Annotated in this window: 100 protein-coding genes (2 of these 100 running past the window's edge); 64 read left to right on the forward strand and 36 right to left on the reverse strand. The window is 64.7% G+C overall.

What is annotated here, in order from left to right:
• Nucleotides 1–344, forward strand: partial view of a peroxiredoxin-like family protein gene (locus E4K64_RS04125; RefSeq protein WP_135162294.1) — the final stretch only. The gene continues 373 nt to the left of window position 1, outside the view; the window shows 344 of its 717 coding nt (coding positions 374–717); the start codon falls outside the window, past its left edge; its stop codon occupies nt 342–344.
• Nucleotides 345–539: 195 nt separating this feature from the next.
• Here E4K64_RS04125 and E4K64_RS04130 read toward each other — a convergent pair whose 3' ends face one another.
• Complete coding sequence (locus E4K64_RS04130; protein WP_167771796.1) at nt 540–1,421, reverse strand: LysR family transcriptional regulator; 882 nt, start codon at nt 1,419–1,421, stop codon at nt 540–542.
• 179 nt (nt 1,422–1,600) lie between these two features.
• On the opposite strand from E4K64_RS04130, the gene E4K64_RS04135 reads away from it, so the two are divergent.
• The 3 genes from E4K64_RS04135 to E4K64_RS04145 all read left to right on the forward strand — a co-directional run bounded on the left by E4K64_RS04135 (nt 1,601) and on the right by E4K64_RS04145 (nt 4,670).
• Nucleotides 1,601–2,425: a 3-hydroxybutyrate dehydrogenase gene (locus E4K64_RS04135; protein ID WP_135162296.1), complete on the forward strand. Its 825-nt coding sequence runs from the start codon at nt 1,601–1,603 to the stop codon at nt 2,423–2,425.
• 70 nt (nt 2,426–2,495) lie between these two features.
• Nucleotides 2,496–3,644, forward strand: a complete 1,149-nt coding sequence (locus E4K64_RS04140; RefSeq protein WP_135162297.1) for a patatin-like phospholipase family protein — start codon at nt 2,496–2,498, stop codon at nt 3,642–3,644.
• Between the two features lie 75 nt (nt 3,645–3,719).
• Nucleotides 3,720–4,670, forward strand: a complete 951-nt coding sequence (locus E4K64_RS04145) for an oxygenase MpaB family protein (protein WP_167771821.1) — start codon at nt 3,720–3,722, stop codon at nt 4,668–4,670.
• 294 nt (nt 4,671–4,964) lie between these two features.
• Here E4K64_RS04145 and glgA read toward each other — a convergent pair whose 3' ends face one another.
• A complete protein-coding gene (gene glgA / locus E4K64_RS04150; RefSeq protein ID WP_135162298.1) occupies nt 4,965–6,380 on the reverse strand; it encodes a glycogen synthase GlgA in 1,416 nt (471 codons plus the stop codon).
• 182 nt (nt 6,381–6,562) lie between these two features.
• Here glgA and E4K64_RS04155 point away from each other — a divergent pair, with 182 nt between their 5' ends.
• The 8 genes from E4K64_RS04155 (at nt 6,563) to E4K64_RS04190 (ending at nt 15,558) form a co-directional block, all read left to right on the forward strand.
• Nucleotides 6,563–7,759, forward strand: a complete 1,197-nt coding sequence (locus E4K64_RS04155; protein ID WP_135162299.1) for a CaiB/BaiF CoA transferase family protein — start codon at nt 6,563–6,565, stop codon at nt 7,757–7,759.
• Nucleotides 7,760–7,890: 131 nt separating this feature from the next.
• Nucleotides 7,891–9,435, forward strand: coding sequence for an ABC transporter substrate-binding protein (locus tag E4K64_RS04160; RefSeq protein ID WP_135162300.1), 1,545 nt, complete (start codon nt 7,891–7,893; stop codon nt 9,433–9,435).
• A 7-nt stretch (nt 9,436–9,442) separates the two neighbouring features.
• On the forward strand, nt 9,443–10,393 hold the full coding sequence (locus E4K64_RS04165; protein ID WP_135162301.1) for an ABC transporter permease: 951 nt from the start codon (nt 9,443–9,445) through the stop codon (nt 10,391–10,393).
• The gene (locus E4K64_RS04170; protein ID WP_135162302.1) at nt 10,380–11,252 is read left to right on the forward strand and encodes an ABC transporter permease; all 873 of its coding nucleotides are present in this window, start codon (nt 10,380–10,382) and stop codon (nt 11,250–11,252) included. The genes E4K64_RS04165 and E4K64_RS04170 overlap by 14 nt, the downstream gene beginning before the upstream one ends.
• Nucleotides 11,249–12,241 (forward strand): ABC transporter ATP-binding protein, encoded by a 993-nt coding sequence (locus E4K64_RS04175; RefSeq protein WP_135162303.1) that lies wholly within the window; start codon nt 11,249–11,251, stop codon nt 12,239–12,241. The genes E4K64_RS04170 and E4K64_RS04175 overlap by 4 nt, the downstream gene beginning before the upstream one ends.
• Nucleotides 12,238–13,209, forward strand: a complete 972-nt coding sequence (locus E4K64_RS04180) for an ABC transporter ATP-binding protein (protein ID WP_135162304.1) — start codon at nt 12,238–12,240, stop codon at nt 13,207–13,209. The genes E4K64_RS04175 and E4K64_RS04180 overlap by 4 nt, the downstream gene beginning before the upstream one ends.
• A gap of 75 nt (nt 13,210–13,284) precedes the next feature.
• Nucleotides 13,285–14,352 carry an alcohol dehydrogenase gene (locus E4K64_RS04185; protein WP_135162305.1) on the forward strand — a complete coding sequence of 356 codons (1,068 nt, stop codon included), beginning with the start codon at nt 13,285–13,287 and terminating at the stop codon, nt 14,350–14,352.
• 126 nt (nt 14,353–14,478) lie between these two features.
• Complete coding sequence (locus E4K64_RS04190; protein WP_135162306.1) at nt 14,479–15,558, forward strand: isocitrate/isopropylmalate dehydrogenase family protein; 1,080 nt, start codon at nt 14,479–14,481, stop codon at nt 15,556–15,558.
• A 159-nt stretch (nt 15,559–15,717) separates the two neighbouring features.
• Here the strand turns inward: E4K64_RS04190 and E4K64_RS04195 are convergent, their stop codons facing one another.
• The 3 genes from E4K64_RS04195 to E4K64_RS04205 form a co-directional block, all read right to left on the reverse strand.
• Nucleotides 15,718–16,533: an enoyl-CoA hydratase gene (locus tag E4K64_RS04195; protein WP_135162307.1), complete on the reverse strand. Its 816-nt coding sequence runs from the start codon at nt 16,531–16,533 to the stop codon at nt 15,718–15,720.
• A gap of 323 nt (nt 16,534–16,856) precedes the next feature.
• A complete protein-coding gene (locus E4K64_RS04200) occupies nt 16,857–17,228 on the reverse strand; it encodes a helix-turn-helix domain-containing protein (protein ID WP_020608151.1) in 372 nt (123 codons plus the stop codon).
• 28 nt (nt 17,229–17,256) lie between these two features.
• Complete coding sequence (locus E4K64_RS04205; RefSeq protein WP_135162308.1) at nt 17,257–18,306, reverse strand: LysR family transcriptional regulator; 1,050 nt, start codon at nt 18,304–18,306, stop codon at nt 17,257–17,259.
• Between the two features lie 483 nt (nt 18,307–18,789).
• Between E4K64_RS04205 and E4K64_RS04215 the strand changes: the two genes are divergently transcribed.
• From E4K64_RS04215 to E4K64_RS04230, 4 genes are all read left to right on the forward strand, one after another.
• Nucleotides 18,790–19,056: a hypothetical protein gene (locus E4K64_RS04215; RefSeq protein ID WP_135162310.1), complete on the forward strand. Its 267-nt coding sequence runs from the start codon at nt 18,790–18,792 to the stop codon at nt 19,054–19,056.
• A gap of 205 nt (nt 19,057–19,261) precedes the next feature.
• Nucleotides 19,262–19,993, forward strand: a complete 732-nt coding sequence (locus tag E4K64_RS04220) for a cytochrome c biogenesis CcdA family protein (protein WP_126256532.1) — start codon at nt 19,262–19,264, stop codon at nt 19,991–19,993.
• A 149-nt stretch (nt 19,994–20,142) separates the two neighbouring features.
• The gene (locus tag E4K64_RS04225) at nt 20,143–20,415 is read left to right on the forward strand and encodes a hypothetical protein (RefSeq protein ID WP_126256759.1); all 273 of its coding nucleotides are present in this window, start codon (nt 20,143–20,145) and stop codon (nt 20,413–20,415) included.
• Between the two features lie 260 nt (nt 20,416–20,675).
• Nucleotides 20,676–22,220, forward strand: coding sequence for a peroxidase family protein (locus tag E4K64_RS04230; RefSeq protein WP_135162311.1), 1,545 nt, complete (start codon nt 20,676–20,678; stop codon nt 22,218–22,220).
• Between the two features lie 117 nt (nt 22,221–22,337).
• On the opposite strand, the gene E4K64_RS04235 is transcribed toward E4K64_RS04230, so the two are convergent.
• Complete coding sequence (locus E4K64_RS04235) at nt 22,338–23,795, reverse strand: sensor histidine kinase (RefSeq protein ID WP_135162544.1); 1,458 nt, start codon at nt 23,793–23,795, stop codon at nt 22,338–22,340.
• Nucleotides 23,796–24,169: 374 nt separating this feature from the next.
• Here E4K64_RS04235 and E4K64_RS04240 point away from each other — a divergent pair, with 374 nt between their 5' ends.
• The 3 genes from E4K64_RS04240 to E4K64_RS04250 all read left to right on the forward strand — a co-directional run bounded on the left by E4K64_RS04240 (nt 24,170) and on the right by E4K64_RS04250 (nt 27,083).
• A complete protein-coding gene (locus E4K64_RS04240; RefSeq protein ID WP_135162312.1) occupies nt 24,170–25,168 on the forward strand; it encodes a TRAP transporter substrate-binding protein in 999 nt (332 codons plus the stop codon).
• Between the two features lie 83 nt (nt 25,169–25,251).
• Entirely contained in the window at nt 25,252–25,767 is a 516-nt protein-coding gene (locus tag E4K64_RS04245; RefSeq protein ID WP_135162313.1) for a TRAP transporter small permease, read from the forward strand.
• Entirely contained in the window at nt 25,764–27,083 is a 1,320-nt protein-coding gene (locus E4K64_RS04250; protein WP_135162314.1) for a TRAP transporter large permease, read from the forward strand. Before E4K64_RS04245 ends, E4K64_RS04250 begins: the two co-directional genes overlap by 4 nt.
• Nucleotides 27,084–27,149: 66 nt before the next feature.
• On the opposite strand, the gene E4K64_RS04255 is transcribed toward E4K64_RS04250, so the two are convergent.
• Complete coding sequence (locus E4K64_RS04255; protein WP_126256527.1) at nt 27,150–28,424, reverse strand: serine hydrolase domain-containing protein; 1,275 nt, start codon at nt 28,422–28,424, stop codon at nt 27,150–27,152.
• Between the two features lie 163 nt (nt 28,425–28,587).
• Here E4K64_RS04255 and E4K64_RS04260 point away from each other — a divergent pair, with 163 nt between their 5' ends.
• Nucleotides 28,588–29,505 carry an intradiol ring-cleavage dioxygenase gene (locus E4K64_RS04260; RefSeq protein ID WP_135162315.1) on the forward strand — a complete coding sequence of 306 codons (918 nt, stop codon included), beginning with the start codon at nt 28,588–28,590 and terminating at the stop codon, nt 29,503–29,505.
• A 16-nt stretch (nt 29,506–29,521) separates the two neighbouring features.
• Here E4K64_RS04260 and E4K64_RS04265 read toward each other — a convergent pair whose 3' ends face one another.
• Entirely contained in the window at nt 29,522–30,415 is an 894-nt protein-coding gene (locus tag E4K64_RS04265; RefSeq protein ID WP_135162316.1) for a LysR family transcriptional regulator, read from the reverse strand.
• Nucleotides 30,416–30,516: 101 nt separating this feature from the next.
• Here E4K64_RS04265 and E4K64_RS04270 point away from each other — a divergent pair, with 101 nt between their 5' ends.
• Complete coding sequence (locus E4K64_RS04270) at nt 30,517–31,386, forward strand: SDR family oxidoreductase (RefSeq protein WP_135162317.1); 870 nt, start codon at nt 30,517–30,519, stop codon at nt 31,384–31,386.
• A gap of 1,137 nt (nt 31,387–32,523) precedes the next feature.
• The gene (locus E4K64_RS41595; RefSeq protein ID WP_283810149.1) at nt 32,524–32,646 is read left to right on the forward strand and encodes a hypothetical protein; all 123 of its coding nucleotides are present in this window, start codon (nt 32,524–32,526) and stop codon (nt 32,644–32,646) included.
• A gap of 57 nt (nt 32,647–32,703) precedes the next feature.
• Here the strand turns inward: E4K64_RS41595 and E4K64_RS04275 are convergent, their stop codons facing one another.
• Nucleotides 32,704–34,440, reverse strand: coding sequence for a bifunctional protein-serine/threonine kinase/phosphatase (locus E4K64_RS04275; RefSeq protein WP_167771797.1), 1,737 nt, complete (start codon nt 34,438–34,440; stop codon nt 32,704–32,706).
• A 60-nt stretch (nt 34,441–34,500) separates the two neighbouring features.
• On the reverse strand, nt 34,501–35,340 hold the full coding sequence (locus tag E4K64_RS04280; RefSeq protein WP_135162319.1) for a formate/nitrite transporter family protein: 840 nt from the start codon (nt 35,338–35,340) through the stop codon (nt 34,501–34,503).
• Between the two features lie 677 nt (nt 35,341–36,017).
• Here E4K64_RS04280 and E4K64_RS04290 point away from each other — a divergent pair.
• The 11 genes from E4K64_RS04290 to E4K64_RS04340 all read left to right on the forward strand — a co-directional run bounded on the left by E4K64_RS04290 (nt 36,018) and on the right by E4K64_RS04340 (nt 49,651).
• Nucleotides 36,018–37,337 (forward strand): CmpA/NrtA family ABC transporter substrate-binding protein, encoded by a 1,320-nt coding sequence (locus E4K64_RS04290; protein WP_135162320.1) that lies wholly within the window; start codon nt 36,018–36,020, stop codon nt 37,335–37,337.
• 66 nt (nt 37,338–37,403) lie between these two features.
• On the forward strand, nt 37,404–38,300 hold the full coding sequence (ntrB, locus tag E4K64_RS04295; protein WP_135162321.1) for a nitrate ABC transporter permease: 897 nt from the start codon (nt 37,404–37,406) through the stop codon (nt 38,298–38,300).
• A gap of 14 nt (nt 38,301–38,314) precedes the next feature.
• A complete protein-coding gene (locus E4K64_RS04300; RefSeq protein ID WP_135162322.1) occupies nt 38,315–39,109 on the forward strand; it encodes an ABC transporter ATP-binding protein in 795 nt (264 codons plus the stop codon).
• A gap of 340 nt (nt 39,110–39,449) precedes the next feature.
• Entirely contained in the window at nt 39,450–40,829 is a 1,380-nt protein-coding gene (locus tag E4K64_RS04305) for an MFS transporter (RefSeq protein ID WP_135162323.1), read from the forward strand.
• 122 nt (nt 40,830–40,951) lie between these two features.
• On the forward strand, nt 40,952–41,380 hold the full coding sequence (locus tag E4K64_RS04310; protein ID WP_126256520.1) for a globin family protein: 429 nt from the start codon (nt 40,952–40,954) through the stop codon (nt 41,378–41,380).
• Nucleotides 41,381–41,390: 10 nt separating this feature from the next.
• Nucleotides 41,391–42,608: an NAD(P)/FAD-dependent oxidoreductase gene (locus E4K64_RS04315; RefSeq protein ID WP_135162324.1), complete on the forward strand. Its 1,218-nt coding sequence runs from the start codon at nt 41,391–41,393 to the stop codon at nt 42,606–42,608.
• A gap of 27 nt (nt 42,609–42,635) precedes the next feature.
• Complete coding sequence (locus E4K64_RS04320) at nt 42,636–45,338, forward strand: nitrate reductase (protein WP_135162325.1); 2,703 nt, start codon at nt 42,636–42,638, stop codon at nt 45,336–45,338.
• Between the two features lie 256 nt (nt 45,339–45,594).
• Entirely contained in the window at nt 45,595–46,497 is a 903-nt protein-coding gene (locus E4K64_RS04325; RefSeq protein ID WP_135162545.1) for an SMP-30/gluconolactonase/LRE family protein, read from the forward strand.
• A gap of 42 nt (nt 46,498–46,539) precedes the next feature.
• Complete coding sequence (locus E4K64_RS04330) at nt 46,540–47,379, forward strand: aldo/keto reductase (RefSeq protein ID WP_135162326.1); 840 nt, start codon at nt 46,540–46,542, stop codon at nt 47,377–47,379.
• A 189-nt stretch (nt 47,380–47,568) separates the two neighbouring features.
• Complete coding sequence (locus E4K64_RS04335) at nt 47,569–48,510, forward strand: DMT family transporter (protein WP_164718494.1); 942 nt, start codon at nt 47,569–47,571, stop codon at nt 48,508–48,510.
• Nucleotides 48,511–48,571: 61 nt separating this feature from the next.
• Entirely contained in the window at nt 48,572–49,651 is a 1,080-nt protein-coding gene (locus E4K64_RS04340; protein ID WP_135162327.1) for a zinc-binding dehydrogenase, read from the forward strand.
• A 120-nt stretch (nt 49,652–49,771) separates the two neighbouring features.
• Here E4K64_RS04340 and ppk2 read toward each other — a convergent pair whose 3' ends face one another.
• Together ppk2 and E4K64_RS04350 are read right to left on the reverse strand one after the other, a co-directional pair.
• Complete coding sequence (gene ppk2, locus E4K64_RS04345) at nt 49,772–50,692, reverse strand: polyphosphate kinase 2 (protein ID WP_135162328.1); 921 nt, start codon at nt 50,690–50,692, stop codon at nt 49,772–49,774.
• A gap of 92 nt (nt 50,693–50,784) precedes the next feature.
• Entirely contained in the window at nt 50,785–51,246 is a 462-nt protein-coding gene (locus tag E4K64_RS04350) for an Lrp/AsnC family transcriptional regulator (RefSeq protein WP_028177825.1), read from the reverse strand.
• A 134-nt stretch (nt 51,247–51,380) separates the two neighbouring features.
• Between E4K64_RS04350 and E4K64_RS04355 the strand changes: the two genes are divergently transcribed.
• Together E4K64_RS04355 and E4K64_RS04360 are read left to right on the forward strand one after the other, a co-directional pair.
• Nucleotides 51,381–53,744, forward strand: a complete 2,364-nt coding sequence (locus E4K64_RS04355; protein WP_135162329.1) for a transketolase — start codon at nt 51,381–51,383, stop codon at nt 53,742–53,744.
• A gap of 271 nt (nt 53,745–54,015) precedes the next feature.
• On the forward strand, nt 54,016–55,446 hold the full coding sequence (locus tag E4K64_RS04360; RefSeq protein ID WP_135162330.1) for an aldehyde dehydrogenase family protein: 1,431 nt from the start codon (nt 54,016–54,018) through the stop codon (nt 55,444–55,446).
• 313 nt (nt 55,447–55,759) lie between these two features.
• Here the strand turns inward: E4K64_RS04360 and E4K64_RS04365 are convergent, their stop codons facing one another.
• Nucleotides 55,760–56,740, reverse strand: a complete 981-nt coding sequence (locus E4K64_RS04365; protein ID WP_135162331.1) for an SMP-30/gluconolactonase/LRE family protein — start codon at nt 56,738–56,740, stop codon at nt 55,760–55,762.
• A 90-nt stretch (nt 56,741–56,830) separates the two neighbouring features.
• Here E4K64_RS04365 and E4K64_RS04370 point away from each other — a divergent pair, with 90 nt between their 5' ends.
• On the forward strand, nt 56,831–57,655 hold the full coding sequence (locus E4K64_RS04370) for an NAD-dependent epimerase/dehydratase family protein (RefSeq protein WP_126256510.1): 825 nt from the start codon (nt 56,831–56,833) through the stop codon (nt 57,653–57,655).
• Between the two features lie 69 nt (nt 57,656–57,724).
• On the opposite strand, the gene mddA is transcribed toward E4K64_RS04370, so the two are convergent.
• From mddA to E4K64_RS04390, 4 genes are all read right to left on the reverse strand, one after another.
• Nucleotides 57,725–58,498 carry a methanethiol S-methyltransferase gene (gene mddA / locus E4K64_RS04375; protein WP_135162332.1) on the reverse strand — a complete coding sequence of 258 codons (774 nt, stop codon included), beginning with the start codon at nt 58,496–58,498 and terminating at the stop codon, nt 57,725–57,727.
• Between the two features lie 68 nt (nt 58,499–58,566).
• Complete coding sequence (locus tag E4K64_RS04380; RefSeq protein ID WP_135162333.1) at nt 58,567–58,824, reverse strand: hypothetical protein; 258 nt, start codon at nt 58,822–58,824, stop codon at nt 58,567–58,569.
• A gap of 34 nt (nt 58,825–58,858) precedes the next feature.
• Entirely contained in the window at nt 58,859–59,074 is a 216-nt protein-coding gene (locus E4K64_RS04385) for a hypothetical protein (RefSeq protein WP_135162334.1), read from the reverse strand.
• Nucleotides 59,075–59,127: 53 nt separating this feature from the next.
• Complete coding sequence (locus E4K64_RS04390) at nt 59,128–59,433, reverse strand: nickel-binding protein (RefSeq protein WP_135162335.1); 306 nt, start codon at nt 59,431–59,433, stop codon at nt 59,128–59,130.
• 151 nt (nt 59,434–59,584) lie between these two features.
• Between E4K64_RS04390 and E4K64_RS04395 the strand changes: the two genes are divergently transcribed.
• Together E4K64_RS04395 and E4K64_RS04400 are read left to right on the forward strand one after the other, a co-directional pair.
• Entirely contained in the window at nt 59,585–61,378 is a 1,794-nt protein-coding gene (locus tag E4K64_RS04395; protein ID WP_135162336.1) for a winged helix-turn-helix domain-containing protein, read from the forward strand.
• A 287-nt stretch (nt 61,379–61,665) separates the two neighbouring features.
• Nucleotides 61,666–63,381, forward strand: a complete 1,716-nt coding sequence (locus E4K64_RS04400; RefSeq protein WP_167771798.1) for an IlvD/Edd family dehydratase — start codon at nt 61,666–61,668, stop codon at nt 63,379–63,381.
• Nucleotides 63,382–63,536: 155 nt separating this feature from the next.
• On the opposite strand, the gene E4K64_RS04405 is transcribed toward E4K64_RS04400, so the two are convergent.
• Together E4K64_RS04405 and E4K64_RS04410 are read right to left on the reverse strand one after the other, a co-directional pair.
• Nucleotides 63,537–64,118: a histidine phosphatase family protein gene (locus E4K64_RS04405; RefSeq protein ID WP_135162338.1), complete on the reverse strand. Its 582-nt coding sequence runs from the start codon at nt 64,116–64,118 to the stop codon at nt 63,537–63,539.
• Complete coding sequence (locus E4K64_RS04410; RefSeq protein ID WP_135162339.1) at nt 64,115–64,909, reverse strand: enoyl-CoA hydratase/isomerase family protein; 795 nt, start codon at nt 64,907–64,909, stop codon at nt 64,115–64,117. The genes E4K64_RS04405 and E4K64_RS04410 overlap by 4 nt, the downstream gene beginning before the upstream one ends.
• Before the next feature lie 227 nt (nt 64,910–65,136).
• Here E4K64_RS04410 and E4K64_RS04415 point away from each other — a divergent pair, with 227 nt between their 5' ends.
• Complete coding sequence (locus E4K64_RS04415; protein ID WP_135162340.1) at nt 65,137–66,357, forward strand: NAD(P)/FAD-dependent oxidoreductase; 1,221 nt, start codon at nt 65,137–65,139, stop codon at nt 66,355–66,357.
• A 163-nt stretch (nt 66,358–66,520) separates the two neighbouring features.
• Here the strand turns inward: E4K64_RS04415 and E4K64_RS04420 are convergent, their stop codons facing one another.
• Complete coding sequence (locus tag E4K64_RS04420; RefSeq protein WP_135162341.1) at nt 66,521–67,429, reverse strand: ribokinase; 909 nt, start codon at nt 67,427–67,429, stop codon at nt 66,521–66,523.
• Nucleotides 67,430–67,435: 6 nt separating this feature from the next.
• Nucleotides 67,436–68,329 carry a sugar kinase gene (locus E4K64_RS04425; protein ID WP_126256500.1) on the reverse strand — a complete coding sequence of 298 codons (894 nt, stop codon included), beginning with the start codon at nt 68,327–68,329 and terminating at the stop codon, nt 67,436–67,438.
• 223 nt (nt 68,330–68,552) lie between these two features.
• Here E4K64_RS04425 and E4K64_RS04430 point away from each other — a divergent pair, with 223 nt between their 5' ends.
• From E4K64_RS04430 to E4K64_RS04480, 11 genes are all read left to right on the forward strand, one after another.
• Nucleotides 68,553–69,401, forward strand: a complete 849-nt coding sequence (locus tag E4K64_RS04430) for a VOC family protein (RefSeq protein ID WP_135162342.1) — start codon at nt 68,553–68,555, stop codon at nt 69,399–69,401.
• 212 nt (nt 69,402–69,613) lie between these two features.
• Nucleotides 69,614–70,321 carry a TetR/AcrR family transcriptional regulator gene (locus E4K64_RS04435; protein WP_209311941.1) on the forward strand — a complete coding sequence of 236 codons (708 nt, stop codon included), beginning with the start codon at nt 69,614–69,616 and terminating at the stop codon, nt 70,319–70,321.
• Between the two features lie 384 nt (nt 70,322–70,705).
• Entirely contained in the window at nt 70,706–71,515 is an 810-nt protein-coding gene (locus tag E4K64_RS04440) for an ABC transporter permease (protein WP_135162343.1), read from the forward strand.
• Between the two features lie 57 nt (nt 71,516–71,572).
• Nucleotides 71,573–72,565, forward strand: coding sequence for an ABC transporter substrate-binding protein (locus E4K64_RS04445; RefSeq protein ID WP_135162344.1), 993 nt, complete (start codon nt 71,573–71,575; stop codon nt 72,563–72,565).
• 151 nt (nt 72,566–72,716) lie between these two features.
• Nucleotides 72,717–73,562, forward strand: a complete 846-nt coding sequence (locus E4K64_RS04450) for an ABC transporter ATP-binding protein (RefSeq protein WP_135162345.1) — start codon at nt 72,717–72,719, stop codon at nt 73,560–73,562.
• 202 nt (nt 73,563–73,764) lie between these two features.
• A complete protein-coding gene (locus E4K64_RS04455; protein WP_135162346.1) occupies nt 73,765–75,162 on the forward strand; it encodes an enolase-like domain-containing protein in 1,398 nt (465 codons plus the stop codon).
• Nucleotides 75,159–76,310 (forward strand): Gfo/Idh/MocA family protein, encoded by a 1,152-nt coding sequence (locus E4K64_RS04460; RefSeq protein WP_135162347.1) that lies wholly within the window; start codon nt 75,159–75,161, stop codon nt 76,308–76,310. The genes E4K64_RS04455 and E4K64_RS04460 overlap by 4 nt, the downstream gene beginning before the upstream one ends.
• 167 nt (nt 76,311–76,477) lie before the next feature.
• Nucleotides 76,478–77,668: a dihydrodipicolinate synthase family protein gene (locus E4K64_RS04465; RefSeq protein ID WP_135162348.1), complete on the forward strand. Its 1,191-nt coding sequence runs from the start codon at nt 76,478–76,480 to the stop codon at nt 77,666–77,668.
• Nucleotides 77,668–78,531 (forward strand): sugar phosphate isomerase/epimerase family protein, encoded by an 864-nt coding sequence (locus E4K64_RS04470; RefSeq protein WP_135162349.1) that lies wholly within the window; start codon nt 77,668–77,670, stop codon nt 78,529–78,531. Before E4K64_RS04465 ends, E4K64_RS04470 begins: the two co-directional genes overlap by 1 nt.
• 186 nt (nt 78,532–78,717) lie before the next feature.
• Entirely contained in the window at nt 78,718–79,116 is a 399-nt protein-coding gene (locus E4K64_RS04475; RefSeq protein WP_430642466.1) for a YybH family protein, read from the forward strand.
• 42 nt (nt 79,117–79,158) lie between these two features.
• On the forward strand, nt 79,159–82,524 hold the full coding sequence (locus E4K64_RS04480; protein WP_135162351.1) for an adenylate/guanylate cyclase domain-containing protein: 3,366 nt from the start codon (nt 79,159–79,161) through the stop codon (nt 82,522–82,524).
• Nucleotides 82,525–82,885: 361 nt separating this feature from the next.
• Here the strand turns inward: E4K64_RS04480 and E4K64_RS04485 are convergent, their stop codons facing one another.
• The 3 genes from E4K64_RS04485 to E4K64_RS04495 form a co-directional block, all read right to left on the reverse strand.
• On the reverse strand, nt 82,886–84,358 hold the full coding sequence (locus E4K64_RS04485; RefSeq protein ID WP_135162352.1) for a Spy/CpxP family protein refolding chaperone: 1,473 nt from the start codon (nt 84,356–84,358) through the stop codon (nt 82,886–82,888).
• Nucleotides 84,359–84,863: 505 nt separating this feature from the next.
• Nucleotides 84,864–86,078: an ornithine--oxo-acid transaminase gene (rocD, locus tag E4K64_RS04490; protein WP_135162353.1), complete on the reverse strand. Its 1,215-nt coding sequence runs from the start codon at nt 86,076–86,078 to the stop codon at nt 84,864–84,866.
• A 224-nt stretch (nt 86,079–86,302) separates the two neighbouring features.
• The gene (locus E4K64_RS04495) at nt 86,303–87,523 is read right to left on the reverse strand and encodes a cytochrome P450 (protein ID WP_135162354.1); all 1,221 of its coding nucleotides are present in this window, start codon (nt 87,521–87,523) and stop codon (nt 86,303–86,305) included.
• A gap of 105 nt (nt 87,524–87,628) precedes the next feature.
• Between E4K64_RS04495 and E4K64_RS04500 the strand changes: the two genes are divergently transcribed.
• The 9 genes from E4K64_RS04500 (at nt 87,629) to cnbZ (ending at nt 96,873) form a co-directional block, all read left to right on the forward strand.
• Nucleotides 87,629–88,171, forward strand: coding sequence for a phosphonopyruvate decarboxylase (locus tag E4K64_RS04500; RefSeq protein WP_167771799.1), 543 nt, complete (start codon nt 87,629–87,631; stop codon nt 88,169–88,171).
• Nucleotides 88,168–88,758, forward strand: coding sequence for a thiamine pyrophosphate-dependent enzyme (locus E4K64_RS04505; protein ID WP_135162356.1), 591 nt, complete (start codon nt 88,168–88,170; stop codon nt 88,756–88,758). The genes E4K64_RS04500 and E4K64_RS04505 overlap by 4 nt, the downstream gene beginning before the upstream one ends.
• 160 nt (nt 88,759–88,918) lie before the next feature.
• Complete coding sequence (locus E4K64_RS04510) at nt 88,919–89,605, forward strand: TetR/AcrR family transcriptional regulator (RefSeq protein WP_167771800.1); 687 nt, start codon at nt 88,919–88,921, stop codon at nt 89,603–89,605.
• A gap of 1 nt (nt 89,606) precedes the next feature.
• On the forward strand, nt 89,607–90,800 hold the full coding sequence (locus tag E4K64_RS04515; RefSeq protein ID WP_167771801.1) for an efflux RND transporter periplasmic adaptor subunit: 1,194 nt from the start codon (nt 89,607–89,609) through the stop codon (nt 90,798–90,800).
• A gap of 69 nt (nt 90,801–90,869) precedes the next feature.
• Nucleotides 90,870–93,965 (forward strand): MexW/MexI family multidrug efflux RND transporter permease subunit, encoded by a 3,096-nt coding sequence (locus E4K64_RS04520; RefSeq protein WP_135162359.1) that lies wholly within the window; start codon nt 90,870–90,872, stop codon nt 93,963–93,965.
• A 287-nt stretch (nt 93,966–94,252) separates the two neighbouring features.
• On the forward strand, nt 94,253–94,381 hold the full coding sequence (locus E4K64_RS41600) for a hypothetical protein (protein ID WP_283812309.1): 129 nt from the start codon (nt 94,253–94,255) through the stop codon (nt 94,379–94,381).
• A gap of 108 nt (nt 94,382–94,489) precedes the next feature.
• Nucleotides 94,490–94,873, forward strand: a complete 384-nt coding sequence (locus E4K64_RS04525; RefSeq protein ID WP_135162360.1) for a response regulator — start codon at nt 94,490–94,492, stop codon at nt 94,871–94,873.
• The gene (locus E4K64_RS04530) at nt 94,870–96,120 is read left to right on the forward strand and encodes an adenylate/guanylate cyclase domain-containing protein (RefSeq protein ID WP_135162361.1); all 1,251 of its coding nucleotides are present in this window, start codon (nt 94,870–94,872) and stop codon (nt 96,118–96,120) included. The genes E4K64_RS04525 and E4K64_RS04530 overlap by 4 nt, the downstream gene beginning before the upstream one ends.
• Before the next feature lie 9 nt (nt 96,121–96,129).
• The gene (gene cnbZ, locus E4K64_RS04535; RefSeq protein WP_135162362.1) at nt 96,130–96,873 is read left to right on the forward strand and encodes a 2-amino-5-chloromuconate deaminase CnbZ; all 744 of its coding nucleotides are present in this window, start codon (nt 96,130–96,132) and stop codon (nt 96,871–96,873) included.
• A 116-nt stretch (nt 96,874–96,989) separates the two neighbouring features.
• On the opposite strand, the gene E4K64_RS04540 is transcribed toward cnbZ, so the two are convergent.
• The 12 genes from E4K64_RS04540 to E4K64_RS04595 form a co-directional block, all read right to left on the reverse strand.
• Entirely contained in the window at nt 96,990–97,874 is an 885-nt protein-coding gene (locus tag E4K64_RS04540; protein WP_126256478.1) for an ABC transporter permease, read from the reverse strand.
• A 4-nt stretch (nt 97,875–97,878) separates the two neighbouring features.
• The gene (locus E4K64_RS04545; protein WP_126256477.1) at nt 97,879–98,820 is read right to left on the reverse strand and encodes an ABC transporter permease; all 942 of its coding nucleotides are present in this window, start codon (nt 98,818–98,820) and stop codon (nt 97,879–97,881) included.
• A gap of 157 nt (nt 98,821–98,977) precedes the next feature.
• A complete protein-coding gene (locus E4K64_RS04550; protein ID WP_135162363.1) occupies nt 98,978–100,486 on the reverse strand; it encodes an ABC transporter substrate-binding protein in 1,509 nt (502 codons plus the stop codon).
• 22 nt (nt 100,487–100,508) lie between these two features.
• Nucleotides 100,509–101,615, reverse strand: coding sequence for an ABC transporter ATP-binding protein (locus E4K64_RS04555; RefSeq protein ID WP_167771802.1), 1,107 nt, complete (start codon nt 101,613–101,615; stop codon nt 100,509–100,511).
• Complete coding sequence (locus E4K64_RS04560) at nt 101,615–102,604, reverse strand: ABC transporter ATP-binding protein (RefSeq protein ID WP_135162365.1); 990 nt, start codon at nt 102,602–102,604, stop codon at nt 101,615–101,617. Before E4K64_RS04560 ends, E4K64_RS04555 begins: the two co-directional genes overlap by 1 nt.
• Nucleotides 102,601–103,311 carry a DUF1028 domain-containing protein gene (locus E4K64_RS04565; RefSeq protein WP_135162366.1) on the reverse strand — a complete coding sequence of 237 codons (711 nt, stop codon included), beginning with the start codon at nt 103,309–103,311 and terminating at the stop codon, nt 102,601–102,603. Before E4K64_RS04565 ends, E4K64_RS04560 begins: the two co-directional genes overlap by 4 nt.
• A gap of 10 nt (nt 103,312–103,321) precedes the next feature.
• Nucleotides 103,322–105,127, reverse strand: coding sequence for a gamma-glutamyltransferase family protein (locus E4K64_RS04570; protein WP_135162367.1), 1,806 nt, complete (start codon nt 105,125–105,127; stop codon nt 103,322–103,324).
• 81 nt (nt 105,128–105,208) lie between these two features.
• A complete protein-coding gene (locus tag E4K64_RS04575; RefSeq protein WP_126256471.1) occupies nt 105,209–106,198 on the reverse strand; it encodes an ABC transporter ATP-binding protein in 990 nt (329 codons plus the stop codon).
• Complete coding sequence (locus E4K64_RS04580) at nt 106,195–107,181, reverse strand: ABC transporter ATP-binding protein (protein ID WP_135162368.1); 987 nt, start codon at nt 107,179–107,181, stop codon at nt 106,195–106,197. The genes E4K64_RS04575 and E4K64_RS04580 overlap by 4 nt, the downstream gene beginning before the upstream one ends.
• A 28-nt stretch (nt 107,182–107,209) precedes the next feature.
• The gene (locus E4K64_RS04585) at nt 107,210–108,181 is read right to left on the reverse strand and encodes an ABC transporter permease (protein ID WP_135162369.1); all 972 of its coding nucleotides are present in this window, start codon (nt 108,179–108,181) and stop codon (nt 107,210–107,212) included.
• 11 nt (nt 108,182–108,192) lie between these two features.
• Nucleotides 108,193–109,173, reverse strand: coding sequence for an ABC transporter permease (locus E4K64_RS04590; protein ID WP_135162370.1), 981 nt, complete (start codon nt 109,171–109,173; stop codon nt 108,193–108,195).
• A 104-nt stretch (nt 109,174–109,277) separates the two neighbouring features.
• Complete coding sequence (locus E4K64_RS04595; protein ID WP_135162371.1) at nt 109,278–110,873, reverse strand: ABC transporter substrate-binding protein; 1,596 nt, start codon at nt 110,871–110,873, stop codon at nt 109,278–109,280.
• Between the two features lie 303 nt (nt 110,874–111,176).
• Between E4K64_RS04595 and E4K64_RS04600 the strand changes: the two genes are divergently transcribed.
• From E4K64_RS04600 to E4K64_RS04620, 5 genes are all read left to right on the forward strand, one after another.
• Nucleotides 111,177–111,434: a DUF6489 family protein gene (locus tag E4K64_RS04600; RefSeq protein ID WP_028135213.1), complete on the forward strand. Its 258-nt coding sequence runs from the start codon at nt 111,177–111,179 to the stop codon at nt 111,432–111,434.
• Nucleotides 111,434–112,234: an esterase/lipase family protein gene (locus E4K64_RS04605; RefSeq protein ID WP_135162372.1), complete on the forward strand. Its 801-nt coding sequence runs from the start codon at nt 111,434–111,436 to the stop codon at nt 112,232–112,234. Before E4K64_RS04600 ends, E4K64_RS04605 begins: the two co-directional genes overlap by 1 nt.
• Nucleotides 112,235–112,281: 47 nt before the next feature.
• Nucleotides 112,282–113,829 carry a WS/DGAT/MGAT family O-acyltransferase gene (locus tag E4K64_RS04610; protein ID WP_126256465.1) on the forward strand — a complete coding sequence of 516 codons (1,548 nt, stop codon included), beginning with the start codon at nt 112,282–112,284 and terminating at the stop codon, nt 113,827–113,829.
• Nucleotides 113,830–113,839: 10 nt separating this feature from the next.
• A complete protein-coding gene (locus E4K64_RS04615) occupies nt 113,840–114,835 on the forward strand; it encodes an alpha/beta fold hydrolase (protein WP_135162373.1) in 996 nt (331 codons plus the stop codon).
• 126 nt (nt 114,836–114,961) lie between these two features.
• Nucleotides 114,962–115,343: the 5' portion of a bifunctional cytochrome P450/NADPH--P450 reductase gene (locus E4K64_RS04620; protein WP_135162374.1), read on the forward strand. It continues 2,852 nt past the right edge of the window; only the first 382 of its 3,234 coding nucleotides appear in the window; the start codon lies at nt 114,962–114,964; its stop codon lies off the right edge, out of view.

Genomic DNA, 115,343 nt, shown 5'->3' on the forward strand with positions numbered 1-115,343 from the left:
TGGAGGCACAGGTCGTCGCAATCATGCCGGAGACGCAGGAATACACTGGTCAGCTCAAGGCCGAATCCGGCGCGCCGTTTCCGATCCTGACCGATCTCGACAACGGCTATGCGCTGTCGCTTAATCTCGCGATCTGGCTCGGCGCCGAGATCCAGCACCTGTTGTCGTATCAGGACATGGCGAAATTTCACGGCAATGACGGCTGGATGCTGCCGATCCCGGCCGTGTTCGTGGTCGGCCGCGACGGGATCGTCAAAGCACGGTTCGTCGATCCCGATTTCCGCAAGCGCATGGAGATCGATGATCTGCTCGCGGCGCTGGAGAGCGCGAACCGGGAGAACTGAGCACTTCTTCCTCTCCCCTTGCGGGAGAAGGTGGCGCGGAGCGCCGGATGAGGGGTATCTAGCCCCATACAGGGATGTCCGCCGAGATATACCCCTCACCCAAGTGAGTTCGGATCTGCCAGCGTCGCTGCCCTCTCTCACAAGGAGCGAGGGCGCAGCAATTCGCATCTCGCTAGAGCGAGGGTGCTCGCCTTGCTAGCCCGCAATCTCCCGCCAGTCGGCGCCGCGCAGCATGCGCATCACGGCGTTGGCGACCGCCGTGCGCTGCCGGCCGGCCACGCCGTAAAGGCTGACGGTGCGGCGGGCGTCCAGTCCGGCGACGGTGGCGCGGGTCAGCGTTTCCGGCAAAGGCGATGTGTGCGGCACCATGGCGACGCCGATGTCGGCTTCGACCAGCTCGATCAGATCGCGCTCGCTCGAAATCTCGTGGCCATGTTCGATGCCGTGCTCGCGCAGGCTCGCGGCAATGCGGCGCGAATGCTCGCAGAAAGTCCGGCTCAGCAATTGCTCCGAGCGCAAATCGTCCAGCTCGATGCTGCTGCGGCCGGCCAGCCGATGTCCGTCGCCAACGACGAGCTCGAAACTCTCGGTGAACAGCGGCCAGGTGTCCAGCCGGTCCCAGGCCTCGTCGATCTCTGCGGCGATGCCGAGCTCGGCTTCTCCTTTCTTGAGGAAATCGGCGACCTCGCGGCTCGTTCCGCGCAGGAAGCGCAATTCGAGCCGGTTGAACTGCCGCCTGATCTCGTTGAGGTGCGGAATCAGCAATGCCAGATCGATCGAATGCGTCAGCGCGATACGCAGCGCGCCGACCTCTCCGCTCCTGAACGAGGAGGCGAGCGAGCGCGCGCCGACCGCGGCATCATAGCACTGCTTCAGCAGCGGATGCATGCGCTGGCCGAGCTCGGTCAGTTGCGCCGCCGGTCGCTCGCGGCGAAACAAGTCGCCGCCGAGTTCGGCCTCGAGCTGCTTGATCGCGCGCGTCAGCGAAGGCTGCGTGACGTTGCACTCCTCCGCCGCGCGCGTGAAATTGAGCAACTGCGCCACCGCGAGGAAATAGCGGACCTGGTGCATTTCCATGGATCGGCTCCCAGCAAGATCGGCCGGAAATCTAGCCGATCGAAGCGGGAAATGACATCCCGCCTGCGATAGCGCGGACGTATGGAGTCGGAAGCCAGCCGGTATTTCCGTTTGGGCCGGCGATCCTCCAGGGTTCTGCGAAGGCTTGAAACCCAGTCATCGCCAACGGAGACCGTGCCATGAACATACCGCTGAAGCCGCAGACATCGCAGCCTGCACGCGCGCTGGCTGGCAGGGTCGCGCTCGTCACGGGCTCGACCAGCGGCATCGGTCTCGGTATCGCACGTGCCCTGGCCGCGGCCGGCGCCGATGTCGTGCTGAACGGCCTCGGCGTCGCCAGCGAGATCGGCCGGACACGCGAGCAGATCGCCGCCGAGTTTGGCGTCAAGACGAGCTACTCGCCGGCCGACATGACCAGGCCGAGATCGATCGCCGAGATGATCGCGGCGACCATCGCCCAGTCCGGCCGGCTCGACATCCTCGTCAACAACGCCGGCATCCAGCATGTCGCGCCGCTCGAGCAATTTCCCGTCGAGAAATGGGACCAGATCCTCGCGATCAACCTGACCTCGGCCTTCCACACGACGCGGCTCGCACTGCCGGCGATGCGCCAGAACGGGTTTGGCCGGATCATCAACATCGCCTCCGCGCACGGGCTGGTCGGCTCGCCATTCAAGGCAGCCTATGTCGCCGCCAAGCACGGCATCGTCGGTCTGACGAAGGTCACGGCGCTGGAGACGGCGGAGGAGGGCATCACCTGCAACGCCGTGTGCCCGGGCTACGTCTATACGCCGCTGGTCGAAGCGCAGATCGACGGGCAGGCCAAGGCGCACGGCATCTCCCGTGACCAAGTCATCCGCGACGTGCTGCTGGCGCAGCAGCCGAACAAGCACTTCGCCACGGTCGAAGAGCTCGGCGCGCTGACGGTGTTCCTGTCGACGGACGCGGCCGCTTCGATCACCGGCATCGCGCTTCCGGTCGACGGCGGCTGGACCGCGCATTGAGATGGGCCGGCGCAACAAGCCGCAGCGACGTGTGAATATTCGATCGGTGCAAGCTCACCAGGAGCGAGACATGAACGGTATGCAGGACAACACGCAGAGCAAGGGCGCGGATCTGCCCGGGCAGGTCGTGCTCGTGCTCCAGGGCGGCGGCGCGCTCGGGTCCTACCAGGCTGGCGTATATCAGGCGCTGCATGAAGCCGGGATCGAGCCGGACTGGATCATCGGCACCTCGATCGGCGCCATCAATGCCAGCCTGATCGCGGGCAACGCGCCCGGCCAGCGGCTGGCGCATTTGAAGGAGTTCTGGAAGCGGATGGAGCAGATTCCGGTTTGGAATCTGCGCACCGCGTTTCCCGGCTTCAACGAGAAGCTCACCTATTGGTCGACCGTCACCAACGGCATTCCCGGCTTCTTTCGCCCCAATCCGCTGGCGCATGCCGGTGATTCCTATCCGCTGGGAGCGGATCACGCCGGCTTCTATTCGACCGCGCCGCTGGAGAGGACGCTGCTCGAGCTGGTCGACTTCGGCCTGGTCAACCGCTGCTCGCCGCGGCTGACGGTCGGCGCGGCCCATGTCCGCAGCAGCCAGATGCGCTATTTCGACAGCCGCGACGGCAAGCTGACCGTGAAGCATGTGATGGCCTCGGGCGCGCTGCCGCCGGCGTTTCCGGCAGTGCGCATCGACGGCGAGCTCTATTGGGACGGCGGCATCCTCTCCAACACGCCGACCGAAGCCGTGTTCGACGACAATCCGCGCAGGAATTCGCTGATCTTCGCCGTGCATCTATGGAATCCGATAGGCGCGGAACCGACGACGATGGCGGAAGTGCTGAACCGGCACAAGGACGTACAATATTCGAGTCGTATCGCGAGTCAGATCGCCCGCCAGCAGCAGGCCCACCGCCTGCGGCACGTCATCAACCAACTCGCCGCGCGCCTCTCCGAGAGCGAGCGCCGCGACCCCGCAGTGCGGGAATTGATCAGCTACGGCTGTCCGACCCGGATGCATGTCGTGCGGCTGCTGGCGCCGCAGCTCGATCGTGAGACCCATACCAAGGACATCGACTTCAGCCCGTCCGGCATCATGCGGCGTTGGGACGCGGGCTATGCGCATACGCGGTCTGTGCTCGAACGAAAGCCGTGGCTCGGCGAATTCGATCCGCTCGCCGGTGTGGTGCTGCACGAGCATATGGATGTGCTGCCGATGGCGGCGGAATAGGACGGCTCTTTCTTCATCGAATTGCCACAGGCCTTGCGGATCGTCGGTCATTCCTCGCAGCCGAAGGCCGCGCAGATGGTGTCCGCGAACGATCTCGAGGCAACGCTCGATCAGGTCCGCGCCAACGCAGCGGGAGCGGTGGCCGGCGTGTTCGGTCCCGACACGCTGACCTGGCGGATCGACCGCGAGGCCGTCATCTTTCTCGGCGCCGGACGCGCGCTGTTGTTGCAGCTGGCCCATCCCTGGGTCGCCGCCGCCATCGCCGAGCACTCGAAGACTCTTGCCGATCCGATCGGGCGCTTTCATCGCACCTTCGACATCATGTTTGCCATGGTGTTCGGCTCGCTCGACCGGGCGCTGCTGTCGTCGCGCCAGCTGCACCGGCGTCACAGCATGATCATCGGAGAGATGCCCGAGACGGTCGGCCCGTTTGCGGCAGGTTCGCGCTACCACGCCAACGACATCGCATCGCTGCGCTGGGTTCATGCGACGCTGGTGGAGTCCGCGCTGATGGCGCACGACCTGGTGCTGCCAGCTCTCTCGGCGGAAGAGCGCGAGCGTTACTGGAGCGAGAGCCGGCTGTTCGGTGCCTTGTTCGGGTTGACGGCAGACGATCTGCCGGCCGACTGGTCCGGCTTTACCGCCTACACCGCGGCGATGGCGCAATCGGAGACGCTGACCGTGAGCCCGGCGGCACGCGAGATCGCGACGCAGATTTTCGCCGGCGCACGCCCGTGGCTGCGGCCGCCGCGCTGGTACCGCGCGCTGACGGCGCGGATGTTGCCGGAAAGGCTGCGCGCCGGGTTCGCCTTTGCGCTCGACGCGAACGACGAGAGGGCGGTCGACAATGCACTGCGATGGATCCGGCGCGTCTATCCAAGACTGCCTGACCGGCTGCGCTATGTCGGCCCCTACCAGGAAGCACAGGCGCGCCTGCGCGGCGAACCGCAGCCCGACTGGATGACGCGCTGCCTCAACCGCGCCTGGATCGGACGGCCGCAGATGGACATGCGCGGGAAGGGGTGAGGGCCCGATCTCTCGTGTCCCGGACAAGCCGGAACGCGCAAGCGTTGCGGCGCAGAGCCGGGACCCAGCGGCCTCGAACTCCGACGCGCCATGGGCCCCGGCTCAGCAGCGCACCGTCGAGGAGACGCTGCGCTGCGTCCGGGGCACGAGAGGGGGAGTGAGGGCGCGTTCTCTCTCCACACGTCATTGCGAGGAGCACTTGCGACGAAGCAATCCAGGCTGCCTCCGCGGAGACGGCTTGATTGCTTCGCTGCGCTCGCATTGACGGAGCGTGTGTGGGCGCGCCGTCGCGCCTCACACCGACGCCAGCTTCCGGTACAGCGCGCTGTAGCTGCCCGCCGAAACACTCCAGGAGAACGATCGTCCCATGGCGCTGCGGCGCATGGTGTCGAGCTGGTCCTGCGCCATGAAGGCCGAGAAGGCCCGGCGGACGCCGCCGAGGAAGGAATCGCGCGAGGGTTTCGAGAACAGGAATCCGGTCTCGCCGTCGGTGATGGTCTCGGCGAGGCCGCCGGTCTGGTGCCCGATCGGCAGCGAGCCGAAGCGCTGGGCGTACATCTGGCTGAGGCCGCACGGCTCGAAGCGCGACGGCATCAGGATGAAATCGCTGCCCGCAAAGATGCGGCGCGCCTGGGCGTCGTTGAAGCCGATCGCGACGCCGATGGCGTCGGGGCGGCGGCGATGCGCGTCGATCAAGGCCTGCTCGAGCGCCGGCTCGCCGGATCCGGTGACCACGATCTGCCCGCCGGCATCGACGATCTCGTCGGCGGCCGACAGCACGAGGTCGATACCCTTTTGGTGCACGAGGCGCGCGACGATGCCGAACATCGGGCCGCGAGAGACCGCAAGCCCGAACTGCTTGCGGACGTAGTCCGCATTGGCCCTCTTGCCGACCCAGTCGCCGGCGCCGAACTGCTGGGCGAGCTGGGCGCAGGAGCGCGGGTCCCAGCTCTCGTCGATGCCGTTGAGGATGCCGGTGAGCTCGGCGGCGTCCGAGCGCAGGCGGAGCAGGCCCTCCAGACCGCAGCCGAACTCGGCCGTGGTGATCTCGCGCGCATAGGTGCCGCTGACCGTGGTGAGGTGCGAGGCGTAGACCAGGCCGGCCTTGAGGAAGGAGAGCTGGTCATAGAACTCGATGCCGTCGATGTGGAACGAGCTCTCCGGTGCGCCGATCCGCCGCAGCGCGTCCTTCGGGAAGAGGCCCTGATAGGCGAGGTTGTGAATAGTCAGGATCGACGGCAGCTTGGCGCCCTGCCAGGCGAGATAGGCCGGCACCAGCGAGGCCTGCCAGTCATTGGCATGGATCAGGTCTGCTGCCCAATTCTTGTCCAGCTTGCCCATGGCCAGCTCAGCGGCCGCCGAGGCAAAGCGCGCGAAGCGGATGTCGTTGTCCGGCCAGTCGCATCCGGACTCGTCGCCATAGGGATTGCCGGGCCGGTCGTACAGTTGCGAGCAGAGCAGCACGTAGACCGGCAGTCCGTCCTTGGTCGCGGCCCGGCCGAGCGAGCAGGCGGGCATTTCCGCGAACGCCGGGCAGCGGCCAACGATCTGAATATGCGTGAGTTGTTCGATGATGTCGCGATAGCCGGGCAGCATGACCCGGATATCGGCAAAGGAGCGAAGGGCGCGGGGGAGGGCAGCGGACACGGCGCCAAGGCCGCCGACGCGGACGAAGTCGTCCATCTCTGTCGTGACGAACAAGACCCTCAAGAACAGCTGCCCTCTTCCGATCCCGTTTGCTGCTATGCAAGAACGGGTCCAGTTGCCCACGAATTCTTAAAGCCCGCCCACGCGGCGCGTCCGTTCGGTAAAGACTTTCCTACTCAGCCGCCGCCCTCTAGGGTCGCCGCATCAACAAGAGAGAACATCGAAGGTTCCAAGGGGCTTCGGGGATGCAGCTAGCAGATAAGCATGAGGGGACGACGACAAAGGCCTTCGCCGGCCTCAGGGTCCTGGATTTTTCGACCACCATCGCCGGTCCGCACTGCGCGCGGATGCTGGCCGACATGGGCGCCGAGGTCATCAAGATCGAGACCGACGGCGGCGAGACGATGCGGACCCGGCCGCCGCTGCGCAAGGGCTGCAGCACCACGTTCGGCCAGCTCAATGTCGGCAAGAAGAGCGTGGTGCTCGACCTCAAATCGGAGGATGGCAAGGAGGCGGTCCGCCGGCTGGCCGCGACATCGGACATCCTGGTCGAGAATTTTCGCCCCGGCGTGATGCACCGGCTGCGGCTCGACTACGACAGGCTGCGCACCGTCAACCCGAGGCTGATCTATTGCTCGATCTCCGGCTACGGCCAGAGCGGCCCTTCGGCCGAGCTGCCGGCCTATGCGCCGGTGATCCATGCCGCCTCCGGCTACGACATGGCGCATCTGGCCTACCAGCCCGGCCGAAACCGCCCCGATTATTGCGGCATCTATCATGCCGACGTCGTCACCGGCACCTATGGCTTCGGCGCGATCGCGTCCGCGCTCTATCAGCGGACCGTGACCGGGCTCGGCCAGCATATCGACGTGTCCATGCTGGAATCGATGCTGTCGCTGACGCTGACCGAATTGCAGAGCGCGCAATTCGCCGTGAAGCCGCCGCCGCGCCCGATGTTCGGACCGACCGAGACGGCAAACGGCTACGTTATGATCACGGTCGCCAGCGAGAAAACGTTCCAGGGATTGATGGGCGTGATCGGCCACGGCGAATGGATCACCGACCCGCGCTTCTCGACCTATGCCGCGCGTCGCGAGAATTGGGCGGAGGTGATGGACGGGGTCGAAGCCTGGTCGCGGCAGCTCACGACCGATGCGTGTCTCGCTGCGCTCGGCACCGCCGGCGTGCCGGCTTCGGCCTATCGCACCGTGGCCGAGGCGCTGGCCGATCCGCAGCTCGCGCACCGGCAGGCGCTCACGTCCGTGCAGGACGAGGGCGGCGCCTTTCGGGTGCTCAACCTGCCGTTCCGGATGTCGGGCGCCGACACCGCGCCCGCCAGGACGATGGCCGTGCTCGGCGAGCATACCGATGCGCTGCGCGAGGAGATCGGCCTCGCCGACGATGCGCCAATTCCGACAGGCAAAACAGCCGCGACACGCTGAGCAACATTGCGCCGCACATGCGGCGTGTGATCTCGCGCGCGTTCCTCTTGCGGTGGCGCGCTTTTGTCGCCACTCTCGCCTCCAGTCATTCAGCGATCCGAAACATCGGACGAGGGATCCCGGGAGGAACCATGACGAAGATTGCTGCTGCGGCGCGCCAGCACGCGCCGATATTCCTCGCTGCGGCATTTGCCCTCCTTCCGCTGACTGGGCCTGCGCAGGCGCAGAAATCCGGCGGCAGCATCACCGTCGGCCAGGAGCTGGAGATTGCAGGCTTCGATCCGCTCAAGGTCGGGGTCTACGACACCTCGACCTTCACCGCTGCCGCCGCCATTTTCGACACGCTCACCACACTGGATGACAAGGGAGAGGCCGCGCCAAAGCTCGCGGTGTCCTGGACGCATTCCGACGACTATATGACGTGGACCTTCAAGCTGCGCGAGGGCGTGACTTTCCACGACGGCACGCCGTTCAACGCGCAGGCCTTCAAGGAGAATTTCGACCGCCAGAAGGATCCCGCCAACAAGTGCCGCTGCGCGTTCTACATCACCAACGTCAAGGAAGTGCTGGCGCCGGACGACTACACCCTCGTCTACAAGCTCACCGACCCTTCGGTGAATCTGCCGGCGGTGATCACGATCCAGAGCCAGAACAACGCGGTGCATTCGCCGACGGCCTGGAAGACCAAGGGCGACGACTACAATCGCAATCCCGTCGGCACCGGTCCCTACATCCTGAAGTCATGGACCGCCGGCGACCGCATGGTGCTGGAGAAGAATCCAAACTACTGGGACAAGGGCCGGCTCTATCTCGATCGCATCGTCTTAAAGCCGCTGCCCGACGCGCAGTCGCGCTTTGCTTCGCTGCAATCGGGCGAGGCCGACATCATCTGGGACGACGAGAACGACGCCGACAACATCATGAAGGCGCAGAAGGACTCCAAGCTCACGGTGCACACCTACAAGGGTTCGGGCGCGGCGGTCTACGCCTTCAACACCAAGGTCGCCCCGTTCGACGACGTCCGCGTGCGCCAGGCGCTGGTGATGGCGATCGATCGCCCGAAAATGTCGCAGGCGATCACCAACGGTCTGAGCCGACCCGCGAGCAATCCTTACGGTGACGGCTCCTGGGTGAAATGCAAGGACGACGGTGCGCTGCCGTTCGACGTCGAGAAAGCCAAGGCGCTGATCAAGGATTACGGCAAGCCGGTCGAGTTCAAGATGCTGGTGACCGCGACGCCGCGCGGGCGCATGGTCGGGCAGGTGCTGCAGCAGTTCTGGAAGCGCGTCGGCGCCAACATGGAGATCGAGCAGGTCGATCAGGCCACCATTCCCTCGCGCGCCTTCACCCGCCAGTTCCAGATGACGCCGTGGCGCATCGTCGATCTCGCCGATCCCGATCCGCAGATGTACGCGAATTTCCGCAGCGGCAGCCCGCTGGCACTCGCCGGATACTCAAACCCCGAGCTCGACAAGCTCCTGGACCATGCGCGCGTCACGGCCGACCTTGGCCAGCGCACCGAGGATTACTGCGCCATCAGTCGCCTGATCAACAAGGAGGCGATCTGGTTCTGGACCTTCCAGAACACCTATTACGCGCTGTCGAGCGCCAAGCTGAAAGGCTTCCCGAAGATGTACAACGGCGTGATCGACGTCTCGAGGACCTGGCTGGAATGATGGCGCGATGCTGAACTTCGTCGTTCGGCGGCTGCTTGCCATGCTGCCGGTGCTGCTCGCCGTCTCGCTGCTGACGTTCCTGATCGCCTCGCTGCTGCCGGGCGATCTCGCTCTCGTCATCCTCGGCGATCAGGCGACGCCGGAGAACGTGGCGGCGCTGCGCCGCGACATGGGGCTCGACCAGCCGCTGTGGTGGCGTTATCTCAACTGGCTCGGCCAGGTTCTGCAGGGCGATTTCGGCCGCTCGTTCCGCACCGGTCAGACGGTGTTGCAGGCGGTCGCCGAGCGTATTCCGGTCTCGCTGCAATTGATGCTGATGGCCGAGTTCCTCGGGCTCCTGATCGGCGTTCCTGTCGCGATCGCCTGTGCCGCGCGTGCCGGCGGCGCGTTCGATCGCTTCATGACCGGCAGCGCGTTCGCGATGCTGTCGATGCCGTCCTTCCTGGTGGCGATCCTGCTGATTTTTCTGTTCGCGGTCGAGCTGCACTGGCTGCCGGCGACCGGCTATGTGCCGTTCACCGAGGCGCCGCTCAGCAATCTGCGCTTCTTCGTGCTGCCCGCCCTGACGCTCGCCCTCGCCGAATGGCCGGGCATCATGCGGGTGCTGCGCTCCGACATGATCGCGACCTTGCAGGAGGACTATATCGCGCTCGCCAAGGCAAAAGGCCTCAAGCCCGCGCGTATATTGTTCGTGCATGCGCTGAAGCCGTCATCGCTGACCCTGGTGACGGTGACCGGCATCAATATCGGCCGTCTGCTCGGCGGCACGCTGATCGTGGAATCGATCTTCGCGCTGCCCGGCATCGGCCGGCTCCTGGTCGGGGCGATCTATACCCGCGACCTCGTCATCCTCCAGGGCGTGGTGCTGCTGGTCGCCTGCGGCTTCGTCATCGTGAATTTCATCGTCGACATGCTCTACGCCGTGCTCGACCCCAGGATCCGCCATGGTCACGCTTGAGCTCTCGCTGCAGGACGAGGCGGTGCCCGTGCCGGTCGGCCGCAAGCGCAAGCTCGGCCTGCTGTTCTGGATCGCGAGCGCCTGGCTCGCGATCATCCTCGCGCTCGCGATTCTCGCACCGCTGCTGCCGCTGCAGAATCCTGTCGACATGGACATGCTGGAGCGCCGCGCGGCGTTCTCTTCCGAACATTGGCTCGGCACCGACGGACTGGGCCGCGACGAGCTCGCCCGTCTGATTTTCGGCGCGCGCACCTCGCTGACGGTCGGGTTGATCGCACCGATGATCGGCCTTGCCATCGGCGGCGCGCTCGGCCTGCTCGCCGGCTATTTCCGCGGCCGGTTCGAGACAGTCGTGGTCGGCAGCATGGACGTGCTGCTCGCCTTTCCGCCGCTGATCTTCGCCCTTGCCGTGACCGCCTATCTCGGCCAGTCCGTCCCCAACCTCACCGTGATCCTCGGCGTGCTCGGCATTCCCGCCTTCATGCGCGTGGCGCGGGCGGCGACACTGACGCTGGCGCGGCGGGAATTCGTGATCGCGGCCGAGGCGCTCGGCGCCAGCCATGCGCGTATCCTGCTGCGCGAGCTGTTGCCGAACGTGATCCTGCCGCTGCTCGCCTTCTTCCTGCTCGGCGTCGCCGTCACCATCGTGGTCGAGGGGGCGTTGTCCTTCCTCGGCCTCGGCGTGCCGCCGCCGATGGCGAGCTGGGGCAGCATGATCGGGGAGGGGCGCGACAGCCTCGACGTCGCGCCGCGGCTGGCGTTCCTGCCGGCGGCCGGACTTTTCGTAACCGTGCTGGCCTTCAATCTGGTCGGCGACACCTTGCGGGCGCTGACCGATCCGCGGCAGGGGGCACTGTGAGCGCCCCGCTATTGACCATCGCGGACGTCACGGTCGAGCTGCCGACGCCGCGCGGCAATTTGCGCGCGGTGGATCATGTCGACCTGTCGCTGGAGGCGGGCCGCACGCTTGGCATCGTCGGCGAATCCGGTTGCGGCAAGACCATGCTGTCGCGCGCGGTCCTTCAGCTGTTGCCGAAGAAGGCAAAGCTCACGGGCCGCGTGATGTTCGACGGCCAGGATCTGGTGCGGCTCGCGCCGGAGAGCCTGCGGCGCCTGCGCGGCCGCGATCTCGCAGTCGTGTTCCAGGATCCCATGACCTCGCTCAATCCGGTGCTTACCATCGGTACGCAGTTGATGGAGACGATCCAGGAGCATCTCGAGCTCGATGCTCCGGAGGCACGGAAGCGCAGCATCGAGCTGCTGGCCGCCGTCGGCATTCCCGCGCCGGAGCAGCGGCTCGGGCAATATCCGCATCAATGCTCCGGCGGCATGCGCCAGCGCATCGCGATTGCGATCGCGCTGTCCTGCGAGCCGAAGCTCTTGATCGCGGACGAGCCGACGACCGCGCTCGACGTGACCATCCAGGCGCAGATCCTCGATCTGCTCGCACGCGAACAACGCCGCCGCCACATGGCGATGATCATCATCACCCACGATCTCGGCGTCGTCGCCGGCCGTGCCGACGAGGTCGCGGTGATGTATGCGGGCAGGGTGGCGGAGCGCGCGCCGACCTCGGCGTTGTTCAAGCGCATGCACATGCCCTACACGGAGGCGTTGCTGGCAGCGATTCCCAAGCTGGATGCGGCGCCGCATACGCCGCTGCCGGCCATCTCCGGCCGTCCGCCCGATCCGACGCGGCCGCTGCGTGGCTGCTCCTTCGCGCCGCGCTGCCGCTATGCCACCGGCCGCTGTCGTGAGGCCAAGCCGGCACTGACAAGCGCCGAGATGCCTGATCATCTCTATGCGTGCTTCCACCCGATCCAGATGGCGGAGGGAGTTGGCGCATGATGCAGCTTGCCGTGCGCGCCGAGCCGCTTCTGAACGTCGACAATCTCGTCGTCGAATATGGCCTCGGCAACAAGACGGTGCATGCCGTCTCCGGCGTCAGTTTTCAGGTCGCGCGCGGCGAGACGTTGGGGCTGGTCGGCGAATCCGGCTGCGGCAAGTCGACGCTGGGGCGCGCGGTGCTGCAATTGCGCCGGGCCAAATCCGGCCGCGTGCTGTTCGACGGCGAGGATCTCACCGCGATGGAAGGCGAGGCGCTGCGCAGGATGCGCCGCCGGGTGCAGCTGATCTTCCAGGATCCGATCGCGTCCCTCAACCCGCGCCGTCGCATCGGCGACATCGTGGCCGAGCCGCTGATCATCGCCGGCGTCAAGGATGCGGCCGAGCGCAAGCGCCGCGTCCATGAGGTGCTGTCGGCGGTCGGGCTCGATCCTGACCTCGTCGCAGGGCGATTGCCGCATGAGTTCTCCGGCGGGCAGTGCCAGCGCATCTGCATCGCACGGTCGCTCGTGCTCAATCCCGAGTTCATCGTCTGCGACGAACCGGTCTCGGCGCTCGACGTCTCCATTCGCGCGCAAATCCTCAACCTGCTCGAGGAGATGAAGGCGCGCTTCGGCCTGACCCTGCTGTTCATTGCGCATGATCTTGCGGTGGTCAAAGCGGTCAGCGACCGCGTCGCGGTGATGTATCTCGGCCGGCTTTGCGAGGTCGGCCCTTCCGAGCAATTGTTCGCGCGGCCGGCGCATCCCTATACGGAGTTGTTGTTGCAGGCGATCCCGGTGCCCGATCCGGACGTTCGTCCCGCCGAGAGTGTAGCCGGCGGCGAGCCGCCATCGCCGATTGCGCCGCCGTCCGGCTGCCGCTTCCGCACCCGCTGCCCGCGGGCCGATCAGCGATGCAGCGCGGAGATACCGGAGTTGCGCCAAGTCGCACCCGGCCAGTTCGCGGCTTGCCATCATCCGCTGGCCTGAACTAAGACCGGTTTGTCTCGCCTTGCCGGCCATGGCATGGTGGCGCGGCGACAAGAAGCATGCGGGAGGACGCCGATGAAGAGTTTCAAGGTTGCCGATTTCAAGGCGCCGCTGCAGGAGTTCGACGAGGCGACGCCGCAGCCGTCGGGCACGCAGGTGCTGATCAAGGTGAAGGCCGCTGGCGTCTGCCACAGCGATCTCCACATCTGGGAAGGCGGTTACGATCTCGGCCACGGCCGCAAGCCGCTCTCGCTGAAGGAACGCGGCATCAGCTTGCCGCTGACCATGGGCCACGAGACCGTCGGTGAAATCCTGGCGTTCGGCCCCGACGTGAAGCCGACCGACCAGGGCGAGCTGAAGATCGGCGATGTCGGGCTGGTTTATCCGTGGATCGGCTGCGGCAAGTGCGCCACCTGCCTTGCCGGTGACGAGAACATGTGCCTGACGCCGCGCTCGCTCGGCGTCTATTGCGACGGCGGCTATTCCGACCACATGCTGGTGCCGCACCCGCGCTATCTGCTCAATCTGAGAGGGCTCGACCCGGCGACCACCGCGCCCTATGCCTGCTCGGGCGTCACCACCTACAGCGCGCTGAAGAAGGTCGAGCAGCATTTCGACACGCCGATCGTGATGTTCGGCGCGGGCGGTCTCGGCCTGATGGCGCTGTCCCTGTTGAAGGCGATGGGCGGCAAGGGCGCGATCATGGTCGATATCGATGCCAGGAAGCGCGAGGCGGCGGAGAAGGCCGGCGCGCTCGCCACCGTCGACCCCAAGGCACCGGATGCGCTGGAACAGCTTGCCAGGAAGGCGGGCGGGCCGATCCGCGCCGTGATCGACCTCGTCGGCAACGCTGCGACGACGCAGCTCGGTTTCGATTGCCTCACCAAGGGCGGCAAGCTCGTCATCGTCGGCCTGTTCGGCGGCGGCGCGACCTGGGCACTGCCGCTGATTCCGATCAAGGCGATCACGATCCAGGGCAGCTATGTCGGAAACTTGCGCGAGACGCAGGAACTGCTTGAGCTCGTGCGCACCAAGAAGGTGCCGCCGATCCCGGTGACGACGGCCCCGCTCGCCAAGGCCAACGAGGCGCTGCTGCAATTGCAGCAGGGCGCGGTGGTCGGGCGCACGGTGCTGACGCCGTAACGAGTGCTGTTTGTTTCTCGTCATGGCCGGGCTTGTCCCGGCCATCCACGCCTTCCCATGGAAACGGCATCAAGACGTGGATGCCCGGGTCAAGCCCGGGCATGACGACTGAGAAAGTAGAAGCCCATGTCCGCAAATAACGCCTTCCACATTGCCGTGCTCGCTGGGGACGGTATCGGTCCCGAAGTCATGGCGCCCGCACTCGAGGTGCTGCGCAAGGTCGGCGAGAAATCAGGCCTCGGCTTCCGATTCACCGAGGCACCGGCAGGGGCGACCAATTATCTCGCGACCGGCAAGTCGATGCCGGATTCGACGATCAAGCTGTGTGAGCAGGCCGATGCGATCCTGCTCGGCGCCTGCGGGCTGCCGTCGGTGCGCTATCCCGACAATACCGAGATCGCGCCGCAGATCGAGCTGCGCTTCATCTTCGATCTCTATGCCGGCGTGCGGCCCGCGCGCCTCATTCCCGGCGTGCCGAGCCCGATCGTCGGTGCCGACCGGCGCGGCATCGATCTCGTCGTGATTCGCGAATCCACGGAAGGGCTGTTCGCGTCGATGGGCAAGGGCGTCGTCACCCACGAGGACGCGCGCGAGACCATGGTGATCACGCGTCGGACCTCCGAGCGGCTGTTCGAGTTTTCGTTTCGCCTGGCCGAGCGGCGCAAGGCGCGCGGCAAGCCGGGGATGCTCACCTGCGTCGACAAGGCGAACGTGTTCAAGGCGTTTGCCTTCTTCCGCGGCATCTTCGACGAGATCGCCAAGAAGCATCCTGACGTGAAGACCGACCGCCTCTATGTCGATGCCTGCTCGGCGATGCTGGTGAAGCGCCCCTGGGATTTCGACGTGATGGTGATGGAGAACATGTTCGGCGACATCGTCTCCGACATCACCGCGAGCCTGATCGGCGGCCTCGGCATGGCGCCCTCGGCCGACATCGGCGACAAGTACGCGGTGTTCCAGCCGTGCCATGGCACCGCGCCCGATATCATGGGGCAGGGCAAGGCCAATCCCACCGGCATGATCCTGTCGGCGGCGATGATGCTGGACTGGCTGGCGGACAAGCATGGCGTCGAGACCGCCGCGGAAGCGGGCGAGACGATCGAGCGGGCGGTGGATAAAGTTTATGCTGGCGGCATCAAGCCGATGGAGTTCGGCGGCAGCAACGGCACGGCCGACATCACCAAGGCGGTACTCGCGGCGCTGTAGTCTGCGCGTTTCACCTCTCTCCGCTTGCGGGGAGAGGTCGGATTGCGTCGAAGATGCAAGAGCAGACCGCCACTGCGGCTCGAGTTGATCGAAAGAAAGAGGCCCGCGGGCCCGCAGCAAGCTGCACGAGGAATTTAATCTTCCTGAATAGAGGTTCAGCTATTTGCCCTGGAACTTCGGCTTGCGCTTCTCCATGAAGGCTTGCCGGCCCTCGCGGAAATCCGCGCTGTCCATGCAGGCATGACCGATCGCCTTGATCGCTTCCACGTCGCGCTGGCTTTCGTCCTTCAGCACCTGCGCGATCGTGATCTTCGCGGCCTTGATCGCGAGCGGGGCGTTCTCGGAGATGGCCTGCGCGATCGTCATCGTCTCACCCCACAGTTCATCGATCGGGAACAAGCGCTCGACGAGGCCGATACGCAGCGCCTCCGCGGAATCGATGCGCATGCCCGTATACATCAGCAGCCGGGCCCAGGACGGGCCGACCAGCGACACCAGATGCTTCAAGCCGTCATAACCATAGGCGATGCCAAGCCGAGCTGCGGGAATGCCGAACTGGCTGCCGTGTGCGGCGAGGCGGATATCGGCGAGCATGGCGATCTGCATGCCGCCGCCGAGACAGAAGCCCTCGATGCAGGCGATGGTCGGCTTGGGAAAGTCGGCGAGCAGGGCGCGCTGGGCCGCGCTGCGCTTGGCGTATTCCTCGGACGCCGCCGCGTTATGGCGGGTCTTCTCGAACTGGCTGATGTCGGCGCCGGAGACGAAAGCCTGGCCGCCGGCACCGCGCAGGATCACGACGCGCACCGTCTCGTCGTCGCGCAAGGCCGTCAGCGCCCCGCCAAATCCCTCCCACATCTCCAGCGACATCGCGTTGCGCTTGTCGGGATTGTTGAAGGTTATCACGCCGACGCCGTCAGTGACGTGCTTGAGGATCTTGCCGTCGGCGTAGGAATTCTCACTGGAAGTGTCGGGCATCGCGCGCTCGCTTGTCATTGACAAGATGCAATGTGCTGCGGCGGCATCGCCGCGGTCAACGGCAACAGGCGAGGCAGCTTGCATCCGCCTGTGCCGCCATTGCATGACGGCGGTGCCGCTGCGTTCGCAAGACAGACGAACGACAGGGAAATTGACAACAAAAAGGGGCGGTCAGGCCGCCCCGAGAAGCGAAGGCCGCACGCGGAGAGCGCGCGGGCCAAGACGGACGCAAGGACATGCGATCCGGGTCTCGTTCAATCCGGCCGCGCCCCCGTGGCGCGGCGGATTGAAGATCGGCCGTAAAGGCAGATCGTCGGTCGATCTCAGCTTTCGTTCGCTGCGATCGATTCCATCAGCGAGACGAGCTGGCGCTGCACCGTCTGGTCCTTGATCTTGCTGTAGGCGCGCAGCAGGCGGAGGCTGAAGGCCGAATCGAGGAAGAGCAGGCTCTCGACTTCGCGCGCCTTGTTGTCGCCGTCGTAGAAGAAGGTCACCGGTACGTCGAGCGCGGAGGCGATCTGCTGAAGCCGAGCCGCGCCGACGCGATTGACGCCCTTCTCGTACTTCTGCACTTGCTGGAAGCTGACGCCGAGCTTCTCGCCGAGCTCGGCCTGCGAGATCTTCATCTCGACGCGCCGCAGGCGGATCCGCTTGCCAAGCTCGATGTCCGGCTTGCCGGCACTACGCTGCTTCATCCTCTTTGCCGCTGCTTTCATTTTCGTCTCACCTTTGTTCTTCGGTAGAAAATCCCCCGAAGAGCTGGGTCAGGGGTTCGCCCATATACGAGTCCTTGAATTCATGCGGGTGCACGAACTCTTCCTTAAACCACGGGAAACGAGCTGGACTGAAAGCTTCGATCAGCCAGTCGATCATGTGCCGCACGCGCGGAATACGGCCGCTACCGGGATGGTAGGACAGCCAGATATCCAGCGGTCGGTTCAGCTCGACCTCCAGTGGAATCAACTTCCCCCCAAGCGCAATGGCGTAGCTGGGGAAGACGCCGATGCCGGCGCCATTCGCGACCGCCCAATAGTTGGCGCTCGAGACATTGGTCTTCATGACCAGAAGGTCCCGTTCCGAAACGCCCGGGAAGAAGCTTTCGAAAGACTCCTTGGCGGCGAGCTGGTCGGCGAATTGCAGCACCAGGCGATGCTTGATCAATTCCGCGGCCGAACGCGGCGCGCCATGTTTTGCGATGTATTTCTCGGAGGCCCAGAACATCAGGTGCATGCGGCCGAGCCGCACCAGCTTGATGTCGAGGGCCGAGGGACGCGACAGATGGATGGCGACGTCGGCCTCGTGGCGCGAGACATCGGCCGAGCGCATCGCGCAATGCAGGTCGACCAGGATCTTCGGATAGGCCTGCTGAAACTCGACCAGGCGCGGGGCGAGCCAGAACGTGCCGAGCCCCTCAGTAACGGCGACCCGGACCTCGCCGGACAACGCGTTGGCCATCGAATCGCTGGCCCGCAGCACGTCGAAGGTGGCAGCCTCCATGCGCTCGACGGCGGACACCACCAGCGCGCCTTCATCGGTCAGATGGGTGCCGTGGACGTCGCGGGTGAATAGCGTGGTGCCGGTCTGGCGTTCGAAATCGTCGATCCGGCGGCGCACGGCGTTGATCGACAACGACAGGCGTTCGGCCGCCGACCGGAAGCTTCCGCATCGGACGACTTCAAGAAATATGCGGGCCGCATCCCAATCCGAGAGGCCGCTGAGATTTGTCTTTTGGCGTTCCGTCAGAGGAACGCCCCTTTCCGCCAAGGAGTGCATACAAGTCCTTTCGGACTGCTAAACTGGCAGAATCCAGCGCAAACCACAACCACTGCGGGTTGGGGATGATGAGTTTTGAACTGTCATCCTTACTATCTAGTGGGGTGGTATTTAGATGCTGGCATGGGCTGGGAATTGGGTGGATTGTCGCCCGCATAAGGGGTGTGGCGTGAGTTCCGTTGCGAGCCGTGAAAGGGCTGCGGGATTGCAGGCGCAGTCCGCGACGACCGTCTTTGCGCGCAAGCCGGCGTCGTATCCTTCAGTGGATCAATTGCAGCGCGCCAAGCGTTCGCTTCCGAACTGCTTCGCGCATCGCCAACAGCGCGACGCGGCGATGGTGGCCGGAACCGCAGTTCCGCGACAGAAACCCACCGAAATCAGGTTCAGAGGCGCAGTGGCCTCATGCTATCCTCGGTATTCCAGGGGTGCCGAGGGGGTCGTCACAATCACGTCTCGCAGGCCGAATTAACGGAAAGAACGCCGGTGTCGCATTCAGACGAACAGTTGCAGTCGGTGCTGGAAACGCTCGAGGAGTGCCGCAAGGTTCTCAATGCGTGCAACAGCCGGGAGTCGGCCGATCTGCTGTCCATAGTCATCCTCGACGTCAGGATGAAGCTCAAAGGAATAGACAGTGCCGATCTCAAGGCATTGTGCGACGAAATGCTGCGGAGCGCTGCGAGCGTGCCGCCGCCGCCTTCCAAGCAGACGCAGGACCAGCCCCGGCGTCCGCTGCTCCGCGTGGTGAAGTAGCCGCGCCGCCGAACCTCGCTTTTTGGCGAGATTTGTGCGCGTCTCGATGCCGCACCTGTGATCGCAGACGGCATCGGGAGGAGCCCTGGTTTCGTGCGCCTCTGTTGCGCATTCTCCGGCATCGGCTACACCAGAGCCGGTTCGGCTCCGGCCGGGCGCATTTCCCGCGCGCCGTACCGGTACCTGAGATGGCTCAGACGGCATCATGCAAAATGTTTCGATCCCGGCGGCGCTGATTGCCGGCCTCGTCAGCTTCCTTTCGCCTTGCGTCCTGCCGCTGGTCCCGCCCTATCTGATCTACCTCACCGGCGCCACGATCGAGCACGTCGAGAGCGACGAGCCGCCCTCGGCCTCCAAGCGCGCAATCCTGATGTCGGCGCTGCTGTTCGTGCTGGGCTTCTCCACGGTGTTCGTCGCGCTCGGCGCCAGCGCCTCGCTGATCGGCGGGCTGATCCGGGCCTGGTCGGCGGAGCTGTCGATCCTCGCCGGCATCGTCATTATCGTCATGGGCCTGCATTTCCTCGGGCTGACGCGCATCGGCCTGTTGATGCGCGAGGGACGGCTGCCGATCCCGAAGCCGGTCGGCCTGTGGGGCGCCTACATCATGGGGCTCGCGTTCGCCTTCGGCTGGACGCCCTGTATCGGCCCGATCCTCGCCGCGATCCTGTCGATCGCCGCGGCTGAAACCACGGTGACGAAGGGCGCGGGCCTGCTCGCGGTCTATTCCGCGGGCCTCGGCATTCCCTTCCTGATCGCCGCCCTGATGATCGAGCAGTTCTCGGCACTGTTCGCGCGTATGAAGGGCCACCTCGTCAATGTCGAGCGCGCCATGGGCGTCCTGATGGTGATCACCGGCATCGGTTTTCTCACCGGCGCGGTCTCGAATGTCAGCATCTGGCTGCTGGAGACCTTTCCAGCGCTGCAGACGATCGGCTAGCTCCCACTGGAACCGGGTTTTCACGGATGGAAACCTAGTGGAACCGTTGCGAACCGTCAGGCATGCTGCCTGAGAGCGGCAGGACCCCCAAACCTTTCCGATCCCGAGGCGTTGGAGGGAGCAGGGACAGCCGCATGGTGGGAGATCACGTGACCAAGACGGTGCGCCTAGAGCCCATATCGGGCAACGTGGCCCTGGTGGCCTGGCAATTCGTGGGACAGCCCTTGCAGGAGTGGCCGAGCTGGGTTCAGTCCAGTTGCTCGCTTCAGAAGGATGCCGAGGGAAAATTCGAGCTTCGGCACGAGCGGCGTAGCGGCACCCAGATCGTCTATCTCGGCGAGTGGCTGGTGCGAGATCTCGATGGCGGCGTCGACTTCTACACCGACACCGAGATCTGGGCGCGGTTCGCCGCGAAACGCTGAAGCGCGACGAGATCGCCGCGCATCGTGCGTCGCGCCTTAGTCTCACTTGCTCGAGCTTCGGGCGATCAAAAGCCCGTGTCGTCAGTGGGGCAAAAAGCCTCGCCGGCAGGACTCACCCACGAGATGCAATCTGTGGTAATATTTCCTTGTACTGCACCCTGAGGGGCAATTTTCAAAAGCGTATACTGAAACGGGAATTTCAACCCAATCGACAACTTCGTCGCCCCTCTCCCCACAGCATTTCAAGGCAGGAGCAAGCGATGGGAACCGAGGTCAACGTTCATCCCGGTCACGGCAAGGCCGGACGTCAGCCGACGCGACAATTTCTCGATACGCTTTCCGGGCACGACGACCCGGGCATGTTTGGTCGGATGTTTCCGACCCTGGAGCCGCTGGCCGTCGATGACGGTCCGCTCCATGAACTCGCCGATGCGATGAAGGACCCCAACCCCGGCGATCCCGCGGGAAACAATGCCAACGTACCGGCCGGCTTCACCTATCTCGGCCAATTCGTCGACCACGACATCACGCTCGACCTGACCTCCTTTGGCGAGAAGGAAGCCGATCCGACGGCGGTCACGAATTTTCGCACGCCCGCCCTCGACCTCGACAGCGTCTACGGTCTCGGTCCGGACGGAAGCCGCCATTTGTACGCGCGCAATTCGGCCAGCGACACCGGCAAGACTCCGGGTCCCAAGCTCCTGATCGGCAAGACCGTCAACGTCGATGACATCACCGGGGACCATCGCAACGACCTGCCGCGCAATCCCGAGGGGTTTGCCCTCATCGGCGATCATCGTAACGACGAGAATCTGCTGGTCGCGCAAACCCATCTTGCGATGCTGAAGTTTCACAACAAGGTCTGCGACCAGCTCGCGGCGTCGGGCAAGCCGCAGGGCGAGATCTTCGAGGAAGCGCGCCGGATCGTGACCTGGCACTATCAATGGATGGTCCTGCACGATTTCGTCGAGCGGATCACCGAAAAGGGGATCGTGGCGAAGATCCTCGAGCAGGGGCGGCGCTTCTACCGCTTCAAGAAGACACCCTACATGCCCGTCGAGTTTTCCGCGGCGGTCTATCGTCTTGGCCACAGCATGGTTCGCCAGGTCTATAGCCACAACCGGATCTTCACGCCGGGCGGCCTCGCTCCGGCGACGCTCGACCTGCTGTTCAGGTTTACCGGGCTCTCGGGCGGCATCATCGGCGATCTCGCGCCGAATCCGATCCAGCCACCGCTCCCGCTTCCGGTGCTTTCAAGCAACTGGATCATCGACTGGCGGCGCTTCTACCAGATCCTGCCGAACAATCCTCCGGGCGTGGGGTTCAATCCGTCGCGCAAGATCGATCCGTTCGTCGTGCCGCAGCTCCACACCTTGCCGGGCGATGGCGGCAGCCTGCCGTTCCGCAACCTCAAGCGCGGCGTGCTGTTGGGATTGCCGTCCGGACAGGACGTCGCCAAGGCCATGAAGATCAAGAATCCTCTGACCCCGGCCGAGATCTCGAAGGGGACCGACGGTGCCGTGGCGAGGAAGCATGGTCTGCACGAGCACACCCCGCTCTGGTACTACATCCTAAAGGAAGCGGAGCAGCGGGGCGGCGGCGAAAGGCTCGGACCGGTCGGGGCGACGCTGCTTGCCGAGGTCTTTGTCGGCCTCGTCCATGGCGATCACCAATCGTACCTCTGGCTCAAGGGCAAGAGCTGGAAGCCGACGCTTCCATCGCAAGTGCCGGGCGAGTTCACGATGGCCGACCTGCTGCGCTTCGTCGGTGATATCAGCCCGATCGACGGCATCTCGACCGTGTAGAATTTGATCCGGAACGCGCGAAGCGATTTCTCCGGAATGCCCGAACGATGAGCTCAAGCGCGATGACGATTTGTTCCGGTCTCATCGCGCTTGGGACGTCCGGCGATGTCCTCTCGTTCACCGCGCCTCGTCCAGCGTGCAGACCACCGTGCAGACCACGCCGCGCGGCAGGAAGTCGACGGTTGCTTCGCCGCCGAGCTGGTCGCGGGCGCTGCGCTCGATCAGGCGAGAGCCGAAGCCGCGCCGCACCGGCGCCGTCACCGGCGGTCCGCCGATCTCGGTCCAGATCAGCCGGAGCCGCGGCTTCGGCGCATCGGTGACGACCTCCCAGTCCAGCGTCACCCGCCCGGTCTCGTTGGACAGCGCTCCGTATTTCGCGGCGTTGGTGGCGATCTCGTGCACGATCATCGACAGCACCACGGCGAGCCGCGGCGACAGCGGCACGGCAGGACCGGCCATGCGGATGCGGTCGGGGCCGTTCAGCAGGAATGGCTGAAGCGCGCGTGCGATCACGTCGCGGAGCTCGGAGCCCGCCCATTTCTCCTGGCTCAGCAGGTTGTGCGCTTCGGCCAGCGCGCCGAGCCGGCCCTCGAACTTGATCCGCTCGTCCCGGCTGGCGCTGCGGAAAGTCTGCACCGCGATCGCCTGCATCAAGGCCAGTGTGTTCTTGACGCGATGGTTGAGCTCGTCGATCAACAGATCGTGCAGCATCTCGCCGCGTGCGATCGTGGTCGCCATCCTGACGGCGAAGGTCAAGCCGGTCAGCAGCAGGATGCCGCCGATCAGGCTGGTGATCGCGATGTTGCGCCAGAGCGGCGCGATCAGCGAGCTCTCGGCGACGCCTGCCACGACGGTCCAGCCGGTCAGGGGCGACTTGGTAAAGGCAGAGGATAGCGGCACCCCGTCGAGCGAGACGGTCGAAAGGGCGGCCTCCGACATGCGGGACATCGCATCGTAGAGCGCCCCGGAAGCCTGCTTGCCGACCGTCTCGTTCGGGTTCGGTGCGCGCGCGAAGACGATGCCCTTGGTGTCGAGCAGGGATACGGTCCAGAGCTGGTCGGGCCGTTGCTTTTCCACCAGCTCCTGGAAAATGCCGATGGGTGGACTGAAGCAGAGGTCGTAGATCACCTCGCCGTCGCGGAACACCGGAACCTCGACGGTGAGCATCTGCCGCCCGCTGATCGCGCCGATGAACAGGTCGGAATATTGGGGCGACCTGTTTGTAAACACTCTCTCGATCGTCTCGAGATGGCCGCGCGGCGGCAGGCTTGCGGTGTCCTCCGTCGCAGAGGAAAACAACAGCCGGCCCTTGCGGTCGGAGATCAGCACCAGACCGCCTTTGCCATATTGCTCGACGAACCCGAGCGCGATGCGGCGGAAGGTCTGGAAATCGTCGTGGCGCAGGGAATTGGTCAATGCGAGCACCTGCAGGCCGCCGGTCATGCGCTGAACCTCGGAGTCCAGGACGAGGCGCATGCTTCGCACGTTCGCCACCACCCGGCGCGTCGCGTCGCTGCGGTCCTGCCAGTAATTATAAACGGCAATGCCGACCGCAAAGACGATCAGCGGCAACATCGTTCCCGTGACCAGAAGAGCGAGCCGGACCGGCAGGGTAAGCTTTGACAAGCGCGGGCGTCCCGGTTCCAGCGCAGCGGCGCCGGATTATGATTTTGGGAGGACCATACGGGTGCGACTTGCGCGGCGCCACGATTTTCGCATCCGCAGGTCGTCGGATGTCCGAAGAAGGCAGCCGAGCCGCGTGCCCGCAGCGGCCCGAGTTGCAGTGCAGCAGGTGGTGGCGGGGGGCCCTGCGACGAAGGAGTACCCCCAGCGCAGGCGAAATGACTTCCGTCCTGCCGAGGTTTTTCATACGCTTCCTTTCGCAAGCCGCATACCGGCTGCACTCACGGCCCGGCGACAGGGTCGGAGCATCAAAGGGAGGGGAGACGATGAGGCGAAGGTCATTTCTCGCTGGTATCGGCGCGACCACTGCGGCGGCTACGATTGGCATGCCGTCGATCCTCAGGGCGCAAGCGCCGGTCACGCTGAACGGCGCCGTGCAGTTCAACGACGACCACGCCTTCAACCGGGCTCTGCTCCGGTTCGAGGAGCTGGTGAAGAAGTATTACGGCAAGCCCGTCAATTTCACCCTGCACAGGAACTCTTCGCTCGGCCTCGAGAAGCAGTATTTCGAGTACATGTCGCAGGGCAAGGCGGTGGATTACGGCATCGTTTCGCCGGCGCACATGTCGACCTTCGCCAAGGCGGCCCCGTTCATCGACGCGCCCTTCGTGTTCAAGGGCATCGAGCACATGAACAAGGTGGTCGAAGCCAATATCCTGGCGCCGATCGCCGACGAGGTCGCGGCGAAAGCCGAGGTCGTCCTGATCGGTTACGCGGGCGGCGGCATCCGCAACATCTTCGCCAACAAGCCGCTCAAGAACCTGGCCGATCTCAAGGGGCTCAAGGTCCGCGTGCAGGGCGCACCGATCTGGTCGAAGACCTTCGCGGCGGTCGGCATGAGCCCGACGGTGATCGCCTATAACGAGATCTACAACGCGATCCAGAACGGGGTGATCTCGGCCGGTGAAAACGAGGCGGCCGGCGTCGAGGCCATGAAGTTCTACGAAGTGGCCCCGCATCTCAACCTGACCCAGCACGCGGTGTCGATCCGGCCGATCTGCTTCTCGGTGAAGACGCTGAAGACGTTGCCGAAGGATTTGCAGGACGCGATCATGAAGGCCGGCAAGGAGGCCGGCGATTACGGCCGTCAGCTCGAGTCGAGCGAGGAGGTCGTCAAGCTCGACACGCTCGAGAAGGCCGGCAAGCTCAAGCGCGTCCCCTTCGAGGAGCGGGACGCCATGAAGAAACTCGCCGACCCCGTGATAGCCACCTACGCCAAGGAAATCGGCGCGGAAGGCATTTTCGAGAAGATCAACGCCGTCTGAGGTTTTGCGTCCGCCGACAGCAGCCCCGGGCAGGCCCCGCTTCCTGCCCGGACGTGGCGGATGTTCTGCCGCTGGGAGTCCCAATGCCTGAAATGCCCGTCCCGTCCACACCGTCGCTGTGGCGCCGCGTCACGGCGGCCTATGCCAAGTTGCTGGAATTCCTGCTGGCCGCCTGCGTCGGCATCCTCGTTGTTCCGGTCACGCTGCAAATCATCTCACGCTACACGCCGTTCATTCCGTCCTACATCTGGACCGAGGAAATGGCGCGCTTCCTGTTTGTCTGGACGATCATGATCGGTGCCATGGTCGGCGTGCGCGAAGCCCAGCATTTCGAGGTCGACGTGTGGCCCGACCTGTCGCGGCGGTCGGAGGCTGCGGTGCGGATCCTGGCGCGTCTCGGCATATTGGCGCTGGCGCTGGTGTTCGTAACGGCGGGCCTCGAGTTCACGCGCTTTGCCTGGAACAGAACGTCGGAGCTGGCGGATCTGCCGCTTTGGCTGATTCACGTGGCTTGGCCTGTTGCCGGCGTAACGTGGATCGTCTTCGCGGGCGAACAGATCATCGATGAAATGCGCGTTGTGGTCGGGGCAAGGCAATGAGCGGCAATGTACTCTCCGCCGGACAGGCCGCGATGGTGCTGTTCGGGGTCTTCGTCGGCCTGCTGATCGTGCGCGTGCCGGTCGCTTTCGCGCTCGGCCTTGCCTGCGTGCCGATCCTGCTGATCGAGCCGCATCTGTCTTTGATGATGCTCGCGCAGGAGACCTTCAACGCCTACAATTCATTCATCCTGCTGGCGGTGCCGTTCTTCCTGCTGACGGCGAACCTGATGAGCATCGGCGGCATCACCGAACGCCTGGTGGCGTTGTCGCGCTCGATGGTCGGGCACTGGCCGGGATCGCTGGCGCAGATCAACGTCGTGCTGTCGGTGTTCTTTGCCGGCATTTCGGGCTCCTCGACGGCCGATGCGGCGAGCCAGTCCAAGATCTTCATCGATGCCCAGACCAAGGAAGGCTACGACCTCTCGTTCTCCATCGCGATCACCGCGGTGTCCGCCGTGCTTGCAGTCATCATCCCGCCGTCGATCCTCATGATCGTATGGGGCGGCCTGATCTCGACCTCGATTGCGGCGATGTATCTGGCCGGCATCGTGCCGGGCCTGCTGATCGCGGGTGCGCAGATGGCGACGGTGCACGTCTATGCCGTGCGCCGCGGCTACCCGACCTATCCGAAGTCGACCTGGGTCGAGATGCGATGCGCCATCTGGAGGTCGATACCGGCGCTGATGACGCCGTTCATCATCGTCGGCGGCATCCTGCTCGGCTGGTTCACCGCGACCGAGTCGGCCTGTGTCGCCGTGCTCTATTCCGTGGTGCTCTCGGCGTTCTTTTACCGCGAGACGGGGATCCGCGAGTTGTACAAGGCCTTGCTCGACACCGGCAGGCTTGCAGGCGTGGCGCTGTTTTGCGTCGGCACCGCGAGTGCGTTCGGCTGGCTGCTCGCCTATTACAAGATCCCGCAGGAGCTGCTGGCCAACGTCTCGACATGGGGCATGGGCGCCGTTGCGGCCGGCTTCTTCATCTCCTTCTGCTTCCTGGTGGTGGGCTGCTTTCTCGACGCCATTCCGGCCATCATCATCGTCGGCACCGTGCTGGAGCCGCTCGCCAAGTCGGTCGATCTCCATCCGGTCCAGTTCGCGATCATTTCCATCGTGTCGCTGGCCTTCGGACTGGTGACGCCACCCTATGGCCTGTGTCTGATGATCGCCTGCTCGATCGCGGGCGTACGGCTGCGCTATGCGCTGAAGGACACGCTGATCATGCTGATCCCGATGCTGCTGGTGCTCGCGGCCGTCATCGTCTGGCCGAGCGTGTCGCTGTTCCTGCCGCGTCTGATCGTGCCGGAGATGCTCAAATGAGCCTCGGCAAATCAGCTTCCGAGAGCGCGATCCCGCGGACGACGGCCGCGGGACCCGGGCCATTGGCTACAGATTGCTCTCGGTGATCGCGGCGTAGACCATGCTGCGCAGCTCGCGCCGGATCGGGTAGGCGCTCGACGGCAGCACCTGCGTCATGAAGATCGCAATCAGCTCCTCGGCCGGATCGATCCAGAACGAGGTGGTGGCCGCGCCGCCCCAATTGTATTCGCCGGGGCTGCCGGCGATCAGCGTCTCGGCCGGGCGCATCGTCACGGCAAAGCCGAGGCCGAAGCCGATGCCATTATAGGTCGCTTCGGAGAACAGCGAGCGGGATACCTCCGGCAGCGCATGGCCGCCCGGAATGTGGTTGGTCGTCATCAACGCCAGCGTCTTCGGTCCGATCAGCCTGACACCGCCGAGCTCGCCGCCGTTGAGCAGGGCGCGGCAGAAGGTGAGATAGTCGGCAACCGTCGAGCACAGCCCGCCGCCGCCGGAGATGAACGAGGGCGGGGTGAGGAACGAGCTCGTCGCCGGATCGTCCTGAAGCGTCAGGCCCTCGCGCCGCTGGCCGGCGTGGAAGGTCATGCCGCCGCCGGGATCGGCGGAATAGCAGGCGGCGAAACGATGCGCCTTCGAAGCGGGCACATGGAAATCGGTGTCGGTCATGCCGAGTGGGTCGAGGATGCGTGATTTAAGGAACTGCTCGAAAGGCACCCCGGAGATCTTGCCGATGAGATAGCCGAGCACGTCGGTCGAGACCGAATAGTTCCAGGATTCACCGGGGGAGAATTCCAGCGGGATCTTGGCCAGGCCTTCGATCATGGTCTGCAGCGTGCCCGACTTCTCGACTTCGCCGATCTTTTCAGTGCGATAGGCGGCATCGACATTCGAGCGCTGCTGGAAGCCGTAAGTCAGGCCGGAGGTGTGGCGCAGGAGGTCGACGATCAGCATCGGCCGGGACGGCGGCCGGGTCAGGAAGGCCGGGTAGGTGCCGGCGACGAAGACGCCGAGATCCTTCCATTCCGGAATGTACTTGGCGACGGGCTCGTCGATCGCGACGAGGCCTTGCTCGACCAGCATCATGAAGGCGACGCTGGTGAGCGGCTTGGTCATGGAATAGATGCGGTAGATGGTGTCGTCCTTCACCGGCAGCTTGCGCTCGACATCGGCAAGGCCCTGGACCGAGCTGTGCGCGACCTTGCCGCGGCGGTAGACCAGAAGATGCGTGCCCGGGAAGCGGCCGGCATCGATGTACCGGCTCTTCAGATGCGCATCGATGCGGTCGAGCGCGGCCTTGGACATGCCGACGGATTCGGGCGAGGCGGGGGTGGGCGCGAGCATCAGTTTCCTCCGGGCAGTTCTTTCGGTTCGTTGATAGCGAAATGACGGCCTCATTCCAAGCCGCTCGCGCTTAACGCAGGGGGCCCGGCTGGTGTAGGCTGCCCTCTGGAACGCCTCCAAGGAGCCCCCGGGGGCGAACGAGAAGAACACAGGGCAAGCCATCATGACCCAGTTCAACGAGACCGATCTTACCGAAGCCGTCGTCAAGAGCTTCGACAGCACCCCCAATCCCCGCGCGAAATTCCTGCTCCAGGAATTGGTGAAGTCGCTGCACGATTACGTGAGCAAGACCGGCCTGACCTTCGAGGAATGGGACTACGCCATCGATTTCCTGACCCGCACCGGGCAGAAATGCACCGACACGCGCCAGGAATTCATCCTCCTGTCCGACGTGCTCGGCGTGTCCATGCTGGTCGACGCGGTCAACCATCGCGACCGCGAGGGCGCGACACAGACCACCGTGCTGGGCCCGTTCTATGTCGGCGAGCACAAGGTGACCGCGCACGGCACCGACATCTCGCCGCACAACCAGACCGGCGAGAAGATGTTCGTGCAAAGCCGCGTTACGGATCTGAAGGGCAAGCCGCTCGCCAACGTCCCCGTCGACGTCTGGCATGCCGATGATGACGGCTTCTACGATTCACAGAAACCGAACTATGACGAAGTCGGCGCCTCGGCGCGGGCGCGCTTCATCACCGACAATGACGGCCGCTTCTTCTTCCGCACCATCCTGCCTTGCAGCTATCCGATTCCGACCGACGGCCCGGTCGGCGAGATGATCGTACAGACGGGCCGCCATCCGATGCGCCCCGCGCATGTGCACTTCCTGGTCAATGCCAAGGGCTTTGAGCCGCTGATCACCCACGTCTTCATCGGCGGCGACAAATATCTGGATTCCGACGTGGTGTTCGGCGTGAAGGACGATCTCATCGCCAAGGTCGAGCCGCGCAACGACCCTGAAATGCCGGACGGCACGAAGGCGAGCGGGACGTGGCACCTGATGACTTACGAATTCCACCTCAAGCCCGGCGGCGGCATGGCGCCGAAGCCGCTGGGGGTGAAGGCGACCGAGCCGGCGTGAGGGCTCGGTATTTCCGTCATCCCCCGATGTAGGCTGCCAACTCGTCGGGCGTTCCCTTCGGAAAGGCCTCCTTCAGATAATCGAGGAAGGCGGAGACGCGCGCACTGAGCAATCGCCGCGAGGGATAGAGCGTCCATAGGGTGATGTCGGATCTCTCGACATCACCCCAGCGGACCAGTGTGCCGGCGGCGAGATCGTGGCTGACGAGCGACAAAGGCAGCCGTGCGACGCCGATGCCGGCTCGAATGGCGTCGCGAACCATCATCAGCGAAGACAGGCGAAGCACGGGATCGACCGCTATGCGCGACGTGCCGCTTGGTCGCCTGATGTCCCAGGCCGCACCATCGTCCACCGTTCCGCGCACGACGGCTGGAACGGCGAGATGGCCATTTGGCCGCTTTAGCGTGGGGCTGGCTACGACCACCAGTCGGTCGCGCAAGAAGATGCGGCCGACCAGGCTTTCATCCGGATCGGGATTGACCCGGATCGCGAGGTCGAAACCTTCCTCGATCATATCGACGTACCGATCATCCGTGGTGACTTCCAGTCGGACCTGCGGATGCCTGAGCGCGAAGCCGGCCGCGAGACGGCCCATGGCGGTTTGGGAAAAGAGCATGGGAGCGCTGATCCGCAATCGGCCCTTGGGCTTGTCCCCGCCCGCAGCGATCGCTGCCGCTGTCTCGTCGAGCTCGGTGAGGAGTGCGCCGGTCCGCTCGTAGAGCGCGCGTCCTTCCTGGGTCAGCTTGAGAGTGCGCCCGCCGCGTTCGAAGAGGCGCAAATCGAGGCTATTCTCGAGTTCGGACACGCGCCGGGACAAGGTCGCTTTCGGACGTCCCGCGGCGCGCGCGGCCTTTCCGAACCCTCCATGCCGGGCGACGAGATTGAAGTCGGCAAGCGCAAGCAATTCCATCTGTTCCATCCATGAGACGATCTGTCCAAATATAGCGGCTATCGGCTCGCATGTGGATCGCTAATTTCCGGGTGTCTCAACAACCAAACCGGAGAAATCTCATGACTATCCTCGTTACCGGCGCAACCGGCACGATTGGCCGCCAGGTCGTCGAGCAGCTCGTCAAGCGTGGCGCCGATGTGCGCGCTCTGGTCCGGGATCCCGCGAAGGCCAACCTGCCGGCCGGCGTCGCCGTCGCCCAGGGCGACTTGCTGGACGTCGAGTCCCTGCGCAACGCGCTCTCTGGCGTCTCGACGCTGTTTCTGCTCAACGCCGTGGTGCCGGAGGAATTTACTCAGGCGCTGACTGCGCTCAATCTTGCCCGCGAGGCCGGCATCGAGCGCATGGTCTATCTGTCGGTCATTCACAGTGACCGCTACGTGAACGTGCCGCACTTCGCCGGCAAGTTCGGCGTCGAGCGCATGATCGAGCAGATGAGCTTCAACGCGACCATCCTGCGCCCCGCCTATTTCATGAACAACGAGCTCATGATCAAGGAGGCCGTCACAGGATACGGCGTTTACCCCATGCCGATCGGCAGCAAGGGACTTGCGATGATCGACGCGCGCGATATCGGCGAGATCGCGGCGATCGAGTTGATCCGCCGCGAGAGGTCCGCCACGCCGCTTCCGCTCGTGCGACTCAATCTCGTTGGTCCCGATACCATCACCGGTGCCAAGGCTGCCGCAATCTGGTCGGACGTGCTCGGGCGCACGATCGCCTATGGCGGTGACGACACCGCGGGCTTCGAGAAGAACCTCAGACGTTTCATGCCCAGCTGGATGGCCTTCGACATGCGGGTGATGAGCGAGCGCTTCCTCACGGAGGGAATGATTCCCGAGGCCGGCGACGTCAAGCGTCTGACCGACATGCTAGGCCGTCCCTTGCGCTCCTATCGCGATTTCGTCGCCGAGATCGCGGCGTCCCTCTGAGGGCTGGCATGAGGGCGCGTGGCTGCGTCGCTCGCCATCCATGCTGGTCGACGCGGTCAACCATCGCGACCGCGAGGGCGCGACACAGACCACCGTGCTGGGCCCGTTCTCTACCTGAGCCCAAGTCAACTTAAGTATGGCCACTTCATACCTGCGTGCGATGGCGCCCACCAAGTGCTTGGTGCTACCGATACATCCAGAGTGAAAAGCAACGGAACCGGCCCTGCGAGCCGGCATTTGCGGGACAAGGCCGGCGGCGTAGTGCCCGCCGGCCCTTCTTCCGATCCAGCGGCACTTTGCCGCTCAACCAATGCTACCGCCCTGGTTGGTGCAGAAAGTACGCCATGAGAAACATCGCCGATCTTCTGATGCGGTTCTGGCAGCCGGCCCCCACGTCCCAGACTCAGGTTGCGACTGCGGTTCAAAACCGAGATCGATCCAGCATGGCAGAATTTGTTCGTATCCTGCAGACCTACGATCAAGCCCAGTCGGGCAGGAATTAGGGGCGACCGCGTCGGCCCGTGATAACCGCCGTTCAGGGTCATTCGGGTCGACGTGACCGCATCGCTCGACCGGGCCCGTCAGGGGAGAAATCTTGAAGGCTCGGATCTAGTCTGAGCAACGCACAATGCGTTGCACTATCATCGATCGCGATTGGGAACCCATTCCTCCGCGTTAACGTCCCAATGATGTGTGTCGTCGAAGTGCTTCCAGGGTGGCCGCCTTCGCTTGGTTTCATCGTCCTGTCGGCTTGCATTCGACGCGCGGAGTCTGACGACCAGCGCTCCAGCCATCATCACCCATTCACGAGCGCTATATCGGGAGTTCCATTTGATTGCCGCGAACATTGGATGCCTCCTTCAAATAAGAAGCTTTCGCTACATTAGCCCGGCCAAGAACACAGGAATGTAAACCACTTCACAGTCAGTCGGCATCTTCGACATGGCCGCGGGCGATCTCACTGCGCGATGGCCGCACTATGTTCGCACGATATTGCGGCGTCCGGCTCAGGTCACGCTGCCGCGCGATCAAAACACACGCGACGAAACGTAGCATTGTACTTGTACGCGAAGACGCGTCCTTCTGACAGAGTGCATGTCAGCGCGGGTGGGCTGTGCGCTCGATAGAGGTCAGCGCATGCTTGAGCTTTGGAACAGCTGGTACGACACCCTGGTCTCGGTGGAGGCGCTTGCAACGGTCATCGTCATTGTCCTAGTGGCTGCGGGCGCCATTACGCTGGCGGAGAGTCGGCGGCGATAAACGCGTCCGACAAAAGATTGATCTAGGAGACCCTGACCCTTCCGCCCTTAGGTCGTCCTATCGCGCGTGCAGCAGCGCCAGCAGCACGACCACCGCGCAGGCGAGGGCTGCCGAGGTCAGCTTCCAGAACATCAGCGGGCTGCGCTCGAGGAGCGGCGTGATCCGCGTGTCGAGATAGGCCGGATTGGGCGTGCGCAGCTCGAACACGAATTCGGAAAGATCCTCGTGCCGCTTGTAGGGATCGGGATGCAGGGCGCGCCGGAGCGCGCCGTCGACCCAGGCCGGCACGTTGCGGTCATCGTCGGCCGGGCGGTATTTGAGCCGCCGCACGTCCGCCTTGCGGCGGATCCTGGCGATCTGGGCGCCGTAGGGCAGCTTTCCCGTCAGCATCTGGTAGCAGATCACGGCCAGCGAAAACATGTCGGAGCGCGGCGAGCCGCCCTGTCCGAGAAAGTACTCCGGCGCCGTGTACTGCATCGTTCCCAGGATTTCGCCGGCCTCGTCCGGCGGCGCGGCCTCGGCGACGCCGGCGACCCTGACCGATCCGAAGTCGATGATCTTTGCGGTGCCGGTCTTGTCAATCAGGATGTTGTCGGGCCTGAGGTCCTGGTGCAGCATCTCCATGCGGTGAAAGGCGCGCAGGCCCGCGGCGATCTGCTCAATGATGCCGCGCACGGTTTCGAGATCGGGGCGCGGATTGTCGGTCATCCACTGCTTCAATGTCTGCCCCTCGACGAATTCCGTCGCGACGTAGAGATAGCTGCGGCGGCGCGATTGCGATAGCGGCTTCAGCACGTGCGGGCTGTCGATCCGGCGCGCGATCCATTCCTCCATCAGGAAGCGCTTGAGATAGGCGGCGTTGTCGCGCAGATCGACCGAGGGCAGCTTGAGCGCGACCGGCTGCTCGGTCTCGTTATCGACCGCAAGGTAGATATGGCTGCGGCTGCTGCCGTGGATCTCGCGGACGATCCGGTAGCCGTCGAAGATCGCCCGCGGCTCCGGCAGCGCGGGAAGCGGCAATTCCGCGGTCTGATTGAAGATGCCGGCCGGCTCGCGCTGCGGCACCGCATCGATGCGAATGATCTGGACGGTGATGTTGTCGTCGCTGCCGCGCCGGTAGGCTTCCTCGACGATCGCCCTGGCCGCTCCGTCGAGCTCGGCGGCATGCTCGCTCAGCGCGCTCGTGACGAAACGCGCGTCGACGAATTCGTAGGCGCCGTCGGTTGCCAGCAGGAAGGTGTCGCCGGCTTCGACCTCGAACGCCTGGTAGTCGATCTCGAGCTGCGGATTGATGCCGAGCGCGCGGCCGAGATAGGTCTGCTCGGACGAGACAATGATGCGGTGATCGTCGGTCAGCTGCTCCAGCGCCTTGCCGGCGACGCGGTAGATGCGGCAATCGCCGACATGAAAGATGTGCGCAGTGGTCGCCTTGATGACCATGGCGCTGAGCGTGCAGACATAGCCCTTGTCGCGGTCATAGGCGTATTGACTCTTGCGCGTCTGCGCGTGCAGCCAGGAATTGGTGGCATTCAGCACGCGGCGGGCGGACGTCTTCACCGTCCAGGATTCCGACGTGCAGTAATAGTCCATCAGGAAGCTCTTGACCGCCGACTCGCTGGCGATCTGGCTCACGCTGCTGCTCGAGATGCCGTCGGCGAGGACCGCAGCAATTCCCTTCAGGCTGAGCAGCGGCTCCTGCGGAATCAGGACGCCATGAAAATCCTGGTTGACGGGCTTGCGACCCTTGTCGGAGTGCTGGCCGACCGAAATCAGGAGTCCGCGGGTCATCGTCATCACCAGGAGAGGGGAGCCTCACCCTGCTCGGGCGAGGCTCCCCTGTCGAGACGGATTCGATCAGGCGGCGACGCGGGGCTTCGCTGCCTTAGCGGCCTGGCGCTTCGGCAGGGTCATGACGTGCGTGGCGTAGAGGGTCATGCCGGTGAAGGCGAGGCCGCCGACGAGGTTGCCGAGTACGGTCGGGATCTCGTTCCAGATCAGATAGTCCATGAACGAGAACTTCGCGCCGAGCAGCAGGCCGGACGGGAACAGGAACATGTTCACGACGGAATGCTCGAACACCATGTAGAAGAACACCAGGATCGGCATCCACATCGCGATGACCTTGCCCGGCACCGAGGTCGAGATCATGGCGCCGACGACGCCGGTCGAGACCATCCAGTTGCAGAGCATGCCGCGCAAGAACAGCGTCGCCATGCCCGCCGCGCCGTGCGCCGCATAGCCGAGCGTCCGGCCCTCGCCGATGTTGCCGATGGCCGCGCCGACCTTGTCGGGCGCCTGCGTGAAGCCGAAGGTGGTGACGAAAGCCATCATGAAGGCCACGGTGAAGGCGCCGGCGAAGTTGCCGACGAAGACGAGACCCCAATTGCGCAGCACGCCGCCAAGCGTCACGCCCGGGCGCTTGTCGATCAGGGCGAGCGGCGAGAGCACGAACACGCCGGTCAGGAGGTCGAAGCCCAGGAGATAGAGCATGACGAAACCGACCGGAAACAGCAGCGCGCCGACCAGCGGCTGCCCGGTGTTGACGTTGATCGTGACGGCGAACCACGCCGCCAGTGCCAGGATGGCGCCGGCCATATAGGCCCGGATGATGGTATCCCGGGTGGACATGAAGATCTTGGACTCGCCGGCATCCACCATCTTGGTGACGAATTCCGAAGGCGCGAGATACGACATCAATGGTTCCTTTGCTTCGTAAGTGAGATCGACACGCCCTCTGCGAGAGCGCGGCTGAACGTTCTGGGTCGTGCGGGCGGCCGGCCGCGCACGAGGGCTATGGAAAGTTTGGAAGCCTTGGGAATCGCGTCACGAGGATTGAGCCGGCGAGGGCCGCGAAGCAGGTGAGCTTCCGGATGCAGCCGCCAGAGGCTGCAGCAATGCGGCAAGCCGCAGTCTTCGTTGACGCCAATGGAAATGCAAGTTGCGTGCCGTGGGGGCGCGTCAGAAAGACGTAGCGATATCAATGCGATGGGTCTTTGCTCAGATACCCCTCGACGCGATCCCGGGCCTCTTGAATGAGCTGCTGCACAAGCTTTGTGCGTCGCACAAGAATTGAGCAGTCCGCAAGTTTCGGAAGCGGGACGAACCTGCGACAGACTGGCGCGGCCTTATTAATCTACTGATTATTCAAGCTTTTTCGAAATGTCAGCCTTGGCATGAAGCTTGAATGGTTCCAAGCCGACGCCATTGAAGCCGTCCCGCGAGACTTCTCATCCGACTTGCCGACGCCACCAGACGGGGGTCTCCCCCGTCGCGCGTTCGCATGCGCCAAAGATGGCGCCGCCGGACGGACGGGCTGCTCGTGTGCACAGATGCCAATCAATTCTGCAACGACGCAAAGGACGACACTGCCTATGACCAAGCGCACTCGCCGGCCCGTGGAGACGGGCCTCAGCCGCCGTCAATTGTTGAAAGCCACCGGCTCCACCGCCGCACTTCTCGCCGCAGCAAAACTGAATTTCCCCGCCGGCGCCTTCGCGCAGGACGCGGGCCCCGAAGTTAAGGGGGCCAAGCTCGGCTTCATCGCGCTCTCCGATGCCGGCCCGCTCTTCGTCGCGAAGGACAAGGGTCTGTTCGCCAAATACGGCATGCCCGACACCGAGGTGCTGAAGCAGGCCTCCTGGGGCACCACGCGCGACAATCTCGTGCTGGGCTCCGAAGGCAACGGCATCGACGGCGCGCATATCCTCACGCCGATGCCGTACCTGATCTCGGCCGGCAAGGTGACGCAGAACAACCAGCCGACGCCGATGTATCTCCTGGCCCGGCTCAATCTCGACGCGCAATGCATCTCGGTCGCCAAGGAATATGCCGACCTCAAGATCGGCGTCGATGCCGCGCCGCTGAAGGCGGCGTTCGACAAGAAGAAGGCCGAGGGTAAATCGGTCAAGGTCGCGATGACCTTCCCCGGCGGCACGCATGACCTCTGGGTCCGCTATTGGCTCGCTGCCGGCGGCATCGATCCCGACAAGGACGTCGAGACCATCACCGTGCCGCCGCCCCAGATGGTGGCCAACATGAAGGTCGGCACCATGGACGCCTTTTGCGTCGGTGAGCCCTGGCCCGGGCAGCTGGTGCATCAGGGCATCGGCTACACTGCCGTTAACACCGGCGAGATCTGGAGCAAGCATCCGGAAAAATCGCTCGGCATGCGCGCGGCCTGGGTCGACAAGAACCCGAAAGCCGCGAAGGCGATCCTCATGGCCGTCATGGAAGCCCAGCAATGGGCCGACAAGATGGAGAACAAGGAAGAACTCGCCGCCATCATGGCCAAGCGCCAGTGGATCAACTGCCCGGTCGAGGACATCGCCGATCGTGCCAAGGGCAAGTTCGACTACGGCGTCCCCGGCAAGGTGATCGAGAACTCGCCGCACATCATGAAGTACTGGCGCGACCATGCCTCCTATCCGTTCAAGAGCCACGATCTCTGGTTCATGACCGAGGACATCCGCTGGGGCAAGTACGAGGCCGGCTTCGACAGCAAGGCGCTGATCGCCAAGGTCAATCGCGAGGACATGTGGCGCGATGCGGCCAAGGCGCTCGGTGTCGCGGCCTCCGACATTCCGGCTTCGACCTCGCGCGGCAAGGAGACCTTCTTCGACGGCAAGGTGTTCGATCCCGAAAATCCGGCGGCCTATCTGAAATCGCTCGCGATCAAGCGCGTCGAAGTCTGATGGAGAGCCCTGCGGCCGCCCCCAGGGGCGGCCGCATCGTCCTTGCCAAGCCGGAGAAAGATAGCGATGAACATGCCTGCCACGAAGATCGAGCTTGAGACCGCGACGCCTGCCGCAGCCGTTGCGCCGGTCGTCGCAATGACGCCGAAGCGGCCGCCGCGCGCCGAGACTTACGCGCGCATGGCAAGGGAGACCGCCGTGCGCGTGATCCCGCCGCTGGTCGTGATCGCGTTGCTGACGCTGGTCTGGGAACTGATCTGCCGCCGCGCCGGCTCGGCACTGCCGCCGCCGTCGAGAGTGTTCACGGACACAAAAGAGCTGATCCTCGATCCGTTCTTCGACCATGGCGGCATCGACAAGGGCCTGTTCTGGCATCTGTCCGCCAGCCTCCAGCGCGTCGCCTTCGGCTACTCGCTCTCCGCCATTGCCGGCATCGGGCTCGGCGTGCTGGTCGGACAGTCGGTCTGGGCGATGCGCGGGCTGGATCCGCTGTTCCAGGTGCTGCGCACGATTCCGCCGCTGGCCTGGCTGCCGCTGTCGCTCGCCGCGTTCCGCGACGGTCAGCCCTCGGCGATCTTCGTCATCTTCATCACTTCGATCTGGCCGATCATCATCAACACTGCGGTCGGCATCCGCAACATCCCGCAGGATTATCGCAACGTCGCCGCGGTGGTGCAGCTTAATCCGCTCGAGTTCTTCTCCAAGATCATGATCCCGGCGGCCGCGCCCTACATCTTCACCGGCCTGCGCATCGGCATCGGCCTGTCCTGGCTCGCGATCGTGGCGGCGGAAATGCTGATCGGCGGCGTCGGCATCGGCTTCTTCATCTGGGACGCCTGGAACTCGTCGCATATCAGCGAGATCATCCTGGCGCTGTTCTATGTCGGCATCGTCGGCTTCGTGCTGGATCGCCTGATCGCGGGTCTCGGCAAGGTCGTCACCCGCGGCACCGCGCAGAACTGAGAGGAGAGAGGCCCATGACCGCATATCTGAAGCTCGACCACATCGACAAGATCTTTACCCGCGGTGCCGCCACGACCGAGGTGCTGAAGGATATCAACCTCACCATCGAGAAGGGCGAATACGTCTCGATCATCGGCCATTCCGGCTGCGGCAAGTCGACCTTGCTCAACATCATCGCAGGTCTGACCGGCGCCACCACGGGCGGCGTGCTGCTGGAGAACCGCGAGGTCAACTCGCCGGGGCCCGACCGCGCTGTGGTGTTCCAGAACCACAGCCTGTTGCCGTGGCTCACCGTCTACGAGAACGTCAGGCTCGGCGTCGACAAGGTCTTCGCCAGGACCAAGTCCCGCGCCGAGCGCGACGCCTGGGTGATGCACAATCTCAACCTGGTGCAGATGGCCCACGCCAGAGACAAGCGCCCGTCCGAGATCTCAGGCGGCATGAAACAGCGCGTCGGTATCGCCCGGGCGCTGGCGATGGAGCCGAAGGTTTTGCTGCTGGATGAGCCGTTCGGCGCGCTCGACGCGCTGACCCGCGCGCACTTGCAGGACTCGGTGATGGCGCTGCATCAGAAGCTCGGCAACACCATCCTGATGATCACCCACGACGTCGACGAGGCCGTGCTTTTGTCCGACCGCATCGTGATGATGACGAACGGGCCGAGCGCGCGCATCGGCGAGGTGCTGGAGGTGCCGCTGTCGCGGCCGCGCAAGCGGCTCGAGCTTGCCACCAACGCCACCTATTTGAAGTGTCGCCAGCGCGTGCTCGAATTCCTCTACGAGCGACATCGCTTCGTCGAGGCCGCTTAAATCAGAAGTTAACGCGAGCGATGCGCGCGCCCAATTAATCGACATCAAGCTCAATCCTTGTGCGTCGCACAAGGATTGAGCGAATCGCAAATTTAGCGTGCGAAAAAGCCCTGCGAAAGATTCGGGCAACACGAATAACGTTCTGAAATCCCTGTGTTTCCAGCGTGCGCGCAACTGGCACGGAAATTGAAACGTCTTTGCGCGACGCCAACGACGACGTCCCTCAACATCATCAATAAGCATCGTGAACTCGCCACCGGGGGTGAAGCCTCGGAGCGCGCCTCCGTGGCCGGAGGCTGAGCCTGCAACGACGCAGCGGTGAGCCTGGAAGGGATATGCAATGACGAAGAGTCCCACTTGGATTTTTGACTGGCGCCCCGAAGACGAGGCGTTCTGGAACGCGACTGGCAAGACCATCGCGCGACGCAACCTGATCTGGTCGATCGTGGCCGAGCATATCGGCTTCTCGGTCTGGCTGATCTGGAGCATCGTCACCACCAAGCTGCCGCAGGCCGGCTTCCACTACACCACCGACCAGCTGTTCCAGCTGGTCGCGGTGCCGGGCCTGATCGGCGCATTGATGCGCTTTCCCTATACATTCGCAGTGACGACGTTCGGCGGCCGCAACTGGACCATCTTCAGTGCGGCGATCCTGTTCATTCCGACCTTGTCGCTGGCCTATTTCGTGAGCCAGCCCGACACGCCGTTCTGGCTGATGCTGCTGATCGCCTCGACCGCGGGTCTTGGCGGCGGCAATTTCGCCTCCAGCATGACCAATATCTCCTTCTTCTTCCCCGATAGGATGAAGGGGTGGGCGCTCGGCCTGAATGCGGCCGGCGGCAATATCGGCGTCTCGAGCGTGCAGCTCCTGACCCCGATCCTGATGACGCTGGCGGTCTTCAACCTGTATCAGGCAACGCCCGTCGATGGCATCTTCCTCCAGAATGCCGGCCTGATGTGGGTGCTGCCGATCGCGATCGCGGTGCTCGGCGCGGTGTTCTTCATGAACAACCTCACCACCGCGAAATCGTCGGTGAAGAACCAGCTCGCGATCGTCAAGCGCAAGCACACTTGGATCATGGCGTACCTCTATATCGGCACGTTCGGCTCCTTCATCGGCTATTCCGCGGCGTTTCCGCTGCTGATCAAGACGCAATTCCCGTCGATCTCGATCTCGATCGCGTTCCTCGGGCCGCTGGTCGGCTCGCTGTCGCGTCCCTTCGGCGGCTGGCTCGCCGACAAGGTCGGGGGCTCCATCATCACCTTCTGGAACTTCATCCTGATGACAGCGGCCACCGTCGGCGTGCTCTACTTCGTCGGACAGAAGGACTTCATCGGCTTCCTGTCGATGTTCCTGATCCTGTTCGTGACGACGGGCATCGGCAACGGCTCGACCTACCGCATGATCCCTTCGATCTTCCGCGAGCAGAACCTGTTCAAGGTGCGCGGCAAGGGCGAAGCGGAGCGCGCGGCCGCCTTGAAGACCGCGAGCATCGAAAGCGGCGCGGCGGTCGGTTTCATCGGCGCGGTCGGTGCGGTCGGCGGCTATCTGATCCCCAGCGGCTTCGGCAAGTCGATCGCCTTGACCGGCGGCCCGCAGCTCGCGCTTGCGATCTATCTGGCGTTCTACGCCTCCTGCCTCGCTCTGACCTGGTGGTTCTACCTGCGTCGCAGCCCGCAGGGTGAAGGCGCGCCAAGCCTCGCCGAGGCTCGCGTGTAGCACTTGGTACAAATCTCGCTTCTCCCCGTACGCGGGGAGAAGTCCCTCTGATGACGTTTGATCCATGAACTTTTTCCGCAACGGCGCGGACGAAGGCAGACCGAAACAGACAGGAGAACATCATGACGCCAGAACAGATCGCCCTCATTCAGCAGAGCTTCGCCAAGGTCGCGCCGATATCGGAGCAGGCCGCGGTGCTATTCTACGATCGTCTGTTCGAGGTGGCGCCGTCCGTGCGCGCGATGTTTCCCGAGGACATGACCGAGCAGCGCAAGAAGCTGATGGGCATGCTCGCCGCCGTCGTCGGCGGGCTGTCGAATCTGGACTCGATTCTTCCCGCGGCCTCCGCGCTCGCCAAGCGCCACGTCGCCTACGGTGCGGTGGCTGAGCACTATCCGGTGGTCGGCGCGACCCTGCTGTGGACGCTGGAGAAGGGTCTTGGCGAAGCCTGGACGCCCGAACTGGCAAAGGCCTGGACCGACGCCTACGGCGTGCTGTCCGGCTACATGATGTCCGAGGCCTACGGCGCACAGCCGCAGGCCGCCGAATAGGAGATGTCTCGTGAGTGAACCGCTGGTCATCGTCGGTAACGGTATGGCGGCCGCGCGTCTGGTCGACGAGCTCGCCAAGACCTCGCTCGGCCGCTACGCGGTCGCCGTTATCGGCGAGGAGCCGCGGCTCGCTTACAACCGCGTGCTGCTCTCATCGGTGCTGGCCGGCGAGACCGGTTCGCACGAGATCGAGCTCCGGCCGGCGGACTGGTGGCGCCATCGCGGCGTCACCGTGCGCTACGGCTATCGCGTCACCGAAATCGATGTCGGTCGCCGCGAGCTGAAGATCGAAGGCGAGGAGAGCATGGAATATTCCAAGCTCGTGCTCGCCACCGGCTCGACGCCGCTGCGGCTCAACCTGCCAGGTGCCGATCTCGCCGGCGTGCACACCTTTCGCGATACGCGCGACGTCGACCTTTTGCTGACGCTGGCCGCGGCCAGGAAGCGCGTCGTCGTGGTCGGCGGCGGCCTGCTCGGACTCGAAGCAGCCTACGGCCTCGCCAAGGCGGGCGCGCCGGTGACGCTGCTGCATCTGATGGACCGGCTGATGGAGCGCCAGCTCGATGGGCCGGCCGCCGATCTGCTCAAGACGCTGGTCGAGCGCAAGGGCATCCGCATCCTGCTCAACGCCTCGACCGCCCGCATCCATGGCGATGGACATGTCGAGGCCGTCGAGCTTGCCGATGGCAGCCGTATCGAGGCCGACGCCGTGATCTTCGCCGCCGGCATCAAGCCGAACGTCGCGCTGGCAAAAGAGGCGGGGATCGCCGTCAACCGCGGCGTCGTCGTCAACGACGTGATGCAGACCTCCTCCTCCGACATTTTCGCGCTCGGCGAGTGTGCCGAGCATCGCGGCACCTGCTACGGCCTGGTCGAGCCCGCCTATGAGCAGGCGCGGGTGCTGGCGCGGCACCTGGCCGGCCGGCCCGCCGCCTATCAGGGCAGCGTGGTCTCGACCAACCTCAAGGTCTCCGGCGTCAGCGTGTTCTCCGCCGGCGACTTCATGGGCGGGGAGGGCAGCGAGAGCCTGGTGCTGACCGACCGCAGGCGCGGCACCTACAAGAAGCTTGTGATCGCGGACGGCCGGCTCACCGGTGCGGTGCTGATCGGCGATAACGTCGATGCGCTGTGGTATCTCGAGCTGATCCGCAATGGCGACAAGGTGGCGGCGATCCGCACCGACATGATGTTCGGCCGCGCGCTCGCGCGTCCCTCCAAGGCGGCGTGACCGGCCAGCTTGACAAGGCAGTTCGACATGACGGCAATCGATCCCTCGCTCCGCGCCACCAAGACGACCTGTCCCTATTGCGGCGTCGGTTGCGGCGTGCTGGCGACGCCCGACGGCAATGGTGGCGCGGCGATCGCGGGCGATCCTGATCATCCCGCCAATTTCGGCCGGCTCTGCTCCAAGGGCTCGGCGCTCGGCGAGACCGTCGGACTGGAAGACCGGCTACTCTATCCGATGATCCGCTGCAAGGGCGTGCTGGAACGCGTCGCCTGGAGCGATGCGCTCGATCACGTCGCCCATCGCATGCAGCACATCGTGGCCCGCGACGGCGCCGACGCGGTCGCGTTCTATCTCTCCGGCCAACTCCTCACCGAGGACTATTACGTCGCCAACAAGCTGATGAAGGGCTTTGTCGGCACGGCGAACGTCGACACCAATTCGCGGCTCTGCATGTCCTCCTCGGTCGCCGGCCATCGCCGCGCCTTCGGCGCCGACACCGTGCCCGGCTGCTACGAGGATCTCGACCAGGCCGATCTGCTCGTCTTCGTCGGCTCGAATGCGGCCTGGTGCCATCCGGTGCTGTTCCAGCGCATGCTGAAGAACCGTGGGGAGCGGGGCGCGCGGATGATCGTGATCGATCCGCGCCGCACCGACACCGCCGATGACGTCGACTTGTTTCTCGGCCTCAAGCCGGGCACCGATACGGCACTCTTCTCGGGGCTGTTCGTTGATCTCGTCGACAATGGCGCGTTGGACACGGACTACGTCGCGAACAATACGTCGGGATTCGAGGACGCGCTGGCGCGCGCGCGGAGCATCGCCGGCAGCGTCCGTGCGACGGCGCTTGCCACCGGCCTGTCCGAGCAGGACGTCGCCACCTTCTTCAAGATGTTCCGCGACACCGAGAAGGTCGTCACGCTCTATTCGCAAGGTGTCAACCAGTCGGCGCAGGGCACCGACAAGGTCAACGCGATCCTGAACTGCCATCTCGCGACGGGGCGCATCGGCAAGCCGGGCGCCTCGCCGTTCTCACTCACCGGTCAGCCCAATGCGATGGGCGGCCGCGAGGTCGGCGGCCTCGCCAATATGCTGGCCGCCCACATGGGCTTCACGCCGCCGGACATCGATCGTGTCAGGCGGTTCTGGAAGGCGCCGCGCATCGCCACCCATGAGGGCCTGAAGGCGGTACAATTGTTCGAGGCCATCAATCGCGGTGAGGTCAAGGCGCTCTGGGTGATGGGCACCAATCCCGCGGTGTCGCTGCCCGATGCGGATTTCGTGCGCGAGGCGTTGAAGAAGCTCGAGTTGTTCGTGGTCTCCGAGAACGTGCTGTCCAACGACACCGTCGAGGCGGGTCCGCACGTGCTGCTGCCGGCGCTGGCCTGGGGCGAGAAGTCGGGCACGGTGACCAATTCCGAACGCCGCATCTCGCGCCAGCGCTCGTTCCTGCCGGCGCCGGGCGAGGCGCGCCCCGATTGGTGGATCCTGAGCGAGACCGCAAAGCGTCTCGGCTTCGGCGACAGTTTCAACTTCAAATCCGCCGCCGAGATTTTCCGCGAGCATGCCGCGCTCTCGGCGTTCGAGAACGACGGCAGCCGCGATTTCGACATTGGCGCGCTGACTTCGCTGTCCGACGAAGCCTTCGACGCCTTGAAGCCGGTGCAATGGCCGGTGCGCGAAGGCGGCGTGCCCGGAGAGCGTTTCTTCGCGAGCGGCGGCTTCTTCACCAATGACGGCAAGGGCCGCTTCGTTGCCCCGGAGGTGCCGTCGCTGCGCAGCGAGACCGGTCCCTCGCGCCCCCTCAGGCTCAACACCGGGCGCATCCGCGATCAGTGGCACACCATGACGCGCACCGGCCTCAGCCAGCGGCTGGGCGCGCATTTGCCGGAGCCCTTCGTCGAGATTCATCCCGATGACGCCAGCAAGTATGGCATCGTCCACGATAGCTATGCCCGCGTCACCACCGATTACGGCAAGTGCATCCTGAAGGCCGTGGTGAGCGAACGGCAGCAGCGCGGCACCCTGTTCGTGCCGATCCACTGGAGCGCGATGAATGCCTCGCACGGCCGCGTCGGCGCGCTGGTGCAATCCTTCACCGATCCGTTCTCCGGACAGCCCGAGTCCAAGGCGACGCCGGCCGCGATCGCGCCGTATGAATTCGTCTTCCGCGGCTTTGCGCTGTCGCGACAGCAGCTCGACCTTCCGTCAAACCTGTTGTGGACCCGCGTCACCGTCGCCGGCGGCTTCGGCTATCTGTTCGCCGACAACGCGGATCTGTCGCGCTGGCCGGCCTGGCTCGATGGCGTTGCCGGCGAGGACGTGGCCGAATATCGCGATTTTGGCGGCGGTATCTATCGCGCCGCCTCGTTCGCCGGAGATCGCATCGAGGCCTGTCTGTTCGTCGGCCCCGCGCACGACGCCGGCGATTGGGAGGTGGTCAGAGCTGCCTTTGCGGCCGATCGCGTCACCGACGAGCAGCGCCGTATGCTGCTGTCGGGCAAGTCGACGGAGGGGGCGGCCTCGACCGGACCGATCGTCTGCGCCTGCTTCGGCGTCGGCCGCGGCACCATCTGCGACACCATCGCCGCCGGCGCGCGCACGGCGGCCGAGATCGGTGCCAAGCTCAAGGCCGGCACCAATTGCGGCTCCTGCATCCCCGAGCTGAAGCGGCTGATTGCGACGACGGACGTGCCGGTGAAAGAAGCCAAGCTCGCGGGCGCGGCGGGGTAGGCGAGATCGCTCTCGAGACGACGAGGCGGTCGCGTGCCCCGGACGCAGCGCAGCGTCTCGTCGACGATGCGCTGCAGAGCCAGGGCCCATTCAAACAGCGGAGTGCTTGGCTTTTCTGGGTCCCGGCTCTGCGCCGCAACGCTTGCGCGTTGCAGCGCGTCCGGGATACGAGAGCGGTATGCCTCCGTCCCAATCGACGCGCCCTCGATAGTGCCCTATGCTGCCGCGCGCTCTCTCAACAGTCGCAACAACAATGATGTACCTGGAAACGCCACCGCGGCCGATCGAAACCACGCTGTTCTCCGCCATGCCTGACAAGTTCCGCCGCAAGGGGGTGCGGAGCGATTGGGCCGATGCCAACCGGCCACATGTGCCGACCGACAGTTTCATCGAAGGGCCATCCTTCGACACGGACGGCAACCTCTACATCGTCGACATTCCCTTCGGCCGCATCTTTCGCATCGCGCCTGATGGCGAGTGGTCGCTGGTGATCGAATACGAGGGATGGCCGAACGGGCTGAAGATCGCCGCCGACGGCCGCATTCTGGTTGCCGACTACATGCACGGCATCATGGAGCTCGATGTCAAAGCCGGCCGCATGACACCGGTCCTGACCGCACGCAATTCGGAATCGTTTCGCGGCTGCAACGATCTGCATCTGGCCTCCAACGGCGATATCTTCTTCACCGATCAGGGCCAGACCGGCCTGCATGACCCGAGTGGCCGGGTCTATCGGCTGGCATCGAACGGCCGGCTCGATTGCCTGATCAACACCGGCATCAGTCCCAACGGCCTGGTGCTCGACCCAACCGAGACCGTGCTGTTCGTGGCAATGACGCGCGACAACGCGGTATGGCGGCTGCCGTTCATGAAGGACGGCAGCGTGTCCAAGGTCGGTCGCTTCTGCTCGCTGTTCGGCACCAGCGGTCCTGATGGCATGACGATGGATGCGAAGGGCCGCTTGTTCGTCGGCCACGCCTCGCTCGGCCATGTCTTCGTGTTCGCGGCAAACGGCGAGTTGATCGCGCGGATCAAGTCGTGCGCGGGGCCGAACTGCACCAACGTCGCGATCGGTGGCGCCAGGAAAGACAGGCTCTATATCACGGAGTCGTCGACCGGCAGCATTCTGGTCGCCGACATCGGCGGATTGAACCTCTGAGCTTGGTAGCGGTTGGCTGAGAAGGACGACAGCGGAGCGAGCATGACCACAAAACCCTTCGGCCAAACCGGCGCCAACGTCTCCGTCATCGGGCAGGGCACCTGGTATCTTGACCACGGCGACCGCAAGCGCGCGGTTGCCGCGCTTCAGCGCGGGCTCGATCTCGGCATGACGCATATCGATACCGCCGAGATGTATGGCGATGCGGAGCTCGTCATTGCCGATGCCATCGCGGGACGTCGCGATGAGGTGTTCCTGGTCTCCAAGGTGCTGCCGAGCAATGCCTCGCGCCGCGGAACCATCACTGCCTGCGAGCGCTCGCTGAAGCGGCTCAAGACCGACCGTCTCGACTGCTACCTCCTGCACTGGCGCGGTTCCTATCCGCTGCAGGACACAGTGGAGGCCTTCGAGGAGCTGGTGAAGGCAGGCAAGATCAAGTCCTGGGGTGTCTCCAATTTCGACGCCGACGATCTCGACGAGATTCTCGATGTCTCCGGGAAGGGCCGGATCGCCTGCAATCAGGTGCTTTATCATCTGAAGGAGCGCGCGATCGAGCATGCGGTGATCCCCTGGTGCGAGAAGCATGGCGTCGCGGTGGTCGCCTATTCCCCGTTCGGCCACGATGATTTTCCGGATGCGCGCAGCAAGGGCGGCGCCGTGTTGGCGCGCATCGCAGAGGCGCGACGCGCGACGCCGCGTCAGGTCGCGTTGAGCTTCCTCACCCGTGCGACTACGGTGTTCGCGATCCCGAAGGCGTCATCGGCGGAACATGCCGGCGAGAATGCGGCGGCCGGCGACCTCGTGCTGACGAAAGACGAGATTGGGGCGCTCGATGCGGCGTTTCCGCGCGGTCCGAAGCCGCGCAGCCTGCCCATGCTGTAATGCACAAACGCCTATTATTAACGGAGCATTGACGCGCGGGGCGGCCCGCGCATATCGGCATCCTGTTTTCGGAAGTTGTGAACACGGCGCAATTGGCGTTTTTTACAATCGTCCCTCGATTCGCATTTTGCCCGGGTTCCTGCCGTGACACCGCCGCCTGCCGCAGCCGCAAGGCTCGACAATATTCCCATGCCCGTGCCGGAGAAGAAGCAGAAGGCCCGCCGCGCGCCCGCGCGCGTCGACCATCCCTTCAAGGGCATCGCGCTGGTGCTGTTGTCGACGGTGTTTCTCGGCACTTCCGACGTCACCGCGAAATATCTCTCCACCAGCCTGCCGTCGATCGAGATTACCTGGATCCGCTTCGTCACCTTCGCCCTGATGTTCACGCCGGTGATGCTGCCAGGCTCGCCGCTCCATGCGATGCGCACCGAGCGGCTCGGCCTGCAGCTGATGCGCGGCGCCGCGCTGCTCGGCTCCTCGCTGTTCTTCATCACCGGCCTGAGCTTCCTTCCCATTGCGGAGGCTTCCGCCACCGGATTCGTCTCGCCGCTGTTCGTCACCGCGCTGTCGATCATCTTCCTGAGCGAGAAGGTCGGCATGCGGCGCTGGATCGCGACCGCGATCGGCCTGACGGGCGTCTTGATCATCCTGCGGCCGGGCACGAGCGCATTTCATGCCGCCGCGTTCTTTCCGATCATCTCGGCATTCTGCTGGGCTGCCGCGCTGATCCTGACGCGCATGATGAGCGGCCGCGAGGCCGTGCTCACCACCATGGCCTATTCCGCGCTGACCGGCGTTGCCATGCTTTCCCTGATGGTGCCGTTCGTCTGGGTCACGCCGAGCTGGACGGGAATCGGCCTCGGCATCTTGATCGGTGTTGCCTCGACCGTCGGCCAGTGGATCATCGTGCTGGCCTATCGCTACGGCGATGCCTCGGTGCTGGCGCCGTTCTCCTACACGCAACTGCTCTGGGTCAGCATTTTGGGCTTCTTCATCTTCGGCGAAGTCCCGGACGTCTGGACCGTCGTCGGTGCCGCCTTCATCGTCGCCAGCGGCCTCTACATCGCCCATCGCGAGCGCGTCCGGCGGGCCCAATTGCTGGTCTTGGAAGAGCGTTCCCCGAACCCCTGACGCAAGTCACTGCGTCCCGCTTCGTGCTATCAACGGCTCCAACAAAAAGGGGAGGAGCCGGATGCGCGCTGCGATTTTCAGGAACGGTGAGATTGTCGTTGGCGAGATGGCCGAGCCCAGGCCCGGCACCGGCCAGGTGCTGGTCAAGACGCTCGCCTGCGGGATCTGCGGCTCCGACCTGCACGCGCGCCAGCACGCCCATCGCATGGTGGAGATGGCGCAGAAGACCGGCCGCAGGCCGATGGACCTCTCCCGCGACGTCGTGTTCGGCCACGAGTTCTGCTGCGAGATTGTCGACTACGGCGCCGGCACCGAACGCAAACTCAAGCCCGGCACCCGCGTCTGCTCGCTGCCGGCGCTGGTCACGCCCGGGGGGATCGAAGGCATCGGCTATTCCAACGACAATATTGGCGGCTATGCCGAGGCGATGCTGCTCAGCGAAGCGCTGCTGCTCGAAGTGCCCAATGGTCTGGCGCCGGAACACGCCGCGCTGACCGAGCCGCTTGCCGTCGGCGTCCACGCCGTGGCGAAAGCCAATATCCGTGGCGGCGAGGTGCCGCTGGTGATCGGCTGCGGCCCGGTCGGGCTTGCGGTGATCGCCGCGCTGAAGCTCAGGGGACTGCATCCGATCGTCGCCGCCGATTATTCGCCGGCACGGCGTGCGCTCGCAGCCAGGCTTGGCGCCGATATCGTCGTCGATCCCAGGGCGTCGCAGCCCTATGCGACCTGGGCCGAGCACGCGCAGATGTCGGACGCGGAGAAAGCGGCACGGCCGCCGTTGCAAGCGATGCTGCCGGCGCTGAAGCCCGCGATCATTTTCGAATGTGTCGGCGTGCCCGGCCTGCTGCAGCAGGTGTTCGAGGGCGCGCCGCGTGACGCACGCATTGTTGTTGTCGGCGTCTGCATGGAGAGCGACAGAAACGAGCCGATGCTCGGCATTATGAAGGAGCTGAACGTCCAATACGTGCTCGGCTACACGCCGGAGGAGTTCGCCGCGTCACTGCGCCTGATCGCCGAAGGGCAGGTGGACGCCGCCGCCATGGTGACGGCCGAGGTCGGCCTCGACGGCGTCGCCAAGGCGTTCGCCGACCTCGCCAATCCCGAAGCGCACACCAAGATCATCGTGCAGCCGTGGCGGTGACTCCTGCTGCGTAGTTAGTGCCGTAGGGTGGGCAAAGGCGCAAAGCGCCGTGCCCACCTTCAGACGCCGTGCTCGTCATGGTGGGCACGCTACGCTTTGCCCACCCTACGAAACGCTTCGTCAATATTTCGCCGGCACGTACATCTCCGGCGGGACCGGGCCTCGTTGATAGTCGGGGTTGCGCACGCGCGGCGGCAGAGTCACCGGAAGCCGCGCGACCTCCTGGTACGGGATCTGAGTCAATAGATGTGCGATGCAGTTGAGCCGGGCGCGCTTCTTGTCCACGGCATCGACGATCCACCATGGGCTATCCGGCAGATGCGTGTGCTCCAGCATCGTCTCCTTGGCCTTGGTGTACGCCTCCCAGCGACTGCGGGACTCGACGTCCATCGGGCTCAGCTTCCATTGCTTCAGGGGATCCTTGATGCGCATGGTGAAGCGGAACTGCTGCTCGTCGTCGGTGATCGAGAACCAGTACTTGACCAGGATGATGCCGGAGCGGATCAGCATGCGCTCGAATTCCGGCACCGACTTGAAGAACTCCTGATATTCGTCCTCCGAGCAGAAGCCCATCACGCGCTCGACCCCGGCGCGGTTGTACCAGCTACGGTCGAACAGCACGATCTCGCCGCCGGCCGGCAGGTGCGCGACGTAGCGCTGGAAGTACCATTGCGTGCGCTCGCGCTCGTTTGGCGCCGGAAGCGCCGCGACGCGGCAGATGCGGGGATTGAGTCGCTGGGTGATGCGCTTGATCACGCCGCCCTTGCCGGCGGAGTCGCGGCCCTCGAACAGCACCACGACCTTCTTCTTCTCGCTCTGCACCCAGTCCTGGAGCTTGACGAGCTCGCCCTGGAGGCGAAGCAGTTCCCGGAAATAGAGCCTGCGATCGACCGTCGGTTTCAGCGTTCCGGCCTCGTCAAGGAACTCGTCGAGACGGGTGTCATCCAGCTCCATCTCCAGTTCCTCGTCGAGATCGTCGGCCATTTCCTGGATGATGCGCTCGCGCTTGGAGATCTGGGATTTGCGATCGGATGCGGTCATGGGTCCTTCTCTCGGCTCGGATAGCAGTCACCAACGACCATCGGCGGGGTTTGTTGCGACCATGTGACAACGTGCGGTCCCGCTGACGCACGTCACACCGGCAGCGCGATCGAATACTTCACCTGGCTCAGCGCAAAGCTCGATTCGATCGAGGCGATGCCGTCGAGGCGGGTCAGCTTGGTCTTCAGGAAGGTCTCGTAGGAGGCGAGGTCGGCCGCGACGACGCGGAGCAGGTAGTCGCGGTTGCCGGTCATCAGATAGCACTCCAGGACCTCGTCCCATTTCGAGATCGCGCGGGCGAAGCGGTTGAGATCCTCCTCCTTCTGCCGCGCCAGCTTGATCGAGATGAAGACGCTGACATGCAGCCCCAGCGCCTTCTGGTCCACGGTCGCGATGTAGCGCGAGATCACGCCGCGCTCCTCCAGCAGCTTGACCCGGCGGTGGCAGGGCGAGACCGAGAGTCCGACCTTGTCGGCGAGCTCCTGCATGGTCATTCGGCTGTCGTTCTGGAGATGGCTGAGGATCTTGCGGTCGATGGCGTCGAGTTCTGGCATTGGGATAGAACCTGGGTCAGGAGGCATCTGATTGGTAAAATATCCCAATATCAGCCGGTATGGCGCGAAAAATTGAGAAGTTTGGCGCCGCCTGCGGGCGTATCATCGGCCCACCTGTTTCCGGGAGCATTGCCATGCCCGTCGATTCCGCCCGCCTGGACACATTGACCGCCCTCAGCCGCAAGGCGCTGTGGCTGTCGTCCTGGACCATCCACCATGCCAATCACATCCGCCCCAATGCGGACGGCCTCAAGGTCGGCGGGCATCAGGCTTCCTCGGCCTCGCTCGCCACCATCATGTCGGCGCTGTACTTCCACGTGCTGCGGCCCGAGGACCGCGTCGCGGTGAAGCCGCATGCGAGCCCGGTGTTCCACGCCATCCAATATCTGTTCGGCCGGCAGAGCCGCGAGAAGCTCGAGAATTTCCGCGGCTTCAAAGGCGCGCAGTCCTATCCCTCGCGCACCAAGGACGTCGACGACGTCGATTTCTCGACCGGCTCGGTCGGGCTCGGTGTCGCGCAGACGCTGTTCTCTTCGCTGGTGCAGGACTACGTCAAGGCGCATGGCTGGATGAAGGACCGCCGCGAAGGGCGGATGATCGCCCTCGTCGGCGACGCCGAGATGGACGAGGGCAACATCTTCGAAGCGCTTGCGGAGGGCTGGAAGCATGGCCTGCGCAACACCTGGTGGGTGGTGGATTATAACCGCCAGTCGCTCGACGCCGTCGTGCGCGAGGGACTCTGGGAAAAATTCGAGACCATGTTCCGCAATTTCGGCTGGGACGTGGTCATCGTCAAATACGGCCGCCTGATGCGCGAAGCTTTCGCCGAACCCGGCGGCGAGGCGCTGAAGCGCTGGATCGACAATTGCCCGAACGCGCTCTACGCCGCGCTGTGCTTCCAGGGCGGCGCGGCCTTCCGCAAGCATCTGCACGACGAGATCGGCGACCAGGGCCCGATCACCAAACTGATCGACAAGCGCAGCGACGACGAGATCTTGGCACTGATGTCGAATCTCGGCGGCCACGACATGGCCAGCATGCTGGAGGCGTTCGACTCCATCGATCACGATCGCCCGGTCTGCTTCATCGCCTACACCATCAAGGGCGTCGGCCTGCCGTTCCAGGGCCACAAGGACAACCATGCCGGCCTGATGACGGTCGCGCAGATGGAGAAATATCGCGACAGCCAGAACATCCGGCCCGGCCATGAATGGGACAGGTACGAGGGCCTGGCGCAATCCGCCGCCGAGCTTGACGCATTCCTCGCACGCGTGCCGTTCAACCAGGACGGCCGCCGCCTGACTGCGCCTGTGATCGAGGTGCCCGCCCAGCTCGCCTTCAAGCCGTCGCCGCAGATGTCGACCCAGCAGGGCTTTGGCCTCGTGCTGAACGAGATCGCCCGCGGGGACAGCGATCTGGCAAGGCGCATCGTCACGACCTCGCCCGACGTCACCGTCTCGACCAATCTCGGCCCCTGGGTGAACCGGCGCGGGTTGTTCGCCAGCGCCGAGAAGGCCGACTTATTCCGCAGCGAGAAAATTCCCTCCACCTACAATTGGGACGCCTCGCCCAAGGGCCAGCATCTGGAGCTCGGCATCGCCGAGATGAACCTGTTCATCATGCTCTCGGCGCTGGGCCTCTCGCACCAGATCAACGGCGAGCGGCTCTTGCCGGTCGGCACGCTCTACGATCCCTTCATCGAGCGCGGCCTCGATGCGTTGAACTACGCCTGCTACCAGGATGCACGCTTCATGGTGGCGGCGACGCCGTCGGGCATCACGCTCGCGCCCGAAGGCGGCGCGCACCAGTCGATCGCGACGCCCCTGATCGGCATGGCGCAGGACGGGCTCGCCTCGTTCGAGCCGGCCTTCGTCGACGAACTCGCCGTGATCATGGGGTGGGGTTTCCAGCACATGCAGCGCGAGCCGGGCGAGGGTGGCTCGGTCTATTTGCGGCTCTCGACGCGCAGCATCGAGCAGGTGCAGCGGATCATGACACCGGAGCTGCAGCAGGGCATCACCGACGGCGCCTACTGGCTGCGCAAGCCGGGCCCGAATGCCGAGGTCGTGATCGCCTATACCGGCGCGGTCGCGCCCGAGGCGATCGAGGCCACCGGTTTCGTCGGCGAGAGCCGCCGCGATGTCGGCCTGCTCGCGATCACCTCGGCCGATCGTCTGCACGCAGGATGGACCGCCGCGCGGAAATTGCGCCGCGACCGCCGCGGCGTGCAGCATCTCAGCCACGTCGAGAAACTGCTGGCGCCGCTGCCGCGCGACTGCGGCATCGTGACCGTGATCGATGGTCATCCGTCCGCGCTCGGCTGGCTCGGCGGCGTCCGCGGCCATCGCGTCGAGGCGCTCGGCGTCGAGCAGTTCGGCCAGACCGGCAGCATCGCGGACCTTTATCGGCACTACGGCATCGACGCCAACGCCATCATCGATGCGGCCGAAAGCCTGACCACCGGCGCGCCGGTGCTGCACCGGAAGATGGCGGTGTAGGCGGGGTAACCATCCTGTCATTCCGGGGCGATGCGAAGCATCGAACCCGGAATCCATTGGGCGTCAGGGCAGGTGGTGAAATGGATTCCGGGCTCGCGCTCCGCGCGCCCCGGAATGACGGCTGATAGAACCTTGCCACGTTCCCGCCATCGGCTCATATACCACCGTCCGCCGCAACGCTGGCCCGCATATGGCGGGTTCAATTGCTGGCGCTTTCGTGCAAGGATGCCGGCCGAAACGCCCCCACCATGCCCCCAAGAAGAGGTTAACGATGGTCAATCGCATGCAATTCTACATCGACGGCGCCTGGGTCGATCCCGTCGTCAAGAAGTCCACCGCCGTGGTCAATCCGGCGACGGAAGAGGCGATGTACGAGGTTGCGCTGGGCTCCAAGGCCGACGTGGACAAGGCGGTTGCCGCCGCCAAGCGCGCCTTCGCGACCTTCTCCCAGACCAGCCGCGAGGAGCGCGTCGCGCTGCTCAGCAAGGTCATCGAGGTCTACAAGGGCCGGCTCAAGGAGATCGGCGCCGCCGTTTCCGACGAGATGGGCGCGCCGCTGCCGATGGCGGAGAAGCTCCAGGCCGGCGCCGGCCTTGGCCATCTCATGACCACGCTCGACGTGCTCAAGAACTATCATTTCGAGGAGCCGGTCGGCACCGCCATGGTGCTGCGCGAGCCGATCGGCGTGGTCGGCATGATCACGCCGTGGAACTGGCCGCTGAACCAGATCGCCTGCAAGGTCGCGCCCGCGCTTGCCGCCGGCTGCACCATGATCCTGAAACCCTCCGAGTTCACCCCCACCTCGGCGCTGATCTTCGCGGAAATCCTGCATGAAGCCGGCGTGCCGAAGGGCGTGTTCAACCTCGTCAACGGCCTCGGCCCCGAGGTCGGCGCCGCCATGAGCGAGCACCCCGATATCGACATGATCTCCTTCACCGGCTCGACCCGCGCCGGCATCGATGTTGCCAAGCGCGCGGCGCCGACCGTGAAGCGCGTCAGCCAGGAGCTGGGCGGCAAGTCGCCGAACGTCATCCTCGAAGGCGCCGACCTCACGAAGGCGGTGACAGGCGGCGTGATGCACATGTTCAACAATTCCGGCCAGTCCTGCAACGCACCCTCGCGCATGATCGTGCCGCTGTCCAAGATGAAGGAAGTCGCCGCGATCGCGAAGGCCGTCGCCGACAAGACCAAAGCGGGCGATCCGCGCGCCGAAGGCACCACCATCGGCCCGGTCGTCAACCGCGGTCAGTGGGACAAGATCCAGGGCCTGATCAAGAAGGGCATCGACGAGGGCGCAACCCTTGTCGCCGGCGGCCCGGGTCTGCCCGAAGGCGTCAACAAGGGCTTCTATGTCCGTCCGACCATCTTCGCCGACGTCACGCCTGACATGACGATCGCGCGCGAAGAGATCTTCGGACCGGTGCTGACCATCATCGGCGCCAAGGACGAAGCCGACGCGGTCAAGATCGCGAACGACACGCCCTATGGCCTCGCGGGCTATGTCTACGGTCCGTCGGTCGATGACGCCAAGCGCGTCGGCCGCCAGATCCGCGCCGGCAACGTCAACCTCCAGGGCGTGCCCAACGACCGCACCGCGCCGTTCGGCGGCTACAAGCAGTCCGGCAACGGCCGCGAATGGGGCAAGTTCGGCCTCGAGGATTTCCTCGAAGTGAAGGCCGTCGCCGGCTTCAACGCGGCGTAAGCGTTCGCGACTGACGAACATGACGCCGGAGCGGGCAACCGCTCCGGCGTTTTTGTTGATCTCTTTTCGTCATTCCGGGGCGTCGCGTCAGCGGCGAACCCCGAATCCATTTGTCCGCAGTCTCTGCTGCACAATGGATTCCGGGCTCGCGCCGAAGAGGCGCGCCACGGAATGACGCCAGTGAAAGCGCGATGAACGAGCAGTGCCGTAGGGTGGGCAAAGCGAAGCGTGCCCACGTCTTCGCGCCCGCGAGGGATGGTGGACACGTCGCTTGCGCTCCTTTGCCCACCCTACGAGACCGTCAATGCAGCGCCTATCCCCCCACCGCTCCCTGCGTGTTCACATACAGCGCGTAGATCGACTGGCTCGCCGCCATGAACAGGCGGTTGCGCTTGAGTCCGCCGAAGCAGACGTTGGCGCAGCGCTCGGGCAGGGCGATGCGGCCGATCATGACGCCGTCGGGCGCGAACACGACAACGCCGTCGAGCTCGGGGTCGCCCATGCCCCAGCCGCACCAGAGGTTGCCGTCGATATCGCAGCGCATGCCGTCCGGCGTGCCCGGGCCGGCATCGATATGGACACGCTTGTTGGAGATCGTGGTGCCGTCGGCCGAGACGTCGTAGGCGAGGATCTTGCGGTTCGGCACGCCGCGTGATTCCACGACGTAGAGGATTGTCTCGTCCGGCGAGAAGCACAGCCCGTTCGGCCCGAGCACGCCCTCGGCGACGATGGTCGCCTTGCCGGTCGCGGGATCGAGCCGGTAGACGTTCGGCTCGATCTCAGGCTCGGCCTTGTAGCCCTCGTAATTGCCGAGCAGGCCGAAGGTCGGATCGGTGAACCAGATTGAGCCGTCCGATTTAACAATGACATCGTTCGGCGAGTTCAACCGCTTGCCGTTGAATTGATCGATCAGCACGGTGATGCTGCCGTCATACTCGGTGCGCACCACGCGCCGTCCGCCGTGCTCGCAGGTGACGAGCCGGCCCTGCCGGTCGCGCGTGTTGCCGTTGGCGAAATTGGAGGGTTTGCGGAACACACTGACTGCGCCGGTCTCCTCCTCCCATTTGATGATGTGCTGGTTCGGGATGTCGCTGCAAAGAAGGTAGCGCCCATCGCCGAACCAGACCGGCCCTTCGGCCCAGCGCAGGCCGGTCGCGATCCGCTCCACCGCCGACAGTTTCAGCCAGTATTTCTCGAAACGGGGATCGAGTGCCTTGATCGCGGGATCAGGATAATAGGTCGCCGGCCGCCAGCCTTGTCGGCCATCAGAGGAGTGGGACGATGCCTCATTCATGTCGGTTCTCTCGTTTCGTTCCCTCTGGACAAACCTGCTATCATTAGAGACATGTGACCGCAAATCGGTCACCACAGGCGAGGGACGACAATGCCGCGTATTTTGATGACGGGAGCTTCGGGCGGAATCGGCACGAGCCTGCGAAAACTGCTGCCGCCGATCTATCCGGATCTCCTGCTCTCCGACATCAAGCCGCCGGCCGATCTCGGCGCCAACGAAAAGTTCAAGGCGGCGGACCTCGCCGATCTCGCGCAATGCGAGGCGATCTGCGAGGGCGTCGACGGCATTATCCATTTCGGCGGCTATTCGGTCGAAGGCACCTGGGATCAGATCCTCCAGGCCAACATCATCGGCGGCTACAATCTGTTCGAGGCCGCCTACCGCAAGGGCGTCAAGCGCGTGGTGTTCGCCTCGTCGAACCACGCCGTCGGCTTCTATCCGCGCCACCACAAGATCGGCACCGACGTCACCCCGCGCCCCGACGGGCGCTATGGCGTCAGCAAGGTGTTCGGCGAAGCCGTCGGTGCGCTCTACGCCGACAAGCATGGGCTGAAGGTGACGTGCCTGCGCATCGGCAATTTCGGCGACATGCCGCTCGACCAGCGCCGGCTCTCGATCTGGCTCAAGCCCGACGATCTCGTGCAGCTCTGTCGCATCGGGCTCGAGCATCCCGACATCCATTTCGAAATCTTCTATGGCGCCTCCCACAACGAGCGCGCCTGGTGGGACAACCACCGCGCCTACGAATTCGGCTATCGCCCCACGGGCCGCGCCGAAGATTTCCGCGAGCACGCCATGGCCGAGCAGGCCAAGCTGAAGCCGGATCCGGTCGGCGATTATTTCCAGGGCGGCACGTTCTGCAGCATGGAGTTCGACGCCGATCCGGGCCGGATCATTGATTGGAATAAGCGCTAGGCAACGCGTTCGACATGGTAAGAGCGGCCGGGCTCTGCCTGGCCGCTCTCACCGTATAGTCGCGTTGGATCAGAACAGGCCCGGGATCAACATTGCCACCTTCTGCCGATAGTGGCGGTATTGGTCGCCGAACAGCGTAATCAGATCGCGCTCCTCCAGCCAGATGCCGACGAAGATGTAGGCCGTCGTCACCATCGCGAACAGCATGTGCCCGAACGTCATGATCGGCGTCGACCAGAATGCGATGATGAAGCCGAGGTAGATGGGATGACGGATCAGGCGGTAGAGGCCGGGCGTCCTGAACTTCATCGGTTCGGCGAGCCGCCCCGCAAAGTGGCTGACGACTTGCGTCAGTCCGAACAACTCGAAATGGCTGATTAGGAACGTGCTGTACAGCACGATGAGCCAGCCGGCGAAGCTTCCGGCGACCGCGGCGTAAGCTGCCATCGGCGTCTCGATCTCCCAAACGATGGCCGTGATGGGCCGCCATTGCCAGAACAGCAGGATCAGGCTCAGGCTTGCCAGCAGCACGTAGGTGCTGCGCTCGAGCGCGGGCGAGGCGAAGGCGGCGAACAGCTTCTTGAAGCCCTGGCGCGCCATGCCGCTGTGCTGGACGGCGAAGAGCGACATCAGCGCGAGGTCGATCATGAGGGCCTGTCCGGTCGAGCCTGTCGCGCCGCTGTCGATTGTCTTGGGCACGACGAGCTGCGCAATGAAACCGACGGCGTAGAGAAAGGTCACGAAGAAGATGAGATAAGCGAGCACGCCGTAGCCGAGCACGAAGCTCCGGGCCGCCAGCGAGCTTGCGGTCTGAACAGGTCCGTTATGCATGGTGATGGACATGATAGAGTTTCCAGTTTCGTGGTGAAGGATTGAATGGCTGATCAGTGGGCGTGCCACTGTTGCCTTCGTCACATTGCAAAGGTTGTCGGAACCGCCGCGGCCTTGCATTTGCCGGGGCTTTTCTGGGCCGTTGCGCCGCCACTCACGCCTTCGGTGCGACGGTCGTCGAACGTCGTTGCAGCCGACGCCAGAGCAAGCGAGATGAGGACGGCACCGGTCGTGCCGATCGCCAGCGCGGCGGTTCTGGACTTGAACTCTCCAGGCCTGAAATTCCTGAAATCGGAGGTCTTGGCTTCGGAAGCGTCGGATTGGGAAAAAGAACTCATGATTATTTCCTCGATTTAAAACGGTTGCTGGGAATCAAATCCTCTGATGGTGAAACGTGTCTCGAGCCGTGCTGCCATCGCGCGCCGTGGTGCCGTCGCAGCCCTTCGCGAACTGCATTGCGGCCTTCTCGCGGTTCGCCAGCATGCTGGCGACCGACCGATTGATGAGCCGGCGAAGCCGCAGCAGGATGCTGGCGAGATATCGCCGCGGGAGGCTCAGTGCGGGCGGCGCCTGAGACTGAATGGACATTTCCTAATCCTTTCACGGAATTACGAGTCGAGGACGGCGCCCGCGCTGATCTGCTATTCGGCAGCCGCCGTCTGCTGGATGGGATCGGCGCGAACGACCACGGTGGTGCCGACCTTGTAGAATTCCTCGCCGGGCATGCCGACGCGCCGCGCATGCTCGCGGATCGAATCCCCATCGCGCGCCTCGTAGATGCAGAAGGTGCCGATGCGGCCGTCCGCCTCGTGAACCACATAGCTGCGGATCCAGCGGACGCGGTCAGACATTTGCTCGTTGCCGATCCGCGCGGACTTCGCGCCGGCGGCTTCCAGTTCGCTCAGGTTCGCCCAAGCGCTTGGGCGGCGAATGACATAGAGTTCCATCAATATCTCCTCAGGGTTGTTGCCTGCGGGTCGGGAGCAATCCGAGGCCGTGAGGAGCTATAGGCGCGACCGGTGCTGACCGTCCTTACTGTGGCCTGATCATTGCCTGATCCTTGTCTGAACCTTTTCCGCCTTGCCCGGACTTAACGATATGACCCTCAGGTTTGGACCCTTCGAGCTGGATGAAGCGGGCCGTGCGCTGATGCACGCGCAGCAGGAAGTCGCGTTGCAGCCGCGTGTGTTCGATCTGCTGGTCTACCTGATGCGCAACCGGGATCGGGTCGTCACCAAGGATGAACTGCTCGAGGCGCTCTGGCCTGACGTAACGGTCACGGACAACTCGCTGCAGCGAGCGGTGAGCATGCTGCGCGGCGTGCTGCGCAAGGGCGGCATGGACAGCGCCATCCGGAATATGCCGGGCAGAGGATATCGTTTCTGCATCGAAGGTCCATCGGAGCTGCAGGTTGCCGCTCCTGGGACGACGGACGAGCAAGCCGCGGACGTGCGAGCGCAAGCGCGAAGCGCTGCTGCCGCACAGGCCTGGAGCGAGGCCGCGGCGCTGTTCGAGACCGCCGATATCGCCGATTCCCTCGATGGCGCGGACTTGCACCAGTGGGCGCTGGCTCTGCAATGCACCGGCAAGGCCGATGCAGCAGTTCCTGTTTTGGCTCGCGCGGTTGCCGCCCATATCAGGGCCGGCAACGTGCCGCCGGCTGTCGTCGACGCCGTCACACTCTCCGGCTTGCACTTCGAGCGCGGCCAGGCGGCGATTGCCAAGGGCTGGCTGGCCCGTGCTGAAGATTGGGCCTCCGAGATCGAAAATCCGGCCACGACCGCGTTGACACTCTGGATGAAGTCGAAGGTCGCCGCGTTCGACGGCGAGCCTGAACAAGCGCTTTCGCTTGCCGATGTCGCCTACAGCACGGTCCGTCACAAGGACGCTGTTGGCATCGAGGCGCTGAGTCTTGCCTATCGCGGGTTCTACCGGTTGTGTCTGGGAGATACTCGCGCAGGACTAGCGGATCAGGACCTTGCCGCCGCGATGGCGCTCTCCAGCGGCGATATCGATCCGATCATCGGAGGCATCCTCTACTGCAACATCCTGTGGGCCGCGCGGATGTTCGGGGATTGGGCGAGAGCCGACCAGTGGACGCTGGGCTACCAGAAATATTGCACCGAGAGCGGGATGGAATTGACCGGCTCGTGCCAGCTCCATCGGGCCGAAGTTCTCGGCGTCAGAGGCTCGCTTGGTGAAGCCTTGTCGCGCATTCAAGATTCGCTGGCACGGCTCACCAGCGATGCTCCATGGGCGATCGGCGATGCCAATCGCGTGCTGGCCGACATCCATGCTGCGATCGGCAACGACGACGCCGCTCTCGAAGCCTATGAAAGGGCCTATGCTTTCGGCTGGTGCCCTGAGCCCGGCCGGGCCATGCTCTTGCTGGAACGTGGTGAGGCGGAAGCCGCCTATGCCAGTCTCGAACGTAGCTTGATCGGAAAGACCTGGTGGACCTTGCAGAGGCGAGGGATCCTATTTGCGCATTTGGCGCTCGCCGCCGCGCATACAGGTCGCCATGAGCAGGCCCTCGAGCTGATCGAAGAGCTGTCCGGAAGCCCCGACCGATGGCCGATGCCGTCGATCCGGGCATTGACGAACGAAGCGCAATCGGTTCTCGCCGATGTGCGCAACGACTACGACTCTGCGCTGCGGCACCTGCACCTGGCCCGACAGCTGTGGTCGAGCATCGACGGGCGAGTGCAGGCCGTCAGATTGAGACTCCGTATCGCAAGGCTGCAATTGGCGCATGATGACGTGCGAGGCGCGTCGGCGGAAATTCATGCAGCGCAACTCGCGGCCGGCGAACTGGGCTCGCGGAAGTTCGAGGCCGAGTGTGCTGCCTTGCGACGCGAAGCCGATACGCGAGCGGCGGAACGTGCTGCGTAGCCGACGTCGGTGCTCCTTGCCACGATTTGTCAAACGGCCTGGTTCTTGGTCCGGGTAGCTGGCCGGCGCCGCTTGCTCTAGTCTCCCGCTCATTGATCTGTGCGACCGTTGCGTTGATCACAACAGCGAAAGCCACGACAATGAACGTCAAATTGTCAGCCGCGATGCGACGGTTACGAGGTCGATGGCACCGGCAGCGTTCAACTCGTCGTCCGGCTAAGGGTGACCAATCTTATTGACAATCGAGGGGCAGCTTGTACCACAATGGCAACTCGAGGAGTGGCATGATGACGAGTGGCTTGCGCAAGGGTCTGACGAGCTATGGCGATGCCGGCTTCTCCCTGTTTTTGCGCAAGGCGTTCATCAAGGCGATGGGCTATTCCGACGACGCGCTGGAGCGCCCGATCGTCGGCATCACCAACACCTATAGCGACTACAATCCCTGCCACGGCAACGTCCCGCAGATCATCGAAGCCGCCAAGCGCGGCGTGATGCTGTCCGGCGCGATGCCATTCGTGTTCCCGACCATCTCGATCGCCGAGAGCTTCGCGCATCCGACCTCGATGTATCTGCGCAACCTGATGGCAATGGACACGGAAGAAATGATCCGCGCCCAGCCGATGGATTCGGTGATCGTGATCGGCGGCTGCGACAAGACGCTGCCGGCGCAGGTCATGGCCGCGATCAGCGCCGACCTTCCGACCGTGGTGATTCCGGTCGGCCCGATGGTGGTCGGCCATCACAAGGGCGAGGTGCTGGGGGCCTGCACCGACTGCCGCCGCCTCTGGGCGAAATATCGTGCCGGCGAGATGGACGATGCCGAGATCGAGGCGGTGAACGGGCGTCTGGCGCCGTCGGTCGGCACCTGCATGGTGATGGGCACGGCCTCGACCATGGCCTGCATGATCGAAGCCATGGGCCTGTCGCTGCCGATGAGCGCGACGATTCCTGCACCGCACGCCGAACGCTTCCGCTTGGCGGAGGCCAGCGGGCGGGTTGCCGCCGAGATGGCCAAGACCAAGGGGCCGAAGCCGAGCGAGCTGCTGACGCCGGCCTCCTTCAGGAATGCGCAGGTGGTGCTTCAGGCGATCGGCGGCTCGACCAACGGCCTGATCCATCTGACCGCGATGGCGCATCGCTCGCCGCACCGGCTCGACCTCGAGGTCTTCGACCAGATCGGCCGCGAGGTGCCGGTGCTGGTCGACCTGAAGCCGTCCGGCGAGCACTATATGGAGCATTTCCATCACGCCGGCGGCGTGCCGAAGCTGCTGGCGCAGCTCGGCGACCTCGTCGATCTCGATGCCAAGACGATCAGCGGCCAGACGCTGCGCGATGTCGTGGCCAATGCGGAAGACGTGCCCGGCCAGGACGCGATCCGCTCGCGCGACAATCCGATCAAGAAGGAAGGCGGCCTTGCCGTGCTGCACGGCAACCTCGCGCCGCGCGGCGCCGTCATCAAGCAATCGGCGGCGAGCCCGAAGCTGCTCAAGCACGCCGGACGCGCGGTGGTGTTCGAATCCGTCGAGGACATGACCTTGCGGGTCGACGATCCCGATCTCGACGTGACCGCCGACGACGTGCTGGTGCTGCGCAATGCCGGTCCGAAGGGTGCGCCGGGCATGCCGGAGGCGGGCTATCTGCCGATCCCGAAGAAGCTCGCGCGCGGCGGCACCAAGGACATGGTGCGCATTTCGGATGCGCGCATGAGCGGCACCGCGTTCGGCACGATCGTTCTGCATATCGCCCCGGAATCCGCTGTGGGCGGGCCGCTGGCACTGGTGCAGAACGGCGACATGATCAGCCTGGATGTGGCCAGGCGCAGCATCGAGCTGCTGGTCGATGCGGCCGAGCTCGAGCGCCGCCGTGCCGCCCTGAAGCCGACTGCTGCGCCGGAGGCAGCACGCCGCGGCTACGCCTGGTTGTTCAACGAGACCATCATGCAGGCCGACGAGGGCTGCGATTTCGATTTCATGCAGAGGACTGGGAAGACCGAGACAAGCTGACCGAAAGACGAACGCTCAGCCCGCTGAAGTGGCGGGCAGCTTGGGAGAGCCGCAAGTGCTCCACCTTGTGAAAGCCCGCCTGATGAGCTGGTGCTGCTGATCGCCTCGAATTCGCCCGCGTCAGCTTTGCGAAGGCGCTACGCGAGGCTGCCGATCTATCTGTCCGCAATAGCGACCTGCTCGACCCGCCATTGTCCGGCCTCGTGCAGGTAACGGAATGGGATGCCGTGGCTGTTCTTGAAATAGCTTCCGCAGAGCGCGTTGGCCATGCCCTGCATCACCGCGTCATGGCAGACGAACAGAAAATTGTCGTCGGGGTGACGGTCGAGCCAGGCGGAGACACAACACAGCGACCGTTCAGTCATGGCGTGCCAGCTTTCGCCGTCCTCAGGCAGGATCGCGACGAGATCCGTCGCCGACTTGACACCGTGCCTGATCATGAGATCGCGGACGGGCAGGCCCTCCAAGCTTCCGAAGTCGAACTCGATGATGCCGTCGTCGATCACGAGCGGCACCGCGATCGCGGCCGCGATGACCTCGGCCGTTCGCGCCGCGCGGACCAGGGGGCTCGCGACGATGCGGTTGATGCCGGCCCTGCGCAGCATGTCCACGGCCGCGTGCGCCTGCCGCAGGCCGTCCTCGTTCAGCGGATTATCGGTTCGTCCCTGGAATAGCCCGTCACGATTCCAGTCGGTGGCGCCGTGGCGGAGGCCGTAGAATGAACGCGCGGGTGTCACTTCGACTTGCTCGTGAACTTCTTCACGGCAACGCGGAAATCCTCCGTGTTCATCGCCATGATGATCTTGTGCTCCTCGGCATCGAGCTGCTGCTTCACCGGCGTAGTCGCGGCCCGATAGACCAGCTGCTTGGTGCCGGCGATGGCCGCCGGCGGATTCTGCGCCAGGCGCTCGGCGAGCTTTCGCGTCGCCGCCTTCAAGTCCGCGGCGGCAACGACCTTCGCGACCAGGCCCCATTCATAGGCCTGCTGCGCGCTAAAATTGTCCTCGGACAGGAAGATCTGCAGCGCGCGGCGCGAGCCCACCGTGCCGACGATGCCGACCGTGGAGCCGCCGTCCGGCGACACGCCGATCTTGGCATAGGCCGGCGTGAACTTGGCGTCATCAGCGGCGATGCAGAGATCGGTGACGAAGGCGAGGCCCATGCCGGCGCCGGCGGCCGAGCCGTGCACGCTCGACAGCGAGATTTTCGGCATGCGCCTGACGATCTCGATGAAGGCATGATAGTGCTTCAAGAGCTCGCCGACGACCGGCGTCACGGTGCCTGCTTCGGCGGCCGCCCCGATCGTCTGCAGATCGCCGCCGGCCGAGAAGGCGCGGCCTTCGCCCTCGATCACCAAGACCTTGATGGCGTCGTCGCCCTCGATATACGCCGCGAGCTGTTCGAGCTTCTGCGCAATCGCAAGGTTGATCGAGTTGAACGCGGCGGGGCGGTTGAGCGTGATGGTCGCGATCGGGCCGTCGATCCGCAGCAAGGCGGGATCGTCAGGCTGGGAGATGGGAGCTGGCATCCTGGATATCCCCGGCATGAGGGTCGTGGGGAGCGACTAAATCGCAGAAGCGCGGGGGAGACAATCCCCGCGCTGCACCCTTGCACTGGAGGGAACGATAGGCTCAAATGGGCAGGCCTTTTCCAAGGGACGGACACGAGCGCCGGCTCCTCGTAAGGTCAGCAACCAAAATCAGCGAGAGGAGATGGCATGGGTCACGCTCGTGTCTTCCGGAAATGGGCTGTCCAATGAGCGACGGTCCGGTGATCATCGTCGGTGCCGGCCATGGCGGCTACCAGGTCGCGGCATCGCTGCGCCAGGCCGGCTTTGCAGGCCGCGTCTGCCTGATCAACGACGAGGCGCATCTGCCCTATCAGCGGCCGCCGCTGTCCAAGGCTTACATCAAGGGCTCGGCCGGTCCCGAGAGCCTGATGTTCCGCCCCGAAAAGTTCTACCACGACCAGAAAATCGAGCTGATCGCCGGCCGTGCGGCCTCGATCGACCGCGCGGGGCGCAAAGTGCATCTCGTCTCCGGCGAAACGCTTGGCTACGGCCATCTCGTGCTGGCGACGGGCGCGCGCAACCGGCTGCTCGATCTGCCCAATGCCAACCTGCCCGACGTGAAATATTTGCGCATCCTCGACGAGAGCGAGGCGCTGCGCCAGATCATGCCCTCGAAGACGCGCGCCGTGATCATCGGCGCCGGTTTCATCGGCCTCGAATTCGCCGCCACCGCGCGCATCAAGGGCCTCGAGGTCGACGTGCTCGAGCTCGCCCCGCGCGTGATGGCGCGGGCGGTGACGGCGGAGGTGTCGGAATATTTCCAGGCGCGGCATCGCGAGGCCGGCATCCGCATCCACCTCGGCGTGCAGGCGACCTCGATCGAAGCCGAGAACGGCAAGGTCACCGGCGTGTCCTTGAGCGACGGACGGCATCTGCCCGCCGACCTCGTCGTGGTCGGCGTCGGCGTGCTGCCGAACATCGAGCTCGCGGCGGAGGCGGGGCTGCCGGTCGCCGCCGGCATCATCGTCGACGAATATCTTTCGACGGCCGACCCCGACATCTCCGCAATCGGCGATTGCGCGCTGTTCGCCAGTCCGCGCTTCGGCGGATCGCTGCGGCTGGAATCGGTGCAGAACGCGACCGACCACGCCCGCTGCCTCGCGGCGCGGCTGACCGGCGACAAGAAGCCTTATGACGGCCATCCCTGGTTCTGGAGCGACCAGGGCGACGACAAGCTCCAGATCGCAGGGCTGACCACCGGCTACGACCGCGTCGTGCTGCGCGGCAGCCCTGCGAACAAGGCGTTCTCGGCGTTCTGCTACAAGGGCGACAGGCTGCTCGGCATCGAATCGATCAACCGCGCCGGCGACCACATGTTCGGCCGCCGCCTGCAGGCCATGGACCGCTCGATCACGCCGGAGCAGGCCGCGGACGAAAGCTTCGACCTGAAGAGCGCGCTGGCGTGAGTTGGACTTCTCCCTCTCCCCGTTCTTACGGGGAGAGGGTTGGGGTGAGGGGCTTCTCTCCGCAGATGAGATGATCGCGAGACCTGTACCCCTCACCCGGATTGCATCTTCGATGCAATCCGACCTCTCCCCGCAAGCGGGGCGAGGTGAAGAAAGCGACGCTCTACAAAACCGCCGCCACCTCCGCTGCTGTCGGCATCGACGGCCCCGCGCCCATCCGCTGCACGCTGATCGAGGCGGCGGCGTTGGCGAAGGCGATCGCGGTGCGCAACGGCACATCGTCAGCAAGTTGCGCGGCGAGCGCGCCGACAAAGCAGTCGCCGGCGCCGGTGGTGTCGATCGCCTTCACGGCGCGCCCCGGCACGGTGATCTCCTCGCGCCCGGCAAGCGCAAGCACGCCGCGCTTGCCGAGCGTGACGCAGATGGTCTGATCCTCGCGCACCTGAAGTTTTCGCGCGGCGCCGATGATTTTTCCAGCCTCGTCGCTGTCGGACAGGTTCACGCCCGCGAGGAAGCCGAGCTCGGTCTCGTTCAGCACGAGGATGTCGACCAGCGCGAGCAGCTCACCGGATATCTTCTGTGCCGGTGCGGGGTTGAGCACGGTGACGGTGCCAGCTGCGCGCGCCCGCTGGAAGAACGCGGCAATGCTGGGCAGCGGAATCTCGAATTGGCTCACCGCGACGTCGCCCGCCAGAAGCGGCACGACCTCGACGTCATCCGCGCCGACCAGCCCGTTCGCCCCCGGAATGACGACGATGGTGTTGTCGGCCTCGGCGACCGTGATGATGGCCGTGCCGGTGTGCGCCTCCGCCGTCTCCACGACATAGCCGAGATCGATGCCTTGGTCGCCGAGGAATGTCTTCAGCTCGGCCCCGAACGAATCCTTCCCCAGCCGCCCGATCAACGTCGTCCCGGCGCCGAGGCGTGACGCCGCCACCGCCTGGTTCGCCCCCTTGCCGCCTGGAAAATACAGCACCTGCCGGCCCGCGACGGTTTCGCCGACCTTCGGATGGCGATCGGCCGTCGCCACCACATCCATGTTGATGCTGCCCGCGACGAAGACGCGCCCCATCTGGATCTACACCCTGACCTCGAACTCGTGCCTGACCTTGGCGATATCGACCAGCGTCGGCAGACCGGCCTCGTTGCCGAGGCGCTGGATCTTGAAGGTGGAGGCGGCCCTCGCGAAATCAAAATGCTCGCGCCAGCTTTTGCCGGGATGAGCGAGGTAGGAATAGACATAGGCGCCGTGGAAGACGTCGCCGGCGCCGTTGGTGTCGATCACGCGCTCGCGCGGGATCGGCATCGCCGGCATCACCTGCACCGTTCCGGTCTCGTCGTACCAGAACAGGCCCTTCTCGCCCATGGTGACGCCGCCGATCTTGCAGCCGCGGCCCTTGAGGTAGTCGAGCATCTTCTCGGGCGTCAGGTCCATCTGCTCGCACAGGCGCTCGGCGACGATGGCGACGTCGATGAATTCCAGGAGCTCATGGGTGTTGGTGCGCAGACCGCCGCCGTCGAGCGAGGTCAGAATGCCGGCCTCGCGGCAGACTTTTGCGTAGTGGATCGCCGCATCCGGCTGGTGGCCGTCGACATGGAGCGCGCGGCAGCCGCCGAGATTGAGCATCGGAAAGGGATGGATGTGCTCGTCGTCGCGGCAGCGGACGATGGCGCGCTTGCCGTCCTTGGGCATGATGAAGGAGAGCGAGGACTGGTTGACCTTCCGCCCGTGCAGCGAGATCGCGTATTTGGCGCACATGTCCTGGAACATGCGTCCCAGCCAGTCATTGGCCACCGTCGCGATGAGATCCGGCACGATGCCGAGCTTGGCGCAGCAGAACGCCGCCGTCACGGCGTTGCCGCCGAAGGAGACGGCGTAGTCCGAGGCCACGTGCTTTTCGTCGCCGCTCGGCATGTGGTCGGTGATGAAGACGACGTCGATATAGGTCTGTCCGATGAAGAGAGCCTGCATTGCCTGTCCGTCATGCGCTTGTGGTCCCGGCCGGTGCGCTTACTGTAGCACCGGTTCCGCTCCGGCGGGACGCTGAAATTATTCGCAAAACTGCCGCCCGAAGCGCTTGAGGTCAGCATGGTCAGGGAATACGACCATCACCGGGCAATGCCAAGTCCGGACAAACGCCGTGTTTCGGCCCATGGGTTCCAGGGCCATGAAAGGGGCGATCAAAGGGGGAAGAATGATCACGGGCCTCGATCATGTCGTCGTTCTGGTGAGGGACATCGGGGCGGCCAAGGCGGCCTACCAGACGCTGCTCGCCCGCGCGCCGGCCTGGCAGAACTCGGGCGAGGGCGCCGATCGCGTGCTGTTCACCCTCGCAAACATGACGATCGAGTTGATGGCGCCGAGCGGCTTCAGCGTGACGGCGGATCGCATGCGGGCACTGCTCGATGACCAGGAGGGGGTGCTCGCCAGCCTGTGCTTTCGTGTCGCGGACATGAGCCGGATGCACCGGCGGCTGGAGCGGGTGGCCCTGAACCCCGATCCGGTCGCCGAGGTCGAAAGCAGCGACACGGAAACAGGCAACGTCCTGCACTGGAAGCGCACACGCGCCGCCACGGAACTCACGCGCGGCGTGCGCATGTTCTTCCTCGAGCTGGCCGACGAGCGCCCGCTCTCGGTCGCCACCGACATCGCGCCGATCGACGCGCTCGACCACGTCGTGGTCACCACCGAGGATTCCGAACGTGCCGCTGCGCTCTACGGCGCGCGGCTCGGCCTCGATCTGGCGCTCGACCGCTCCCACCAGGACTGGGGCCAGCTGATGTTCTTCCGCTGCGGCGACCTCATCGTCGAGGTGGTCCGCCGGCCGGTCGCCGGCAGTGACCTCGCGCATGACCGTCTGTGGGGCCTGAGCTGGCGTGTCGCCGACATCGACGCCACCCGCGCCCGCCTGATCGCTGCCGGCCTCGACGTCAGCGAAGTGCGCAACGGCCGCAAGCCGGGCACGCGGATCATGACGGTGCGGAGCGGCACCTGCGGCGTGCAGACGGTGCTCTTGGAGCGCTCGCCGAAGCCGGTGGAGTGAGGGACTCCCGTAGGGTGGGCAAAGCGACTTGTCCGCCGTAGCTCGCAGAGCGAAGGCGGAAGCGTGCCCACGTCTTGGCTGCTCGACGAGAAGACGTGGGCACGGCGCTTTGCGCCTTTGCCCACCCTACGAAACTGCGTTCGGGGCACGAGATCGTTCTCAAATGCTCGCCCGCATGATACATGCGATGGACAACCCAGCGAGCACCCGGTTTGGCGAAGACAAAGCGAACTCTGAAATGGCAGCGCGATCCCGAAGGGATGCGGCTGCGCATTCTCGAAGCCGCCAAGCAGGAGTTTTCCGCCCATGGTCTCGCCGGTGCGCGGGTCGACCGCATTGCGGCCAAGGCCGGCGCCAACAAGCGCATGCTGTACTATCACGTCGGCAACAAGGACGAGCTCTACCTCGCGGTGCTCGAAGGCGCCTATGACAAGATCCGCAGCGAGGAGCGGGGGCTCGATCTCGAACATCTCGATCCGCCCGAGGCGATCAGACGGCTGATCGAGTTCACCTGGAATTACTTCCTGCGCAATCCCGAATTCCTGTCGCTGCTCCAGACCGAGAACCTCGCGCGCGCCAAGCACCTGAAGAAATCGACCAAGGTCAAGTCGATGCACTCGCCCTTCGTCGAGATGATCCGCACCGTGGTGCGGCGGGGCGTCGATAGCGGCGACTTCCAGGTCGCGGTCGACCCGGTGCAGCTCTATATCTCGATCGCGGCGCTCAGCTTCTTCTACCTCTCCAATTCGGCGACGCTCAGCGTCATCTTCGGCCGCGATCTGCTCGACAAGAAGGCCAAGGACGAGCGGCTGGCGCACATGGTGGGCCTCGTGCTGGCTGCGCTGACGGGACAGTCCGTTGCCTTGTTCGAGATCGCCAAGGCGCCGAAGTCGCGCGCTGCGGTGCCGCAGACGGTTTAGCCAAGCTCCTCGCTGTCATTGCCCGCGAAGGCGGGCAATCCAGTATTCCAGAGACGCCGGCGGTTTACGAAGAGCCGCGGCGTACTGGATTCCCCGCTTTCGCGGGGAATGACATTGAGGGTGGGCGGTCTCGTGCCCCGGACGCAGCGCAACGCCTCTTGGCGGTGCGCTGCTGAGCCGGGGCCCATGCATCCATGGAGCACGTGGCATCTGGATCCCCGGCTCTGCGCTACAGCTGCAGCGCGTCCGGGACACGAGAGCGCCGGCTCCGCCACGCCTACCGCCAGGAACCCGCCGGCAAATCGTCACAGGGAAAGCTCTGGACAGTATTTATCCAACGGGTTAATTTCTCCCCACAACGAAGAAGACTGCCGGGAGTGGAAATTGGCCGAGCCGAAGCCGCAAAACGCTGTCTCCAAACTGCTGAATGCAGCCTGGGTTCGGCCGTTCTTGTTCCTGGTCTTCATCGTCGTCGCCTGGGATCTGGCCATCCGGCTGTTCAGGATTCCCGCCTACCAGATCCCGTCGCCGCTCGACGTCGTTGCCGTGCTGCGCACCGAATGGCCGGAACTGCTGCGGCAGTCCTGGCCGACGACCTATGCGACCGTCTGCGGCTTCCTGCTGTCGGCGCTGTTCGGCATTCCCGTCGCGATGCTGATCGCGGGCTCAAAGACGGTGGAGAGCTACGTCTATCCGCTGCTGGTGTTCTCCCAATCCGTACCGAAGATCGCGATCGCGCCGCTGTTCGTGGTCTGGTTCGGTTTCGGCATCATTCCGAAGGTGATTTCCGCGTTCCTGCTCGGCTTCTTTCCCGTGGTCGTCTCGGCCGTGCAGGGCTTCAAATCGGTCGACCCCGACATGGTCGATCTCGCCCGCGCCATGCAGGGCAGCCGTTTTCAGGTGTTCCGCGCGGTGAACCTGCCGCATGCGCTGCCGGCGATCTTCTCCGGCCTCAAGGTCTCGGTGACGCTCGCCGTGGTCGGCGCTGTCGTCGGGGAGTTCGTCGGCTCCAATTCCGGCATCGGCTACGTCATGCAGCGCTCGATCGGCACGTTCGACCTGCCGACGATGTTCGCGGCGCTCGTGATCCTCGCGCTGCTCGGCGTGGTCCTGTTCTGGATCGTGGACCGGATCGAGAAGCTGGTCATTCCCTGGCATGTCAGCCAGCGCGAGGACGTGATCTTTGCATCCTGACTAGGACAACGAACGGCCACCAACGGCCGACGTAACAGACGGCAAGGGAGAGAAGCGATGAAGCGGTTGATTGGGGCTGTCTCAGCGGTGCTGATGGTTCTTGCGGCCATGCCGGCCCAGGCGGCCGACAAGGTCGTGCTGATGCTGAACTGGTACGTCTATGGCGAGCACGCGCCGTTCTATTACGGCAAGGCCAAGGGCATCTACGCGGCCGAGGGCATCGAGCTCGAGATCCAGGAAGGCCGCGGGTCGGCCGCCACCACGCAGGCCGTCGCGGCGAAGACCGCCGATTTCGGCTATGTCGACGTCCCCACCATGATGCGCGCCGCGATCAAGGGGGCGCCGGTGATTGCGACCGGCGTGCTGCTGCAGACCTCGCCAATGTCCGCCATGGGCTTCGCCGACAAGAACATCAGGAAGCCGGAAGACATCAAGGGCAAGACGGTGGCGATCACGCCGGCGGATTCCATGACCCAGATCTGGCCGCTGTTCCTGAAGAAGACCGGCCTGAAGGAGAGCGACTTCCAGACGGTCGCCGGCGACGGCCAGACCAAGCTCAACGCCGTCATCAACGGTCAGGCTGATCTGCTGCTCGGCTACGTCATGGACCAGTCGATGAAGATCAAGGACGCCACCGGCAAGGACGTTTATCCGATCAAGTTCGCCGACTACGGCATCAACATGGTCTCCTCCGGCATCATCGCAAACACCGACTACGTGAAGGCCAATGCCGACCTCGTCCGCCGCTTCATGTCGGCGACCACGAAAGCGGTCGAAGCCGCCGAGAAGGAGCCGAAGGCGGCGGCGCAATCGATTCTCGATGCCAACCCCAAGGGCGGCAAGATCGACACGTTGACGCAAGGTTTCGAGCTGACCATTCCGCTCTATCGGACCGCGGACACCAAGGGCAAGCGTCCGTTCCAGGTCACCGACCAGAACATGACGGATTCGGTCAATCTGATGGTCGAATATGGCGGGCTCGACGCCAAGGCCAAGGACAACCCGAAGGCGTTCTACACCAACGATTATCTGCCGAAGAGCGGCTCGTGAGCGATCATTCTCCGCTGTCGTCCCTGCGAACGCAGGGACCCATAACCACCGGTCTCAATTGGTGCGGAAGGTCTCTCCCCGCGTGCCCGAACGCGTCGGCACGGCGTATGGGTCCCTGCGTTCGCAGGGACGACGGGTGGAGAGGGCTGCGATGAGTCCTGCGACCAAACCAATCGATGTCAGCACACCGGCCGCGCATCTGAGACTGGTGAGCGACCGGGCGGGCGATGCATCAGGCATCAAGCTGTCCGGCGTGTCCAAGACCTATCGGACCCGCGACGGCGACGTGCCGTCGCTGCGGCCGCTCGATTTCCACATCAATGACGGCGAGTTCTTCGTCGTGGTCGGCCCAAGCGGCTGCGGCAAGTCGACCTTGCTCAAGCTGATCTCGGGATTGCTGGCGCCGACATCGGGCGAGATCCTGGTCGAGGGCGAGAAGGTGACGGCGCCGCACGGCAATGTCGGCATCGTGTTCCAGAACGCGCTGCTGCTGCCATGGCGCAACATCCTCAACAACGTGATGCTGCCGATCGACATGAAGCGGCTGCCGCGGCCGCAATATCTCGATCGCGCCAAATCGCTCCTAAGACTGGTTGGGCTCGAAGGCTTCGAGAAGAAGCTGCCCTGGCAGCTCTCCGGCGGCATGCAGCAGCGCGCTTCGATCTGCCGCGCGCTGGTGCACGATCCCAAGATCATGCTGATGGACGAGCCGTTCGGCGCACTCGATGCGCTGACGCGCGAACGCATGAATGTCGAATTGATGCGGATCCAGCGCGAGACCAGGAAGACGGTGCTGCTGATCACGCATTCGATTCCCGAGGCGGTGTTCCTCGCCGACCGCGTGCTTGTGATGACCGAGCGGCCCGGCGCGGTGGCCGCGATCTACGACGTACCGCTGCCGCGCCCACGCTCGCTCGACGCGATGGCCGATCCTGTGTTTACCGAGCTCGTGCAGCGAATCCGCAAGCACTTCTTCTCGCAAGGTACGTTGGATTAGGCGATGCGATCACTCCGGAGCGCAACCACAAGGACGGTGCGCTCCCTCCCCCGCTTGCGGGGGAGGGCTGGGGAGAGGGTGTTTCCGCTGCAAAGACTCTCCAAGAGGATAGAACCCTCACCCGGCACTTCGTGCCGACCTCTCCCGCAAGCGGGAGAGGTGCACCGCCTCCGCGGCCAGCTTTGTGGGACCAACTAACACCATGCCAGCCCGCCTGAAGCTGCGAGACATCGCCCTGTTCGAACGTCCCGTGCAGTTCGCGCGGCCGTTTCGCTTCGGCGCGATCACCATCAACGCGACGCCGCAGCTGTTCGTGCGAGTCGAGATCGAGGTCGAGGGCAGGGGCGTTGCGGTCGGTGCCAGCGCCGAATTGCTGGTGCCAAAATGGTTCGACAAGCGGCCGGAGCTGTCGCCGGCGCAGACGGTCGATGGGCTGCGACGGTCGCTGGAGATCGCGCGCGGGCTCTATCTGGCGCGCACCGGCTACCAGACCGCGTTCGATCTGCATGCATCCTGCATCGGGGCCCAGGTCGCGACCTGCGCGAAGAAAAACATTCCGCCGCTTGCCGCGGCTTACGGCCCGGCGGAGATCGACAAGGCGATCCTCGATGCACTGCTGCGCTGCGTCGAGACCAGCTTCTTCGACGGCATGGCTGCGAACGTCGCCGGCATCGATGCCCGGCTTTCTCCTGACCTGAGCGAGAGGGACATCAGGACGTTTCTCTCCGGCCGGATGCCGCTGCAGCGCGTTGCCATCAGGCATACGGTCGGCCTCGATGATGTCGTTGAGGGCGAGGGCGGCGTTGCCGATCCGCGCGGGAACGCTGGTGCACGCTACTTCAAGCTCAAGCTGTCGGGCGATCCCGTAGCCGATGCCGCGCGCCTGGTGCGGATCGGCAAGGAGCTCGATACGCTCGGTCGCGACGCCAGGGTAACGCTCGACGCCAACGAGCAATATGCCGACCTCGCCGCGCTACAGGCGCTGATGGATCGGCTCGATCACGATCCCGCATTGCGCCCGATCGCTTCGCGCCTGCTCTATGTCGAGCAGCCGATGCCGCGCGACATCACGCGGCAATCGCCGCTCGGCTCGCTCCGCGCCCGTGATTTCATCATCGACGAAGCGGACGATACCTACGATGCCTTTCCGGCCGCCCGGGCGCTCGGCTATCGCGGCATCTCATCGAAGTCCTGCAAGGGCCTCTACAAATCCATCGTCAATGCCACGCGCGCCGCAAAATGGAGCGCGGACGGCGAGAGGTTCTTCGTCACCGGCGAGGACCTCACCTGCCAGGCCGGGCTTGCCGTGCAGCAGGACCTCGCCCTCGGCGCCTTCATCGGCGTCACCCATGCCGAGCGCAACGGCCACCACTATGTCGACGGCTTTGGCGAGGCGCCCGCCGCGGAAGCGCAAGCCTTCGCCGTCGCGCATCCCGATCGCTATTCCGATGCCGGACAAGGCATCCGCCTCTGCATTCACGACGGCGATCTCCTGACGGGATCGCTTCATGCTGCGGGCTTTGCGACCTCGGTCCATCCGGACTGGTCGGCGCTTCGCCCGCTCCAACAGCCAAAATCACTTCAGGAGCATCTGGCATGACCACCCAACGCCTCGGCCTCATCATGAACGGCGTCACCGGCCGCATGGGGCTCAACCAGCACCTGATCCGCTCGATCGTCGCGATCCGCGACCAGGGCGGCGTCCGCCTGAAGAACGGCGATCGCGTGATGCCCGATCCGATCCTGGTCGGCCGGAGCGCCGAGAAGGTCGAGGCGCTCGCCAAGCGCTTCAACATCACGCGCTGGACCACCGACCTCGACGCGGCACTGGCCGACAACAACGACACCATGTTCTTCGATGCCGCGACCACGCAGGCGCGGCCGGGACTTCTGACCCAGGCCATCAATGCCGGCAAGCACGTCTATTGCGAGAAGCCGATCGCGACGAATCTCGAGGAAGCCGTCGAGGTCGTCAAGCTCGCCAACGCCAAGGGCGTCAAGCACGGCACGGTGCAGGACAAGCTGTTCCTGCCCGGCTTGAAGAAGATCGCCTTCCTGCGCGATTCCGGCTTCTTCGGTCGCATCCTCTCGGTGCGCGGCGAGTTCGGCTATTGGGTGTTCGAGGGCGGCTGGCAGGAGGCGCAGCGGCCGTCCTGGAACTATCGCAGCGAGGACGGCGGCGGCATCATCCTCGACATGGTCTGCCACTGGCGCTACGTGCTCGACAACCTCTTCGGCAACGTCCAGAGCGTGGTCTGCATCGGCAACACCGATATCCCCGAGCGCTTTGACGAGCAGGGCAAGAGGTACAAGGCGACCGCCGACGATTCCGCCTACGCGACCTTCCAGCTCGAAGGCGGCGTCATCGCGCACATCAACATGTCCTGGGTGACGCGCGTCTATCGCGACGACCTCGTCACCTTCCAGGTCGACGGCACCCACGGCTCGGCGGTCGCCGGCCTCACCGACTGCATGATCCAGGCGCGGCAGGCGACCCCGAGGCCGGTGTGGAATCCCGACGAGAAGCGTCTGCACGATTTCTACGGCGACTGGCAGAAGCTGCCCGACAACGTCAGCTACGACAACGGCTTCAAAGAGCAGTGGGAGATGTTCATCCGCCATGTCTACGAGGATGCGCCCTACAAGTTCACGCTGCTCGAAGGCGCCAAGGGCGTGCAGCTCGCCGAATGCGCGCTGAAAAGCTGGAAGGAGCGGCGCTGGATCGACGTCGCCCCGATCAAGGCGTGAAGCTGAATAAGTTTCGATGTTTGCCAAGCCGTCATTGCGAGCGAAGCGAAGCAATCCAGCGTCCCTCTGCGGCAGCAGCCTGGATTGCTTCGTCGCGGAGTTTATCATCCGGCCGGCCGAAGGCCGGACCGGGTGGCTCCTCGCAATGACGGGGAAAGGTCTGAACCATGAATAAACCCGTCCTGCCGATGTCATCATTATCATTGAAGCTTCCGAAGGCCGATCGCTCGATCGAGACCTACGGGCTGGCGGCCTCGCGCACGTTCCCGGCGAAGCTCGAGGGACCGCTGAATCGCATCGCCTTCTCCGCTGTGCACACGGTGGCCGATCCCTTCGCGGACAACGATCCCTGGCTCTCGGTTGCTGTCGACTGGGACAAGACCATCGCCTTCCGCGAGCACGTCTGGGACCTCGGCCTCGGTGTTGCCGAAGCCATGGACACCGCGCAGCGCGGCATGGGACTGGACTGGCCGACCTCGCTGGAGCTGATCACGCGCTCGGTCGGTGCCGCCAAGCGTCGCAATGCGCTGGTGTTCTCGGGTGCTGGCACCGACCATCTCGCGGTCGAGGACGCCAAGAGCCTCGACGACGTCATTCGCGCCTATGAGGAGCAGATCTCGGCGGTCGAGAAGGTCGGCGGCCGCATCATCCTGATGGCGTCGCGCGCGCTCGCGAAACTCGGCCGCAATGCCGACGATTACGCAAAAGTCTATGACCGCGTGCTGTCGCAGGTCCGCGAGCCCGTGATCATCCACTGGCTCGGCGACATGTTCGATCCGGCGTTGACGGGCTATTGGGGCACCAAAGACCTCGACAAGGCGATGGACATTGCGGTCGCCATCATCAACGGCAACGCAGCCAAGGTCGACGGCGTCAAGGTCTCGCTGCTCGACAAGCAGCGCGAGATCGATATGCGCCGGCGCCTCGACAAGCGCATCAGGATGTATACCGGCGACGACTTCAATTACGCGGAGCTGATCGCCGGCGACGAGCAGGGGTTTTCGCATGCGCTGCTGGGCATCTTCGATGCGATCGCGCCGGCAGCGTCCTATGCGCTGTCGCGGCTGGCGGCCGGTGACGAGGCCGGCTTCCACGATGTGCTCGGCCCGACGGTGCCGTTGTCGCGCCACATCTTCAAGGCGCCGACGCGCTTCTACAAGACGGGCGTCGTGTTCATGGCCTATCTCAACGGCCATCAGGATCATTTCACCATGGTCGGGGGACAGGAGAGCACGCGCTCCACGCTGCATCTGGCCGAGCTGTTCCGTCTGGCTGACAAGGCCGGCCTGCTCGCCAACCCCGAACTCGCGACGCGGCGGATGAAAGCCGTGCTCGCCACCCACGGTATCGAATCCTGATGCGCGACTTCTCGTCCGATCACCGCTGGCTGTCGCTGAACACGGCGACGGTCCGCAAGCAGGGTGACCTCATCGCGATCATCGATGCCTGTGCGAAGCACGGCATTCGTGCCATCGATCCCTGGCGCGACCAGGTCGCCGCCGTCGGTCTCGAGCGCGCCGCGCGCGCGGTCCGCGAGGCTGGCCTCGATCTGTCGGGCTATTGCCGCGGCGGCATGTTCACCTCGGACGCATCGCGCCGGGGCGAGGTGCGCGACGACAACAGGCGCTGCGTCGACGAAGCCAAGGCGCTGGGCGCGCCTTGCATCGTGCTGGTCGTCGGCGGCCTGCCGCAATATTCGCGGCCGGGCAGCGAGGCCTCGAAGGATCTCGTGGCGGCGCGTGGGCAGGTCGAGGAAGCGCTGGCCGACATGCTCGACTACGCCAGGCAGGCGAAGCTGCCGCTGGCGATCGAGCCGTTGCATCCGGCCTATGCGGCCGACCGGGCCTGCGTGAACACGACCAAGCAGGCGCTCGATATCTGTGACCGGCTCGATCCCGGCCGCACCGGCATGCTCGGCGTCGCGCTCGACGTCTATCACATCTGGTGGGACCCGGAGCTGATGGGTCAGATCGCGCGCGCCGGCAAGGAGCGCCTGCTGGCCTTCCATGTCTGCGACTGGCTGGTGCCGACGAAAGACATCCTCAACGACCGCGGCATGATGGGCGACGGCGTCATCGACATCAAATCGGTGCGTCAAGCGGTCGAAGCGCAGGGCTTTGCCGGCTATTCCGAGATCGAGATCTTCTCCAACGATTGGTGGGGCAAGCCGATGGACGAGGTGCTGCGCACCTGCATCGCGCGGCATAAGACGGTAGTGTAGTCACAGGTCCGCTGGCCTCACGGGCTTAGGGACATTGTTGGACTTGCTGGTGACTGCGGGGATGGATCTGTCCTCGTTAGATCCCCGGTGTCGAATAGCAGCCTGGTTCCCTCACGTTTCCGATGTCGCGCACCGCCCAGGAGTGATAGGATGGGGCTCACGAAGGTCAAAATGAGGGAGGGAATCATGACGAACTTGGCGCCTTCCACGAGCTTCGACCTCAGAGAAGAAATTACTGCGGCTTATGCCGCCTGGGATTCGGCGTTCAACAAAGCTGACTCTAAAGCGGTTGCCGCAGCCTATGTTTCGAACGCTAAAGTACTACCACCGACGCATCAGGTCATATCGGGTCCGGAAGAAATCGAAAATTTCTTCGCTGGACTGTTTTCAGGCGGTTTCACTGATCACAAACTAACGATCATGGACGCGGGTGGAGACGAGAAGGTCGTCTACAGTACGGCAAAATGGACGGCCGACGGCAGCGGATCGGATGGGAGCCGTCAAAGCGTCGGCGGCCTTGCTGCCCATGTGTTCGAGCGTCAAGCGGACGGCTCACTGAAGCTGAGGTTACATACCTTCAACTGAGCTCGCCGTCCAATCGCTGGGCGCCGCGCGAGGAGACTTCGCGTGGATATAACGGAATGGCTTCGCGGTCTTGGGCTGGAGCGCTACACTCAGGCTTTCCTGGACGCCGAAGTCACGCCTGATGTCCTGCAAGAGCTGACGGAAGCCGATCTGCGAGAGCTTGGCTTGCCGCTCGGCCCGCGCAAGACCGTGCTGAAAGCGATTCAAGCGCGCTCGATTGCTGCCGCCCTCATTGGTGCTGGTGAACCAGCTGGACAGGTAAGGCCGGTACTACCGTCAGAGGCGGACCGTCGGCAGCTTACAGTCATGTTCGTCGACTTGGTCGGTTCGACCGCCCTCGCCTCGGGACGCGACCCCGAGGAGGTGCGTGAGTTCATGCAGGCCTACCACAACACCGTGGCGGGTGAGATCGCTCGGTTCGAAGGCCACATAGCCAAATTTCTGGGCGACGGCGTTCTCGCGTATTTCGGTTGGCCTCGGGCGCATGAAGATGAGGCGGAGCGTGCCATCCGGGCTGGACTTCGGGTGACCAAGGCGGTCGCGTCCCTGACGGGCCCGAGCGGCTTAGCGCTTGCCGCTCGCGTCGGCATTGCAACTGGTCTGGTCGTGGTCGGTGAACTCGTCGGCGAGGGAGAGGCTCGCGAGCGCGCTGTGATCGGTGAGACGCCGAACCTGGCCGCACGCCTGCAGGGGCTGGCCGAGCCCGGCGACGTCGTGATTGCCGAGTCAACGCGCCGCCTACTCGGCGAAGCTTTCATGTACCGCGACCTCGGCACGGTGCCTCTCAAGGGCTTTCCCGGACCGGTACAGGCCTGGCTCGTCACTGGGGAGGGCGAAGCCGAGAGCCGTTTCGACGCCCAGCACGGTATGGCCACGACCGCGCTGATCGGACGAGACCAAGAACTTGCGTTGCTCTTGGACCGGTGGGAGTGCGCAAAGGAGCGAGAGGGACAGATCGTGCTGCTCGGCGGCGAAGCAGGGATTGGCAAGTCACGACTCGTGCGGGCCCTGCGCGATCACCTCGCAGGCGCGTCGCATACGCCGCTGAGCCATTTCTGTTCGCCATTCCATACCAACACTGCGTTGTACCCGATTATTGGCCTTCTTGAACGGGCGGCGGGAATAAGACGGGAAGATGCTCCCGAACAACAGCTCGATAAGCTCGAAGCCATGCTCGCTCTTGCGACAAGCGACGTGCATGAGAGCGCACCGGTTCTTGCCGACCTCTTGGCAATTCCAGCAGGTGGGAGATACCCGCCACTCGCGCTCAGTCCACACCAGAAGAAAGAGCGAACGTTCCAAGCCCTGCTGGAGCAGATCCAAGGCCTGTCGGCAAGGCAGCCGCTTCTTGCCATATACGAGGATGTCCACTGGGCAGATCCTACCATGCTCGAACTCCTCGACCGGGCTGTTGACGAAGTGCAGGGTCTTCCGATTCTGATGATTAGCACCTTCCGGCCGGAGTTCGTTTCGCGCTGGACAGGCCATGGACACGTGACGGCGCTTTCTTTGAGCCGACTCGGCCGGAGGCAAGGGGCGGCTGTGGTAGATCGGGTCACGGGCGGCAAAATACTTCCACAAGAGGTGCTTGAGCAGATCTTGGCCAAGACCGATGGCGTGCCGCTATTTGTCGAGGAACTCACCAAGGCCGTCATTGAATCCGGACTGCTTAAAGACCACGGCAGCCACTATGAGTTGATAGGTCCGTTGCCGCCGCTGGCGATCCCGACGACACTGCAGGATTCGTTGATGGCGCGCCTCGATCGGTTGGCGCCGGTCAAGGAAGTCGCCCAGATCGCAGCTTGCATTGGGCGCGAATTTGGGCACGACCTTCTGCGATCAGTTACAGCGCTCGACGAGCATGCGCTGCAGCGTGCTCTCAATGAGCTATTAACAGCCGAGCTCATATTCCGGCGTGGAGCACCTCCGGATATTGGCTACAGCTTCAAGCACGCGCTGGTCCAAGATATCGCGCATGAGAGCCTCTTAAAGGGCAAACGACAGCAGATCCATGCCCGCATCGCTGCAGCTCTCGAAGAACACTATCCTGCCCGTGCGGAGGCGGAGCCGGAAACGATTGCTTCGCACTTTACGCAGGGTGGGTTGGCGGGAAAGGCCGTCGGCTATTGGCTGCGGGCCGGCCGGATTGCAGCGGGACGTTCTGCCAATCTCGAAGCGATCACTCATCTCACAAGGGGACTGGAGGCACTGAAGTCCAGTCCACAAGGACCCGAGCGCGATCGCCAGGAGCTCGCGCTGCAAACGGCGATCGGAGGTCCGCTGATCGCCATTCACGGATACACGGCGCCGCAATTGGGCACTGCCTTCAGCAGGGCTCACGCGCTCTGTTATGAACTCGATGACACGGATGCCTTGTTCGCTACTCTTAGCGGGAAGTTTATTTTCCACTTCGTGCGCGGCGACTTTGGTGCCATGCAGATCCTTGTTGCCGAGGGGCAACGCGCCGCCGAGCGGACCGGCGACACGGCGCTTGATCTAGCTGCACATCGTATGGCGGCGCTCACCGCCATGCATGCCGGCGACTTTCTTACGGCTCGCTCGGAGTTCGAAATGATCTTGAGTCGTTATCAGCCGGACACGCATCGGCCGCCGCCAGTTCACTATGTACATGACCCGAAGGCCTCCGCGTTACCCTATTTGGCAATTGTGCTTTGGGTGCTTGGCTACCCCGAACAGGCCCAGAGGACCAGCCGCGCGTCGTTTGAATACGCTGCGGAGCTGAATCAGACGAACCTTACCGCGCACGTGCAGGTCTATGGCGGAGCGGGGCCTGCGGAGCTGATGGGTGACACGGCGGCTGTGCATGCGCACGCCGATGCAATCATCGATCTCGCCGATCAGCACAGCTTGAACTATTGGCGCTTGAGCGGCCTCATCCTGCGGGGCTGGGCAATGGCAAAAGAAGGTAACGTGCAGGGCGGCCTGCCGCTCATGCGCCTCAGTCTGAACGAGCGAGCCAGGCTCGGAGCCAGTTGGTACCAGGTCCGGTACTTGTGGATGCTCGCGGCAATGTACCACCAGTTGGGCGACGACGAAAACGGGCTGGCCACCCTCGCGGAAGCGAAGGCCATTGCTGCGCGCAACGAAGAACATATTTGGGAGGCGGAGCTTGCATGCATTGATGGCGAACTGCGTCGTATTGGCGGTGCTTCTGCTGATGAGGCCGAGAATTATTTGCAAGCTGCGCTCATAATTGCTCAAAGCCAAAGCGCGAAATCCTTCGAATTGCGTGCGGCCATGAGTCTGGCTCGGCTCTGGCGGGACCAGGGCCGGGTGGCCGACGCGCGGGGCCTCCTTGGTTCCGTTTATGGCTGGTTTACGGAAGGTTTTGAAACAGCAGACCTTCGTTCCGCCAAGCCGCTCATGCAGGAACTTGCTGAGGTCTGATTCCTTCTCGTCGTCGCCCACGATTGCCCATCAACATCGACCTCAAACCCCGGCTTATCAATCGCCAATTCAATCTGCGAAGCTGTAGCAATACGAATGCGATTTTCTTGCTTCCCACAATCCAATGCCATTGGCTCGAAGGAAATTGAGCAGTCTCAAGCGATCACGAACACAAATGATGCTCGACGGGAGATGAGGTCCGCCGCGTGAGGAGGAATGAGGCTGTCGTTTGCATCAGCGCCACCGCACTTCTCCCAGGGAGCTCCGAGTCGAGCACGCATGTTCTCGTCTTGCTTTGGGGCAGGCGGTCACGTCACCCGCGTCGTTCGGCCACTGCACAACGGGACCGCGATGCTGTCTCTTAGGGGCTTGCGACCTGTTGCAGCGTGTTGAAGCGCGCTTTCTGCTCGCTGCTCAGCGTGGCATAGAACTCGTCCAGGGCGGGTTCGACCAGCTTGGCGGCCGTCAGCATGGCCTCGAGCCGGTGCTGCATCGCCTCCAGCCGTCCGACGGGCGTCAGCGGCACATCGTTCGGACAGGCCGCCTGCAGGCCCTCAACGCCCTTGGCCGTCGCTTCGCTCAGACGGTCGAGCGCCTCCTTCTGTTTGCCTGCGGGGTGGAGCACAGCCTCGACCCTCTGGATCGGCAACTGCGTTAGGCTGGACTTCGGATCGCCGCAGCCCTCGGCACTGGCTTCCTGCGGCTGTGATGATCGCTCGCCGACATTGGGGCCGAGCGCGCTGAAGCGGGCCTGCTGTTCGTCACTGAGCGAGTTGTAGAAATTCTCCAGTGCCGGTCGCACGATCTTGACGGCTTCCAGCGTCGCGCTGATGCGGTTCATCATCGCACGCAAGCGGCCAGGGGGTGTCAATGCATAGGTCTCCGCGCAGGAGTCCTTGAACACGCCGGCAGCGTTGGCGGCTGCGGTCTTCAACTCGTCGAGCAGTGCGCGTTGCTCCGGCGTCGGCTTCACCGCACGCGCGATATCGGCAAGCGGCCAGGCGGTCACGCCCTTGTCCGGTGCGCCGCACAATTGCTGGAGCGTTTGTCGGCTCACGCTGGCGCGTGGACGCGCGCGGTCGCCGCGGGCCTGCGGATAGTCATACGGGTTGGTGCTGGCATAGGCGGAGTAGGGGCTATCACCACCCCAGAACACGGTGTCGACGAAGTCGTCATACGCGTACGCCCAATAGGCGGGCTCGTAGGCATAGGACCAGAACGTGTAGTCGAAGATGTCGGAATAGGCATAAGGCCAGAACACGGGCCCAAGCCAGGCCACGAACACCGCGGGATGGCGATGTCGCCAGGCCTGCCGGGGAGCCCAGCCGCTCTGGCGAGTGGTGAGGGCCGCCTGGGCTTGCGCAGGGGCCTGCTCGCGGAAGCGCTCGGCAAACCGCCCGCGCTGGGCGGCCTGGGCAGCGGCCGCAACAGCTGGCGCCCGCCCGGCGGGAGCTTGCAGTCCAAGCTGCTGCTGACGCGCCAGGTCACTTTGTTGAGCGCGCTGTTCACGCTGAAGCAAGCGGTTCTGCGTCTGGAGCGTCCGTTGCTGCTCGCGCAACGCCCGCGCGCCTTCCGGTTTCTGCGACTGGAGCTGCTGCACGCGCTGCTGCAGGCGATCGATGCGGGTCTGGCGCTCCGTCGTCTGGCGCGACAGCATCTCGCGCTGCCGCTGCTGCACCATCTGCTGGCGCTGCTGGACTTGCTGTTGGACTTGCTGCTGGCGCTGTTGCGCGCGCGGTTCGATCTGATCTCGCCGCGACATCCGCTCGCTCGCGGCCGGCGGTCCGCTGGGCCGGGAGGGGGCGGCGATGTGCGGCGTCGGCCGGGGCGCCATGGCCGGACGTTGCGGTGCTGCCGGCGTCCGATGGAATTCAGGTCGCGGCGCCGACACGTGCGGAGCTGCCCGCGGTGGCGGTGCAGCGAAATGTGGGGTCGGGCGCGGTGGCGGTGAGGCGATGCGCGGCGCAGGATGTGGCGCCATAGCCGGCCGCTGCGGCATGGCCGGGGGATGGAATGCCGGCGCGGCGGGACGTGCCATGGCAGGTGGCGCAGCCGGACGGGCCATGGCCGGTGGTGCTGCTGGCTGAGGTGCCGGCGCTGCGGCTGGACCCGGTGGCCCGCCCCTTCCATGCCCATGGCCCTGGCCGGGTCCTTGGGCGAACGCGCCGACGCTCGGCGCCAGCATCGAGATACCAACTAAGACGGCCGTAAGGCAAACGCCACGCGGAAGCATGATCCTAGCTCCCAGCTCGTAATCGCCCACGACGTTTCAACGCGCAGATTGCGGAATCGTTCGTTGCTGGCGGCGGCCGGCATGCGATCTTCGGACGCAGGCAGTCTCAGGAGAAGTCCTGCGTCAGGGTGGTGGCGAGCCGCTCCAGCGCCCAGTCGACCTGGTCGCTTGTGATCACCAGCGGCGGAGCGATCCGGATCGTTTGCTCATGGGTATCCTTGGCGAGGATGCCCATGCCCCGAAGCGCCTCGCAGTAGCGGCGCGCGCGGCCGGCCTCGGGATGCAGCTCGACCGCCAGCATCAAGCCGCGCCCGCGCACTTCGCGGATCGTATTGGCGCGGATGTCTTTCAAGCCTTCGAGAAAGCGCATGCCCTGCCTGGCCGCGTTCTCGATCATGCCTTCCTCGACCAGCACGCGCATCGCGGCGCGCGCCACTGCGCAGGCAAGCGGGTTGCCGCCGAAGGTCGAACCGTGCTGCCCGGGCCTCAATGTCCCGAGCACGTCGTTGTTCGAGAGCACGGCCGACACCGGATAGAAGCCGCCGGACAGGGCCTTGCCGAGCAGCGTCACGTCGGCCTCGATTCCCTCGTGCTGCTCGGCGAGCAGCTTGCCGGTGCGGCCGAGCCCGGTCTGGATCTCGTCGAGCACCAGCATCACGTTGTTGGCGGTGCAGAGCTGGCGCACCTCGGTGAAATAGCCGGCTGGCGGAATGATGACGCCGGCTTCGCCCTGGATAGGCTCGACCAGAAAGGCGACGGTGTTTGGGGTGATTGCGTCTTGCAACGCCGCGGCGTCGCCGAACGGGATGATCCTGAAACCCGGCGCGAACGGCCCGAAATGTGTGCGTGTCTCGGGGTCGGTCGAAAAGCCGACGATGCCCAGCGTGCGTCCGTGGAAATTGTTGGCGCAGACGATGATCTCGGCCGCACCATCCGGCACGCCTTTCACCTCATAGCCCCATTTGCGCACCGCCTTGATCGCGCTTTCGACTGCCTCGGCGCCGCTGTTCATCGGCAGCACCTTGTGGGAGCCGGTGAGCGCGGCGATCTCTTCGTAGAACAGGGCGAGCTGGTCGTTGTGGAAGGCGCGCGAGGTGAGTGTCAGCCTGCGTGCCTGTTCGACCATTGCCGCCAGGATCTTGGGGTGGCAGTGGCCCTGGCTGACCGCCGAATAGGCCGAGAGGCAATCGAGATAGCGGTTACCTTCGGTATCCCAGACCCAGACACCTTCGCCGCGCGACAGAACGACCCCGATCGGCTCGTAATTATGGGCGCCAAAGCGTGCTTCTGTCGCGACGAAATCAATGATCGACGAGCTCATCTGTCGTCACTCCATTGCTGCGCGGCGGCGTCAATCTAGACCGGAGGCCGTCAACTCTGATGTGGGTGTCAGCCAACCGTCTTGGAAGTCTGCCTGCGCCCGATGGCGGGGCGCGGCCTGATTTGGCTGAAATGTCAGATGGTTCTGCGGAACCACAGGGCCTCGTTCGCCAACCTGGGCTCTACTGTGCATGGGGTTGTTTTGCCGTTTTTGTTTTGGAGGCCTCAGCCGATCGCACATGGCACGCTCAAAAAGCCACGAAACCGCACCCGGCCGCCCCGCACCGGCTTGCCGCTCACGGCGTAGTTCGGGAAACGCGCCAGGAAGCGTGAGATCGCGATCGCCCCTTCCAGCCGCGCCAGCGCCATGCCGGCGCATTGATGCGCGCCGGTGGCGAAGGCGAGATGCCGGTTCGGCGCGCGCGCGATATCGAAGCTCTCGGGGTCGGGAAACTGCGCGGGATCGCGGTTGGCCGCGCCAATGCACAGCGTCACCGACGTGCCGGCCTCGAGCACGACACCGCCGAGCTCGACCCGCTCGGTGGTCATGCGGTTGCCGAGCTGGTTCGAGCTCTCGTAGCGCAGCATCTCCTCGACCGCGGTCTTGATCATGTCGGGGTTGTCGGTCAGCCGCTGCTTCTGGTCCGGATGCTGGTCCAGCGCCACGAGGCCGTTGCCGATCAGGTTGGTGGTGGTCTCGTGGCCGGCATTGAGCAGGAAGATGCAATTGTGCAGCAGCTCCTTCTCGGTCAGCCGCTCGCCGTTCTCCTCGCCCTGGATCAGGCGTGTCAGCACGTCGCGCTCGGGATTGCCGGGCTTGGCGCGCCGGCGCTCCACCAGCGTGTCGAGATAGGCGAGGAAGTCCGTCACCGCCTTGTTGCCGCGCGCAGCGGCTTCAGGGGTCACCACAGGTTCAAGCGCGCCGAGGATCGCCAGCGACCAGTCGCGCAGCGGCCCGCGCTCGTCATGGGGGACGTCGAGCAGATTGCCGATCACCTCGATCGGGATGGACGCGGCGAAATCCTCGATCAGCTCGCATTGTCCCTTGGCCGCGATGGCGTCGAGCAGACCGTCGACAAGCTTGATGAGATCGCCCTCCATGCCGGCGATCGCCCGCGGCGACAGCGCGCCCATGATCAGGCGGCGCACGCGGGTATGGGACGGCGGGTCGTTGAAGACGAGGCTCGTGGTGTGGTGCTCGTAGAGCGGGGTGTCGCCGTATTTCGGTGCGAACTCACGCTTCTTGTCCGAGCTGAACGATTTGGTGTTCTTGTAGGTGGTGACGAGATCGTCATAGCGGGTCAGAAACACGGTGCCGCTGCGCAGGCGCTTGACCGGCTCGTTCTCCCGCAGTGCACGATAGGTCGGATAGGGGTTGTCGTAGAACTCGGGCGTCAGCTTCTCGAGATCGAAGCTTGCCGCCAGCTCCTTCGCATTTGCGTTCATCCCGTTATACTCGCCGGTTAAAGCCGTTATGCCGTTTTTGTTGTTCTGATCGGCGCATGCATGCGTCTACAGTCTGCGTACCTTGCTAGCCGACCGGACAGGAAAATGCACGCCCACGCTGACGCTGCCGACACGGCCCCGACTTGGCCCGACGATATTTTCGCGGCCTTGCAACGCTTCGACGTCCGGCAGGTGCCTTACGTGCCCGATGCGGGCCATGCGAAGTTGATCAATCGCGTGCTGACCTCATCCACGATGCGCGGCATTTCCCTGACCACTGAGGAGGAGGGCGTGGCGCTGCTTGCGGGCGCCTGGGCCGGCGGACAGCGCGGCGTCTTGCTGATGCAGTCGAGCGGCGTCGGCAATTGCATCAACATGCTGTCGCTGATCCCGATCCTGCGCTTTCCCTTCCTCACCCTGGTGACCATGCGCGGCGAGTGGGGCGAGTTCAATCCCTGGCAGGTGCCGATGGGATCGACCACCCAGGGCGTGTTTGAGCTCTCGGGCGTCCAGGTGCTGCGTGCCTCGAACGCGGCCGAGGTGCCGGCCGTGTTGGAGGCCGCTGCATCGCAAGCCTACAACGCGCTGACGCCCACCGCCGTCCTTCTGTCGCAGCGCCTGATCGGCGCCAAGGTTTTCACCAAATGAGCAAGGCCAATCTCCTCGACCGCCGTCAGGTGGTCTCGACGCTGCTCGCGAACCGCAACGACGTCGTCGCGATCGGCGGCTTAGGTGCCTCCACCAACGACATGTGCGCGGCCGGCGATCACGCCCGCAACTTTTACCTCTGGGGCGGCATGGGCGGCGCGGCGATGATCGGCCTCGGCCTCGCACTGGCGCAGCCGAAACTGCCGGTATTGGTCATCACCGGCGACGGCGAGATGCTGATGGGCATGGGCAGCCTTGCCACTATCGGCCTGCAGAAGCCGTCCAACCTCTCGATCGCGGTGCTCGACAATGAGGCCTATGGCGAGACCGGCGGCCAGACCAGCCACACCTCGGCCGCCGCCGATTTCGTCGGCGTCGCCCGCGCCTGCGGCATCAACGACAGCCGGTCTGTCACGACCATGGCCGACGTCGAGGCCTTCGCCAAAGCCGTCCATGACGTCTCGGCCGGGCCGCGCTTTGCCAATGTGAAGATCGGCAGCGCCGGCCTGGAGCGGATTTTGCCGACCCGGGACGGGACTTACATTCTCAACCGGATTCGCGGCGACCTCGGCTTCCAGCCGATCTAGGACGGGGCTGTCCGCTTCATGCGGCGCCCAGGTCCTGCACGCGGCCCGTGCAGACAGGCCAATTTGCACTGAATTTACAACGCACTTAGGTTGCGCTGCAATATAATGCTTGACTTCTGCGTGGGTGAGTGCTTACTCACCCAGCATGAGCTCATTGCGTATGACGAGCGACCTGAGGCGTCAATTGATCCTCGGTGCCGCGAAGCGCTGCTTTGCCCGACATGGCTACACCGGCACCACGACGAAGAGCGTGGCGGCCGCCGCTGCCATTTCCGAGGCGCTGCTGTTCAAGCATTTCCCCTCCAAGGCGGCGCTCTACGCCGAAATTCTCAGCGACGAATGCGAAGCGGATCCGGCGTTCATCGAGCTGCTCGAGCGGGAGCCCTCGACCGCCACGCTGGTCGAGGTGGTCCGCAGGATGGTCGCGCATTTCCTGCGCATTGCTGATGGTCCCGATCAGGAAGAGGCGCAGCGCCTGCGACTGATGGCCACGAGCCATCTGGATGACGGCGAATTCGCGCGTTTGCTATATGCCAAGATCGAGACACTGATTGGGGCGGCTTTTGTCGGCTCGCTTGAACGCGCCGTGGCCGCCGGGGATGCGCGGCCCTACGCTGGCGATCCGCTCAACCTGTTCTGGTTTGCGCATCATGCGGTGATGACCGCGGCGCTGACCAGGCTGCCGGCCACGCCTTGTCTCGCTTACGGCAAGGCGAACGACCTCGAGCGGCAGCTGTGTGAGTTTCTCCTGAGGGGTATCGGACTTAACGACGCCGCAATTGCTTCGCATCTGGGCCACAATCAGGCCGCGGATGCCGGCAAGGCGGCGATTGCAGAAAGTGCATGACATGAACATCGTAACCGAGCACAAGATTTCGGGCGAACCGATCGACAACAAGGCTCCCAAGCGTCCGGTCCGGCCGGTGCTGTGGTTCATCATCGTCGGCACGCTGCTCGCCGCGCTGGTCGGTGGCCTCGTCTGGTTCAACTATTTCCGCGGCCAGATGATCAAGCAGTTCTTCGCCAACAACAAGCCGCCGCCGACAGCCGTCAGCGCGGCGGAAGCGAAGTCCGAGGTGGTGCCGAACCTGCTCACCGCGGTGGGCAGCCTCGTCGCCGTGCACCAGGTCGACGTCAGTGCCGACGTCAACGGCCGCGTCACCGAGATCAAGTTCCAGCCGGGCACGCGTGTCGAGGCCGGCACGCCCCTGGTGCAGCTGTTCGATGCGCCGGAGCAGGGCGACCTCGCCAACTACAAGGCCCAGGCGACCGTCGCGCAGCTGTCGCTCGACCGTGCCAAGCAGCTGGCCTCGCGCCAGTTCGGCCCGCAGGCGACCGTCGATCAGGCGCAGGCTGCCTACGACCAGGCGCAGGCGGGCATCGCCAAGACCGAGGCGCTGATCTCGCAAAAGCTGGTCCGCGCACCGTTCGCCGGCGATCTCGGCGTCCGCAAGGTCGAGGTCGGTCAATACCTGACGGCAGGTACGGCGATCGTATCGCTGACCGATCTGTCGGAGCTGTGGGCCAACTTCACGGTGACCGAAAAGGATTCCGGTAACCTCAAGGTCGGCCAGACCGTTCGGCTCAAGGTCGACGCCTATCCGGGCCGCACCTTCGAAGGCAAGATCACCACGATCGAGCCGCAGATCGCGGCCGACACCCGCAACATCCGCGTGCAGGCGACGATCGCCAATCCCGAGAAGATCCTCAAGCCCGGCATGTTCGTGACCACCACGGTTGTGCTGCCGGACAAGCCGGCCGTGATCACCGTTCCGGAGACTGCGGTCGACTACACGCTGTATGGCGACTCGGTGTTCGTGATCACCGAGAAGAAGGAAGAGGATGGCAAGACCAGCCTGTCCGCGGTGCGGACCTTCGTGCAGACCGGCAACCGGGTCGAAGGTCGCGTCGAAATCATCAAGGGCCTGAAGGCTGGCGACAAGGTCGTCGCCGTCGGCCAGCTCAAGCTGCAATCCGGCGCGGCGGTGTCGATTTCGACCGACCCGGCTCCGCAGATCCCGGCGCAGCCGCCGCGCTACTGATCATGACATTCAAGTGATCCGGTCTGGCCGGATCACTTCTCTTGAGACAAAGAAATCGAGATCGCCGCGATGGCCTTTACCGATATTTTCATCAAGCGCCCGGTTCTGTCGGTCGTCGTCAGCCTGCTGATCCTGCTGATCGGCCTGCGCGCGGCGATGGTGCTGCCGATCCGGCAATATCCCAAGCTGTCGAACACGGTCATCAACATCACGACCGTCTATCCGGGCGCATCCGCCGACCTGATCCAGGGCTTCATCACGACGCCGATCGAGCAGGCGGTCGCCTCCGCCGAAGGCGTCGACTACATCACGTCGTCCTCGGTGCTCGGCACCTCGACGATCCAGGTCTACATCAAGCTGAACTTCGATCCGAACCAGGCGCTCACCGAGGTGCTGGCGAAGACGAATTCGGTCAAATATCTGATCCCGAAGGAATCCAACGACCCGATCGTCACCAAGACCACGGGCCAGACCACGGCCGTGATGTATCTCGGCTTCTCGTCCGAGGAGCTGTCGGGCTCGGCGATCTCGGATTATCTGACGCGTGTGGTGCAGCCGGTGCTGTCGACCGTTGATGGCGTCGCTTCCGCCGACATTCTCGGCGGGCAGACCTTCGCGATGCGGCTGTGGCTCGATCCCGAGAAGATGGCCGGCCGCAATGTGTCGCCAGCGGATGTGGCAGCGGCGATCCAAGCCAACAACTTCCAGTCCGCGGCGGGCCAGGCCAAGGGCTATCTGATCGTCTCGAACGTCTCGACGAACACGGGTCTGACCAACGTCGATCAGTTCAAGAAGATGATCGTCAAGGCCAAGGACGGCGGCTTCGTGCGGATGGAGGACATCGCCACGGTCGAACTTGCCGCCCAAAGCACGGATGCGAGCGTCGCCTTCAACGGCGAGCACGCGATCTTCATCGGCGTTCAGGCCACCCCGCAAGGAAACCCGCTGACGCTGGTCAAGGGCGTGCGCGCACTGTTCCCGGAGCTCGAACGCAATCTGCCGCCGTCGATGAAAATGAAGGTCGCCTACGACTCGACCAAGTTCATCCAGTCCTCGATCGACGAGGTGGAGAAGACGCTGGGCGAAGCCGTGATCATCGTTATCGTGGTTATCTTCCTGTTCCTGGCCTCGCTGCGGTCGGTCATCATTCCCGTCGTCACGATTCCCTTGTCGATGATCGGCGTCTGCACGCTGATGCTGGCGCTGGGATTCAGCTTCAACCTCCTGACGCTGCTGGCGATGGTGCTGGCGATCGGCCTCGTGGTCGACGACGCCATCGTCGTGGTGGAGAACATCCATCGCCATCTGGAGGAGGGCAAGACGCCGGTCCAGGCGTCACTGCAAGGCGCCCGCGAGATCGTCGGTCCGGTGATCTCGATGACCATTACGCTCGCCGCCGTGTACGCGCCGATCGGCTTCCTTGGCGGCCTCACTGGTTCGCTGTTCCGCGAATTCGCCTTCACGCTGGCGGGATCGGTGATCGTGTCGGGCGTGATCGCGCTGACCTTGTCGCCGATGATGTGCTCGGTGCTCCTGAAGAACACCGAAGAGGGCCGCTTCGCCAAGCTCGTCAACAGGGTGTTCGGCGCGCTGACGCGCTGGTACGGCCGCAAGCTCGACCGCTCGCTCGACTACAAGGCGATCACCGGCCTGTTCGCTGTGACCATCCTCGGGCTCGTCGGATTCCTCTACATGCACACGTCGAAGGAGCTGGCACCGGAGGAAGATCAGGGCATCGTGTTCGCGGTGACCAAGGCGCCGAAATACGCCAATATCGATTATGTCGATTTCTACGGCGAGAAACTCGACGAGAAATTCCAGCAGTTCCCCGAGACCGATCTGCGCTTCGTGCTGAACGGCATCAACGGCCCGCAGGGCGGCATCGCCGGCATGCTGCTCAAGCCCTGGGACGAGCGTAAGCGCTCCTCGATCCAGCTGAAGCCGCTGGTGCAGGCCGAGCTCTCCAAGATCGAGGGCGTTCAGGCCTTCGCGTTCAACCTGCCGCCGCTGCCGGGCGGGCCGGGCGGCCTGCCGGTGCAGATGGTGATCAACTCCACCGCCGGGTTCCAGACGGTCTATGAGCAGATGGAGAAGCTGAAGGACGCTGCGCGCAAGAGCGGCATGTTCATTGTCTCCGACAGCGATCTCAACTTCAACCAGCCGAACGTGAAGGTGACGATCGACCGCAGCAAGGCGCAGGATCTCGGCATCAACATGCAGAACCTCGGTGCCACGCTCGCTGTGCTGCTCGGCGGCAATTACGTCAACCGTTTCAATCTCGAGGGGCGGTCCTACCAGGTGATCCCGCAGGTGCCGCGCGCCAAGCGACTGTCGCCGGAATCGCTCGGCGGTTATTACGTAACGACCAATACCGGCCAGCAGCTTCCGCTTTCGACGGTGGTGTCGATCCAGACCAAGACCGATCCGAATTCGCTGACGCACTATAATCAGCTCAATTCGGCGACCTTCTCGGCGGTGCCGATGCCCGGCGTGACCGTCGGCGCGGCGGTCGACTTCCTCGAAAGCGAAGCCAAGAAGCTGCCCCAGGGCTTCAGCCACGACTATCTGGCGGACTCCAGGCAATACGTTCAGGAAGGCAACCAGCTCGCGATCACCTTCGGCTTCGCGCTGATCATCATCTTCCTGGTGCTGGCAGCGCAATTCGAGAGCTTGCGTGATCCGCTGGTGATCATGATCTCGGTGCCTATGGCGATCGTCGGCGCGCTGATCCCGCTGTTCTTCGGCGCCGCGACCATGAACATCTACACCCAGGTCGGCCTGCTGACCCTGGTCGGCCTGATCACCAAGCACGGCATCCTGATGGTGGAATTCGCCAACGAGCTCCAGGTCAACGAGCGGCTCGACCGCCGCTCGGCCATCGAAATGTCGGCCCGCATCCGCCTGCGGCCGATCCTGATGACGACGGCCGCCATGGTGACCGGCCTGATCCCGCTCCTGACCGCGACCGGCGCGGGCGCGGCCAGCCGCTTCTCGATCGGTCTGGTCGTCGTGGCGGGCATGTCGATCGGTACGCTGTTCACCCTGTTCGTGCTGCCGGCGGTGTACGTGGTGCTGGCGACCGACCACCGCGCGGCGGCCGATTCCGAGCGAAACAAGCAGATCAACGAGCTCGATCTCGGCGCCGAGGCCCTGCGGCCGACCTGAGACGGCTCGCACGCGAACCAGAGGGCGGTAGCGGCCAACCGTTGCCGCCCTTTTTCCGTTGTGCCACGGCCTCGACCGTTCGGCGGCCGCAGCCGCAGGGCCTTCTCGCGCCTGCGAAAGACAAGGCCCAGCCTTCTTGGTAGGTTCCGCGGGATGAGCCGTTCCCTCCGTCCGACGCCCCGCAAGCTAGGACGCTGCCGAGCGCGGCTCCGGCCGGCGCTGTCTCCGGCGCGGCTGCGGGACGGGCGATCAGGACGCGGCTGTTCACCAAACACGTTGCGCTGTTCGTGGCCGTCGTCGCCGTCGCGCTGCTGGCCAACGGCCTGTTTGAGGTCTTCCAGTTCAACGAGGAAAAGAAGGTTGAGCAGCGGACCTCCCAACTGCGGCGATCGCTCGACGCCATGATATCGTCGTGAAGCAGCACGGCGGCACCATCGACGTGAATACCGCGCCCGGTGTATTACCGAATTCATCATCACCCTGCCGCGCACGATGGCGGCGGGCGGCACGTCCGGAGGCAAGTCGTGAACGTTTACATCCTGGTCGTCGACGACGAGCCCGACGTCGAGGCGCTGTTCCGGCAGCAGTTCCGGCGCGAGTTGCGCGCAGGCCGCTTCCAGATGGAGTTCGCCACCTCCGCGCCCGATGCGCTCAAGCGCGCCGCCGAGGTTCGCGCCCCCTCGTTGATCCTGTCCGACATCAACATGCCCGGCATGAGCGGGCTGGACATGCTGCCGAAGGTGCGTGCCGCGCACCCGGACGTTCCCGTCATCATGATCACGGCCTATGGCGATGCCGAGACGCGGCGGAAGGCGATCGAGCGCGGCGCCGTCGGGCTGCTCACCAAGCCTATCGACTTTGCCTTGCTGCGACAGGAAATCGACACGAGGCTCGAGCAAGCCGCATGAGCACGACCCTCCTCTTCGTCGACGACGAGCCGGATCTCGAGGCGCTGGTCCTGCAAAAATTCCGCAGGCAGATCCGCGACGGAGAGGTGACTATCATGTTCGCCCGCGACGGTCTCGAGGCACTGGCTGCGCTCGAGCAGCACCCGCAGGTCGACATGGTGGTTTCGGACATCAACATGCCCCGGATGGACGGGCTGTCGCTGCTCACGAAGCTCCAGGAAGCCGAGGACAAGAAGTCGACCATCATCGTCTCCGCCTATGGCGACATGAGCAACATTCGAACCGCCATGAACCGCGGCGCGTTCGACTTCCTGACCAAGCCGATCGACTTCGCCGATCTGGAAGCCACGATCGGCAAGACGATCCGGCACATCGAGATGCTGCGCGAGGTGCGGCGACGGCAGATGGAAGCCGAGCGCGCCCATGCCGCGCTGTCGCGTCATTTCTCGCCCGAGCTGGCCAAGCGTCTGGCCGCCAGCGGCGAGGGCGAGGGAATCGAAGTGCAGTGGCGAGATGTCGCCACCATTTTCACCGACATTACGGGCTTCACCTCGCTGGTCGAGACCGCCCCGCCCGAGGCATTGGGCAAGCTGCTCAACGAGTATGTCGGCGGCATGACCGAAATCGTCTTCGCGCATGAGGGGACGGTCGCAAAGATCATTGGCGATGCCATCCAGGTGCTCTTCAACGCGCCAGGGGATCAGCCGGATTATGCCACGCGCGCGGTCGCCTGCGCCCACGAGCTCGATGCTTGGGCGCAGGAGTTCCGCGCGCGGCAACATGCGACGGGCATCACCTTTGGTGCGACCCGCATCGGCATTCACGCCGGGGCGGCGCTGGTCGGTAATTTCGGCGGCAACCGCTACTTCGACTACACCGCGTATGGGGATTCCATCAACATCGCGGCGCGGCTGGAGGCCGCCAACAAGCATCTTGGGACGCGCATCTGCGTCAGCGCCAGCGTCGCCGAGGCGGCTGAGAAATTTCAAGGGCGCCCTGTGGGTGAGCTGATGCTGCGCGGACGCAGCGAGCCGTTGCGCGCGTTCGAGCCGTTGCCGCCGGCAAAATACGAGGCGCCGGAAACCGCGCTGTATGCGGAGGCTTTCGCCAAGATGGCGGCCGGCGACGCCGCGGCCATGCCCGCCTTTGCCGCGCTGGTCGGCATGCATGCCGACGATTCCCTGGCCGGCTTTCACCTGAAGCGCCTGCTCAACGGCGCCAAGGGCATTCGCATGCAGCTTGAATAGGAGTACGTCATGATCCGCGATTTCCCCTCCGGCAATTACCGCTTCATTCCGTCGGTGTTTCAATATTCTGCGGGTGCAGCCGCGGATGACGGTTACGAAATCGAGCGCGTCCGCTTCGATCGTCTGGTGCCGCTCGCTGAAGGTTTCGCGCTGGCGGCGAAGTTCATCCAGGAAGCAGGGCGACCGCTGACGGCGTTCTGTGCCTGCGAGCTGCGCTCACCGGCGGCCTTCAGCGAGGAGGGCTTTCGCGCGTTCAACCTGCACTATGTGAAGACGCTGTCCGAATGGGGCATCTTCGACGGCACCACCAATCCCGTGGCGCGCAGCAATGTTTGTCCCGAGATCGAGCCGCCGTCCGAACCATCGTTCTATGCATTCTCGTTCACGCGGCCGACCCGCTCCAAGGCCCCGTCTTTCGTCATCGCCGGCGGCGCCGAGGCGCGCGAGGGCAGCGGGACCTATGTCGAGCGCACGGTGCGTTATCGCGATCTCAGCCCGGAGGGCCTGCGCGAGAAGGTGCGCTTCACCACCTCGCAGATGGAGACCCGGATGGCGGCGTTCGGTTTTGGATGGAAGGACACCACCGGCGTCCAGGCCTATTCCGTTCACGACTTCCATCACGCGCTGGCCGACGAGCTGGTTCGGCGCGGCGCGCTGCGCTCCGGCCTGACCTGGCATTTCGCCCGGCCTCCGGTGGTCGATCTCGAATACGAGATGGATTGCCGCCGCGTGATGCGGGAAGCCGTGATCTGAGATCCTCGTCCTGAGGGCGGCCGTCAGGCCGCGTCTCCAGGATGGCCGCAGGCGACAACGGGGCCTTCATGGTTCGAGACGCGCGCGAAGGGCGCGCTCCTCACCATGAGGAACAACTAGCGCTGCCGCGGATCCAGCGCATCGCGCAGGCCGTCGCCGAGCAGGTTCAGCGACAACACCACAAGGAAGATCGCAAGTCCGGGCCAGATCGCCATCCAAGGCGCCTGCGTCAGGAAGCGTTGCGCGGCGTTGAGCATGCTGCCCCAGGACGGTGCCGGTGGTTGCTGGCCGAGGCCGAGGAACGACAGCGCAGCCTCGGCGATGATGGCGGCGGCGATCGAGAGCGTCGCCTGCACCAGCAGCGCGGGCAGGATGTTCGGCAGGATATGCGAGAGCGCGATCCGCCACGGCGGATTGCCGAGCGCGCGCGCCGCCTCGACATAGTCCTCGGCCTTGACCACGAGGACCTGACCGCGGGTCAGGCGGATGAAGATCGGGGTTGCCGATATGCCGATTGCGATCATGGCATTGCCGAGGCTCGGCCCGAGGAACGCCGCCAGCGCGATCGCCAGGATCAGGAACGGGCATGCCAGCATCGCATCCGTGACCCGGCTGATCAGCGCGTCGAGGAAGCCGCCGCGATAACCGGCGAGGAGGCCGAGCGGAACGCCGATGCCGAGCGCAATCGCAACCGAGATGAGGCCCGCCAGCAGCGAGGCGCGCGCGCCGTAGACGATGCGGCTGAGAATGTCGCGGCCGAGCTCGTCGGTGCCGAACCAGTGCGCCGCATTGGGCGGCTTGCGTACCAGGCTCCAGCTCGTCGCGATGGGATCATAGGGCACGATGAGCGGGGCCAGCACGGCGAGCAGGATGAACATCGTGAGCACGATGAGCCCGAACACCGCCGCCTTGCGCTTGAACAGCCGCCGACGCGCGCGGCGGGCCGGGCTGTCCAGCTCGTCGGCGTGCGTAAGGGGGCTCGGCAGCGCGGCGTCGGTCATGAATCTAGCCCCGAAGCCTTGGATTGACGAGGATGTAGGCGATGTCGGCCACGAGGTTCAGCGTGATGTAGATCGTGGCGGTCACCAGCACCACGCCCTGCACCACGGCATAGTCGCGGTTGAACACGGCATCCACGATCAGCTTGCCGAAGCCGGGAATGGAGAAGATCTGCTCGGTCAGGACGGCGCCGGACAGCAGCGTGCCGAGCTCGAGCGCGCCGAGGGTGATGACGGGCGTCAGCGCGTTGCGCATGGCGTGCTTGAGGATCACCGAGCGCTCCAACAGTCCCTTGGCGCGCGCGGTGCGGACGTAGTCGCTTTCCAGCACCTGAAGCATGGCGCTGCGCGTATGCCGCATCAGGACCGCGGCAATCGCATTGCCGAGCACGAAGGCCGGCATGATGGTGACCGCCAGGCTGGCGCGCCAGTTCTCGGTGAGCGGCACGTAGCCGGACGCCGGCAGCCAGCCGAGCTCGATCGAGAACAGGAAGATCAGCATGATCCCGAGCCAGAAGTTCGGCGTCGAGATGCCCCACAGCGCAAACAGGTTCGCGCAATAGTCCCAGGCCGACCCCTTCTTCACGGCGGCGACGATGCCGGCGGGAATGCCGATCAGGAAGGCGATCAAGATCGCCATCGAACCCAGCTGCAAGGTCACCGGCAGCTTCTGCGCGATCAGCTCGCGCACCGGCATCTTGTTGCGCAGCGACTCGCCGAAATCGCCCGAGAGCACGCCCTTGATCCAGTAGACGTACTGCACCGGCACGGGCTGATCGAGCCGGTACTGGCGGCGGATCTGCTCGATCACCGCGGGGTCGCGCTCTTCGCCCGCCATGACCAGCGCGGGATCGCCCGGCAGCAATTGCTGCAGCGAGAAGATCAGCACCGAGACGAAGAATAGCGTCGGCACGATCTGCGCAAGGCGGCGGGCGAGGAAGTTCAGCATGGTCGCACCGGTGTCCCGGGCGCGGCGCAACATGCAATGTTGCGCCGCTGAACCGGGACCCAGCTGCCACGGTTCGTCGTCGCCGTGGGTCCCGGCTCTGCGGAGCAGCGCTTCCGCGCTGCGCCGCGTCCGGGACACGCGTGCATCGGCACGTTCATCACTTCAGCTTCAGCCCAACCACGCGGACGAGACCGTCAGGCATCTGCTTGTAGCCTTCGAGCCTGGTCGTGTGCGCGATGATGATGCGGCGGTGGTAGAGGTAGAGCAGCGGCTCCTCCTCCTGCACCAGTCTGGCGAGCGTCTCGTAGCTCGCCTTGCGCTTGGCGGGATCGGTGACCAGCCGCGCATCCTCCAGCGCCTTGTCGGCCTGCGGATTATTCCACGCGCCGTAGTTCTGCGGCGCACCATTGTGCAGGAACACGAAAGTGTTCCCATCCGGATCAACGCGGCCGCTCCAGGCGAGCATGTAGGCCTGGTAGTCGCCGGTCTCGGCCTGCTTCAGCCCGGTTGCGAATTCGGTGAGGCGTATCTTCATGTCGAACCCGGCTTCCGCCGCCATGGACTGGATCACCTGCGCCGGCGTCTCGGTCTCCACGCCCTTGGGCACTAGGAAATCGACGCTGACCGGCGGCGTCACGCCGGCTTCCTTCAGCAGCGCCTTGGCCTTCTCGACGTTGCGGGGACGGACCGGAAGCGATTTCTGATAATAGGGGTGATCAGGGTTGACCCATTGATTGCCGACCTGAAACTCGCCGTTGAACACGACCTGGTTGATCGCCTCGCGGTCGATGGCGAGGTCGAGCGCCTGGCGCACCTTGGCGGATTGGCTGAGCGGTCCCTTGGCCTTGTCCTTGCCGATGTTGAGCGTGACGCCCTGATAGCCGAGCTCGATCGCGGTCGCGACCTTCAGACGCGAGTCGGCGCGCACCTCCTTCAGATCAGTGGCGAGCACGCGCTCGATCAGGTCGAGGCCGCCGGATTTCAGGTTCGCCAGCCGCACGGTGCCATCGACGATCGGCTGGAACACGATCTTGTCGATGAAGACGTTGTCCTTGTTCCAATAGTCTGCGAACTTCTCGAACACGATGCGGTCCTGCTGCACGCGCTCGATGAATTTGTAGGGACCGGCGCAGACCGGGCGCAGGCCGAACTTGTCGCCGGCCTCTTTCGCTGCCTTCGGCGACATCATCATCCCGGCGCGGTCGGTGAGCTGGGCGAGCAGCGGCGAGAACGGCGACTTCAGCACCAGCTTGACGGTGAGGGGATCGACGACCTCGATGTGATCGACCGAGGCCAGCTCCGGCTTGCGAAACGAGCCGGGGAACGTCAGGTGGCGTTCCAGCGAGAACTTGGCGGCCTCGGCATCGAGCGGCTCGCCGTCGTGGAATTTCACGCCGGGACGAAGCTTGATGACAAGGCCCTTGCCGTCGTCGACGGTCTCGCTCGACAGCGCAAGCTGCGGCACGATGTTGAGCTTCTCGTCGATGTCGAACAGCTTGTCGCATAAGGCGGAGAACACGATGCGGCCGACATAGGTGCGCGCCATCGTCGGATCGAGGATATCGGGATCCTCGGCGAGGCCGATGCGAAGCGTGGTCTGAGCCTGCACGGCTCCGATCGACAACAGGAGGGCGGCGGCCGCTGCGGCCAAGCGTAACATCTTCATCGGACAATCCCCATTGCTTCGGCTATTTCGTTGTGGACGCGGCGTCTTGTATACCAACCCCGGCGAAGCTCCCGCCTTCCGTCTTTTGGCTGAAGGCCGCGACCAATTTTGCAAGCGCCGGCGAAAATCCGCCCGCTACCGGCAGAATGGCATCGGCAGACGGCAGCTCTGCCGTGCGGTGACAGGCGGTGGCATGGCCGGTGCCGTCCGCCGTGAGCTTCGGCGCCTCGCTGCGGCAACGCTCGATCACGAACGGGCAGCGGGTGTGGAAGCGGCAGCCGGCCGGAGGATTGAGCGCGCTCGGGATCTCGCCCTCCAGCAGGACCGTCGTTCGTTTCGCCTTCGGCTGCGGCAGCGGGATCGCGGACAGCAGCGCGCGGCTATAGGGGTGGCGCGGCGCGGCGAACAGCGCGTCGGCTTCCGCCGTCTCGACGATCTGGCCGAGATTCATCACCGCCACATGGTCGGCGATGTGCTTGACCACGGCGAGGTCGTGCGAGACGAAGATGTAAGCGAGGCCGAGCCGGTCCTGCAGCTCGCGCAGCAGGTTGAGGATCTGCGCGCGGATCGAGACGTCGAGCGCCGAGACCGGCTCGTCGCAGATGATCAGCTTCGGCTCGACCGCGAGCGCGCGGGCGATGGCGATGCGCTGGCGTTGGCCGCCGGAGAATTCGTGCGGATAGCGCCGGGCCAGTCGCGGCTCCAGCCCGACCAGCCGCAGCAGCTCGGCGACGCGCGCGCGGCGCTGTGCCGGCGGCACGAGATCGTGAAGGGCCAGCGGTTCGGTCAGGATCTGGCCGACCGTCATGCGCGGATTGAGCGAGGCATAGGGGTCCTGGAAGATGATCTGCGCCTCGCGGCGGAAGGCGCGCAAGCCGCCGGCGTCGAGCGCGAGCAGGTCGCGACCATTGAAGCGCACCGTGCCCGCATCCGGCTCGATCAGCCGCAGCACGAGACGGCTGACGGTGGATTTGCCGCAACCGGATTCGCCGACCAGCGCCAGCGTCTTGCCGGCCTCGAGCGAGAAGGAAACACCGTCGACCGCCTTGACGTGCGCCAGCGGCCGCCCGAACAGCGAGCGCTGGGCGACGAAATGCTTGATCAGGCCTCTGACCTCGAGCAGCGCCATCACGCCACCAGACGTTCGAGCGGCGCGCGGATGCAGCGCGAGAGATGGCCGGGGCTGACTTCGACCAATGGCGGCGGCGCACGGGTGCAGGCGTCCAGCACGAACGGGCAGCGCGCGGCGAAGCGGCAGCCGGCCGGCGGCTGCGCCATGTTCGGCACCATGCCTTCGATCGTCGCAAGCTGCGCGGCGCGATGGTCGAGCCGCGGGATCGAGCCGAGCAGGCCCACTGTGTAAGGATGCTGCGGGGCGGAGAACAGGTCGTCCACCGGTGCGCGCTCGACGATCTCTCCGGCATACATCACCGCGACCTCGTCGCAGACTTCGGCGACGACGCCGAGATCGTGGGTGATCAGGATGATGGCGGCGCCGCTGGCCTCCTTCAGCTCGCGCATCAGCTCCAGGATCTGGGCCTGCAGGGTGACGTCGAGCGCCGTGGTCGGCTCATCGGCGATCAAGAGGTGCGGATCGCAGGCCAGCGCCATCGCGATCATCACGCGCTGGCGCATGCCGCCGGACAGCTTGTGCGGATATTCGTCGATGCGCCGTTCGGGCGAGGGGATGTGGACGCGGCGCAACAGCTCGATCGTCCGCTCGCGCGCGCTGCGACGTGAGCCGCCGCGATGGCGCAAGATGGTCTCGATGATCTGGTCGCCGATCGTGAAGCTCGGATTGAGCGAGGTCATCGGCTCCTGGAAGATCATCGCGAGCCGGTTGCCGCGCAGGTCGCGCAGGGTCTGGTCCGTCGTCTGCAGGAGATCGAGCCCGTCGAAGCGGATCGCGCCGGATATCTCGGCGCTTTGCTTCGGCAAGAGGCCCATGATCGCCAGCGACGTGACGCTCTTGCCGCAGCCGGACTCGCCGACGAGGCCCAGCGTCGCGCCGTTGGCCACGCTGAGATCGACGCTGTCGACCGCGTGGGTGATGCGGCCGTCGTCGCCGTGGAAACGGATGCGCAGGTCCCTGATCTCGATGAGAGGGCTCGCGCTCATGAGCGTCGTGCGCGGCTTGCGGCGATGCTGGCGTCGATGACGCTGCGATCGGTGTTGCCGGCCGGGTTCTTTCGCGTCGGCATGGAGGGCCGGAAGTGTACCCAGAGCTCGTGGCTGACGCGTTCGAGCCGTTCGAGCTCGCCGAGCGGGTCGGGATGATCGTCGGCGCGAATGTCCAGCGCCGGCCATTCCTCCTCGCCGTGGATTAGCAGCGCGGCGGACTGCTTGCCGCGCTTGTCGCCGCCGGCGGCCTCCCCTGCGCGCATCGCCGCGAGCAGGCGGCGCGGGAAGGGCAGGCTGTCGTTGGCGAGATAGGTCTTTGCCGTCTCGGCGAGCACGTCGGCGCCTGCGAGCATGTTGCCCGCGATCGAGAAGTCGCTGCCTGCGATGTGGCCACACCAGTCGATGCAGTCGCGGCCGGTATGCGCGGCGATTGCGCCGCTCGCATCCATGATGTGGACCTGCCGGCTTTCGCGGCCGTCGTCCGCCGCGAGCAGCGTTGCGAGCACGTGGTGGGCGTTGAGACCCTCGCGCAGGAGCTTGACCCCGTCGATGCCGTAATAGGGATTGACGAAAGCCTGCGTCGCGATAGCCCCGAGGCCGGCCGCGATGTAGGGCACGCGGGCGCCGACGGCGAAGAAGCGGGTCGCGACCGCGATGCCGAACTGGGCGGTGGCAGGATCTCGCGCGATGATCGACCAGGTCATGTGCTGCCTATCAGCGCCCCGCGGCGTAACCTTGCATGCCGCGCGGATTGGCGGCGGCGCGCCGGCGCGGACCGACACGCGAGGCCGCGGTGAGGCGGCCTTCGGACCAGTCGGGGCCGACCTCGACGATGTGTCCGCGCTCGCGCAGATTCTCGATCGTCGCCTTGGGCACGCGGTTCTCGACCACGAGCACGCCGGGGCGCGCGGTGCGCGGCCAGAACGAGATCGGGAAATGCTCGGAGTGCCAGGCCGGTGCGTCGATCGCCTCCTGGAGATTGAGATTGCAATGGACGTGGCGCAGGAAGAACTGCGTGATCCACTGATCCTGCTGGTCACCGCCGGGCGAGCCCCAGGCGAGGTAAGGCTCGCCGTCGCGCAGCGCCATGGTCGGCGACAGCGTCGTGCGCGGCCGCTTGCCGGGCGCAAGCGCCGCCGGATGATCCTCCTCCAGCCAGAACATTTGAGCGCGGCTGCCAAGGCAAAAGCCGAGCTCCGGAATGATCGGCGAGGATTGCAGCCAGCCGCCCGACGGCGTCGAGGAGATCATATTGCCGGCCTTGTCGATGATGTCGAAATGCACGGTGTCGCCGCGCACCTCGCCGAAGCGCCCGACGGTCGGCTCGCCGGCACCGAGCGCGCCGACGGCCTCGCGCTGGCCCTCGGCGCGGCGCAGCTTGACGACGCCGCCAAAGCCCTCCACCGCGCCGGGGCGGAAGTCGAGCGAGGCCCGGTCGGTAACGAGCTTGCGGCGTTCGTCGTTGTAGGCGTCCGACAGCAGCGTCGTGATCGGGATCTCGTTGAACTTAGGGTCGCCGTAGAACTTCTCGCGATCGGCAAATGCAAGCTTGGCGCATTCGATCTGCAGATGGATGAACTCAGGCCCCGTCGGGTCGAGCCCATCGAGCGGAAAGCCCTTCAGGAGCGCCAGCTGTTGCAGCGTCACCGGGCCCTGGCTCCAGACGCCGGCCTTGCACACGGTGTAGCGGCCATAATCGTAGGTGAGCGGCGCCTCGATGGTCGGCTGCCAGCGCGCCATGTCGTCGGCGGAAAGCACACCGCGATGCGGCGAGCCGCTGACGTCCATCACCTCCTGGGTCCGGCAGAACCTGTCGATGGCCTCGGCGACGAAGCCTTGCGACCAGGCTTTGCGCGCCCGCTCGATTTCGGCATCACGGCCACCGCCGCCGCTTTCCGCCTCGCTGAGGATCCGGGCGTAGGTCGCAGCCAGTGTCTTGTTGGTGAAGAGCGTGCCGGGCTTCGGCACCTCGCCGTTCGGCAGGTAGACAGCGGCGGAGGTCGGCCAGTGCTTGCGGAACAATTGCTCGACGGTCTGGATCGTGGCGCAGGCGCGCTCCACCAGCGGGTAGCCGTCGCGCGCATAGGAGATCGCGGGCTCCAGCACGTCGCGCACGCGCATCGTGCCGTAGTCGCGCAGCAGCATCATCCAGGATTCGAACGTGCCGGGGACGCAGGCCGCGAGCAGGCCGGTGCCGGGCACCATGTCGAGCCCCTCGCTCCTGTAGTGCGCGATGGTGGCGCGCGCCGGCGCCGGGCCCTGGCCGCAGATCACCTCGGTGCGGCCGCGCTTCACATCGTGCACGATGACGGGCACGTCGCCGCCGGGGCCGTTCAGATGCGGCTCGACCACCTGGAGCGTGAAGGCGGTGGCGACGCCGGCGTCGAAGGCGTTGCCGCCCTTTTCGAGGATGGCCATGCCGATGGCGGTCGCGATCCAGTGCGTGGTGGCGACGACCCCGAACGTGCCCTCGATCTCGGGGCGCGTCGTAAAGGGATCGGGATTGACGTTGCTGGCCATGGGCTACCTCATCTGCGGCGCGCGCAATTGATCACAGGGGCAGGCCGTCGCCAAATGCGCAGGCTGCATGGCACGCGCGCGTCACGCCGGGACCGGCGCGGTGTTGACCGCATGGCAGGCGACGCCGCCGATCAGTTCCGGGGCCTCCTTGCGGCAGAGCTCGAACGCCAGCGGGCAGCGCGGATTGAAGGCGCAGCCGGAGGGCGGGTTGATCGGGTTCGGGATCTCGCCCTTCACCGGAATGCGCTGGCGGCCGCTCATGGCGAGGTCGGGCACCGCGCCCAGCAGCATCTTGGTGTAGGGCATGCGCGGATTGGCGAACAACTCGCGCCCCTCCGCGATCTCGACGATGCGGCCGAGATACATCACGCCGACGCGGCTCGCCATGTGGCGGACCACGGCGAGGTTGTGGCTGATGAACATGTAGGTCAGGCCGAACTTGTCCTGGAGGTCGCGCATCAGGTTGAGGATCTGCGCCTGCACCGAGACGTCGAGCGCGGAGGTCGGCTCGTCGCAGACGATGAACTCGGCATCCGAGGCGAGCGCCCGCGCAATCGCGATCCGCTGGCGCTGGCCGCCGGAGAATTCGTGCGGAAACTTCAGCCGGTCGTCGGGATGCAGGCCGACCAGGGTGAGCAGCTCGGCGACGCGGGCCTGGATGTCGCGCTCGCCCTGGATCAGGTCGAAGGCGCGGATCGGCTCGGAGATGATGGCGTCGACGCGGAAGCGCGGGTTCAGGCTCGCATAGGGATCCTGGAAGATCATCTGGATGCGGCGGCGCAGCTTTCGCCGCGCCGGCGCCTGCCGCGGATCGGTCATCGAGACGCCGTCGATCAGGACGTCGCCCGCGCTCGGCGGCAGCAGCCCCACGACCATCCGTGCCACCGTGGTCTTGCCCGATCCGGATTCGCCGACCAGCGCAAACGTCTCACCCTTCCTGATGTCGAAGGTGACGTGATCGACCGCCTTGAGATATTCGAGGTGCCCGCCTTCGAGCACGCGGTTGAGCCAGGGTTTCGAGACGTCGAACACCCGGCGCAGATTTGTGGCCTGAACGAAGGGGGCGCTCATGCCGCGCTCTCCGCCGGCACGTTGTCGTAGAGGTGGCAGGCGACCGATTGCGCGCCGCGCGGCTGCGGCTCCGGCCGCTCGACCCGGCAGCGGTCGAAGGCGAAGGCGCAGCGCGGATTGAACGAACAGCCGCGCGGGATCGCCGAGAGGCGCGGCATCGAACCGGGGATCTGCTGGAGGCGCTTGTCGTCGCCGGCCAGCGTCGGAATCGCGCCCATCAAGCCCTTGGCGTAGGGGTGCAGCGGATTTCTGACGACATCCTGCACCGGACCGATCTCGGCGACACGGCCGGCATACATTACCGCGACGCGGTCCGAGGTCTCCGCGATCACGCCCATGTCGTGCGTCACCAGCATCACGGCGGTGCCGTGGTCGCGGCCGAGCCGCTTGATCAGCGAGATGATCTGCGCCTGCACGGAGACGTCGAGCGCGGTGGTCGGCTCGTCGGCGATGATCAGCTCGGGCTCGGCGCAGATCGCGAGCGCGATTACCACGCGCTGACGCATGCCGCCGGAGAATTCGTGCGGATAGCCGTCGATGCGCCTGTCCGGCGCGGGAATGCCGACCTCGGCGAGCAGGTCGATGGCGCGGCGGCGGGCGGCGGATTCGGACAGGTCCAGGTGGGTCCTGATCGTCTCGATGATCTGGTCGCCGACCCGGTAGAGCGGATTGAGCGAGGTGAGGGGGTCCTGGAAGATCATGCCGATCCGCTTGCCCCGGATGCGGCGTATCTCCTCTGGCGGCAGATGGTCGATGCGCTGGCCGGCGAGCCGAATCTCGCCGCCGGCGATGCGGCCGGGGGGATCGATCAGCCCGATCACGGCGAGGCCGGTGACGGATTTGCCGGCGCCGGATTCGCCGACCACGCCCAGCACCTCGCCCTTGGCGATGTCGAAGGAGACGCCGTCGATAGCGCGCAGCGTGCCGCGGCGGGAGGCGAACTCCACCTGGAGGTTGCGCACGGAGAGAATGGGTTCGGTCATGAGCGAGGCGTACTCATCGAAGTGTTGCTCATCGGAGTTTCGGATTGAGCGCGTCGCGCAGCCAGTCGCCGAGCAAATTGATCGACAGGATCAGGCCGGCCAGAGCCAGGCCCGGGAAGGCGACGATCCACCATTCGCCCGCGAACAGATAATTGTTGCCGATGCGGATCAGCGTGCCGAGCGAGGGCATCGTGTCGGGCAGGCCGACGCCGAGGAAGGACAGCGTCGCCTCGGTGATGATGGCGAGCGCCAGGTTGATGGTGGCGATGACGAGGATCGGGCCCATCGTGTTGGGCAGCACGTGGCGCAGCATGATCTTCGGTGCGGGCAGGCCGATCAGCTGCGCGGCAGCCACGTAGTCCTTGTTCTTCTCGACCATCACGGAGCCGCGCACCGTTCGGGCATACCCCACCCAGAAACTCAGGCCGATCGAGATCACCAGCACCACCAGCATGCTGGTGGCATCCAGCCGGTTGCCGAAGATGGATTTGGCGATGCCGTCGACCAGCAGCGCGATCAAAATGGCAGGGAACGTGAGCTGCACGTCGGCGATCCGCATGATCACGCCGTCGACCGCGCCGCCGAAATAGCCGGCGATCAGGCCGAGCGCGATGCCGAGCGCGCCGGCGAAGATCACGCCGGCGACGCCCACCATGAGCGAGATGCGCATGCCGTAGAGGATGGCGGAAAACACGTCGCGGCCCTGCTCGTCGGTGCCGAGCAGGAACGGGCTCTGGCCGTCGGCGGTCCAGAGCGGCGAGATGCGCGAGTTCATCAACTGGAGCTGCGCCGGATCGAACGGGTTTTGCACCGCGAGGGCGGATGCAAAGATCGCGAGCAGGAAGAACAGCACGGTAATGGCCGCCGCCACCATGGTCAGCTTGGATCGGCGGAACGAATAGAAGACGTCGCTGTCGAGCGCGCGGCTCAGCCAGCTGCGGCCGGCCTGGGCGGGCGGCGCGCTCTGCTTGTCGGGATTGGAGGCGACTGCGTCGGACATGCAGGGCTGCCTTATGAGGCGCGGCCGACGGTCGCGCGGAGGCGCGGATCGACCACGGTGTAGAGGATGTCGACCACCAGATTGATGGTGACGAAGATCAGCGAAACCATCAGCAGGTAGGCGGCCATGATCGGGATGTCGACGTTTTGCACGGCCTGCACGAACAAAAGTCCCATGCCCGGCCATTGGAACACGGTTTCGGTGATGATCGAAAATGCAATAACCGAGCCAAACTGAAGTCCGGCCACCGTGATCACGGGAATCAGCGTGTTCTTCAGCGCGTGGCCGAAATGGATGGCGCGGGTGGTCAATCCCCGGGCGCGAGCGAAGCGGATATAGTCGGTTCGCAGCACCTCCAGCATCTCGGCGCGCACCAGCCGCATGATCAAGGTCATCTGGAACAGGCCGAGGGTGATCGAGGGCATGATCAACGCCTTCAGTCCCGACAGCGTGAGCAGGCCCGTGCTCCACCAGCCGAGCTTGACTACCTCGCCGCGTCCGAACGAGGGCAACCAGCCGAGTGTCACGGCGAACAGATAGATCAGCAAAATGCCGATCAGGAAAGTCGGCAACGAGATGCCGACAAGCGAAACCGCCTGGAACAGCTTGGCCAGCACGGTGTCGCGCCTGAGCGCCGAATAGACCCCCATCAGAATCCCGAACACCATTGCAAAGACGGTGGCGCAGATCGCAAGTTCCAGCGTGGCGGGCATCCGCTCCATCAACAGCGTCGAGACCGGCTGGCGGAACTGATAGGAGACGCCGAACTTGAACTGCGCGGCATCGGCGAAGTAGCGCACGAACTGCACCGGCACGGGATCGTCGAGGCCGAGCGATTTACGCACGATTTCGCGTTCGGCCGCCGACGTGTCGATCGAGACGATCTGGTTGACGGGGTCGCCGGCGAAACGGAACATCGAGAAGGCGATGATGCCCACGGCGAACATGACGCCGATGGCCTGAACGGCGCGGCGAAGCGTGAAAGCGAGCATGCCTTCCACTATCCTTGGGTGTGCGTGCGGCCGACGACTTTGTCAGCCGGAAAAAGGAAAGGTCCCGGACGCCTGATGCGCCGGGACCTCGTGTTCAACTGACGCTATTCCTTCTTGGTCGCCCAGTGGAACATGACCAGGTTGTCGGCGCGCTGCGGCAGGTTGACCTTTTTCGATACGCCCCAGGCCAGTGCCTGCTGATGCAGCGGAATGTAGGCCCAGTCCTTGATGCTGATGTCGTAGGCCTGCTTGATCAGCTGGTTGCGCTTGGCGGTGTCGGTCTCGACCAGCACCTTGTCGGTGATGGCGTCGAACTCCTTGTTGCAATAGCCGCCGAGATTGGCCTCGCCGCGCGAGGACTTCGCATCGTCGCGGCAGCCCATGATGTCGTACAGCACGTTGTGCGAGTCCATCGTGCTCGGCGTCCAGCCCAAGAGGTAGAACGAGGTCTGGTAGCCGCCTTGCTTGAGCACCTTGGCGAAGTATTGCGCCTTCGGTTGCGCCAAAAGATTGATCTTGACGCCGATGCGGGCGAGCATGCCGACGACCGCCTGGCAGATCGCGGCGTCGTTGACGTAGCGATCGTTCGGGCAATCCATCGTGACCTCGAAGCCGTCGGGATAACCCGCTTCGGTCAGGAGCTTCTTGGCGCCGTCAGGGTCGAATTTCGGTCGCGTGAACTCCTTGGACAGCACGAACAGTTCCGGCGCGATCATCAGAGCCGACGGCGTCGACAGCCCGCGCATCACGCGCGTCTTGATCAACTCGATGTCGATCGCCTTGTAGAAGGCTTCGCGAACTCGGGCGTCCTTGAACGGATTCTTGCCTTTGATGTTGGAGTAGAGCAGCTCATCGCGCGTCTGGTCGAAGCCGATGAAGATGGTGCGCAGCTCCGGCCCCTTCAGCACCTGGGCGTTCGGGCTGGAATCGACGCGGGAGATGTCCTGGATCGGCACAGGCTCGATGACGTCGACTTCGCCGGAGAGCAGTGCGGCGACGCGGGTGGCGTCGGAGGAAATCGGGGTGAAGACGATCTCCTTCAGGTTACCTTCCATCTTGCCCCAGTAATTGGGATTGGCCTTGAACACCGTCTTCACGCCGGGCTGATGGCTCTCGATGATGAAGGGGCCGGTGCCGTTCTCGTTGAGCGAGGCGTAGCTCGGCGTGGTCGCCGCCACCGGCGTCGGATCGACGACGTTGTTCTCCTCGGCCCACTTCTTGTTCATGATGTACCAGACATCCCACGAATTGTGCAGGATGGGATTGGGCGAAGGCAGAACGAAGTCCACGGTGTAGTCGTCGACCTTGACGACCTTGACGTCGGGCGCGAGGCGGGTCTGCATGTTGGACCCCTTCTTGCGGACACGATCGGCGGAGAACACGACGTCGTCGGCGGTGAAGGGATTGCCGTTGTGGAATTTCACGCCCTTGCGCAAATGGAAGCGCCAGCGGGTCGGCTCGGGAGTTTCCCAGCTCTCTGCCAGCGCCGGAATGACCTTGAGGTCCTTGTCGCGCGCGGTGAGGCCTTGGTAGACGTGACCGAGATGTGCGTGGGTCGTGCTCTCGTTGAGCGTGTAGGGATCAAGGGACTTCAGGTCACCCTGGTTGGCATAACGGAGCGTCTGGCTCGATGCCGGCGTGACCGCCAACGCAAGCGTACCGGCGAGCGTCGCCGCAAACAGACTTCGACCTAGTGACATTCTTGACCCTCTCCACTGCCATGCCGATGATTTTTGATTGTTCGGCGGGGCTGATTGATCCATGTTGCCCAGAGTTCTCGACCGGTGCAAGCGCCATTCCAGCAAGGAACGCGCCAAGTTGCGCCGCTGTGCAGCAATGCAGACCATGCCGCCCGGCATGGGAGATCGCCCCTTTCGACTTTGGTTGACCATATCGGCGGGTTGCGGGACGGGGCACGCCGCGCCGGCATCAGGTCGCTTGCGTCGCACCACAACTCGCGGCGATACTCCGGCAGGCCGCTCGAATCTCAATCTGGAGGGGACATGAAGGTAAACATCGAAATCGACTGCACCCCCCTCGAGGCCCGCCAGTTCTTCGGTCTGCCCGACGTAGGGCCGATGCAAACGGCAGTGATGGATAAGCTGCAGCAGCAGGTGCTCAGCAACATCGAGAAGGTCTCGCCGGAGTCGCTGATCCAGAGCTGGTTCACGTTCGATCCGAAGATCGCCGAGCGGTTTCAGGATATGTTCGTCACGATGGCCGGCCTTGGCGGCACGCGTAGCAGCGACAAGAAAAAATAGTGTCGCCCGGACAGGAGGGGGCGCCGGAGAGAGGCCGGCTTCGTCCGCCGGGTCTCGGCCTGTTGCTCGCCGAAGCCCGTGGCCTGTTCGAACTCAATGCAAGCCTCTTGCTGTCGCCGCTCCTGATGCGGGCGCCGAGGGGCGACCGCCATCCGGTGCTGGCGCTGCCGGGCTTTCTCGCCAGCGACCTCTCGATGGCGCCGATGCGGCGCTATCTCAGCGAGCTCGGCTATGAAGCACATGCCTGGCGGATGGGCCGCAATCTCGGCGGCCTCGGGCGGATGCGGGACGCGTTGCGCGCCCGGCTTGCCGAGATTCATGCCGCGAGCGGGCGCAAGGTCAGCCTGGTCGGATGGAGTCTCGGCGGCGTCTATGCCCGCGATCTTTCGCTTTGGGCGCCCGATATGGTTCGCTACGTCATCACGCTCGGCAGCCCTTTCGCCAATGACGTGCGGGCGACCAACGCCACGCGGCTCTACGAGGCGCTGTCGGGCGAGCGGGTCGAGGATTTTGCCGAAGCGCGCGAGGCGATCGCCGGCGATCTGCCGGTGCCGACAACCTCGATCTATTCGCGGGCCGACGGTGTGGTTAACTGGCGGACCTGCTTGTTGCGTCCCTCCGACCGCGCCGAGAATATTGAAGTGCTCCTGGCGAGCCATATCGGGCTCGGGGTGAACCCGGCGGCGCTGTGGGCGGTGGCCGACCGTCTGGCCCAACCGGAGGGGGAATTTTCCCCATTCGACCGGGCAGGGCCGTTTGCCATTGCATATCCCCCGCCGGAACAGGCAATATCGGCCTGACGAGAAGCGCCGGCTAAGGCGCCCGTCAATCTCTGCGGGAGGGAACTATGGCTGACGGTAAGAAGCTGTCGTCGCTGGACGCGTCGTTTCTCTATCTGGAAACGCCGGAAATGCCGATGCATGTCGGAAGCATGGCGATCTTTCGCCTGCCCGACGACTACAAGGGCGACTTCTTCGAAGACTTCAAGGCGATGATCGTCTCGCGGCTGCACATCGCGCCGATCCTGAAGGCGCGGCTGGAGAAGGCGCCGCTCGACATCGACCATCCCTCCTGGGTCGAGGACGATCAGTTCGACATCGATCGTCACATCTTCCGGGCCAGCCTGCCGCAGCCGCGCGACCGCGCCACGCTGGAGCGCATCGTCGGCTGGGCCCATGCCAAGCTCCTGAACCGCGCCCGGCCGCTCTGGGAGTTCTACGTGTTCGAGGGCATGAAGGACAACGAGGTCGGGCTCTATTCCAAGATGCACCATGCCGCGATCGACGGCGGCGCCGGCGCGGCGCTGACCAGCATGATCTACGATATCTCGCCGATCCCGCGGAAGATCGAGCCGCCGGCGGCGGGATCCAAACCCGGCCAGGAGCCGCGCGACATCGCCGCCAACCTGCTGGATTCCTATCAGCAATTGTTCAGCCAGTCGCTCGACGCCTCGGCGGCGAAGAAGCTGCAATTGCCGCGCACCGGCAAGAGCGATATCGGCTCGATCCTGTTCGACAACGCGATGTACCAGATCGAGAGCGCAGTGCGCTTTGCCGGCAACATTCCGACCGTGCTCAAGAGCGTGTCCGACGTGCTCGCCAAGGTCGCCGATCCCAGATCGCGCGAGAGCCTCGTCAGCATGGTGTCGCCGCCGACCATGCTCAACAAGAGCATCTCCTCGGAGCGCAGCTTTGCCGGCGTGTCGATCCCGCTGTCGCGGGCGAAGGCGCTGGCCAAGCAGGCCGGCGGCAAGCTCAACGACGTCGTGCTGGCGCTCGCCTCGGGCGTGGTCCGCCGCTATCTCCTGCAATATGGCACGCTGCCGGCGAAATCGCTGACGGCGGCGGTGCCGATCTCGCTGCGCGAGGAGGGCAACACCGAGGCCAACAACCAGGTGTTCGGCATGATCTGCGCGATCGCGACCAACGTCGACGATCCCAAGGCGCGGCTCGAGGCCATCATCGCGCAATCGACCAAATCCAAGGAGATGTCGCATCCCCTGCGCGCGCTGATGCCGCAGGTCTCCAACATCTCGATGCTGGGCGCGCCGATCATGGTGCAGATCCTGGCCTTGCTCTACAGCCGCTCGAACCTCTCGGACGTGCTGCCGCCGGCCGCCAACATCACGGTGTCGAACGTGCCGGGACCGCGGCAGACGCTCTATGCCGCGGGCGCCGAGCTGCTGCACATCTTCCCGGTGTCGATCTCGACGCACGGGCAGGCGCTCAACATCACCGTGCAGAGCTACCGCGACCAGCTCGATTTCGGCTTCATCGTCGGCGCCAACATCGTTCCGCATGTGCAGGTGATGTGCGACATGCTGCCGGAGGAATTCGCCGCACTGGAAGCGGCCTACGCGCCTCCGGCGGCGGACATCAAGGGCGCTGCCGAGTAGGAATGTTGCAATGATCGAAATGCCGCCGCTCAAGTTCGTGACGACGAACGGAATCCGCATGGGCTATTACGAGGCTGGCCCGGCCGACGACAAGCCGCCGATGGTGCTGTGCCACGGCTGGCCCGAGCTCGCCTTTTCCTGGCGCCATCAGATCAAGGCGCTGAGTGAGGCCGGCATCCGGGTGATCGCCCCGGACCAGCGCGGCTATGGCGCGACCGACCGGCCCGAGCCGGTCGAGGATTACGACATGGAGCATCTGACCGACGATCTCGTCGGTCTGCTCGATCATCTCGGCATCGACAAGGCGATCTTCGTCGGTCACGATTGGGGCGGCTTCGTCGTCTGGCAGATGCCTTTGCGGCACCCTTCGCGCGTCGCCGGTGTGGTCGGGGTCAACACCCCGCATTGGGACCGCGCGCCGATCGATCCCATCGCGCTGTTTCGCCAGCGCTTCGGCGATCAGATGTATATCGTCCAGTTCCAGGATCCCGCACGCGAGCCGGACAGGATCTTCGGCAGCCGGGTCGAGGAGACCTTCGACGCCTTCATGCGCAAGCCGGCCGCGCGCCCTCCGGGTGCGCCCGAGGAACAGCCGATTGCCGGTATTGGTGCTTCGCCCCGCATCAACCTGGCGTTCCCGCAGATGATCGCGAATTACGACGCCAGACATGATCCGCGCACGCCGATCCTGTCGGCCGAGGAGAAGAAGGTGTTCGTCGACACCTTCACGAAGACCGGCTTCACCGGCGGCATCAACTGGTATCGCAACTTCACCCGCAATTGGCAGCGGGCGATGGGACTGGATCATCACATCCACGTGCCGTCATTGATGATCATGGCCGAGAACGACGCGGTGCTGCCGCCGTCAGCGGCGGACGGCATGGAAAAGCTGATCGGCGATCTCGAGAAGTACCTGGTGAAGGACAGCGGCCATTGGACGCAGCAGGAGAAGCCGGAGGAGGTCAGCGCCAAGCTGATCGAATGGCGTAGAAGGCGGTTTGGTTAGCGCTCGTCATCGCGAGCGAAGCGAAGCAATCCAGAAATGTATTCGCGGAAGGCAGTCTGATTGCCTCGTCGCTTCGCTCCTCGCAATGATGGCGGTGAATATCGAGGCAGGGGGAAGCGTAGTTAAATGTCATCCACGAACCGTCTGGACCCGATCCCGCATCCGCCGACCAAGCCCGTGGTCGGCAACATGCTGTCGCTGGATTCGGCTGCACCCGTGCAGCACCTGACACGGCTCGCCAAGGAGCTCGGTCCGATCTTCTGGCTCGATATGATGGGCTCGCCGATCGTGGTCGTCTCCGGCCACGATCTCGTCGACGAGCTCTCCGATGAGAAGCGCTTCGACAAGACGGTGCGCGGCGCGCTGCGGCGCGTGCGCGCGGTCGGCGGCGATGGCCTGTTCACGGCCGATACCAAGGAGCCGAACTGGAGCAAGGCGCACAACATCCTGCTTCAGCCGTTCGGCAACCGCGCCATGCAGTCCTATCACGGCAGCATGGTCGATATCG

The sequence above is a fragment of the Bradyrhizobium frederickii genome, assembly GCF_004570865.1.
Lineage (GTDB): Bacteria > Pseudomonadota > Alphaproteobacteria > Rhizobiales > Xanthobacteraceae > Bradyrhizobium > Bradyrhizobium frederickii.

Coding starts and splice junctions, on each gene's coding strand:
- E4K64_RS04130 (WP_167771796.1), bottom strand. CDS start 1,421: ATGGAAATGCACCAGGTCCGCTATTTCCTCGCGGTGGCGCAGTTGCTC.
- E4K64_RS04135 (WP_135162296.1), top strand. CDS start 1,601: ATGAACATACCGCTGAAGCCGCAGACATCGCAGCCTGCACGCGCGCTG.
- E4K64_RS04140 (WP_135162297.1), top strand. CDS start 2,496: ATGAACGGTATGCAGGACAACACGCAGAGCAAGGGCGCGGATCTGCCC.
- E4K64_RS04145 (WP_167771821.1), top strand. CDS start 3,720: ATGGTGTCCGCGAACGATCTCGAGGCAACGCTCGATCAGGTCCGCGCC.
- E4K64_RS04155 (WP_135162299.1), top strand. CDS start 6,563: ATGCAGCTAGCAGATAAGCATGAGGGGACGACGACAAAGGCCTTCGCC.
- E4K64_RS04160 (WP_135162300.1), top strand. CDS start 7,891: ATGACGAAGATTGCTGCTGCGGCGCGCCAGCACGCGCCGATATTCCTC.
- E4K64_RS04165 (WP_135162301.1), top strand. CDS start 9,443: ATGCTGAACTTCGTCGTTCGGCGGCTGCTTGCCATGCTGCCGGTGCTG.
- E4K64_RS04170 (WP_135162302.1), top strand. CDS start 10,380: ATGGTCACGCTTGAGCTCTCGCTGCAGGACGAGGCGGTGCCCGTGCCG.
- E4K64_RS04180 (WP_135162304.1), top strand. CDS start 12,238: ATGATGCAGCTTGCCGTGCGCGCCGAGCCGCTTCTGAACGTCGACAAT.
- E4K64_RS04185 (WP_135162305.1), top strand. CDS start 13,285: ATGAAGAGTTTCAAGGTTGCCGATTTCAAGGCGCCGCTGCAGGAGTTC.
- E4K64_RS04190 (WP_135162306.1), top strand. CDS start 14,479: ATGTCCGCAAATAACGCCTTCCACATTGCCGTGCTCGCTGGGGACGGT.
- E4K64_RS04195 (WP_135162307.1), bottom strand. CDS start 16,533: ATGCCCGACACTTCCAGTGAGAATTCCTACGCCGACGGCAAGATCCTC.
- E4K64_RS04200 (WP_020608151.1), bottom strand. CDS start 17,228: ATGAAGCAGCGTAGTGCCGGCAAGCCGGACATCGAGCTTGGCAAGCGG.
- E4K64_RS04205 (WP_135162308.1), bottom strand. CDS start 18,306: ATGCACTCCTTGGCGGAAAGGGGCGTTCCTCTGACGGAACGCCAAAAG.
- E4K64_RS04220 (WP_126256532.1), top strand. CDS start 19,262: ATGCAAAATGTTTCGATCCCGGCGGCGCTGATTGCCGGCCTCGTCAGC.
- E4K64_RS04230 (WP_135162311.1), top strand. CDS start 20,676: ATGGGAACCGAGGTCAACGTTCATCCCGGTCACGGCAAGGCCGGACGT.
- E4K64_RS04235 (WP_135162544.1), bottom strand. CDS start 23,795: ATGTTGCCGCTGATCGTCTTTGCGGTCGGCATTGCCGTTTATAATTAC.
- E4K64_RS04240 (WP_135162312.1), top strand. CDS start 24,170: ATGAGGCGAAGGTCATTTCTCGCTGGTATCGGCGCGACCACTGCGGCG.
- E4K64_RS04245 (WP_135162313.1), top strand. CDS start 25,252: ATGCCTGAAATGCCCGTCCCGTCCACACCGTCGCTGTGGCGCCGCGTC.
- E4K64_RS04250 (WP_135162314.1), top strand. CDS start 25,764: ATGAGCGGCAATGTACTCTCCGCCGGACAGGCCGCGATGGTGCTGTTC.
- E4K64_RS04255 (WP_126256527.1), bottom strand. CDS start 28,424: ATGCTCGCGCCCACCCCCGCCTCGCCCGAATCCGTCGGCATGTCCAAG.
- E4K64_RS04260 (WP_135162315.1), top strand. CDS start 28,588: ATGACCCAGTTCAACGAGACCGATCTTACCGAAGCCGTCGTCAAGAGC.
- E4K64_RS04265 (WP_135162316.1), bottom strand. CDS start 30,415: ATGGAATTGCTTGCGCTTGCCGACTTCAATCTCGTCGCCCGGCATGGA.
- E4K64_RS04270 (WP_135162317.1), top strand. CDS start 30,517: ATGACTATCCTCGTTACCGGCGCAACCGGCACGATTGGCCGCCAGGTC.
- E4K64_RS41595 (WP_283810149.1), top strand. CDS start 32,524: ATGCTTGAGCTTTGGAACAGCTGGTACGACACCCTGGTCTCGGTGGAG.
- E4K64_RS04275 (WP_167771797.1), bottom strand. CDS start 34,440: ATGACGATGACCCGCGGACTCCTGATTTCGGTCGGCCAGCACTCCGAC.
- E4K64_RS04280 (WP_135162319.1), bottom strand. CDS start 35,340: ATGTCGTATCTCGCGCCTTCGGAATTCGTCACCAAGATGGTGGATGCC.
- E4K64_RS04290 (WP_135162320.1), top strand. CDS start 36,018: ATGACCAAGCGCACTCGCCGGCCCGTGGAGACGGGCCTCAGCCGCCGT.
- ntrB (WP_135162321.1), top strand. CDS start 37,404: ATGAACATGCCTGCCACGAAGATCGAGCTTGAGACCGCGACGCCTGCC.
- E4K64_RS04300 (WP_135162322.1), top strand. CDS start 38,315: ATGACCGCATATCTGAAGCTCGACCACATCGACAAGATCTTTACCCGC.
- E4K64_RS04305 (WP_135162323.1), top strand. CDS start 39,450: ATGACGAAGAGTCCCACTTGGATTTTTGACTGGCGCCCCGAAGACGAG.
- E4K64_RS04310 (WP_126256520.1), top strand. CDS start 40,952: ATGACGCCAGAACAGATCGCCCTCATTCAGCAGAGCTTCGCCAAGGTC.
- E4K64_RS04320 (WP_135162325.1), top strand. CDS start 42,636: ATGACGGCAATCGATCCCTCGCTCCGCGCCACCAAGACGACCTGTCCC.
- E4K64_RS04325 (WP_135162545.1), top strand. CDS start 45,595: ATGTACCTGGAAACGCCACCGCGGCCGATCGAAACCACGCTGTTCTCC.
- E4K64_RS04330 (WP_135162326.1), top strand. CDS start 46,540: ATGACCACAAAACCCTTCGGCCAAACCGGCGCCAACGTCTCCGTCATC.
- E4K64_RS04335 (WP_164718494.1), top strand. CDS start 47,569: ATGCCCGTGCCGGAGAAGAAGCAGAAGGCCCGCCGCGCGCCCGCGCGC.
- E4K64_RS04340 (WP_135162327.1), top strand. CDS start 48,572: ATGCGCGCTGCGATTTTCAGGAACGGTGAGATTGTCGTTGGCGAGATG.
- ppk2 (WP_135162328.1), bottom strand. CDS start 50,692: ATGACCGCATCCGATCGCAAATCCCAGATCTCCAAGCGCGAGCGCATC.
- E4K64_RS04350 (WP_028177825.1), bottom strand. CDS start 51,246: ATGCCAGAACTCGACGCCATCGACCGCAAGATCCTCAGCCATCTCCAG.
- E4K64_RS04355 (WP_135162329.1), top strand. CDS start 51,381: ATGCCCGTCGATTCCGCCCGCCTGGACACATTGACCGCCCTCAGCCGC.
- E4K64_RS04360 (WP_135162330.1), top strand. CDS start 54,016: ATGGTCAATCGCATGCAATTCTACATCGACGGCGCCTGGGTCGATCCC.
- E4K64_RS04365 (WP_135162331.1), bottom strand. CDS start 56,740: ATGAATGAGGCATCGTCCCACTCCTCTGATGGCCGACAAGGCTGGCGG.
- E4K64_RS04370 (WP_126256510.1), top strand. CDS start 56,831: ATGCCGCGTATTTTGATGACGGGAGCTTCGGGCGGAATCGGCACGAGC.
- mddA (WP_135162332.1), bottom strand. CDS start 58,498: ATGTCCATCACCATGCATAACGGACCTGTTCAGACCGCAAGCTCGCTG.
- E4K64_RS04380 (WP_135162333.1), bottom strand. CDS start 58,824: ATGAGTTCTTTTTCCCAATCCGACGCTTCCGAAGCCAAGACCTCCGAT.
- E4K64_RS04385 (WP_135162334.1), bottom strand. CDS start 59,074: ATGTCCATTCAGTCTCAGGCGCCGCCCGCACTGAGCCTCCCGCGGCGA.
- E4K64_RS04390 (WP_135162335.1), bottom strand. CDS start 59,433: ATGGAACTCTATGTCATTCGCCGCCCAAGCGCTTGGGCGAACCTGAGC.
- E4K64_RS04395 (WP_135162336.1), top strand. CDS start 59,585: ATGACCCTCAGGTTTGGACCCTTCGAGCTGGATGAAGCGGGCCGTGCG.
- E4K64_RS04400 (WP_167771798.1), top strand. CDS start 61,666: ATGACGAGTGGCTTGCGCAAGGGTCTGACGAGCTATGGCGATGCCGGC.
- E4K64_RS04410 (WP_135162339.1), bottom strand. CDS start 64,909: ATGCCAGCTCCCATCTCCCAGCCTGACGATCCCGCCTTGCTGCGGATC.
- E4K64_RS04415 (WP_135162340.1), top strand. CDS start 65,137: ATGAGCGACGGTCCGGTGATCATCGTCGGTGCCGGCCATGGCGGCTAC.
- E4K64_RS04420 (WP_135162341.1), bottom strand. CDS start 67,429: ATGGGGCGCGTCTTCGTCGCGGGCAGCATCAACATGGATGTGGTGGCG.
- E4K64_RS04425 (WP_126256500.1), bottom strand. CDS start 68,329: ATGCAGGCTCTCTTCATCGGACAGACCTATATCGACGTCGTCTTCATC.
- E4K64_RS04430 (WP_135162342.1), top strand. CDS start 68,553: ATGATCACGGGCCTCGATCATGTCGTCGTTCTGGTGAGGGACATCGGG.
- E4K64_RS04445 (WP_135162344.1), top strand. CDS start 71,573: ATGAAGCGGTTGATTGGGGCTGTCTCAGCGGTGCTGATGGTTCTTGCG.
- E4K64_RS04450 (WP_135162345.1), top strand. CDS start 72,717: ATGAGTCCTGCGACCAAACCAATCGATGTCAGCACACCGGCCGCGCAT.
- E4K64_RS04455 (WP_135162346.1), top strand. CDS start 73,765: ATGCCAGCCCGCCTGAAGCTGCGAGACATCGCCCTGTTCGAACGTCCC.
- E4K64_RS04460 (WP_135162347.1), top strand. CDS start 75,159: ATGACCACCCAACGCCTCGGCCTCATCATGAACGGCGTCACCGGCCGC.
- E4K64_RS04465 (WP_135162348.1), top strand. CDS start 76,478: ATGAATAAACCCGTCCTGCCGATGTCATCATTATCATTGAAGCTTCCG.
- E4K64_RS04470 (WP_135162349.1), top strand. CDS start 77,668: ATGCGCGACTTCTCGTCCGATCACCGCTGGCTGTCGCTGAACACGGCG.
- E4K64_RS04475 (WP_430642466.1), top strand. CDS start 78,718: ATGACGAACTTGGCGCCTTCCACGAGCTTCGACCTCAGAGAAGAAATT.
- E4K64_RS04485 (WP_135162352.1), bottom strand. CDS start 84,358: ATGGCGCCCCGGCCGACGCCGCACATCGCCGCCCCCTCCCGGCCCAGC.
- rocD (WP_135162353.1), bottom strand. CDS start 86,078: ATGAGCTCGTCGATCATTGATTTCGTCGCGACAGAAGCACGCTTTGGC.
- E4K64_RS04495 (WP_135162354.1), bottom strand. CDS start 87,523: ATGAACGCAAATGCGAAGGAGCTGGCGGCAAGCTTCGATCTCGAGAAG.
- E4K64_RS04500 (WP_167771799.1), top strand. CDS start 87,629: ATGCACGCCCACGCTGACGCTGCCGACACGGCCCCGACTTGGCCCGAC.
- E4K64_RS04505 (WP_135162356.1), top strand. CDS start 88,168: ATGAGCAAGGCCAATCTCCTCGACCGCCGTCAGGTGGTCTCGACGCTG.
- E4K64_RS04510 (WP_167771800.1), top strand. CDS start 88,919: ATGACGAGCGACCTGAGGCGTCAATTGATCCTCGGTGCCGCGAAGCGC.
- E4K64_RS04515 (WP_167771801.1), top strand. CDS start 89,607: ATGAACATCGTAACCGAGCACAAGATTTCGGGCGAACCGATCGACAAC.
- E4K64_RS04520 (WP_135162359.1), top strand. CDS start 90,870: ATGGCCTTTACCGATATTTTCATCAAGCGCCCGGTTCTGTCGGTCGTC.
- E4K64_RS04530 (WP_135162361.1), top strand. CDS start 94,870: ATGAGCACGACCCTCCTCTTCGTCGACGACGAGCCGGATCTCGAGGCG.
- cnbZ (WP_135162362.1), top strand. CDS start 96,130: ATGATCCGCGATTTCCCCTCCGGCAATTACCGCTTCATTCCGTCGGTG.
- E4K64_RS04540 (WP_126256478.1), bottom strand. CDS start 97,874: ATGACCGACGCCGCGCTGCCGAGCCCCCTTACGCACGCCGACGAGCTG.
- E4K64_RS04545 (WP_126256477.1), bottom strand. CDS start 98,820: ATGCTGAACTTCCTCGCCCGCCGCCTTGCGCAGATCGTGCCGACGCTA.
- E4K64_RS04550 (WP_135162363.1), bottom strand. CDS start 100,486: ATGAAGATGTTACGCTTGGCCGCAGCGGCCGCCGCCCTCCTGTTGTCG.
- E4K64_RS04555 (WP_167771802.1), bottom strand. CDS start 101,615: ATGGCGCTGCTCGAGGTCAGAGGCCTGATCAAGCATTTCGTCGCCCAG.
- E4K64_RS04560 (WP_135162365.1), bottom strand. CDS start 102,604: ATGAGCGCGAGCCCTCTCATCGAGATCAGGGACCTGCGCATCCGTTTC.
- E4K64_RS04565 (WP_135162366.1), bottom strand. CDS start 103,311: ATGACCTGGTCGATCATCGCGCGAGATCCTGCCACCGCCCAGTTCGGC.
- E4K64_RS04570 (WP_135162367.1), bottom strand. CDS start 105,127: ATGGCCAGCAACGTCAATCCCGATCCCTTTACGACGCGCCCCGAGATC.
- E4K64_RS04575 (WP_126256471.1), bottom strand. CDS start 106,198: ATGAGCGCCCCCTTCGTTCAGGCCACAAATCTGCGCCGGGTGTTCGAC.
- E4K64_RS04580 (WP_135162368.1), bottom strand. CDS start 107,181: ATGACCGAACCCATTCTCTCCGTGCGCAACCTCCAGGTGGAGTTCGCC.
- E4K64_RS04585 (WP_135162369.1), bottom strand. CDS start 108,181: ATGTCCGACGCAGTCGCCTCCAATCCCGACAAGCAGAGCGCGCCGCCC.
- E4K64_RS04590 (WP_135162370.1), bottom strand. CDS start 109,173: ATGCTCGCTTTCACGCTTCGCCGCGCCGTTCAGGCCATCGGCGTCATG.
- E4K64_RS04595 (WP_135162371.1), bottom strand. CDS start 110,873: ATGTCACTAGGTCGAAGTCTGTTTGCGGCGACGCTCGCCGGTACGCTT.
- E4K64_RS04600 (WP_028135213.1), top strand. CDS start 111,177: ATGAAGGTAAACATCGAAATCGACTGCACCCCCCTCGAGGCCCGCCAG.
- E4K64_RS04610 (WP_126256465.1), top strand. CDS start 112,282: ATGGCTGACGGTAAGAAGCTGTCGTCGCTGGACGCGTCGTTTCTCTAT.
- E4K64_RS04615 (WP_135162373.1), top strand. CDS start 113,840: ATGATCGAAATGCCGCCGCTCAAGTTCGTGACGACGAACGGAATCCGC.